This window comes from Achromobacter sp. UBA4530, from assembly GCF_002388205.1.
GTDB classification, from domain to species: domain Bacteria; phylum Pseudomonadota; class Gammaproteobacteria; order Burkholderiales; family Burkholderiaceae_B; genus Achromobacter; species Achromobacter animicus.
In genome coordinates, this window is the sequence record NZ_DGMA01000043.1 from 1 (window position 1) to 114,794 (window position 114,794).

Here is a 114,794-nt window from a genome sequence, read left to right on the forward strand (position 1 = left end):
GGCGCGGGGTGCGGGGCGCGTCGATCAGCACGAGGGAATCTGAAGGGAGCCGAAGGCGGACGAAGATGACGAACGCGAAGTCCGGAGCGAAGGCTCCGGACCGCAATCGTAGCCCCGCGCACCCAGGCCACCGCCGTGCCGGGCGTCTTAAGAACCCGCACCGATCCCACACGGACCGTCTCAAAAACTCGCCCCGCGCCCCACCTGCCTTCTCAAGAACCCGCACCGAAGCCGCACCACACCCGGCCGATACCGACGAAGGGATTTCCCTCACTCCCCCCGCAACTCCCATCCGGTCCCGTAAACTCCGCGCAAAAGCGCAACCAAAAACCCGCGCACCAAGGGGATCCGGGGCAACTCCCCGGCAGATTCAACAAGCACCAGGCCATTCATGTTCGCCGACCTGAAGCACCTCTCGCACCACGCCGCCTGGCGCCGTCAGCTTGAAATGCTGCTGGAATCCGCCGGCGAAGGCATCTACGGCATCGACCTGCGCGGCAGATGCATCTTCATCAACAGCGCCGGCGCCGACATGCTCGGCTACACCCCCGATGAGCTCGTCGGCCGCAACATGCACTACCTCATCCACCACTCCCACGCCGACCGCACCCTCATGCCGGTCCACGACTGCCGCATCTTCAAAGCCTTCCGCGACGGCCGAGGCGAACGCGCCGACGACGAAGTGCTCTGGCGCCGCGATGGCACGTGCTTCGACGCTCAATACGCCTCGTACCCCATCCGCAACGACCACGACGTCGTAGGCGCCGTCGTCACCTTCTCCGACATCACCGCCCGCAAAGGCATCGAACGTGAGCTTCAAAACACCCAGGCCCTGCTAGAACGCCGCGTCGGCGAACGCACCGCTGAACTCAGCGCCGCCCACGAATCCCTGCGCCGCCTGTCTTCCCACCTGAGCACCCTGCGCGAAGAAGAACGCGCCCACATCGCCCGAAACATCCACGACGACCTCGGCGCCTCCTTCACCGCTCTGCAATTGGATCTGAACTGGTTGCGCCGCCAGCTAAGCGCCACCCCCGCCCTGCAGACGCACCTCGACCGCATGCTCGAAGTCACCCAGACCGCCATGGGCGCCACCCGCCGCATCCTCAACGACCTGCGCCCCGTCGTCCTTGACCATCTTGGCCTCTGGGCCGCCCTCGAAGCCCTGCTGCAAGACCTGCAAACCCGCAGCGGCCTCCAATGCCGTTACCTCTGCCCCCCCGACACCGAAAGCCTGCGCCTCGACCGCAACGCTGAAATCGCCATCTACCGCATCGTCCAGGAACTGCTCACCAACGTGCAGCGTCACGCCCGCGCCCGCAGCGTCAGCGTCAGCGCCGCCTGGGGCGCCGACGGCCTTGTCCTCACCGTCGAAGACGACGGCGTCGGCATGCAGTTGCCCGAAGACCGCCACACCTTCGGCATCCTGGGCATGCGGGAGCGCGCCCGCGCCATCGGCGGCGACCTTGCGCTGGACAGTGCCCCCGGCGCCGGCATGCGCGCCCGCCTGCGCCTGAACCCGCTGGCCGCATGAAGGAAACCCTGCCATGCCCCTGAACCTGCTCATCGTCGACGACCACCTCATCATCCGCCGAGGCCTCGCTCGCATTCTTGAAGAAGACCCGCGCGTCGCCCTCGTGCATGAAGCCGCCGACGGCCCCGCCGCTCTGCGCGCCCTGCGCCAGGCGCATTACGACGCCATCGTCCTGGACGTCGCCCTCGGCGAACGCGACGGCCTGGACGTGTTGAAAAGCGTGCGCGCCGACCACCCCGGACTCGGCGTCGTCATGCTGTCCGTCTACCCCGAATCCCAGTTTGCGGTCCGCGCCCTGCGCGCCGGCGCGCACGCCTACCTCAACAAAGGTTGCGAACCCGAAGAACTGCTGGCCGCGCTGACCAACGCCGCCGCCGGCAAGATGTACGTCACGCCCACCGTCGCCGAACTGCTCGCCCACACCGTGCGCCAGGACAGCTCCCGCCCACCGCACGAACTTCTGTCCAACCGCGAATTCCAGGTCCTGCAACTGCTCGTTGCCGGCCGCTCCGTCTCGGCCATCGGTGAACAGCTGGCGCTGTCCGTCAACACCATCTCCACCTACCGCAGCCGCATCTTCGAAAAGCTCAACGTCCGCACGCTGGTGGAACTGGTCTCCTACGCCAACACGCACCAGTTGGGTGCGATCTGAGCGCGCACGCACTACCGCGGCGCATCGCGCGCACCACGTAGTAAGTCCCCTACACGCGTATCGTTGAACCGGCGATACCGGCTGCCGCCACGCAGCCCCATGATGGCTCCATTCCCGATCGAAGGAGCCACCATGTCCCTCTTCAGCAATCCGTTCGACGCCAACAGCCGCCTTGCCTGCGGCTGCGGCCGCCACGCCTCGCAGGCCGAACACGAACGCGCCGCGCAAGCCGGTCTGACTGGCGACACCGCCGCCAGTGCCGTCGAGCAGGCCGTCATGCGCGCCCTGTTCCCCCAGGATGCGCTGCGCCGGCGCTTCCTGCGCGCCGTCGGCAGCGGCACCGCCATGGCAGCCATTGCGTCGATCTTTCCGCTGGCCGCCGCCAAGGAAGCTTTCGCGCAGACCGCCGGCCCGCTGGAGAAGCAGAAACTCAAGGTCGGCTTCATCCCCATCACCTGCGCCACGCCCATCATCATGGCGCACCCCATGGGCTTCTACGGCAAGCAGGGCCTGGACGTCGAAGTCGTCAAGACCGCCGGCTGGGCGCTCATCCGCGACAAAGCCATGTCCGGTGAGTACGACGCCGCGCACATGCTGTCGCCCATGCCGCTTGCCATCTCGATGGGTGTCGGCGCAAGCCGCGCTGTGCCGTGGACCATGCCCGCCGTCGAAAACATCAACGGCCAGGCCATCACGCTGTCCATGAAGCACAAGGACCGGCGCGACCCGAAGGACTGGAAAGGCTTCAAGTTCGCCGTCCCCTTCGACTACTCCATGCACAACTACCTGTTGCGCTACTACCTGGCTGAACACGGCCTGGATCCCGACACCGACGTGCAGATCCGTTCCGTGCCGCCGCCCGAAATGGTGGCCAACCTGCGCGCCGACAACATCGACGGCTTCCTGGCGCCCGATCCCGTCAACCAGCGCGCCGTGTACGACGGCGTCGGTTTCATCCACACCCTGTCCAAGGCCATCTGGGACGGCCACCCTTGCTGCGCGTTCTCCGCCAGCAAGGAGTTCGTCACCACCATGCCCAACACCTATCAGGCCCTGCTGAAAGCCATCATCGAGGCCACCTCCTACGCCCGCAATCCCGCCAACCGCAAGGAAATCGCCACCGCCATCGCCGCCCCCAACTACCTGAACCAGCCCGTCACGGTGGTCGAACAGGTGCTGACCGGCACCTACGCAGACGGCCTGGGCAAGGTGATCACCGATCCCAACCGCATCGACTTCGATCCCATGCCGTGGCAGTCGTTCGCCGTGTGGATCCTGACGCAGATGAAGCGCTGGGGCCAGGTCAAGGGTGACGTCGATTATCAGAAGATCGCCAGCGACGTCTTCCTGGCCACCGATGCCGTGCGCCTGATGCGCGAAGCCGGGCTGACCCCGCCCGCGGAAACCGGCAAGACCTTCAGCGTCATGGGCAAGCCCTTCGATCCCAGCCAGCCCGAGGCCTACCTCGCCAGCTTCAAGATCCGGAGGACCTGATGGGGTCCGTGCAACACTGGCGGGCCACGTTCCTGTCCGTCGCCCTGTTCCTGGCGTTTCTGCTGCTGTGGCACGCCGCCACCCGCCCCGATGCGGGCGAGGCGACGGTGGATCCGGCCTACGCCGCGCTGGTCGGCAATGCCGCGGCCAGCGGGTCCAAGACGCCGTTTCCCGGTCCTGCCGAGGTCGGCGCGCAGTTGTGGCAGCACCTGAAGGATCCCTTCTACGACCGAGGGCCGAACGACAAGGGGATCGGCATCCAGCTGGGTTACTCCGTCGCGCGGGTGCTGACTGGCTTCGGTCTGGCCGCGCTGGTCGCGATCCCACTGGGATTCCTGATCGGCATGTCCCGGACGGTGTACCGTGCGTTCGACCCCTTCATCCAGGTGCTCAAGCCGATCTCGCCGCTGGCGTGGATGCCGCTGGCGCTCTACACGATCAAGGACGCCAACACCTCCGCCGTCTTCGTGATCTTCATCTGCTCGCTATGGCCCATGCTGGTGAACACGGCGTTTGGCGTGGGCGCCGTGCGGCAGGACTGGCTGAACGTGGCGCGCACGCTGGAAGTGTCGCGGCTGCGCACGGCGCTGCAGGTCATCCTGCCCGCCGCCGCGCCCACCATCATGACCGGCATGCGCATCTCGGTCGGCATCGCATGGCTGGTGATCGTCGCTGCTGAAATGCTGATCGGCGGCACGGGCATCGGCTACTTCGTCTGGAACGAGTGGAACAACCTGTCCATCTCCAACATCATTTGCGCGATCTTCTTCATCGGCCTGATCGGCATGCTGCTGGACAACCTGCTGGCGCGCGCCGCCCGGCTGGTGAGCTATCGGGAGTAACGCGCATGAGCCAATCTTTCCTGCAGGTCCAAGGGCTGGGCAAGCGTTACGCCGGACGCGATGGCCGTCCGCAGCCGCCCGTGTTCGAGAACATCGATTTCCAGATCGACAAAGGCCAGTTCGTCTGCGTCATCGGCCACTCCGGCTGCGGCAAGACCACCATCCTGAACGTGCTGGCCGGCATCGACGACAGCAATGAAGGCATCGTCATCATGGACGGCCGCCAGATCGCGGGGCCGTCGCTGGAGCGTGGCGTCGTGTTCCAGGCGCACGCGCTGCTGCCGTGGCTGACGGCGCTGCAGAACGTGGAATTCGGCGTGCGCTCGCGCTGGCCGGCCTACAGCCGCGAACAGGTGCGCGTGCACAGCCAGCGCTACCTGGACATGGTCGGGCTGGGCCACGCGGCCGGCAAGAAGCCCTGCGAACTGTCCGGCGGCATGAAACAGCGCGTCGGCATCGCCCGCGCCTTTGCCATCCAGCCCAAGATGCTGCTGCTGGACGAACCCTTTGGCGCGCTTGACGCGCTGACGCGCGGCGCCATCCAGGATGAGCTGCGCGCAATCGTCCAGGAAACCCGCCAGACCGTCTTCATGATCACGCACGATGTGGACGAAGCCATCCTGCTGTCCGACCGCATCCTGCTCATGAGCGCGGGCCCGTACGCCCGCATCGCCGAATCCGTCACTGTGGACCTGCCGCGCGACCGCACGCGCGCAAGCCTGCATCACGAACCTCGTTATTACGACATCCGCAACCATCTCGTCGACTTCCTGGTCGACAAGGCCATCCACAAGGAGTGAATCACCATGATGTCCCGCGCTGAAGTCACCGAACTCGTCGTCACCCGCAAGCTGGAAAAAAAGCTCTCGTGGGGCGCCATCGCCGAAGCCGTCGGCCAGAGCAAGGAATGGACCACCGCCGCGCTGCTGGGCCAGATGACCATGACCGAGGAGCAGGCGCTGGCCGCTGCCCGCGTGCTGGATTTGCCGGCGGACGCCGTCGTGCAGCTTCAGGTCGTGCCCTACAAGGGCTCGCTGCCGTCCACGGTTCCGACCGATCCGCTGATCTACCGCTTCTATGAACTGATCAACGTCTACGGCACCACCTTCAAGGCGCTCATCAATGAAGAGTTCGGCGACGGCATCATGAGCGCCATCGACTTCAAGATGGACCTGTCGCGCGAGGCCGACCCCAAGGGCGACCGCGTGCAGATCGTGATGAGCGGCAAGTTCCTGCCGTACAAGACGTACTGATGCGGGTAAGGCGGGACGCGTCCCGCCCTTGGCTAGCCTTCGGCGGCCAGCTCTTCCCAGCCCAGTTCACGGGTGCGCTCCAGCGTCACCGTGACCTGGGCCGCCGCTTCGCGCACCGCCTCGATGAGGTCCTTCCCGTTCAGCAGCCGCGACGCGACGCCCGCCATGAACACGTCGCCCGTGCCGTGTACCGACGGCGGAATCGCGATCTCCGGGTGCGTCACCACGGTGGCGTCGTCGCGCGTCACGGCCACCAGTTGCAGCGTGCCGGGCGCGGCGGCCATCGGCGCGGCGCTGGTCGCGACGATCCATTGCGGCCCGCGCGCGATGAGCTCGCGCGCCGCGGCCACGACTTCATCCACCGACGACAGCGGCCGCCCGACCAGCAATTCCAGTTCGAAATGATTGGGCGTCATGCCCTCGGCCAACGGCACCAGCAGATCCCGGTACTGCGCGACCAGCCCTTCGTTCACGTAGAGCCCGTCATTGCGGTCGCCCATCACGGGATCGATGAACACCCGCAGTTCCGGACGCGATGCCCGCACGGCCGACAGCCATTGCGCCAGCAGGTTCGCCTGCCCCGGCTGCCCCAGATATCCGCAGACCACCGCGCGCGCCACCTGGCTTACGCGCCGTTCGTCCAATCCCTGCAGCAAGCCCTCGAACCAGTCCAGCGGCACCGCCCCGCCATGCAGCGTCGGATAGTGCGGCGTGTTGCTCAGGATGACGGTCGGCAGCGCGATCGCGCGCAGTCCCGCCTTGCGGAACACCGGCATCGCGGCATTGTTGCCCACATAGCCATAGACAACTTGGGATTGAATCGAGACGACATCCACCTGCGCGGTGCGGGCGGGCAGCGCTGCGCCTGGGGCGGGGGCAGCGGTAGTTGCGGTCATGAGGATTGCTCCTGGGTATGGGCCGAAGGCTTCAGGCCATCCGAGTAATGAAATAGATCTTCTTGACGAACTGGTCCACTTCCCAGCGGCCCGTATAGCCTTCGGGCATGACGAAGGCCTCGCCCACCGTCAGTTCATGCACCGTGCCGTCCGGGTCCACGAGGCGCGCCGCGCCTTCGACGATGTAGCCAAATTCGATGTAGCCCGTGGTGTTGGACTGGAAGGAGCCAGCCGTGCTTTCCCACACGCCGGCCTCTGCCTTGCCCGCGTTGCCTTCAAAGGCGGTCACGGTGCGAAAGGCCGCATCGCCCGACAGCGGACGGCGCGGCTTGCCGGGCACGGGGTTTTTCATGGGGCCGGCGTCGATGCGGACGAGCCGCGATTGATCGTTTTTCATCGGGGTTCCTGTGTCTTCCAAAAGCAATTCGATACGCCGCTCGCTCAGTGCGCCGCCACCACCAGCACTTCGGCCATGGCGCGGCTGACGGTGCGCATGCGGTGCGGCAATTCGGAGTCGAAATAAACGGAGTCGCCGGTTTCCAGGCGGAACTGGCGTTCGCCCACGTGGACCTCGATGGCGCCCTTGAGCACCAGCAGGAATTCCTCGCCCGGGTGCGGAAAGACCGCGGCGGCGTCCGGAAACTCGCGCGGCGGATGCACCACGAACGGCTCCATCGCCTTGACCTTGCGGCGGCCGGCCAACGACTCGTAATGATATTCGCTGCCCAGCCCGCGCCGCTGCAGGGCCTCGCGGTCAGCCACGCGCACCACGCTTACCACCTCGTCCTGCGCGGCGTCGTCGGCGCCGACCAGTTGCGACACGCCCACGCCATAGGCCTCGGCCAGGCGCAGCACCGTCGAGATGGAGGGCTCGCTCAGGCCCCGCTCCAGCTTGGAGAGATAGCTCTTGGTCAGTCCCGTGCGCTGCGCAAGCTGTTCCAGGGACAAGCTTTGCTGGCGGCGCAAGGTGCGTAGGCGGTGCGGCAGGTCGATCATGGGGCGGAAAGGCGCAAATACAACCGGTAAGAATGCCCGAAACGGGCGCTTCCGTCGAGCGCCCCCGCCCCATGCGCGTCAGCTCAGCACATTGGCGTGCGTCCGCAGCGCCCGGCGCGCGTAGTACGAAAAGCCCACCTGCGACCGCTTCGGCGTCAGGATCCAGTCGTGCGCCTCGTGTCCCAGTTCGGGCGGAATCGGCTGGATCATGCCGGCGGCCATCGCCAGCAACTGCATGCGCGCCGCGCGCTCGAACTGCAGCGCCAGCACGCAGGCCTCTTCCACCGACCCGGCCGCGATCAGCATGCCGTGGTGCGACAACAGGATGGCGCGCTTGTCGCCCAGCGCTTTGGAAATGATCACGCCTTCCTCGTTGCCCACCGGCACGCCGGGCCAGTCCTTCAGAAAGGCCACGTCGCCGTAAAGCGGACAGTTGTCCATGTGCGAGACCTCCAGCGGGACCTCCAGCATCGACAACGACGCCACATGCAGCGGATGCGTGTGGATGATGCAGTTCACGTCGGGACGCGCGCGGTAGATCCAGGAATGGAAGCGGTTCGCCGGATTGGGCATGCCGCCGCCTTCCTGCACCACCAGGTCCTCGTCGACCAGCAGCAGATTGCTTGCCGTGATCTCGTCGAAGCCCAGGCCCAGGCGCTGCGTGAAATATCGGTTGGGTTCGGGCGCGCGCGCGGTGATCTGGCCCGCCAGGCCAGAATCATGCCCGCCGTCGAACAGAATGCGGCAGGTCAACGCCAGCCGCTCGCGCAGCGTCCATTGTGGGGTCTCGAACTGGCGCTGCATCTCAGCCTGCGCACGCGCGATCAGTTCATCCTTTCCCAGGTGCATCGTATCGGCCATCATGTCTCCGTCATGCCGTTTCGATCAACGGCGTAAATCCCGGCAGACTGCGCATGCGCGCCAGCCAGGCAGTGATGTGCGCAAAGCCGGACAGGTCGTAACCGCCCTCGCCCGCCATGCTCGTGTAAGGGTACAGCGCGATATCCGCGATGGTCGGCGCGGTACCCACCAAGTAGTCGCGGCCCGCCAAATGCGCGTCCATCAGCGCGGCGGCCTTCATGCCGGCAGCGCGCCACGCCACCATCGCCGGGTCGTCCGCCTTCGCCGTTTGGCGTAGATGGATCAACAGGCGCGGCTGCGCGAAGGCGTGCATGTGCTGGGTCTGCTCGAAGCTCAGCCAGCTCGACACCTGCGCCTGCGCCAGCCGGTCTTCCGGCAGCCAAGGCGTGCCCATGCCCAGATACCAGAGAATGGCCTGCGATTCCGCCAGCCATTGTCCCTCTGGCGTCAGCAGCGCGGGCACCTGCCGCCATGGGTTGATGCGCGCGAAGGCGTCGGTTTCCAGGTCGCCCTGGACGATGTCGAACGTTTGCCGCTTGACCGGCAGGCCCATCAGCCCGCAGGCCAGCCGGATCTTCCAGGCATTGCCCGATCGCAGCGTATCCGCCAGCTCCAGCGGCTTGCCCGCCAGCGGGTGCGTTACCCGAATATTCATGCGTGGCTCCATTTCATGTGCGCGGTTGCTAATCCATTCTGATGTTGGCGCGCTTCACGATCTCGGCCCACTTGCTCTTTTCGCCGCCGATGAAGCGCTGGTACTCGTCGGGCGTGCCCGTATAAAGCTGCGTACCCTGTGCCGCCAGCTTTTCCTTCAGCTCTGGCGACGCGAGTGTTTTCTGCAACGCCGCGTTCAGTGCGGCCATGACCTCGGGCGGCGTGCCCGCCGGCGCAAAGAACGCGTTCCACGAACTGATTTGCAGGCCCGCATCGCCCGCCTCGGTGCTGGCGGGCACGGCCGGAGCAGACGGCAGCCGCTTGTCGGACGCCACTGCCAACGCGCGCAATTTGCCCGACGCCACATGGGGCATGATGACCGGACTGGCGTCCATCACCACATCCACCTGCTCGCCGATCGCCGCGTTCACCGCCTCGCTGCCGCTCTTGAACGGCACGTGGACGATATCGACGCCAGCCGTCAGCTTCAGCAATTCCAATCCAAGGTGCGGCGAACTGGCGTTTCCTGCCGAACCGAAATTCAGCTTGGCCGGATTGGCCTTGGCGTATTTGACGAACTCAGCAAACGACGCGGCGGGCACGCCCGCCCGCACGGCCAGTAGATACGGCGACCCGGACACCATGCCCACCGGCGAAAACTTGTCCGCGTCGTAGCTGAGCTTGGCGTAGATCAGCGGATTCACGACCTGCGTGCCCACCGTCCCCATGAAGATCGTGTAGCCATCGGCCGGCGCCGCGGCCGCCACCTGCGCCGCGATCACGCCACCCGCGCCGGGCCGGTTCTCGATCACGATCCCCTGCCCCAACACGTCCCCCATTCCCTTGCCCACCTGCCGGGCGACGATATCCGTGATGCCGCCAGCGCCAAACGGCACCACCAGCCGGATCGGCCGGTCAGGAAATGCGGCCTGCGCGCCTCCTGACATACCTGCGGTTATCGCCAGCGCGGCTACCAAGCTCAAGACCTTCATGCCATTCCCCTTGTGTGCGCCGTCGCGGCGCTATGACACAAAGTGTCCTATAGAGCATTGATTTTCCGCAAGAGGAATTTGATTAGGGAAATCCTTGAGCAGCAGGAATAGAGTTCGCCCTTTTTTGTTGAAGTTCGCGTTTCGGCTTTGATGGGCATCACCGGCTATTTCGCGGCCATCTCTCTTATTCTTCGCGGATGGACGGCCTGCAGGCTGAAGAAAGGCGAACTTTGCAATAAACGCGATTGAACTAGCGCGACAATCCAAGCCGGCAGATTTAGGGCATGCCCGTACGGGCATTGGGGAAGAGACACGGGCGTTTCGAGCACTCCTGCTATAGGTTGGGAGCTGTAAAAGAAGAAAGCCGTGCGTTGTATAGACGGCCCGGGGGCCCTGTGGTCAGTGGCCGCTTCCGGCCATAAAGAGACGTTCGTCTATTCTCAAGCTCACACGTGCATTAAGGCCACTCCGTTCAACAAGCAGTCATCCACGGCATGAAAACTGTGATCAAGCCATCGACGTTTGCTGACGTTTTTCCGCCATGCGTATCTGCAATCCCGTATGTCAAGTTCGCGGCTGTCCCCGAAAACCGGCATCCCCCGAAAGAAGTTGCGCGCAATATAGCTTCGCACCGACCTCCCGGCTCCCCTGCCCGTCGTAGTAGTTGCCCAAGTGCTCGTTCTATCCCTGGGTGGTCGTGGCCCCTGTTGGTATCATATGAAGTACTTAGTCCGGCGGTGCTGCCGCTCAAGAAAACGAACTCTAAACAACAATTGAGCCAACATACAACGAACATCCGCGCCTTCGTCGCCGCCGCAGCCTCAAGCGCTGACGACACGCTCAGAGCTTATTGCGGCATGGTCGCAATTGAACTTGTCCTTAAACAGGCAACTGGGCTGCCCGGCCACAACATCCCGCGCGCACTTAACGTCTTCGCGCAGCGCTTCGCTGTAGGCGGTCAACGGGACTGCAAGGTCCGGCTCAATGCGTTCTCAGCGCAGTTGAGTAATGCACTGAAGGCGATCAGCGTGCAAGGCAGGGACGGCGTTGCGCAGTTTGCCCCTGCGGAATCCTATCCCCACATTCGTTATACGCGGCTCGTCTCCGACGGCTGGCCTGCCCCATCGACGACTCATGAGCAGATGAAAACACTCGCCGATCTCGTGTGCAGCACGCGGTCCTACCTTGCAATGAAGTTCCAAAAACCACTCTGATCCAGTCATGACGATATCTGAATTCATTGAGTCCATTGCACAGATCGCCGGCATCAGGGTTGAGGTCGAATACGTGCATCCGACGCTGTATATCCTGTGTGTCGACAGTTCGTTCGAGGGTATGACCAACGATGCCCGGCTCGCCGCGTTTTGTGGGACGGTCAACATCCCAGCGGATGACGTCGAATCGGTTGCCGCTAGTCCAATGATCGAATTGGCACTGCTCACGGAAAGGGAACGTCAGGAGCAGTTCCGCTTTCTGGTTCCGGGCGGAGCCGGAACTAGCTGGCTAAGTGCGTTCGCTCCTGGCAACAGAACGGGCTTGGCATCGTCCGCCGTTCTGGCGGATCAGCAAGATATGGCCACCAAATCTCCCTCCCGCCAACGCCCTGCGAAAGCGGTTCATTTTTACGGATACAAGGGAGGTCAGGGGCGGTCGACGGTGCTGGTAGCGCTGGCCAAGGTGCTGGCCGACGCAGGCTATCGTGTGCTCACTGTGGATGCCGACATTGAAGCCCCCTCGCTTGATGCGATGTTTGGTGTTGGGGCTTCCGACATCGGAGCAACCCTGATGGGCTTGGCGACACCAGGCACTTCGCTGACGCCACTATCGCGCACGTACGTTGGCGCATCGGTCACGGGGTACGTTGACCTTGTGTCCGCGCGGCCCGTTGCAGCTCGCTTCGATATGGACTTCGCTGCTTTTCTGCTGAACACGTCGATGGATGCGTCAGTGTTGGAACTCGCAGTGGCCGCTCTCCGACAACAGGTCGAGGCAGGAGGCGAAAATGGTTCGCCACTCTATGACATCGTGCTTTTTGATCATCGAACCGGGCTTGCCCCCTCCGTTTTGCCCATCATGGAGGCGTGGCCCGGGTCGGCCGTGATTTTTGTCCGTCCAGACGGCATGGCACGGCATATCCTCGATTCACGACTGCTCGATACCTTGTTGGCACATGATCCGGAATCTCCGGGAGCTTTTGTCAGCTTTTCGCTCGATCCCAAGAAGACCGCAAAGGACACCCGTAGCCAGAGCGCACGCTTCATCGAAGGGCTACTTGGCAAGGTCGCAGAGGCGATGCAGACCGGGGATGCGATCGATCCCCAGGATTTGGATCCTTACTGGGTGTTCTGGAGGCACGACCAGAGTTTCGTCGACGGGCAGCAGCCGAATCCGCGTGACATGTCGACCGCCAGCCGAGAAGCCATCGGCCAATTACGCTCCGTGCTTGGCCTGAGCGGTAATCCTGCCGTAGCGATGCCGGTAGGTACCCTGACGAGCAGCGGCTCAACTGATGATGGAAAGTTCATTCTGACGCCGGGATTGGCCAAGTTGTTCAGCTCAGACAGTCCGTATACATATGTTTTTGGCCGAAAGGGGACGGGGAAGACCAGACTGTTGTCCGAGCTCGTTCGGCGCAATCTGGCTGAACCGCTGCTTGTCGCGAACGACTCGCGGGCCGGCGGGTTACCCAGCGCAAACCGCGTTTTCCAGTCCGCACTGGCCGCATGTAACCGAGACTTTGAAAAATTCTGGTGGTTTTTGCTGAGCGTCGCGCTGTCGACGTCGAGCACGAGGGGTGAAGGGATCTTCGAAGCCGCTCTTCAGGAGCAGATCGAACAACTCGCCGTGCATCCCAACAGGGTCGTTCGACTCGACCCGCAGACTTTCGCCAACCGTTCAGAAAAGCGCGTGTTCGTGATCGATGGTGTTGAAACGGCAGTTCCTGCGAGCGACCTCCGATCCTTCGTCGAAGCTCTGTTCCGTTTTCTCGCGGCAGTCCAGTTCGATAGGACTTATTCAAAACTGCTCACGATACGGCTGCTGTTGCGCACCGACCTTGCAACGGGGGCTGCTGAGAACGTCGAACAGCAAATTGAAGGTTCTGCGCTCTATCTTCATTGGAACAAGACCACCATTCTTAACTTCGCTCTCGCGCGGATTGTGAGTCTGCCCTGGTTCCAGCAACACTTCGCCGACGTTTGCAAACGTATAGACGACAAGGCCGATAGCATCTCGCACGGCGCCTTGCCAGACGATGATTCGGAGTCTTTACTGCTGGACATCTTTCCCGCAGGGTTAGAACGCAATCGCCTGAAAACCACGACCTTCTTTGCGTCCTACTTCTCGGACGCGGGCGGAGATGCGGGCACTGACTCGGCGTTTTATCCCCGGTTGTTCGACGGGTTCCTGCGAACACTGGCGGACAATGCAGGTGAAGGGGCCGACCTGGTCGACAATCGGCTCTCCAGCAAAAGTGTCCTGCTCGCCTACGACCAGGCCTCTAAGTCCTTCATCAGTGATGTCAGGACCGAACTGTATTCATTCCTTAACATCGAGTCCAACATCGACGAAAACAGATCAGCTGTAAACCGGTTGATTGCCGCCTTCGACGGGCTTCAGACGCCATTTTCCATCGAGGAAATTATTGAGACGCTTGCAAAGCGGACAAACATTCCGGTGGATGTGGTGCGGCGCTCCCTGACCAGTATGCAGAAGATCGGAATGTTCGAACCTCGAGCGGGGTATCCTGGCGAACTGCGGGCGCGACAGCTTTATAAGGCCGGCCTCGGGATGAAGTATGTGAGAAAGAAGCCTCAGGAATGAGGTGAGATCGGTGATTAGCCCTTCGGCAGCCAAAGCTGCGTCCGCTTTCCCTGGTAATTGCTCAATAGCAAAAGCTGTAGCTGCAAGGGTCCCGAAACAACGTAAAGACGCCGGCCAGAATCGAATTTGAATGTGGGCGATTTAGGACGACCCACAGCGTTTTCGAGGTTCCAAAAGACTGTTAACGCGTGAAGCCGTTATGCCAGTCTTGTGGAACTGAATGGCGGGAATGGGTCGAAATCTGCCAGTCGTCGACGACTGGTCGCGGCCAGAAGCGGTCTGTCGCCGTAGCGGGCTCCAGACTAAGAACGACCATCGCAAGTGCTTCAAGCGACGGCCGTTGTAGGCTGAGTGCGGTGCGGCCGGTCAGCGACATATTCCGCTATCCACCAGCCGCCTCGGTCGATTCGACCGACACAGTGCGACCTCCTGCAGGTCTGCCCCTTCTCGCAAGGCGTTATGGTCGTGTCCTGTGTCCGTACCTACCTTGCGCCAGATTTGATCTGAGGATCCGTAGAGACTGCAGCGCCCCCCAACGATCAATCCTGGCCGCACGAGCTGAACGGCAAGCTGGATGAACTTCTCGAACAAATGTTCAACCTGGATGCACTTTATGGCTAGAAAACCAACTGAGGTATTCGGGTCCGTTATCGCACCGAATGGCCAGGGGGTTTCCCCGCCAGCCGATGATCTGCTTGAGCGTGCGGATCACGCGCTTGGACGGCAACGAGAAGTCAACCTCAATGCCCAGTGCCTCGCGGTTGAAGTCGTCGATCACCTTGAACACGCGGATTTCAGTTCGAGTTCGCGATAGATCCGGTACACGCGCTTATGGTTCCAGCCGAAGCCTCGCACATTGCACAGATACAGGAAGCACAGACCAAAGCCCCAATTGCGGTGGTTGTCAGTTGGGGCCGCTCCTGAGTTGGCCGTAGCTGAGCTGGTCCGCGGCGTAGCAATCGCACGCCACCTGCTCCAGGCCTGGCCTGTTCAGGATCTCGATGTTTCCGCGGCGATACGCGATCAGCTTGCGGTGCTGAAGGGCCGAGGCCGCCACCGTTACGCCGACCCGCCGCACACCCAGCATATAAGCCAGGTATTCATGAGTGAGGTGAAAGCTGCCCGAATGCGCGCGGTCTTGCGTCATCAGCAACCAGCGCGCAAGCCTGCCCTCGATGAAATGAGAATGCATGCAGACCGCGGACTGGGCGAGCTGCTGCAGGATTACCACGGTATAGCGGCCGATCAGGCCGCGCAGCGCTGCACTGGCGTCCAACTCCTGCCGGAACAGATTCGCTTTCATGCGCAAGGCGGACCCGGCGCCCTGCACGACGGCGCGCAACTGCGAGGTATCGGCGCCCAATGAAACGTCGACGCTCCACATTCCTTCATTGCCGACCAGGCCCACCTCCAGGGAAGCACCGTGCTTCTGCGGCAGAATCAGGGAAATATAGCTCCCGCGCGGAAAGTAGACGTCGTTGATGCGGTCGCCGGGCTGAAGCAGGCATTGCCCGAAGTCCAGGTCAACGGACTCGAAGCGATCCAGCAAACGGGGCCGCTCCCGGCTGGGCATCGCGGCGAGCAGGCGGTTGGGAACATCGGCGATCGCGGGGCGCGGCAAGTTCTGCTCCTGGTTCCATCTCAGGCGCGGACCGCGCCGCCAGTTTGACTCAGCAGGCGCTGATACTCCTGCCGCACGACCATATAGCATTCGCAGACACGCGCCTCCAGCGCTGCGCGATCCAACACGGTGATATGGCCGCGGCGATACCGGATCAGACCGGCCTCCTGCAGGTGGCCGGCCGCCTCGGTGACGCCTTCGCGCCGCACACCCAGCATGTTGGCGATCAGTTCCTGCGTCATGGCGAGTTCGTCGGATTGCAGTCGGTCCAGGCTGAGCAGCAGCCAGCGGCAAAGCTGCTGGTCCAGCGAATGATGTCGGTTGCACACCGCTGTCTGGGCCATTTGCGTGAGCAGCGCCTGGGTGTATCGAAGCAGCAGGTGCTGCATGGCCCCACCTCGGTCGAACTCGTCTTTCAGCGCCTGACCCTTCAACTGATAGGCGGACCCCGCGCTTTGGACTATCGCGCGGCTGGGCGTGGTTTCTCCGCCCATGAACAAGGAAATGCCAACGATGCCTTCATTGCCGACCACGGCAATTTCGGTGGAGGCGCCATCTTCCATGACGCACAGCAGCGAGACAATGCAGTCGATCGGGAAGCAGACATGCCGCATTCGGCCGCCCGGTTCGTACAAGGCTTTTCCCAACGGCAGGGAGACGCGTTCCAGAAGCGGAAACAATCGTTCCATCTCCTGCAGGGGCAACGCCGCCAATAGTTGATTCTGGGGGGGATCGCGTGAATCAGGCATGAAGAGTCCCTCCAACAAGCCCAGTTGCAACGGCCCTATCCGGGGCCGCAATCCGAAAATCCTCCGGCACACTTTGCCCACTCGGCAGGGGCAATCGCCACGCGCTATGTGCGGTGGCGAACGGAGTCCTGCCCAGAGTAGCGCACTATTGGTCGCTGGCCCCGCTACGCGGCCCGGCGCGGCCAGGTCAGGAATCCATCCCTGCGCTGACCCTGTCACGCTATGGGAAGCCCAGACTCAAGTCCGTTCGCTGGCGCACATAGCGCCGGCGGCCTTGGCATCCAGGTATTTCTGCACCAACGCGCGCGTGGAGCTGTCCAGCCCCTGTGCGTGGGCCTGCCCGGCCCCAAGCGCTTGCGCGATATGCGCGGCTAGCGTCTTGCCTAGCTCCACGCCCCATTGATCGAAGGAGTCGATGTCCCAGATTACGCCCTGAGTGAACGCGCTGTGCTCATAGAGCGCGACAAGCGCGCCCAATGACCGGGGCGTGAGCTTCGCGGCCAGGAGCGTATTGCTGGGGCGGTTCCCCTGCACCTGCCGGTGCTTCCCTCGAGCCTGCGCGTCGCCAGGGCCGCCCCCCTCGTCCAGAGGGCGTCCGAAGGCCAGGGCCTGGGCCTGGGCGTACATGTTCGCCAGCAGTTCTTCATGGCCGCCCGCCGATGACGGCAGCGGCGAAAGGAATCCGATGAAGTCGCAGGGCACGATCTGGGTGCCCTGATGCAACAACTGATGGAACGAATGCTGGCCATTGGTCCCGCAGGCCCCCCAGTAGACCGGACTGGTTATGCTGCCGACCGGGGCTCCGTCTTGGGTTACGGACTTGCCGTTGCTTTCCATCATCAATTGCTGGACATAGGAAGGGAATCGTCTCAGATCGTGGGCATAAGGCAGAATCGCAACCGATCGCGCCCCGAGAAAGTTGTTGTTCCACACGCCCATCAAACCAAGCAGAACGGGAAGATTCTGTTTCATCGGCGCGGACAGGAAATGGGTGTCCATGTCGTGGAAGCCGGCCAGCATCTCGCGGAAGGCGGCGGGCCCGATGGCGGTCAGCAGCGCCAGGCCCATGGCGGAACACAATGAATAGCGGCCGTTGACCCATTCCCAGACGTCGAATACATGCTCCGGCGCGAAACCGGCCGCGATGGCGGCGTCGCGATTGCCCGTTACCGCCACGAAATGCGCCCGCAGCGCGCCCTCGTCCTGGATGTCTTCCAGGCACCAGGCTCGCGCGGCGGCCGCGTTTCGCAAGGTTTCGGGTGTGTGGAAGGTTTTCGAGCAGACGATGAACAGCGTTTCGCGCGGGTCCAGATCACGTGTTGCCAGAAAGAAGTCGGCGCCGTCCATATTGGACACGAAACGGAACTGCATGTCCCGCCGTCCGTAGTGCTGTAGGGCCGCGCAGGCCATTCCTACACCGATCGCGGAGCCGCCTATGCCCAGGTTCACGATATTCCTGATCTTTTTGCCGGTCCCGCCGAACCAGGTGCCGCTGCGCACCTTGCCGGCGAAATTTTCCATGCGGCGCAATACGCGCTGAACGTCAGGCACCACATCCCTGCCATCCACCCGCACGCTGGCATCGGCCGGCATGCGCAATGCGACGTGCAATGCCGCGCGGCCTTCGCTGGAATTGACCGGATCGCCGTTGAACATGGCGTCTATCTTCGCCGGCAGACGGCTCGTGCAGGCCAGGCGCAACAACAGCTCGAGCGTCCTGCGGGTGATCCGGTTCTTGGAGTAATCCAGGTACCAGCCGGCGGCTTCCTCGCTGAAGCGCTGCCCGCGCTCCGGGTCAAGCTGGAACAGGTCTCGAAGGTGCCGCGGGCGCACTTCGTCCAAGTGCTCGGCCAGCGTCTGCCAAGTGTGGGAGAGCGACACGTCGCTCGGGCCGCCCGTTGCTCGTCTGACCATTGCGCTGTTCCTCCAAGCCGAACGACCGGCCCCACAAGAATGCGGGGCTCGGGTCGCTTATGCCACAGGCTGTGAAGGGAGTCCGTGCGGTAGCGTACAGAGCCTGCGGTCGTGCTTGGTCAATCTATGGCCATGAAACCCATTGATTGGCCCTCGCTCGAAGCCGCGCCCGAGTGGATAGACCTGTTTACCCGAAGCAAGGCCACGCCGAACTCCGCCGAAAGCGAGCCGCCGTTGCGCGCGGAGTTGTTCAGCGCCCTGCAGATGGAGCAGCACGGCCAGGCCTTGGCGGGCGCGCATCTGGTGGGCACATCGCGACCGCCGGACACTTTGCTGCCGCGGTTGACTGAAAACCAGAAGTTGCTGGCCCAGGCCTGCGCGCTGCTGATGGAGTCCATGCGGCAGAACCGCCGGATCACCCCGGCCGACGAATGGCTGCTGGACAATTTCTACCTGATCGAAGAGCAGATCCGGCTGGCCAAGCGGCACTTGCCCAAGGGCTACTTCCGCAGTCTGCCAAAACTGGACGCGGGCCCCTCCAAAGGGCTGCCGCGGGTGTACGACATTGCGTTGGAGATGATTTCCCATAGCGACGCGCGGATCGATGCCACGGGCATCCAGGCGTTCGTGGCCGCCTATCAATCAATTGCGCCGCTGCAACTGGGGGAATTGTGGGCGGTTCCCATCATGATTCGCCTGGCCCTGATCGAGAACCTGCGCCGCGTCGCCATCCGCCTAGCGTACGCGAACATGAACCGCGGGCTGGCGGACACGTGGGCCGACACCATGCGCAAATCTGCCGAGGAGGATCCCACCGGTCTGATACTTGTCATCGCGAACATGGCGCGATCGAATCCCCCCATAGACGGTTCGTTCGTCGCGGAACTGGTCAGACGGCTCCAAGGGCACGGCCCGGCGCTGGCGCTGCCCCTGACGTGGTTCGAACAGCGGCTTGCCCAGTCAAACCTGACCATTGAACAAATGGTCCTCGCCGAGAACCAGCAGCAGGCCGCCGACCAGGTGTCGATCAGCAACAGCATCGGCAGCCTGCGCACTTTGTCGAAGACGAACTGGAACGACTTCGTGGAAGCCGTCAGCATCGTGGACCGGACCCTGAGCCAGGATCCCGCCAACGTCTACCGGAGCATGGACTTTCCCACCCGAGACCACTACCGCCATCGAGTGGAGCGGATGGCGCGCAATTCTGACCATGCCGAAACCGAGATCGCCGCCATGGCGATCGACCTGGCCGCCGCAGCGGCGGCCGACCCGACCCCTGGCGTCGATCCGCGTCGCGGGCACGTGGGCTTCTACCTGATCGACCAGGGCCAGGACGAGCTGGCAAAACAGGCCAAGGTTAGATCCAGCATGGCGGAAAGGCTGGCCCGCATCTCCCCCCGCGCCGCGCTGCGCCTGTATGCGGGCGCCATCATCCTCCTGACGGGCGCGGTCAGCGCGCTGCTGCTGACGATGGCCCATGGGGCGGGAGCTGGCCCCTGGGCCATGGCGTGCTTCGCCTTGCTGTCCGTGCTGGCCGCCAGCCATCTCGCCGTGGCGATCGTCAACTGGTCCTTGACATGGCTGGTGCGCCCCCAGCGCCTGCCGCGCATGGATTACGCCAAGCGAATCCCCGACGATGCCCGCTGCCTGGTCGCCGTCCCCACGATGCTGATCGACCTGGATGACGCGGATACGCTCGCCGAAGCGCTGGAGATCCGCTTCCTGGCGAATCCCGGGGACAACCTGAGCTTCTGCCTGCTGACGGATTTCGCGGATGCCGCGTCGGAGCTTCTGCCGTCGGACGCCCTGCTGCTGGAGCGCGCCAAGGCGCAGGTCCAGGCCCTGAACAAGAAATATCGGACGCTCGGACGCAGCCCGTTCTACCTCTGCCACCGCCCCCGCCGCTGGAACGAACAGGAACGGATCTGGATGGCCTACGAAAGAAAAAGAGGAAAGCTGGCCGATCTGAACGGCCTGCTTCGCGGCCAGGGCGCTGACGCATTTTCCTGCGTGGTGGGCGACTTGGCGGCGCTCGCCGGCACCAGGTACGTCATCACGCTGGACACCGACACCGACTTGCCTCGGGAAACCGCCTGGAAGCTGGTTGGCGCGATGGCCCATCCGCTCAATCAGGCGCAGTTCGACCCAGCGACGCGTCGGGTAACGCGCGGCTACGGCATCCTGCAGCCCCGGGTGACGGTAAGCCTGAACGACCTGTCGGCGTCGCCGTATGCACGCCTCAATGGTGGCGATCCGGGCATCGATCCCTATACCAACACAGTCTCGGACGTTTACCAGGACATCTTCAAAGAGGGGTCCTTCATCGGCAAGGGCATCTACGACGTGGACGCCTTCGATGCGGCATTGAAGGACTGCTTCCCGGACAACCGGATCCTGAGCCACGACCTGCTGGAAGGCTGCTATGCACGCTCGGGCCTGCTAAGCGACGTCCAGCTATTCGAAGGGCAGCCCGCCCGCTACGTCGCGGACGTCAGCCGCCGGCACCGTTGGATACGGGGAGACTGGCAGTTGCTGGGCTGGCTGTTCGGCCGCGCGCCCGCAGCCCCGGGCGCGGAACGCGGACCGCCCCTGCCTGCGCTGGCGCGCGCGAAGATCCTGGACAATCTGCGCCGCAGCTTGGTCCCGGCCAGTCTTGTGCTTTTGCTGGCGCTGGGCTGGATGCTGTTGCCGACCCCGTACCTGTGGACCGTCGCCTGCGTGATTATCCTGTTCCTGCCCGCCCTGTTCGCCTCCGCCTTGAGTGGGGTAAGGAAAGAAGAAGACGTCGAGCTGTCACGGCATCTGGTCGGCTGGTTGGCGCCCACGCTGCAGCAATTCACGCGGGCGGCGTTTTCCTTGACCAGTCTGGCTCACGAAGCCTTGTACAGCCTGGACGCGGTCATCAGGACGCTGTACCGGCTGATTTCGCGCCGGCGGTTGCTGGAATGGAAGGCGTCAAGCATCACCAACCAGGACAGCGGGACGCGTTCCGGTCCGTTCCTGCTTTCCGTCTGGGGCTCGCCCGTGCTCGCCGCCGCCATCGGCGCAGGTGTGATGCTGCTGAACCCATCGGCCTGGGTGGCTTCCTTGCCGGTGCTGGCACTATGGGTGGCGATGCCTGCCATCGCGTGGCGCTTGAGCCGCCCGCCGGTGCTTGCCCGGATCGACTTGTCTCTCGACCAAAACCAGTTCCTGAGAATGCTGGCGCGCAAGACCTGGTCATTCTTCGACGGCCACGGCGGCGCGGAAGACAACTGGCTGATACCCGACAACATCCAGGACCAGCCGTCCCCGGCCATCGCCCACCGCACCTCGCCCACCAACCTGGGGCTGGCGCTGCTGGCCAACCTGGCCGCTTACGACTTCGGTTACCTGCAGGCGGGCCGTCTGCTGGAAAAGACGCAGGCGTCGCTGGGCACCATGGCGACGCTAGAGCGCTATCTGGGCCACTTCTACAACTGGTACGACACTGTCACGCTGAAGCCGCTCGCCCCGCTCTACATTTCGACAGTGGACAGCGGCAACCTTGCCGGCCACCTGCTCACCTTGCGCCCCGGCCTGCTGGAACTGGCGCATGCGTCCATCCTGCATCCCCGAACATTCGAGGGTTGCGCCGACGCATTCGCGGTCTTGCGGGAAGCCGTCCCGACCGACGATTCGCCCGAATTGGAGGCGCTGGCCGACGCACTGGCGTCCGCCACCCTGGCAGGTCCCGCGACATTGGGGCAAGCCAGGCAACATCTCGACCGGCTATGCCAACTGGCCGCCGGCCTGACCGCACGCTACGCGGCGCCGGAATTCGCGCAGGCGCTGTGGCACGGCGAGGCGTTGTTGCGCCAATGCGAGGCCGCGCGCGATGAGCTGGCTCTGCTTGCGCCCTGGCGAGCCTCGCCCGCCGGCGTCGGATGGGGAGACATGCCCGAATTGAACGCCGTGCCGACCTTGCAGCAGGTCGCGGGTCAGGCCACGGGATTGCTGCCCGCCTTGCGCGCGCGGCTGTCGCTGCCGGAGACTTCCTCCGACGAGCGGGCATGGCTGCTGGAGACCGAGCTTTCGGTGGTCGTGGCGAGCGAGCGGGCCCGCGAACGCCTCGCCTTGATTGCCCTGCTGGCCGACACGCTGGCCGAGATGGCGGTGGCCGATTACGGGTTCCTGTACGACAAGGGCAGCCGCCTGCTGGCCATCGGCTACAACCTGACCGAGCGCAGGCGCGACGAGGGCCTGTACGACCTGCTGGCCTCCGAGGCCCGCCTTTGCAGCTTCGTGGCAATCGCGCAAGGCCAGCTCCCGCAGGAAACGTGGTTTGCCCTGGGCAGGCAGCTCAGCAGCGCCGCGGGCGGCACCGTGCTGTTGTCGTGGAGTGGCTCGATGTTCGAATACCTGATGCCGCGGCTCGTCATGCCGTCCTACGCGCATACTCTGCTGGAGCAGACCTGCAAGTCGGCCGTTCGCGCCCAGATCGAGTACGGCGACAAGCTCGGCATTCCCTGGGGCATGTCCGAAAGCGCGTACAACCTGTTCGACATCGGCATGAATTACCAGTATCGGGCGTTCGGCGTGCCGGGCCTCGGTCTGAAGCGGGGGCTTGCGGATGACGTGGTGGTGGCTCCGTACGCATCCATTCTGGCGCTGATGGTGTCACCCGACGAGGCGTGCAGGAACCTGCAGCGCCTGGCCAAGGAGAACCTGCTGGGTCGCTACGGGTTCTACGAGGCCATCGACTACACGCCGCGCCGCCTGCCGCCGGGCAAGACCGGCGCCATCATTTATGCCTACATGGCGCACCACCAGGGAATGGGGTTCCTATCGATCGCAAGCGTGCTGCTGGGACGCACGATGCAGGCGCGCTTTGAAGCCGATCCGTCCTTCCAGGCCACTCTGCTCCTGCTGCAGGAGCGGATCCCTCGCGCGGCGGCGGCCCACACCAAGGCCGTGGAACTATCGGTCATCCGCAGCACCGCGTCGGGACTGCCAGAGGCATCGGTGCGCGTGTTGGATACCGCCGACACCGCCATTCCCGAGGTGCAGCTCCTGTCCAACGGACGCTATCACGTCATGGTCACCAACAGCGGCGCGGGCTCGAGCCGTTGGAGAGACCTGGCCGTGACCCGCTGGCGCGAAGACGGTACCTGCGACAACTGGGGCACGTTCTGCTACCTAAAGGACAAGGACAGCGGCGCCATTTGGTCCACGTCGCACCAGCCTACCCTGACGCGGCCGAACCACTACGAAGTCATCTTCTCCGAGGGACGGGCCGAATTCCGCCGCACCGACCATCAGATCGACACGCATACCGAAATCGTCGTGTCGCCGGAAGACGATATCGAGCTGCGGCGCTGCCACCTGACGAACCGGAGCCGCGAACGGCGGACCATAGAGATCACCTGCTATGCCGAGATCGTCATCGCGCCGCCCATGGCGGACGAACTGCATCCGGCGTTCAGCAATCTCTTTGTGCAGACCGAGATCGTTCCGTCCGAACGCGCCATCCTGTGCTCGCGCCGGGGCCGCAGCCCGGCGGACAATCCGCCGAGAATGTTCCAGCTTCTGGCGATCCATGGCGGCAATCCCGGTACGGCGTCCTATGAAACCGACCGGTCCATCTTCCTGGGCCGAGGCCGCTCGGCGGCTGATCCCCAGGCGCTGGAGGGCGACGCGCCGTTGACGAACAGCCAGGGGTCGGTGCTGGACCCGATCTCCGCGATTCGCTGCGAGATCACCCTGGAGGCGGAGGAATCCGCGGTGATCGATCTGGTGCAGGGCGTGGGCGACAGCCGCAGCGCCTGCATGAACCTGATCAGCAAATACCGGGATCGCCACCTGGCCGACCGGGCCCTGGAACTGGCGTGGACGCACGCGCAGGTACTCGTGCGCCAATTGAACGCCACCGAGGCGGATGCCCAGCTCTATGCGCGGCTTGCCAACGCCATCGTCTACCAGAACCCGGCCATGCGCGCGGAGGCGGCGACGCTGCTGAAGAATCGCCGGGGACAATCGGGTCTGTGGGGATACGCCATCTCGGGCGACCTGCCCATCGTGCTGCTCCGGATCAAGGATCCGGCAAACTTCGAGCTGGTTCGCCAACTGGTCCAGGCGCATGCCTACTGGCGGCAGAAGGGCGTGGCGGTGGATCTGGTGATCTGGAACGAGGACACGGGCAGCTACCGCCAGGCGCTTCAGGACCGCATGATGGGTCTGATCTCCGCGGGCGTGGAGGCGCACATCATCGACCGCCCGGGCGGTATCTTTGTGCGCCCCGGCGACCAGATATCGGAAGAGGACCGCACGCTGCTGCTGGCGGTGTCGCGCATATCGCTCAGCGACGCGCTGGGTACGCTGGCGAACCAGGTGAACCGCCTGGGCCTGCCGGAGATCCGCACTCCGCCCATGGTGATCTCGACGCCGCCCCTGCCGCCTGCCGCGCAAGCGGCCGCCGCGCAGGAGCAGTCCGAGCTACTACATCACAACGGGCTGGGCGGTTTCACGCCCGACGGAGAGGAATACGTGATCACCACAAGCCGGGGCCAGCGCACGCCGGCGCCCTGGGTGAACGTCATTGCCAATGCCGGCTTCGGCACTGTCGTGTCCGAAAGCGGACAGGCCTATAGCTGGAGCGATAACGCCCACGAGTACCGCCTCACTCCCTGGCACAACGACGCGGTTAGCGACGCCTGCGGAGAAGCCTTCTACCTGCGCGACGAGATCAGCGGCCACTGCTGGTCCCCTGCGCCCTATCCGGCGGGCGGCGAGTCCGCCTACGTCACGCGCCACGGCTTTGGCTACACAGTGTTCGAACACTGGGAAGACGGCATCGAATCTGAACTGTGCGTCTATGTCGCCCAGGATGCGCCGGTGAAGTTCTACGCGTTGACGCTGCGCAACCGGTCGGGGCGGCGCCGTCGCCTGTCGGCAACCGGCTACGTGGAATGGGTGCTTGGCGACCTGCGCGCAAAGACCTCCATGCACGTCACGACCGAGATCGATCCCGACACCGGTTCACTGCTGGCACGCAACAGTTTCAATACGGATTTTGCCAGGCACATCGCGTGGTTCGACACCAGCAGCGCGAGCCGGACCATGACCGGCGACCGCAAGGAGTTCATCGGCAGGAACGGCACCCTGCGCCACCCGCAAGCGTTGCGCCGCAGCCGGCTCTCGGGCAGGACGGGCGCGGGACTCGATCCCTGCGCGGCCATCCAAGTCCCCGCCACGCTGGAGGACGGTCAGGACGTGCGAATCCTCTTTCACCTCGGCGCGTCGGCGCAGGGTATCGAACAAGTCAGGCAACTGGTGCGCCAATACAGCGAGCCGGGCGCGGCCGGAAGCGAACTCCAGGCGGTCAGGCGGTATTGGCGGGACACGCTGGGTGTCGTGCGCATCGACACCCCGGACGCGGCCGTGAATACGCTGGCCAATGGCTGGCTGCTCTACCAGACGTTGGCCTGCAGGCTGTGGGCGCGCAGCGGTCACTACCAGTCGGGTGGCGCCTACGGCTTTCGCGACCAACTGCAAGACGTCATGGCGCTGGTGCTCGCCCGCCCTGCCCTGGCACGCGATCACCTGCTGCGCTGCGCGGCCCAGCAGTTCGTGCAGGGGGACGTGCAGCATTGGTGGCATCCGCCCACGAACCGCGGCGTGCGCACGCGCTGCTCGGATGACTACCTGTGGCTGCCGTTTGCCACCTGCCACTATGTGAAGGTGACGGGGGACACAGGCGTGCTGGCTGAAGAAGTGGGCTTCATTGAGGGCCGCCTGCTTAACCCCGGCGAGTCTTCCAACTACGACCACCCCATTGCGTCCAGGGAGTCCGCAAGCCTGTACGCGCACTGCGCCCTTGCCTTGTCGCACGCCTTGAGCGCCGGCGGCGCGCATGGCTTGCCGCTGATCGGCTCCTGCGACTGGAACGACGGCATGGACAAAGTCGGAGAAGCCGGACGCGGCGAAAGCGTCTGGCTCGGCTTCTTCCTTTACGACACGCTGACGCGGTTCGCGCCAGTGGCCCGTGCGCAGGAAGACCTGGCGTTCGCCGCGCACTGCGAATCGGAAGCCGCCCGGCTGCGCTTGTGTCTTGAAGCGTCCGGCTGGGACGGCGGGTGGTACAGGCGGGCCTATTTCGACGACGGCAGCCCCCTGGGGTCCGCCGAGAATCCGGAATGCCAGATCGACGCCATCTCCCAAAGCTGGGCCGTGCTGTCGGACGCCGCCCGGGAGGACCGCGCCCGCCTGGCCATGCAGGCCGTGGACGACCGGCTCATCGACAACGCCCGCGGACTGATACGACTGCTGGATCCGCCTTTTGATTCCTCTGGCCTGAATCCCGGCTACATCCGAGGCTATGTGCCTGGCGTGCGCGAGAACGGCGGCCAGTACACCCACGCCGCCATCTGGACCGCCATGGCATTCTGCGGCCTTGGCGAAGATGCGCGAATCGGTGACCTGCTGACGATGCTAAACCCCATCAGCCATTCCGACTCCCCCGCAAAAGCTGCCGTCTACAAGGTGGAGCCTTATGTCATGGCCGCCGATATCTACACCACGCCCGGGCAGCGAGGCCGTGGCGGCTGGACCTGGTACACCGGCTCATCGGGCCTGATGTACCGCCTGATCCTGGAATCGGTGCTGGGGATGCGCCGGCGCGGCGCATCCATGAGCTTTCACCCCTGCCTGCCCGCAGACTGGAACGCCTTCAAGCTGCACTACCGGCACGGGGCTACGGTGTACTCCGTGACCGCCCTGCGCGGACAGTCCGAGAATGGCGCGGGGTACGTGACGCTTGATGGAGTGCTGCAGAAATCGGGTGAAATCCCCTTGCTGGACGACGGAAGGGATCGCGAGGTCATGATCGTGTTACAGGCGTGATCTCCCCGCCGTTGCACCGTAGAGCGCACCAATAGATACCTATTAGTGTGTTGTGGAAGATGCCACGTGCCTGCCTGGATACCGTGACGCGTTCAAAACGGTTGATGGCTCAATCACTTGGGAATGGCCGCTCTATTCCGGGACATGTCGCGCGCGCAAAACGACAGGCCGCTTAGGGCTCCAATCCCGCCACCGGCAAAGCGAACAGCACGATCCCCGGATTCGCCACGACAAACCCCGTGCCCGCCAGGAAGATCACAGGCGACAGCGCGCGCGCCATGTCCGCGCTACCTTGCGAATCTTGCACCGTAATGCGATACGACTGGTCCAGCGCCGTCTCCGTGGATCCGCCCGCCTGCGCCGCACCCGGCGTCGCCGGCCGGGCAAGATAGCGTTTGCCCTTGAGGTGGTGGGTGTAATAGACCATCCCTTCCTTTGTGGTCTGAAAGTGCATGGCCAGCGCCTGCTCCCGATCACGCGGCGTCGCGTTGTCCTTCAGTTGCAAGCGCACGTAGCCCCACGTGAAGCCGTCGGCCCCGACATAAAAGTTACGCGGAATCCCTGCGGTCAGGCGGGTGCGAAAGTCAGCTTTCATCGCCTGCGCCATCGCGGGCGGCATGTCGAACAGATAGTGATACTGCGGGCCCAGCACCGCAAACGTCTTGCCGTCCGACGACACCATCAAAGTGGAGACGTTTTCGGTGTAGGTCTTGGTCGACGCGCAGCCCGCCATCAGAAGGGCAAGCGCGGAGAGAAGCAGCGTGGTCAGAAAGCGTTGCATGGATCCATTGGTGCGTGTATTACCCGAGCACTACACGAACCAGCGCAACGTGTAGGCGTAGTACCCAACGCGTCAGATTGTAGACGCCAAAATCAAGCTGGTTTGTGCATTGCGCTCACCTGCGCGCTGACAGTCGAACAAGGTAAGAAATGGGACGAATGATTCGATGACTTCCATAGTCTGGCTCCGCTCGCCGGCCGACTGGCGCGGGGCGGTATAAATCCGTCACCGCGTTCATCACGATGTTCAAGAAGGCGCCGGGGAAGTATGCCTATCCCGAGGCAAGAAAAACAGCACCAACAACGAGCATGCTCCGGCGCAAAGGAACGCGATATCGTACCTGCCGCTGATCGCCACCGTCGCCGCGAAAGCAGCCGGCGCCACGATGTTCACCAAACTGACCAATATCGAGGCGCCCGCAGCAGTTTCCGCGATTTGGTGGGCCGGCGAGCGCCGGGCAACCTCCGCAATTTGCACACCGTTCCAACTTGCCGCGGAACAGCCAGCGACAAAGGCTAGAACCATTAGAGACCACAGCGGCCATTGCGCAGTGGTAAATCCCAAGAGAATTGTCGTGCCTGCAGAGAACAGGGCAGCAATCGACAGGCTTCCCGTGGCCGAACCCAAGCGGTCCGAGAGCCAACCCAACGCAATTCTGCCGACGACCCCCCCTACCTGCATCACGGCAAATATCGCACCCGCCAAGCTCAAGGAAAAGCCCAGCCTGTCCACCAGGTAAACCACGGTGAATGCGAACCAGCAGCTTTGGGATACGGCAAACAGGCTGCCCACAATCGACATCTTCAACAAGCCGGGATTGTTTCCTAGCGATGCCAACGGCACGCTGAGCATGCGTAACGAGTGCAGCGTAGGCACGATGGATGTCCGCCGCCTCTTCGCCGAACCTCTCACATCCAAGATCTCGCTCAATCGCCAGGTCAGCGCGGTTGGTACCAATACAATCACCGCACAGACAATGAGGGCCAAACGCCAACCGATAAGGGCGATCACTACGGGAATACACAGCCCCGCGATCATTCCGCCCAGAGGAACACCCGCCTGCTTGACCGAGAACATGAGATTGCGCATCTCCGGCGGCGAGAATCTCTGCAGCACCTCACTGCCCGCCGGGTTCGCAGCCCCGTTGCTCATACCCATGGCAAAGCAGGCCACCAGGGCTACGGCCATGCTCGGGTAATAGAAAAGTCCCATGCTTGCCGTTCCCAAGACCAGCGCAAGCTGCAGACTGCGCGTTCCTCCAATTTGCCTAAGCATGGACGAGCCGACAACGAGAATCATCAGGCCGCCTAAAGCGTTGCTCGCAGTCAGGTAACCGATGGAACTACCGCTCCATCCGAACTCTTCGGACATTGCAGTGGCAACGATCGGGATGAGGCGTGAAAGAAACGCGGAGACAGTCTGTAGCGTAAAAATGGCGACTACAGGCATGACCCATGCGGTGGAAGAGCTCTTCATGGCGGCGGGACCCAAGATGGTGACGAGGGTGATCTCTCGTTAAAGCCAGGCGAAATGATACCTACTGCGCGGCGTCTGATTCGCCGATGGGACCGTCGCCCGTGACTATCTGCATGTTCAGGGCGACCTCAAAGCCCGCCCCCGGCCGAGATGGGCCGGGCCTGGTCGTCGAACTTGGCGCTCGCGGAATCGTTCGCAAACCCAGGTCGAGCCCGGAAGCCCCCCCGAAGCACCAAGATAAGGCTGCGTGCCAGGCTTCGCGATAATTGGCCAGACACGAGAAATCCATCATTGATTTCGTCTTAAATCTGTGTAGCCTTTCGAAGTAGCAACCAAGCCGCACCGCTTTGCCAGATCGCTAGCCAGCGTCTATTGCGTCTTCCGGGATGCTCGCTGATTTGCCCGTCCGCATGTCACTCGTACGTATTTCCTTAAATACCAGAGGGCGAAAATGGTTGAACCCCAAACCCTGGCGGAGCGGAAAACGGTAGGCCGGCAGGCGCGGCGCCGAGCGAAGCGATCTCAACATGCGCAGATCGGCAACACGGCGCGTGATCCCATCGAGCTTCTGAAAGCCAATAGTGCTGGCCGCGTCGAGGCACTGATTCCATTGCGTTATGGGCGCATGGCGGTGTCGCCGTTCACCTTCTTTCGAGGCAGCGCGATCCTCCAGGCCCACGACCTTGCGGGGACCGTCGATTCCGGCATCGTCTTTCCGATCTGCGGTGACGCCCATCTGATGAACTTCGGTGGCTTTGCGACACCGGAACGACAACTTGTCTTCGATCTGAATGACTTCGACGAAGCCGCGACGGGTCCATGGGAGTGGGACGTAAAGCGCCTTGCGGCGAGCTTGGCGATCGCCGGTCAACATGCGGGCGCTAAAAAAGGCACGATCAGCGACTTCATACACACGGCCGTCCTCGAATACGCTGCGCGCATGCGCGAGTACTCCAGCTTCAGCGCCCTCGAAATGTGGCACGAAATCCTTTCGTTCGAACGGTTGCGGGACAGTGCAGCAACGGACGAGGGGCGCAAACTCATCGACAAGGCGATTGCAAAGGCCGGAACCCGTACCCACGACAGCGTATTGAGCAAAATGGCCGTGCAGCGCGACGGCGCCTGGACAATTCAAGATGCCCCGCCCGCCTTGTTCCATCCGGCGGGCCCGGCCTCGTTGCTCGGCCCCGCCAGCAACTGGACCGATACACATGCCTGGCGAGGCAAGCTGGCCAAGGCATTCGAGGCTTATACCGAGACGCTATCTGCCGACCAGCGCACCTTGCTACGGCACTACACGCTGAACGATATCGCCTTCAAGGTCGTCGGTGTAGGCAGCGTGGGAACTTTCTGTCTGGTGATGCTGTTCATCGATGGACATGGGAAACCCTTGTTCCTGCAAGTCAAGGAAGCGCGCAATTCGGTGATCGCCGACTACTACCCCGCGTCAGGGGAGAAGCACCAGGGCGAGCGCGTGGTGGTCGGACAGCGGCTGCTGCAAGGCGCAAGTGATGCCTTTCTTGGCTGGACGTCCGGGCCTGCTGGCCGGAACTTCTATTTCCGGCAGTTGCGTGACATGAAGGTGTCGGCGGAGATCGAGCGTATGAGCAATACCTTGCTCCTGGGCTATTCCCGCTTTTGTGGCTGGGCGATGGCGCGAGCCCACGCCAAAGCCGGCGGGAAGGCCGTTGAGATTTCTGCCTATCTGGGGCGTGGAGAGGGCTTTTCCGACGCGCTGAACAAATACGCATTGGCTTACGCCGATCAGAATGAAGCGGACTATACGGCCTTCATTCGTGCGTGCCGCTCTGGAAAGCTGGAAGCCCGAAGCGACGAAGACATGGCAGCGGATTTCCGCATTTGAAGTCTTCTTTCAGACGCCCTACCCGCAGGCACGCATTTCGCTATCGCTCAGCGTATCGGGAAGTACATACCAGCCAAGGTTCCATTCGCGCCGCAATAAGGCGGACCCGATGCACCCGCGCCGGGCGGCTGCTCCTCGACGACCAGCCCATCACCCTGGCGCTTCAGGTTCAGAACCCAACCCTTGGTGTCGACGCTCTTGACCTGCAGGCGCTCGCCCTTGGCCTTGCCGGAGGCTTCCACGTTGCACGACCAGCTTCCGGTGCGAGGCTGGTCGGCCGAACCTTCATACAGGATGTCGCCGTCGGGCTTCTTCCAGAGCGTGATCTCGCCCGAGATGTTGCGCCATCTGCCGGTAAAGCCCTTGCGTTCGCCCAAGTCCAGCGAGGCGAGGAACGCGTCTCGATGTTTCATGCGGGTCGCGATTTCCTCGACGGGCTTGTTTTTGTCGAACGGCTTCTCGAAGGCGTCGTCGCGCACCTTGGTGAAATCGCGTTGGTCGCGCAACAACGCTTCGGCCGTCGCGGAGTCCAGGGATTTGCGCGCTTCGTTGTAGCGCTTGGCGATGCTTGCATCGAGCGCCGCGAGATGCGGATTGGCGCAGATGGCTTTTTCTGCTCCCGTGCGTGCCTTGGCGCAGTCAAACGAAGGCGAGACCTCCGTCGCCGCCGCGGCGGACAGGGAAAGTGCGCACAGCACAGCGGCGCAGGCGGCGGGGAGTATCGTTTTGGTCAGCATGGTGTCGTGGATGATAGCGAGAATTTGCCCTGCCCGTCATCACTTCCCACAAGCGGAAAGCGCTCATCGAGCCATCCCGTGATACCGCCGCGCATCACCTTCACCGGCCGCCCCAACTGAGCAAGCCGTATTGCGCCCCGTGTCGCGCCATTGCAATGCGGACCCGCGCAGTACGTCACGAAAATCGTGTCCATCGGATAGCTCGCCAACTTCGACTCGACGATTTTTCCATGCGGCAGGTTTACCGCGCCTGGCACATGGCCCTGCGCGAACAGCGTAGGGCTACGCACGTCCAGCAGCACAAAGCCCGGTGTTCCGCCAGCGAACGCGCTGGAGACATCTGAACAATCGGTCTCGAATTGCAGCTCCGCGCGAAAGTGGGCGAGCGCGGATGCGCCGTCTGCGGCGGGGATGGCGGTGACGGGATTGGTGGTCGGCATAAGAGAACCTTGAACAATAGGCCTAAGGAAGAGATTCGCCCGGAAAGATCGATCCAGGAGCCTCATTCTGACGTCGCGCCGCGATTCGGATAAGTGGCGTAAATGCCATTAACCGGTAATATCACGCCATGCACAAACATCTCGTCGTCGCGCTGGCCTATGACCGGCTGTGTACTTTCGAATTCGGCTGCGTGACCGAGCTGTTTGCGCTCGAGCGTCCGGAGCTTGGCGTCGATTGGTATCGCTTTGCAGTCTGCGCAAGCGAGCCCGGCCCGCTGCGTGCGGCAGGGGGCATCACGGTTGCCGCGCCCTACACCCTCAAGCTGCTCGATCAGGCGGACACGATCGTGGTCCCCGGCTGGCGCGATGCGGACGAAATGCCGCCATCGCCGTTGCTGAAGAAGCTCCGCAAGGCGTACGAGCGGGGCGCGAGGCTCTGCTCGATTTGTTCCGGTGTGTTCGTGCTGGCGGCGGCGGGGGTGCTCGACGGGAAAACTGTCACCACCCACTGGCGATACGCCGCAAAGCTGCAGCAACGCTACCCGCAAGTGCGGGTCGAGCCGGATGCGCTGTATGTCGATGAAGGACAGATCATCACGTCGGCAGGCTCGGCAGCCGGTCTGGACATGTTGCTTCACCTCGTGCGACGCGATTACGGCGGAGCCGTGGCAAACCGGGTCGCGCAGCGGCTCGTGGTGGCGCCGCATCGGGAGGGTGGTCAGGCGCAATTCGTGCCGCGCCCCATGCCGCATGACGAAAGCGGGCGCGTGGCCAAGCTGATGGACTGGATGCGCCGACATCCCGCTTTGCCGCACACCTTGCGCTCACTGGCAGAGCACGCCGCCATGAGCCCGCGCACGCTGCAACGGCAGTTTCATGACGCGACGGGCATGGCGCCGTATGAATGGCTTGTCCGGGAGCGGGTGGCGGCCGCCCGGGACATGCTCGAAGCCAAACCGCCCTTGCCGATTGGCCGCATTGCCGAACTAGCCGGGTTCGGCTCGGAAGAGTCCATGCGCAGGCACTTCCGGCGCATCGTACTGACGAGTCCGACCGCTTACCGGGACAAGTTCGGCAACGGCGTGTAGGCGCTTTCGGGAAGACCGCTCAACTCTTGGCAGCCGTCTGCCCTACCAGCGGATCGTATACGGCCTGTCCCCCAGCCCCCACACGCCGTCTTTCCGTTCCAGCATGATGTGCCGGGTTTCCCACTCGTCCGGCTGATCCTTCGAGGGAAAGCCGCTTATCTGAGGATAGAACGCGGGATCCGCCGCCCAATCCGCGGTGGTGCGATCCAGCCGCCATTCGAACTTCACCGCCGACACCGCGTTGGGGTTTTCGTCGAACGGATTCTTGCCCGGCTTGGTGTAGTTAAGAATCCTGCCGACCTGCAGGCCAGGGGCGCAGAACTTCGCGGTGTAGAGCAGTTTGGAACCGAAGAGGGCTTGGCCGTCGGTATAGTACGCGCGGCCCTTTTCGGTCAGCGCCATGTGGCTAGTGGCGTCGTCGGGATCCTCATCCGGTTTTGGAGGTGAACCGTCGCCATCGGCGCTGACGCGCTTGACCGTGATGAGTTCGTGCTTGATCAGCGCTTGCACGATTTTGTCCTGCTCTTGCAGAAAGACCGTGTAGACATCGGTCGGCAAGGGGCGCACACCCACCACGTTGACGCAGGCGCTGCCTGGCGCATTGGTGGGCGTCGCCATGGCGTCGACCAGGATGTTGTGTATCTTGCTTTCGGTCAGGCCTGGGCCCAGCGGCGATTCCTTCCAGGCATAAAACCCCACGGCTGCGACGATCGCCAGACCCAAGGCCCAGACCTTGCGCGGAATTCGGCGGCGTTTTGGCGTGCGCGACTGCTGATTCATTCCCTTCCTTGCGGCTGGTGGTCTCGCGATAGTAACGCGGGACGCAGGGGGCTTGCAGCGCGCCCGGCCGCGTCCCGCGGGTGGACCCATTCCGCCGTCAGGGCTCGTACTTCGAGATCTTCGTGCCCTCGAGCGATACGCCTGCCATCAGGCCTCCGTTGTTCATCACGAAGCCAACAATCGGCTGCTTCGCAGTGTTCGTGTCGATGCGTCCGTTGGCGCCGATATTGACGATCGCCACCGTGGCGTCGGCGCCGACAGTCCAGCCGCTGCTGTTGCGAAACTTGTTCAAGGCGTCATCCGTCATGAACAGCAGGACCATGGCCTTTGATTGCGCGCCCGCCTGAAAGCCGATCGACCCCGACGTGGTGCGGTAGTAGCCTACCGCCGACTGCCCCACGCGCAGCACACCTTTGCCATGCTCGGCGCCGACGATGAAGCTCCCGCTGAGCACATCCGGGAACACCAGCACGCCCCTGGCGCGAGCGACCAGCTCACGGGATGACGGCGCGGCTTCGTAAAGCTTGGATAAGGTCGCGTTGGCCGCGTTGTTCAAAGCAGCCCGCGTATCGGTCTTGGGCGCAGCAGACGGTTTGGACGGCGGAGTCGTGGTACAGCCGCCAAACAGAAAGCCAGCCGCAATGATGGTGAAGAGGGCCATACCGGTCCGGCAGACTGCGGAATTTTTATGAGACATGACGTACTCCTTTTGTGGTGTGTCGCACGGGAAACTGGGTAACGCGAGAAAAAACGCCCTGCGCGTTCATGGCCCGACCTGATAGCCGCGCTGCTGCATGCAAGCGGCATATGCTGACGAAGCGTTCGCACTCTGCTGCGCCTGGTTCGCACGATCCTGACGCCGGTCCTGTCGTTGGCGCGACCCGCCCACCACCATGCCCGCCGCCGCGGCGTCCTTCGCCTGGTTCTGCCGGTACGCCTGCTTGGTGTCGTCATCCATACGGTCATACACCTCTTCGTGCTGGCGCCCACGCGCGCCTGCGACGACAGCGCCCGCCGTGGCGCCGGCTGCTGCGCCACGGGCTCGTCCGCCAGCCGAAGGCGTGTCGGCGGCCGCCGCGCTCGACGTGTTGGCCGACTGCGCCTGGCACGCGGCGACGTCCTGCTGGGTCAATTCGGGAGTCTGGCCTTTGAGCGGCGTAACGGTCTGGGCGGCCGTCGACAGGCAGACGCCTGAGAGCACGACCGCCATGCAAGGGAAAATCGACTTGTTCATGAAATGCTCCCTGATATCAAAGTCCGGGATTCTCGGAGTGCGGCATCCCTCGCCCGAGCAAACTGGCGTGGCGCGCCGATGCCTCCCAGCATTCCGGCCGCGCCACAGAGGTCCGCATTGCTCGGGTCGGCGGCGCTCATTTCCCGATGACGGAGGGTTTGATCAGCTTTATGCCCCGCGACGCGTTGTAGCCGTGGATCTCCTTCACATCGAGCTTGCGCATGAACCCGACGGTGTGGGCATCGATGACCTGTCCCGGCACCATGATGGGAAACCCCGGTGGGTACGGAATGACGAAATTGGCGGACACCAGCGCCGGCCCGGCTTCCAGGCGTTTATCCAGTTCCGCGCTAGCTAACGGGAGATACTCGCAGTCCTCTTCGTTGTAGGCGGCAAAGAATGCCGCGCGGACGTTGCCTTCCGGCGTGATGCTGCCCGGATCGTCGCGATATCCATCGTGGAATTGGCTGAAATTCGGCAGGTCCGGCACATCCTCCATCAGACTCCGGACCCTTTCCGCGAAGGCGGCCCGCCCGGCTTCGCCCGATTCCCTCAACCGCCTTTCGATCTCTTCCGAAATCTCGAGCAGCACCTTGATAAGCGACGCGACGTCACTGCGGGTGTTGTTGATATTGCTCTGCAACAGCACGCTATTGCGCGAGGTCTTGTTGAGCTGGATGTTGTAGCGCGACGCCAGCAGATTCTTGAACGCGGTGCCGTCATACCCTGCCGTGCCGCACACCAGCGTGAGGCGCGTGGGGTCCAGACAGAATTCATCGTCCTTGAGCGCCTTGGCGGCGGTCAGCCAGTTCGTGCCGGGAGCCAAAAAATCAACAAAGCCCGAAGCCCGAAACTCCTCGGGGATCATCTTGTCGGCTCCGAGGACACTGAAGTATTTGGAAATCAGCGGATGTTTGGAAACCTCGCGCCGAATGGCCAAAGCGACCTCAATGGCGCGCATGACGAGTTCGTAGCCTTCCAGCTCCATCTGCCGGCGTGCGACGTCCAGCGACGCAATGATCTGGGCATTGGGCGACGTGGACGCGTGAATGAAAACCGCCTCGCGGAATGCCGACACATGATGTTCGTAGTCTTCGTCGCGCACCGCCACGATCGACCCCTGCCGCAGGCTGGACATGGACTTGTGCACGGAATCCGTCTCGTAGACCCGTATCCGCATGGTCTTCGGGTTCGGCGTCAGCTCCCGGTCCAGCAGGCGCGGATCCTTGGGATCCAGGTCTTCGCCCAGTTCCCGGCACTGGGCCTCCCAGGCTTCCTGCGCCTTGGGATCGTCCCGCCACTCGCGCAAGGCCGCTGCAGCGCCCATGGCGGTGCGCATGCGCAGAAACGGTGACCAGCGCGCAAACCCAAACCACGCTTCATCCCATAGGAAGATCAGGTCCGGCTTGATGGCCAGGCATTCGGCCATGACGCGGCGGGTGTTGTAGATGTGGCCGTCGAAGGTGCAGTTGGTCAGCGTGACCATGGCGGCCTTGTCCAGGCGCCCCGCCGCCTTCAGGTCCAGCAGCGCCTGCTTGACCGTGCGCAGGGGCACGGCCCCGTACATCGAGTACTCCGTCATCGGGAAGGCTTCCACGTACAACGGCTGCGCGCCGGACAGCACCATGCCGTAGTGGTGCGACTTGTGGCAATTGCGGTCCACGATGACGATATCGCCCGGCTTGGTCACCGCCTGGTAGACCATCTTGTTCGACGTCGAGGTGCCGTTCGTGACGAAGAAAACGTGGTCCGCGCCGACTGCACGCGCAAACTTCTCCTGAGCGACCTTGATGTTGCCGGTCGGCTCCAACATGCTGTCCAGGCCGCCGGTCGTGGCGGAGGTTTCCGCCAGGAACAGATTCAAGCCATAGAACTCGCCGAAGTCGCGGATCCAGTTCGACTTGATGATCGACTTGCCGCGTGCGATGGGCAGCGCATGGAAGGTGCTGATCGGCTTGGCGGCGTATTGCTTGAGGTTGTCGAAGTGCGGTGTGGATTGCCGGTCTCGCACCCCTTCAAGAATGTTCAGGTGCACCTCCATGGGTTCCTCGACCTCATAGAACACGCGGCGTATGGCCGACGCGCTGGGGTCTCCGGCAAGCTGCTCCACCTTCCGGTCGGTGAGCAGATAGATGTCCAGCTCGGGCCGTATGTTGGCAATCAGGCGGGCCAGCTTCACGCCGATCTCCCTCGGCGAGTCCACCGTGGTGTCCAGATGCTGGTAGACGGACAGGTAATCGCGCAGCAGCGACGCATCGTGCTTGGACGGAACGGGTATGCCGTCATAGATGACCACCGCCTCGAGCTTGCCGTTGAGAATGGTCGCCAGCAGCGCATCTTCGACGCTGCCCGCCATCACGGGCTCGTAGATCAGGGTATCGTCGTGACGCCGCAGCTCGCGTATTTCTCGACATATGGCGGCGGCGCGCGCGGGCGGCGCGGGGCTGACGAAAAGCGCTTCGAAGTAGGGCCGCCGCGCAAGGCTTCCGGCCATCCCGGGTGGCGTGCGGTCCGGCCCCTCCCCCGCCGACTCCTCGGCCGCCTCCCACTCGCCTTCGTCATAACGGTAGCTACCCGATAGCAATGCGTTGCTCATGCGCAGCACCAGCCGCGCGGCGCCCATCGCGTCGCCATCGTCGATCCGGTCGTCCAGCGTGCGCAGCAACTGCAGGCCGGGATACGCAAAATAACTCTCCATGGGCCGCAGGTCGCGCAAGGCTTCCTGCACGGGGCCGGATCCGCCCGAGCCCTTGCCGCTGCGCACTTCGGCGGCCCAGGTCTGCGCCTTGGCGTTCAAGTCGCGCCACCGGTCCAGTCGCGCGGCAGAGATGGAGAACAAATGGTCGAGTTGATGCCCTTCGTGTGTTTCGGTCGACATGGCAGTCCCCAAATGGTTTGCGCAAGCCCACTGGCCACGCGGGCGGGGCTCGCAATGTCTCTACGAAAGAATCATGATCACCACCATCCCCCATATCGTCAGCAAGGTGTTGCCGACGGCATAGGTCACCGTGTACCCCAGTCCCGGCACCTGGCTCTTGGCCGCTTCGCATACCATGCCGAGCGCAGCGGTGGTGGTGCGGGCGCCCGCGCAGATCCCGAGGATCAGGGCCGGATCAAAGCGGAAGATGAACTTGGCAATGAACATGCCCAGCACCAAGGGGACGGCAGTCGCGAAAATGCCCCACAGGAACAGGCTGATGCCCAGCTTCTGCAAACCGGCGACGAAGCCCGGTCCCGCAGAAATCCCGACCACCGCAATGAATACGTTCAAACCCACGGAGTTCATGAACCACAGCGTAGGTTCCGGTATCCGGCCAAAAGTGGGATGGATGGCGCGGAACCAGCCGAACACGATGCCGGCGATCAACGCGCCACCCGCGGTGGAAAGCGTGAGCGGGATACCGCTGACGTTGATCACGATCGCGCCGACCAGCGCGCCAATGGTGATCGCCAACGACACGAACGCGACGTCCGTCACCGTGGTGGGCCGGTCGACGTAGCCCAGATTCTTGGCCGCGGCATTGATGTCCTGGGTCCGCCCGACCACGGTGATCACGTCGCCGCGGAACAGTTCCGTCTTCGGCAGGATGGGGATCACCGTCTCGGTCGGCCCGCGGCGGATCTTCTTCAGAAACACGCCGCGCGCGCCGGGCCAGTGCGCCAGTTCCTCCAGCCGCTTGCCGTCGACATTCTTGTTCGAGACGTAGATATCGACACCCTCGGTCTTGATGTCGAGCAGTTCAGCGTCTTCGACCTCCCGGCCGCTCGGGCCCAGCCTGGCGATCATCTGGTCGCGCTTGCCGCCTACTGCGACGATATCGCCGGCTTCGATGACGGTCGCGTGGTCCACCTCGATGATCTTGCCGCCCCGCCGTATCCGCTCGACAAAGGCCCGGAAGCCGGCCTGCGTGCCCGCCTCCACTTCTCCCACCGTCTTGCCGATGAAGGGGCTGTTCTCGGCGATGGCGTAGGCGCGGACCTCGAACTCGTACCAGTGGGTAGCATCCGCCGCGCCTTGGCCCGCGCCCAGCTTCTGCTCATAGGCCCTGCATGCCGCCACCAGATCGATGCCAAGCAATTTCGGGCCGATCTGCGCCAGGATGATCGCCGACCCCACGGTGCCGAAGATGTATGTGACCGCGTACGCGATCGGCATGGCGTCCAGCAACGCCTGCGTTTCCTCCGGCGTGCGGCCCAGCCGGTTGATCGCATCGGTCGCCAGGCCCATGGAGGCGGAAATGGTCTGCGAGCCCGCAAACAGCCCGGCCGCGGATCCCAGGTCGTAGCCGGCGAGCATCGCCGCGACGACCGCAGCGCCCAACGACAGCAGCGCCATGATCACCGCGAAGATCGCCTGCGGCAGCCCATCCTTTGCGATACCGCGCACGAACTGCGGGCCCACGCCGTAGCCCACGGCAAACAGGAACATCAGGAAGAAAACCGACTTCACATTGGGGGATATCTTGACGCCGAGAATGCCGATGACGATCGCGACCAGCAAGGTCGAGGTCACCGCACCCAGGCTGAAACCCTTGAAGCTCTTTCCGCCTACCCAGTAACCGATACCGAGCGCGAGAAAGATGGCGATTTCAGGGTAGGCCTTCAACGTAGCAACAAACCAGTCCATGACTTTCTCCTTGCCGATCCAAAGATGGAAAGCGCCGTGTCATGCAGTTCGGGGGTGCTAGCGTGTCCTGGCGGCCCTGCCGACGTCCAGCATCAGCCTGTTGGTGATGCGGCCGGCCAGCTTGAAAAGCTCGTCCTTCAACTCGAACGGGGAAAGCCTGGCTGGATGAGACGTATCGCGGATATTCATTGCGGCCCCCGATGCATAAAACAACGGTCAATGAAAATGCGTCTTGCGCGGCGCCAAAAGCGCGGCAAGTTCCGGAATGCGATTTGTCACTTGGGACTTGTTCTGGCCGGGCGCCAGGCGCATCGCACCATGCTTGATGCGAAATCTACCCGACGCCTGCGACCGTCTCAATCATCCCAAACATGCTGATCCTGCGGATGAATATACTGCTGCGAAATAAAAACAGCATCATCGTTTTTACAGTGACGGAAGACGCCATGGCGGGTCCAGATCAAGTGATTTCATTCCATCCGGACAGCCCAAGCACCAAGCCCATGATCAGCTGAGCAGTCGTCCCCTCTGGCGCTCGTCGCGCGAGGTTAAGTTCATTCGCTCCATGCCGTAGTACCAGAAATAGCTCGAATCGGCGCTACGGCGCACATCGACCAACGGAGGAGTGCGACATGCCAAGGTTTCCCTTGAAGCGTCTTACCAATCAGAGAACCCCGCGCCGCCTGACGGGCTTTGTCGCCGTCCCCCTGTTGAACCTCGCGTCCAGCGCCTATATCGGGCAAACCGCCCTCGCCGGGGACTGCACCGTAAGCCCTACGTCCATTTGCTCCGGCCCGGCTGCCGTTACGGACGTCCCGCAGGCCATCAATGCGGGGGCTTCCATCTCTGTCACCACCCAACCCGGATTCGGCCTGTCCGTATCCGTGGCAGATAACGGAATCGATCTTCAGGGTATAGGCGGGGTGTCGTTCGTCGACGATCATCAGTCGAATATCAGCACGGCAGGCAGTTTCGGCATCTATGGCTTGAACGACATCAGCGGCGACCTCAACATCACCTCCACCGGCGCAGTCACCGCGACGGGCCCGTCGGGCGAAGGAATCCGAGGCGACAGCTATGGTGCAAACATGCTGATCATCGCCAATGACACCCAGGGCGGGGAAAACGGCATCGGCGCCAACGGCTACGGGAGCGGGTCGGTTCGGGTTGTCTCGACGGGGACGGCCACGGGCGTGAGCAAGGCAGGCATCTACGCCAACATGGTCGGCGGCACCGATCTGACGATCGAGGCGAATCACACGCAGGGCCACGAGAATGGCATCGTCGCCATGTCCGGAACCGGCGCGCTGACCGTAACCTCGTCAGGCTCGGCCACCGCGACGAACGGCCATGGCATCGCGCTATACGGGCAAAACGGTGCTATCACGCTCACCGCAAGCGACACCTACGGTGGCAACGGCAACGGCATCTATGTGTCGAACAGCGGTACGGGCGCTGTCCGCGTCACGTCCACTGGCACGGCCACCGGGTCCATCGACGGCATCGGCGTGCAGATCGCAGGCGGCACCGATACGACCGTCACCGCGGCGGACACGGCAGGCCTGAGTGGCGCGGCCATCATCGTCAACAACAACGCCGGCACCGGCGCCGTCCAGGTCAGCTCGACCGGCACGGCGAATGGCGCCAGCGACGGCATTGCCGTCACCAACGCGACCGGCACCAGCACCACGGTCCGCGCTGTAAACAGCAACGGCGCCAGCAACATGGGAATTCTGGTCGACCACAGCGGATCCGGCGCGGTGCAGATCGACTCCACGGGCACGGCGACCGGCGGCTTCAGCGGCATCGCCGCGTTCACCTATTCCGGGGTGGACACGACTATCGACGCCGTGGATACCCACGGTGAATTCGGCATTGCGGTCTCCGGCAACGGAGGCGCAATTTCGGTCAGGTCGACCGGTACCGCCACTGGCACGACGTCGTCGGGGATCTCGGTTGCAAATGCGGGGGCCGGAGACGTTACCGTTACCGGAAGGGTCACGAACGGCGGACTGTATGGCATTTACCTGGTGACGACCGACACGGGCGATGTCAGCATCACAAGCACGGACACCGCGACGGGCGCCGGCATGGATGGCGTGTATGCCGAAACCCGCGGCCTTGGGTCGGCGCTGGACATCACCGTCAATAACGCCCAGGGCGGACGCAGTGGCGTGTATGCGGTGAATGGCGCTGGCGCCTCGCCGACCGCCAATAGCACCAACGTCGTCGTGCTGGGACACGTGGCGGGAGGTTCCGGCGCCGCGATCTCTACAGCCTCGAATGCCGGCGGCACGAGCACCGTCGACGTCAGGCCGGCTGCCCGCGTCGAATCAACCTCCGGCGTTGCCATTTCGAACAATGGCGGGAACAGCCATGTCGTCGTCCGCAACGGCGCCGTCGTCAACGGCGCCATCAACCTCGGCGCGGGCAACGATACGATGGACCTGTACGGCGGGTTCTCCGGCATCACCGCGCTGGACGGCGGCGGTGGCGGCGTTGACACCCTCAACGTGTCCAATGCCGTGAACGCGACGCACGCCGGCAGCGACATCCGCAATTGGAGCGTCTTCAACTTGGCCAGCAGTGGTCTCACCTTGACGGATGCCGGATTGGCGGTGGGCACACCCGCCGACACTACGACCGGTGTGTTCCTGCGTGACGGATCGTCGCTGACGGTTCAGCAGAGCGGTTTCGTCCTGAACGGCAATTTGTCCCTGGCTGCGGGCACGGCCCTGTCCGGACCGGCCATCAGCGGCGGTACGGCGACGATCAACGGCACCGTCACCAACGCGGGAACCATCACGCTGGGCGGGGCCGCGCCAGGCAACGTGCTGACCATCGGCGGCAACTACCTGGGCAGCGCCGGCGTCATCGCCTTGAACACCGTACTGGGCAACGACGCGTCGATCACCGACAAGGTGGTGGTCAACGGCGATACGGCCGGCACCTCGGTGTTGAAGGTAACCAACGCGGGCGGCGCGGGGGCCGCAACCACGGAAGGCATCATGCTGGTGTCGGTAGGCGGCAACTCGAACGGTGCCTTCTCGCTGGCCGGCGATTATCAAGTGAACGGCAAGCCCGCAGTCGTGGCGGGCTCGTACGCCTATCAGCTTTACCAGGGCAACGCATCCGGCACGGAACTGGGCAACTGGTATCTAAGGTCTGAACGGACGGACGACGCACCGTCCGCGCCGGGCGTGAACCCCGCGCCGCAACCGCTGTATCAGGCCGGCGTATCGGCCTACGAGGCCTACCCGCAGGCGTTGCTGGCGTTGAACGGAGTGTCAACGCTGCAGCGCCGTGTCGGAAACCGCTATTGGTCGGGCGCGCGTGGTGGGCAAGCAGCAGGCGGCGATGCCCGCGCGGGTGGCATGCAGGACGCCGGCGCTCACCTCGACGGCACCGGCGCGTGGGCACGTATCGAAGGCGGCAACCGCCGGGTCGAGCCCAGCGCGTCGACCAGCGGCACCGACTTCACGCTGAACTACTCGAAGGTGCAGGCGGGCTCGGACGTTCTGTTGTCCCGCCGCGAGAATGGCGCGCTGGTGGGCGGCGGATACTTCCAATACGTACACGGCAACACGTCGACGCGCTCCGTATATGGCAATGGCGACATCGCCACCGACGGCTACGGCCTGGGCGGCACGTTGACGTGGTACGGCAACGACGGCCTCTACGTGGATGGCTTGGCGCAGGTGATGTGGTTCAACTCGGACCTGAGTTCGCGACTGGCTGGCCGCCGCCTGGTCAAAGGCAACGATGGCGCCGGTTACGCCCTGTCCGTCGAAAGCGGCAAGCGCATCGCGCTGAACGCCGTATGGTCGCTGACGCCGCAGGCGCAGTTGACCTATTCGGGCGTGCACTTTGATCGCTTCGACGATGCGTTCGGCGCGACGGTGCGCTCAAGCCGGGGCGGCAGCCTGCAGAGCCGGCTGGGCGTGACGCTGGACCGTGAGACGCGCGGCGGCAAGGATGGGATGGACCGCGCGCATGTCTATGGTGTCGCCAACCTGTACTACGAGTTTCTGAACGGCAGCCAGGTGGATGTGGGCGGGACGGCATTCAAGTCTCGGCCGGATCGCCTGTGGGGCGGCATCGGCGCCGGCGCATCCCACAACTGGGGCAAGGACAAGTATTCGATCTATGCCGAGGGGTTGCTGAACACCAGCTTGGCGCACTCAGGCGGCAATCGCTCGTTGTCGGGGACCATGGGCTTTCGGATGCGCTGGTGAAGGCGGCGGACGAATGCCCGCTCTACCTCTTGAACATCCCTTGCGCGACCAGATCCGCTTGCCGGCCATTCACGAGCGCAGTCGCTTCCGTGATCCGGTAGTCGGCCTGAAAATCGCAGAATTCCTGGGTCTTCATCGGCAACAAGGTGCTTGAACTGAACGAGTCCCATGCCCGGCCATCCAGCCCTTCGTTCATCGTGTTCATGCCAAACGGACTGAACGCCAGGGTGCGCTGCGTCGTCGCGCCCTGGTCATTCTTCAGTTCGACCGTCACCCGCAGATTGGCGATTTCACTCAGCTTGTCGGTGGTGACGACAAAATGCGGTTCGCAGGCCAAGGCGCCGCCGTTGCCGCCGTGGTACGTCGACTTGTGCTGCAGGCGCAGCGTGGGCGCCGCTTTGCCCGCCTGTTTGCGCTGGTCCAGATCGTTTTTGCATTGGCCCAGGAATTTGGCGTCGTCCTGCGGATCCGGCTGATGGTTGCGCCGCTCCTGGCGGTATTGCAGGGCCTTTTGGCAATCGGTCTTTACCGACTGGCCGTTGTAGTAGATCCAGCTCAGGAATCTTGGTGCACGGGCGGAGCCCTGCTCAATCGCCTCTTCAAACAGGGAACGCGCCCGGGCGTAATCAACTGGAACGATCTCGCCCAGGTAGTAGATTTCGCCCAGATTGACCAACGCATCCCGGTCGCTTTGCGCGGCCGCGCGCTCGAACCATGACACGGCGACGGGCGGATCCTGATCCACGCCCCACTTGCCTTGCAAGTAGGCAAGGCCCAACAGGTTCTGCGATTGCGGCTCGCCGGCTTCTGCCGCGCGTTGCCACCACCTGAAGGCCTCGGCGTCCTTCTTCTCGACGTGCGAGTAGCCAAAGTTGTAGAAGCTGCCAACACGGAACAGCATCTCGGGTTCTTTGTCCCGCTCTGCCCAGACGCGCGCCAACCGCAGGGTGTCCAGTTTGGTGAAGCCAATTCGCGCCATCATCGCGCGGGCATCAGAGGAGGCCGAGCCGACGTGACGTTCAAGGTATTCGATGACCGGCAGCCGCATTTCGACGTCCGTCTCGGCTGCGGCCTTGCCCTCGTAAACGATGTGGCGCTGGCGCTCCAGCTCTTTCATGTCGTCGATGTTGTCGATGTCGTCCTTGGCGATGAGCCCGATGTAGCGCTCAGCGATTCTGGCGTCTTTGTCGACACCGATGCCGTACTCGAAAAAGTAGGCGGCGTTGGCACACCCGTATTGACCGACCTGATGGCACGCCAGCGCGTAGTTGGCGATGGCCAATTTGACGTCGCGGCTGACGCCAACGCCGTGCTCATACATGAAACCCAGCGCCATGAGCGCTTCGGGATCGTTGTCCTTCGCGAGATCCTGAAGCGCCTTCAGCGCCCCGGCGTCTTGCTGGACGGCGCGGTCATAGAGGCGTTCGGCCTGGTGGTCTGGCCCGGCGATGGCCGAAAAGGCGGATCCCACCAGCACCGCGGCGGCGGCGAACTTCAAATACGTGTACATCTACTGCTTCCCTGTGAACAACGGCTGTCGCTGTGGTGCAAACGACCGGGCGATTGTATCTGCGCCATGTGGCATGGCGGTTCCACGCAGATCAAGACGAACGCATTGATCCCGCACACCACCTGACCGCGCGATGCGTTGCGATAGACTCCCGGCTTGTTCGGCATTTGAATCAGCAGGAGTTACACGCAATGAGCAGCCTATTTCCAGGCGATATGTGGGCAGTGGGCGAAGCCCAGATCAACGGCCTGCCGGTCGTCGTTCGCTTTCGCACCGGTCTGCCGTCCGAGTCCGATCGTCAGCTCAACGAAAACCTGATCGTCATCACCTGGGCGTATCAGGGCATCGAGACGGGCATGCCGAACGACGAAGACAAGCAGCGCACCAATGCGTTTGAAGAAGCCATCGAACAGGGCTTCGAGCATTCGGACGCCGGTGTGCAGGTGGCTTGCCTGACGGGCAATCATCAGAAGGAGTGGCGGTACTACACGCCGAATGTCGAAGCGTTCCTGGATGCGTTCAACGCATGCCTTGCGGGGCATCCGGTCTATCCGGTCGAGCTGCGCATGTTCAAGGATCCGGACTGGAATGCCTTGGCGGGATTGCAGCCGAAGGGGTCGGATCAGTTGCATTGAAGGACACCCGGCGGCGGCCTGCCCTGGGTGCAAGCCGCCGTCCCTACATTCCTATCGGCGGGACGCTCCCTAACGGCGGGGACGCTTCAAAACGGAAATCAATAATGAGAAGTGCTTTCGATTGCTTGTTCTCCGCCGGTCGTCGATCAGGCGCCGCGGCACGAACCAAGACGCGATCGCCCTACTCTGCTTGAGCCGCGTCGCTCAGAGATTTCAGCACGGTCCAGCCTGACTCGATGTGCTTGCGCATGGCCAGCATGGCGGCCGAGGCGTCGCCGGAAGCGAAGGCCTGCAGGATTTCCTCGTGTTCACGCACGGCGTCGGCGCCACGACCGGAGGCCGAATTGATCAGGTCGAAGGGATAGCGCGCCCAGAGGATCTGCACGAAGTGCAAGGTCTGTGGCAATTGGGCGATGTCGTAAAGCTGGCGGTGGAAGCGGTAATTGATGCCGCGCGCGGTGGCGCGGTCGCCGCTTGCAAATGACTTGGCGAAGTCGTCGGCCAGGATGCGCAGTTCGGAGATGTCTTCAGTGGTGATGCGTTCGATGGCGGCGCGCACGAGCTGGGATTCGAGCAGCAGACGCAGTTGCAGGATCTCGGCCGACGCCCCGGCGTCGAATGGCACCACGCGCGCGCCACGGTAGGAATCGCCGCTGATGTAGCCCTCGGCCTCGAGCAGCTTCAGCGCCTCGCGCACGGGCGTGATGCTCAGGCGCAATTGCTCGGCGATCTCGGCCTGCTTCAAGCGCGAGCCCCGGGGAAAGACACCCGAGATGATGCGCTCTCGCAGGTAGTCAGCGACTTGTTCCTCTTTTGTTCGGTATTCCATCGATTAAGCCTGAGTGGCCCGGACGAGCCGGATAAACCTGCTTGCAGGCCGCGAAGCCCCTGTGGGCCCGATTCTACCCGTTAAGTCATGGCCGCACCCGCCGCTTCGGCCACGATGCGCCGCGCCTGTTCGACCACCGGTTTGTCGATCATTTTTCCGTCCACGGCCGTGGCGGCCCCGCCGCTGGCGGCGTCGGCAGCCAGCACCCGCGCCGCCCAGTCCCGCTCGGGCCCGGTCGGCAGCCATGCGGCATTGACGTGCGGCACTTGGCGGGGATGTATGCACAGTTTTGCGCCGAAGCCCAGTTGGCGCGTTCGGACCGCGTCTGACCGCATCCGCGCCGGATCGGTGAACTCCACACTGACGCCGTCGATGGGCGGCGGCAGGCCGGCATGGCGGGACGCCAGCACGATCGCGGTGCGCACGGGCGTCATGGCATCACCCTCGTCCGCAATGCCGCTATCCATGGCGAAGTCCACACTGCCAAAAGCAATACGCGCGAGGCCCGGCATTCGCGCCAGTGCGGGCAGATCCATGTGGCCGCTTACCGTTTCCAGCAGCGCGATGATCCGCCGGCCCGGCAGGCCCCTGAGCGCCGCCGCGAGCGTCGCGGCATCCGCCTTGGGCAGCATGACACCGGCGTCGGGCAGCCCGCGTAGCGCGGCCAAGTCGTCTTCGTGCCAAGGCGAGTCGGCGGGATTGATGCGGACCCATGCCTGGCTACCCCGCGCAAGCCAGGCGGCGACCTCGGCGCGAGCCCGGTCCTTGGCGGCCGGCGCCACGGCGTCCTCCAGGTCCAGGATGACTTCATGCGCGCCGCTGGCGACGGCGCGGTCGTAGCGTTCGGGACGGTCGCCCGGCACGAAAAGCAGGCTGCGGACAGGAGGCTTCACGGCTGGCTCACTCGAAGACGACGTCGTTGGAATTGGTGGTCCGGCAAAAGCGTTGCAGGCTCTTGATCGCGTTGTCGTGCTCTTCGGCGGTCAGGCCGCAGCAGCAGTCTTCCAGCACGATCATTTCGTAATCGCGGTCGTGGCCCTCGCGCACGGTGGCCTGCACCACGGCGTTGGTGGAAATGCCCGAGCAATAGATCCGCTTGATGCCGTTCGCGCGCAGGATGGCTTCCAGGCTGGTGCTGTAGAAGGGGCTGACGCGGTGCTTGACGATATCGAAGTCGCCAGGCTGTTGACCCAGGTCGGGGTGCGCCTGGGTGCCCCACTCGCCCAGCTTGAAGATGCCGTTCTTGCGCGCACCGGAAAAGATCGGCGAGTTGGGCGGGCATTCGCGGTAGTCGGGCGAAAAGCCCACCCGTACGAAACCGATGGGCAGGCCGGCCGCACGCGCCTTGTCCACCGCACGCCGCGTGTTTTGCAGGATGCCGCGGCTGCGCACCTGCTCGCCGTAGCCGGCGCGGCCGTTGGGTCCGTCGGCATGGACGAGATCGTTTTCCATGTCCAGCACCAGGTAGATGGCGTCTTTCATCGAGATTTCCTCAAGGTTGTTGTCGGGGGTTGGGGGTGGCGTGGACAGCCGCGCCCTGACGGCGCGTGGCGCGAGGGTGCAGTGGCACGGTCACAGGATTACCTCCCGCGCCTGCAGGTCGGCGCGCTGGGCGGCGTCCAGCCCCAGCAGTTCGCCGAACACGTAATCCTCGTCCTGGCCCAGGGCGGGCGTCAAGCGCCGGATTCCGATCTGGTCGGCCTTGCTGAAGCGGGCCGGCGCACCCACGGCCAGACGGGCCGGGATGCCGGGCGCCTCGACCGGCGAGACGGCGCCGCGCGCCTGCAGATGCGGGTCCGACGCAATGTCCTGCATGGTCCACGACACGTGTGCGCTGATGCCGGCCTGCTGCAAGCGCTCGGCGGTGGCGTCGGCGTCGCACGTCGCGAGCCACTGCGTGACGAGGCGGTCGACGTCCTCGCGATGCCTGATCCGCGAAGGCGCGTCGGGATACAGGTCGGCGTCGCCCTCCCCGCCCAACAGGCGCGCAAGGGTGCGCCACGCTTCGTCCGTCCGCACGGCCAGCGTCAGCCATCGGTCGGGATGCGCGGTGGGATAGACGCCGTGGGGCGACATGGCCAGATCTGCGTTGCCCGGACGTTGCGGCGTGATGCCGAGACTGGCCAGGACCAGCGCATCGCCGATCATGGCCGAGGCGACCTCGCGCGCGGCCAGGTCGACATGCTGCGCCTGTCCGGTTCGACGTCGCTGGTTCAGGGCGGCGATCGTTGCCAGCGCGGCGTGCACGCCCGCCGCGTGGTCCATCACGTGGCGCATCTCCACCGGCGGGCCATCGCTATAGCCGCTCATCCAGCCCAGTCCCCCCCACGCGCCAAATAGCGGCGCATAGCCGGCAAAGTGCGAATCCGGCCCGCTCTGGCCGCAGGAAGACAGGGACAGCAGCACGAGATCGGACTTGACCTCACGCAGTGCGTCAAAGCTCAATCCCAGACGCTTCATGACGCCGGGCCGGAAGCTTTCCGCGGCGACGTCTGACAGCGCAACGATCCGCTTGGCCAGCGCCACGGCTTCGGGCTGCTTCAAGTTCAGACGCACCGACAGCTTGTTGGCCGACACCTGGTCGAACGTGGCGGCGGACATGCGGCCGTAGACAGCGTGCGGTTTGCGAAAGGCGTCCGGACGCGTGAGGCTCTCGATCTTGATGCACTCGGCGCCCAGTTGCGAGAGCAGGTGCGTGCAGAACGGGCCGGCCGCGTGGATCGTGAAGTCGGCGATGCGCACGCCAGCCAGTGGCGCACGGAGCGCGCGGGTGGACGGCGCCCCCGCGTTTTCAGATTGCGTCATGCGGATACCTCCTGCGCCATCTCGTCCAGGACCGGGACGCGCCCCGGTCTGGGCAAGGGCGTGCAACGGAATTGAAAGGGCGCGACCAGAATGCTGGCCGCTTGGCCACTGGCCAGTTCGGCCGGCGCGAACAGGCCGCGCGCAGCCTCCTGTTCACCTTGCACCACCTCGGCCGGCAGGCGGTACTTGGCAGCGGGGACACCCAATTCCTGCGCGCGCCGCACGATGTCGTCGACAGGATGACGCGCCATCCATTCGCGCACATGGGCGTTGATCTCGTCCCCGCGGCGGCTGCGCTCCAGCGGGTCGCGCAGGCCGGGATCAGCCGCCCAGTCCGGGCTGCCCAGCAGTTGCACCAGCGCGGCCCACTGTCTGTCCTCCAATGTCAGCAGTTCGATGTAGCCGTCCTGCGCCTCGAACACGCCACCATAGCGGAAGCGGCGGCTGGTGCGATGTTCCAGCGAGCCGTCGCCCAATCGCTGCAAGGCGAACGCGCCCACGGACAGCACGGCGTCCTGCACCGACACATCCACGTATTGCCCGCCGCTCGCCGGCACCGCCCACCAGGCCGACAGCGCGCAGAAGGCCGCCATCGCCCCGCCCTGGTAGCCGCCGAAATGGCCGTAGATCTTCAAGGGCGGCCGGTCGGGAAACAACTCGTGCGACAGGCCATTGGGAAGCAGAAAGCCTTCGCCGCCCGCGTGCAGCAGATTGACTTCCTCGCCTTCCCATTCGGCCTTCGGGCCCTCCGCCCCGAACGGCAGCACACTGACATGCACGAGGTTCGGCCAGCCGCGGCCTACGTCGCGCGGCGCCAGACCCAACGATTCGCGCTCGCGCAAGGGCGTGTCGTCAATCAGGATGTCCGCCTGCGCCAGTTGCTGCGCGAGCAGCGCCCGTCCTGGCGGCGACGCCAGGTCCGCCGCCAGGCTGCGCTTGCCCACGGCCAGATACGCAAAAAGCGCGCTCTCGCCGTCGCCGGTCATCGGCGGCGCCTGCCGCAACCGCGATCCGCCTGGCGGCTCCAGCATCACGACCTGCGCGCCCAGGGCGGCAAGCATTCGACCGGCGTACGCGGCCGCCACCGTGTTCGAACGCTCCAGGACGCGGCATCCGGTGAGGGGCAGCGAGGCGGTTTGTGGCGTTTCGTTGGACTGCATAGGGCTGTCTCGTCAGGGTTGCGGCCGGGGGGGCCGATCAGCGCGTCACGGGCAGTTCGAGGTCGACGCCCGAGCCGTCCAGGAAGGCCGGCAGCCGGACGTCGCGCGACGGCAAGGCCACCGTCGCGATCCCCGGCGTGGTCAGCTCGCCTCGTTGGTTCTCCGCCGCCAATTCGATGTCGACCAGACCGGTCTTATCCTTGACGTACTTGCGCACCACCTTGCCCTTGCAGAACGTCGTGTCGCCCATGATGTTGAAGCGCCGCATCTCCGTGCGCACACGCTTGATCACGCCGGCGTCGCCCATCCAGTTCGTGACCAGCGAGCACATCCATGACGAGCGCTGAGGACCGTAGTCGTAGGTGCCCGGTACGCCGACCTCCTTCGCCACCGATTCCCGGTGATGGCCGATGCCGGTGTACTCGACGCCGCCACCCGCCTCCGGATTGCGGAAGAAGTGGCCCGGGTGCTTGACCGCGGCCTGGAGCACAACGCCATGTGTGTGACCGCGGCCGCAACCGACCAGGAAACCCATCGTGTCCATCAGCGACAGCGGACCGCGCGCAATCGTCGGCAATTCCTCGCCCTCCTGCACATCCTCCCAATAACGCACATTGGCGCCCCGGATGTTTTTGGGCTCGTCCAGCACCATCATGTCGATGCGATCGCGTTCTTCGTCCGTGTATTCGTGCTGCACGATCTCCTTGTACTTGCCGGTTTCGCGCGCGGCCTTGCGTTCGTGGCGCGTGCACGTGCCCAAGGCGCGGGCGACCAATTCACCGCGCTGGTTGTAGTAGCTGGCCTCCACGTACTGCAGTACCAGGCGGCCGGAAAACTTGCTCTCTTTTTCTTCCACGCCTACCACGCGCTCGATCGCGGTGATGCGGTCGCCGGGGCGTACGTGGCGGAAAAGCTCCCAGTCGTTGCCCGCATAGAAACCGTGCACGCCCGGCAGGCCCCAGCGCGTGCGGCCCAGCCAGCCGAACGCCATGGGAAACATCGGATGCCCGAGCAGCGTGCCGTAGCGCGTGCCCGAGGCGTAGCCGGGATCGCGATACAGCGGATTCAGGTCGCCGATGCCATTGCACCAATTGCGCAGGGTGTCCGCTGTCGCGTCCTGCAGGTAAGGCCCTTCGGGCCGCAGATGCAGGCCGATCATGGCGCGGGCGGCGGTAACTGCCTCGTCCGTGATGCGGCCCTCGGCGGGCGCGTTTCCGACATCGGCTTGGGGAAGACTCATGACGTTGCTCACTTTGATGCTCCTCGACATTGGAATGCAGAATGCATTCTTTAAGAACCGAAAAAAAGGGGCGCACGGGGCGCAGGGGTTGAACTGCTATTCAATGCGGATGCCGGCGGCTCTGATGATGTCGCCCCACTTCTTGCGTTCGTCCTTGACGAAGGCGTCCAGTTGCGCGGGCGGCATTACCAGCGGCTCGACGCCAATGTCGAGCATCTTGCGGCGCATATCCGGCTGTTCCAGAACCTGCCGGATGTGTTCGCCGAGTTCCCGCACGATCGTGGGTGGCGTGCCCCGGGGCGCGAACAAGGCATCCCAGGCGACGACGTCGAAGCCCTGCACGCCCTGCTCCGCGACGGACTGAACGCCGGGCAGCATCTCGCTGCCCTTGAGCGACGTGATGGCCACCGCGCGCAGCTTTCCGCTGGCCAAGTGCGGCCTTGCGGCGGTCACGGTGTCGATGGCCAGCGGGATCTGGCGGCCCATGGTGTCGGTGAGGGACTGGCCCGAGGCCTTGTACTTGACCGCGAACAACGGCGCCTGGGCCGACTTCACGAATTCCGCGAACACCACTTGCGCGGTGGTGCTGGGCAGACCCACGTTCAGCGCGTTGGGCTTGGCGCGAGCGCGTTCGATCAGCGCGGGCACGCTGTTGGCAGTCAGATCGGCGTCCGACGTGCAGATCACCATGGGCAGCAGTCCGATCATGGCCACGCCGGAAAAGTCGGCGGCGGCGTCATAACCCGGATTGGCGTAGAGAAATTCGTTGGCCGCATTGGTGGCGTTGGTGCCGAACAGGAACGTGTAACCGTCGGCAGGCGCGCGTGCCGCGGCGGCAGAGCCGATATTGCCGCCGGCGCCGGCGCGGTTCTCGATCACGACAGGCTGGTTCAGGCGCTTGCCCAGTTCCTGGAACACCAGCCGGGCCAGCACGTCCGCGCCCTGTCCGGCTGCGTACGGGACGATGATGCGGATGGGCTTGTCGGGCCAGGCCTGCGCGGCGCCTGCCTGCGGCAGCGCGCACAGCGCTGCCGCGCCCAGCATCGCCTTCAGGGCCGCACGGCGGCCAGAGTCTGTCACGCGCTTCATCGATGCGTCCTTTCGAAGAAATGTCATGGTGATTCAACCGTTGAGCGCCAGGCCGGCGCGAGGCCAGCGCGCGGCGAACAACTGCCCGCGGCCCGACAACGTGATGTAGGCGCTGCGGCGATCGGGGCCGCCAAAGCAAATGTTGGTGCAGTAGCCCTCCGGGGCCTCGTGAAACTCCAGCAGCTCGCCGCCGGGTGAAAACACACTGATGCCGCCTCGCACCAGCGTCGCCACGCAGATGTTGCCGTTCTCTTCCAGGGCCAGCGAATCGAAGCGCTGATAGCCCGCCAGGCCGTGCACCAGCCTGCCGCCGTTGGGCGACGGCCACGGCGCTGTCCCGAGGACACCGCGCTCGGCCCCGCCATCCAGAATCGGATACGACCACAGCCGGCTAGTCTCGGTTTCCGCCACGTAGAGGACGCTGCCGTCCGGCGACAGGCCCACGCCGTTCGCCGTCAGCACCGGATGCGCGGCGCGGCGGATGTGGGCGCCGTCGGCGCGGGCGTAGTACACCGCGCCGCGCAGAATCCGGTCTTCGAACGTCTTGCCGAAGTCCGTGAACCAGAAGCCGCCATGCGCATCGAAAACGATATCGTTGGGCCCATGCAGCGGCATGCCATCGCAGTGCGTGTAGAGCGTCTGGACCTCGCCAGTCGACAGGTCCACGCGCTGGATGCTGCCGCCGGCATACCCGGCTGCCGGCCCCGTCGGACGCGTAAAGCCGTCATCAGTGCGCCAGCTGAAGCCGCCGTTGTTGCACACATAGACGTGGCCGTCGGGCCCCAGCGCGGCGCCGTTCGGCCCGCCGCCCAGGTCGGCCACTTTGCGCAGCTCGCCATTGGCGAGGACGCGCGTAAGGCGTCCCGCCGCAATTTCAACCACCAGCACGCTGCCATCGGGCATCGCGACGGGACCTTCCGGAAATTCGAGCCCCGTGGCAATGACCTCGCCTTGCAGTTTCAAGTGTTCCATCGTGTTCCCCGGTTATGCGTGAGAGGCCGCAGCCCCGGCCGGCTGCGCCTGCGCGCGAGCACCGAGGTAGGCGTCGATGGCGCGTTGCCGTCCTTCCCGGCTGCGCAGCGCCTGCTCGTCCAGTTCGCCGACGATATGCCCGTGCCGCAACACCCAGGCGCGTTCCGCAAGCTTGGCCGCGACGTGAAAGCTTTGCTCCACCAACAGCGCGGCCAGCTTCTGTTCGCGCTGAATGGCAGCAAGCCGTTCGTACACGCGGGCGACCAGCAGCGGCGCCAGGCCGAGCGACGGCTCATCAAGCAACAACAGTCGCGGCCCGGACATCAGCCCGCGACCGATCGCCAGCATCTGCTGCTCGCCGCCGCTGAGCAGGCCCGCGGGCGCGTTGCGCCGTCCGGCGATCTCGGGGAAGAAGTCCATGATCATCTGTTCGCGCCGGGCACGCGTGCGCGCATCCACGAAGTACGAACCCAGGACCAGGTTCTCGCCGACCGTCAGGTCCGTCACGATCGCACGTCCTTCCGGCACATAGACGATGCCGCGCCGGAAGCGCTGCCCGGCAGACAGGCCGCTGATATCGTCGCCGTCCAGGCGGATCCGCCCCTGCGCGGGCTCCAGTCCGGCGATCGCGCGCAAGGTGCTGGACTTGCCCGCCCCGTTCGCCCCCAGCAGCGCGACGACGGACGCCGCGCCCACCGTCAGCCCGATGCCGTGCACGACCGGACCGGCGCCATAGCGCACGGTCAGCCCTTCCACCGCCAGCAACGTCGTCGCCGCATCACGCATCTTCATCTCCCAGGTAGACCCGCACTACGTCGGGATTGCCACGCACGGCTTCCGGGTTGCCGGACGCCAGCAGCCGCCCGACGTTCAGCACGTGAATCGTGTCGCACACATCCATGATCAGGTCCATGTCGTGTTCGACGACGACCAGCACCAAGCCCGGCGCGCGCAGGCGCTTCAAGGCGCTGGACAGATCGTGCGTCTCGACGGAATTCAGGCCGGCCGCGGGCTCGTCCAGCAGCAACACCCGGGGGTCACCCGCAATGGCGCGGGCGATTTCAGCCAGCCGCAGCACGCCCGGCGGAAGCTGCGCGGGGTATTCCTCGGCCACATGCCGCACGCCCAGTCTTTCCAGCGCGGCCAGCGCGCGGTCGCGGTTCAGGCCGCGCTCGGCCCGGCCGCGCGGCAGCGGCAGGAAGGCGTCCAGCCATCCCGCCGACGACTGGCGGTCCAGGCCGATCATCACGTTCTCGGCCACCGTCAATTCGGGGCACAGCGCCACATGCTGGAAGCTGCGCGAGAACCCCAGTGCGGCACGGCCGGTGGGCGGCACGCCCTCCAGCCGGCGCGCGCCCAGCCGGATGCTCCCCTGCTGCGGGGAATACAGCCCGGTCAGGCAGTTGAAGAAGCTGGTCTTGCCGGCGCCGTTCGGTCCGATCAGTCCCGTGATCTCTCCGGCCTCCAGGCGCAATCCGATGTGCTGCAGGACCTGGATGCCGCCGAATGCCAGCGACAGGTCTTCCACCACCAGCGGGTCGCGATCCAGCGTGGCGTGTGCGCTCATGGGTTGCCTCCGTGCAGCCGGGCGCGCACCGTGGCGGGCAGCGCGTTGACGCCAAGCACCACCGCCAGCAGCGCCGAGCCGTAGAGGATGGGCACCCAGTCGCCCGCGCCGGCGAGCAGCAGCGGCATCAGGGTCAGGAACAGGCCGCCCAGCAGGCTCCCCAGGATCGACATTGAATACAGGCTCACCACCGAGCCGACCAACAGGAAGATCGATGTCCAGAGCGTGAAGCTGTTGGGCGACACGGTGGAGGAACTGAACGACAGCAAGGCGCCGGCGATGGCCGCGATGCCTCCGCTCAATGCCATGCACGACAGCCGCGCCCAACTCCTGCGCACGCCAAAGGACTCGGCCGCGTGGGGCGACGCGCGGATCAGCAGCAGCGCCATGGCCTGCCGAGAGCGGCGGAAGTGGCGCAGCAGCAGCGCCACTGCCACCAGCCCGGCCAGCGGCAGGTAGTAGCGCTGCGCCTCCTTGGCGATGCCGGGCAAGGCATCCAGTTTCACGTACACGCCTTCGTAGCCGCCCGTAACCGACGAGAAGTGCAGCAGTACCTCGGGCAAAGCCAGGGCCAGCGCCATCGTCGCGACGGCCAGGTAGATGCCCGACAGATACCGCGAGGGATAGGCAAAGACAATTCCAAGGAAGGCGCCGGCGACTGCCGCGGCCGGCAGGCTGGCCAGCAGCGACACGCCCATGTATTTCTCCATCAGCGCCACCGTATAGGCGCCCGCCGCGACGAAGACACCGTGACCGATGGACACCTCGCCGCCGTAACGGACCAGAAAGCTCACCGAGATGATGGCAATGGCGTTGGCAAAGCACAGGCCAAGGGTGTAAGTCCAGTACCCGCCCGCCACGAGTGGGAGCAGCGCCAGGCCCAGCACGCCGGTCACGCCCAGGCCGGCCATCAGGCGCCGGGGCGCCGCGGCCGGGGCGGCCGGCTTCGCGTCCGCCGTGAGGCGGTTGGTTGACATGATCACGCTAGACACGGGCACCTCCCCGGATCGCCATCACGCCCTTCGGAAACACGTTGAGCACCAGCAGGATCGTGAGCAGCAGATAGGTGTTGTTGAACTCGGCCGATACGTAGAAGGACAGCAGGTTCATGATGGCGCCGATCAGGATGCCGCCCAGCACCGCCCCCGGCAGGCTGTTGAAGCCGCCCACGACGGCCGCGGCGAACGCTTGCAACATGAACGAGGACACGCTGGTCGACGACAGGAAGGTGGTGGGCACGATCAGCAGCGACGCGATCAGTCCCAGCACGCCTGCGGTCACCCACGAGAACAGATGCACCCGCCGCAGATTCAGCCCGCAGACCCGGCTGGCAAAGGGGTTGGCGGACACAGCGCGAAATGCGATGCCGATGCGGGTGCGCTCGATCAGCAGGTAAAGCAGGCCAATGGCCAGTCCGGTGGCGCCCAGCACGGCCAGGTCATAGGCCGTGACGTGGACCGGCCCGATCTGGCTGCGCCACGCGGGCAGCGGCAGGTCCAGCGACACGACGTTGGAACCGAACAGGAGCTGGGTTGCGCCCTGCGCGACCAGGCCCACGCCCAGTGTCGCGATAGTGCTGGTCAGGTCGGATTTGAAGACGAGCGGCGCGATCAGGAAGTAGCTGACCGCCATGACCGCCACCATGATCACCAGCGTCAACACCACGGCTGCCCCCCACGCCATGTTCGCGAAAATGCCCGCCGTGAACCCGAACACCAGAAACGCAGCCAGGCCCGCCAGATTGCCATGGGCGAAGTTCACGACGTTGGAGCTTTTGTAGATCAGCACAATGCCGATCGCGCCCATGGCGTAGAGGCAGCCGCTGACCACGCCCGCCCAGATCAGGCCAATGAAGTCATCCATGGGCGCGCCCCTGCTGCGCGGATGGGGCCGCGTCCACCGCCGCACCCTGGTCGATGAGTTCGATCACCGACGGAAAATACCTTCCGCTCCATCCGCCGCCAGCGCTCGCCGCGTAATAGCGCTGCGCCAGTTCGGTGACGCGCGCCGCAACGCCTGCCTGCGCGGCCAGTTCCAGCACATAGCTCAGGTCCTTGAGCACGTATTCCGGCGGAAACGCCTTTTCCGGAAACTCGCGAGGCAGCATGGCCTTGCGGCCGTGATTGCGCAGCACGAAGCTGTCGCCCGATCCCTTGGACACCGCATCCAGCAGCACCGCGGGCTGCACCCCCGCGCGCTCGCCCAGCACCATCATCTCGGCAAGCGCCACCGTGTTCTCGAACACCAGCGCATTGTTGATCAGCTTGACTACCTGGCCGCAACCCACTTCGCCGCAGCGGGTCACGTCCGAGCCGATATAGCGCAGCAGCGGCTCGATGCGCGCGTAAAGCGCTTCGTCCGCACCGGCCATGATGCTCAGTTCTCCGCGCTGCGCCGCTTCGCGGGTGCGTGCGACCGGCGCATCGGCAAACGCGATGCCGCGCTCGGCAAGCCGCGCGGCGACGGCGCGGGCGGATGCGACGGTGGTGGTGCTGAGATCGACGATCACGGCAGGGCGACGCACGCCGTCCGCCAGCCCGCCCTCCCCCAGGCACACGGCTTCCACCTGCGGTCCGCCGGGCAAGGACAGGAAGACCACGTCGGCGCGCCCGGCCACCTCGGCGATCGATTCCGCACGGCGCGCGCCGGTCCCTTCCAGCAGGGCGTGGGCCTGCGGGTTCATATCGAAGGCGATGACCTCGCCGGTGTGCTTGACGGCCATGTTGCGGCACATCGGGCCGCCCATCACGCCCAGGCCGATAAAGCCGATCACGGGTACGGAATCTGCAGTCATGCGTGGCTCCTGTCAGCAATGCCGGTTGTCAATCCATCCACATGCCGCCGCTGATATCCAGCGACGTGCCCGTGATCCAGTTCGACGCGGGCGAGCAAAGGAACAGCGCCGCCTGCGCAATGTCGTCGGCGTTGCCGTAGCGGCCGAGCGGAACGGTGCCGTTCGCGGACGGCGCGCCGCCGCTCGTGACGCTGGCCCACATGGCGGTCTCGACCGGTCCCGGTGCCAGCGTGTTGGCGTAGACGCCGTGCGGAGCGCCTGCCTTGGCGATCCAACGCATCATGCCGTGCACGGCGGCCTTGGACGCGACATAGGCGGGGCCGGATGCCACGCCCCCGTTCTTGGCGGCGATCGAGCCGGCGGCCAGGATCTTGCCGAAGCCCTGCTTGCACATCAGCGGGAACAGCTTGCGCGCTGGATTGACCACGCCGCGCACATTGACTGACATCACCGCATCCCATTCGTCGTCGGTGCTTTCCCCCAGCGGCGTGCGGGCGATGATGCCGGCGCACAGCACCAGGATGTCCACCTTGCCGTACTCGGCCAGGACCGCGTCGATGACCTGGTCAGTCTCGGCGCGGGACGTCACGTCGTAACGGCGGTAATCGATGCCGCCCCCAAGCTCCTGCGCGTCAACGCGGTCCGTGGCGATCACGCGCGCCCCCGCCTGCCGGAAGGCCTTGGCGATCGCCTGCCCCATGGCACCCGCGCCGCCCGTGATCAACGCTACCTGGCCCTCGAGATTCGCGGGACCGCTCAAATGCTGTGCCATCTTCTCTTGTCTCCTGTCAGTGTTCATCCGTGGCCGCGCGACCTGTCAGCGCAACGCCGCCGTGGCGGACATCGCCAATTCGCCGTCGGGTCCGCGCGCCCATAGCGCAAGCGTCCCATCTTCCTGCATGAGCCCTTCGATGCGAAAGGCGCGCGATACGAACAGCGGGCTGACACCGCGAAACTCGAAGCGGGACAGTTGCCGTCCTTCCCCTTGGTCCAGCGCAAGCTGCTGCAGTAGCGTCGCCGTCAGGGGGCCATGCACGACCAGATCGGGATAGCCCTCTTCATCGCGGGCGTAGGCCTGGTCGTAATGGATGCGATGGCCGTTAAAGGTCAGTGCGGAATAGCGGAACAGCAGCGTCGTGTCGGGGCGCACCTCACGGCCCCAGCGGCCTTCCGCCTCGTGCCGCACGGGCGCCGCGGCCGACGCGCCCGGCGGCGGCGCTTCGCGGTAGACGATGTCCTGTTCCTCGACAATGCACGTCGTACCCTCGCTTTGCGTTGTGTGTTCCACCGTCACGAACCACAGCGAGCCGCGCTTACCAACCTTGTTTTCGATCTTGGCGATGCGGCTGCGCCGCGTGGCTTCCGATCCGATCGGCAGGTCCGCGGGGTAGGCGATCCGGCTGCCCGCCCACATTCGGCGCGGCAGATCAATGGGCGGTAGAAAGCCGCCGCGCCGCGGATGGCCGTCGGCGCCCAGCCCGCTGCGCCGCGCTGCCGAGTTGAAGAACAGCCATTGCCAACCGGGTGGCAGCGGTTCGCCCGCAGCGGGCGCGCGCGCCAAGTCCAGCGTAGCCGCCATGGCCTGCACTACCGCCGCGTCGATGCGCTGCGTATGCGTCTCTTCGCGGCCAATCCATTCGTCAAATGCGTTGCTCACGCGGGCACTCCTTCAGGGTGTGCCGGCCTAGGCCGGCTTTGCGTCGAAGACGTCGGCCGGATAGGGCTTGAAGTCCCTCACCAGCTTGAAGCTGCCGCCGGAAACGGCCTGGATGATCCCTTCCTGACGCGCGCCGCGGTGGTCGCCCGGCTTGAACGTGACCCGCCGCGCCCCGCCGACGGTCTGGTCCGTCATGGTCTCCATGACGTCCACCAGATTCGCGCGTGTCAAGGGTTTGCCGCTGGCCAGCAGCATCTGGAACCCCTTGGCGAAAAGCGCGGCATTGCTCCAGCCATTCAGGCCGAAGACGCCGATGGGATCGTTCGGGTAAAGCTTCGCGACGGTTTGGCGGTAGGCCTGGATATTGGCGTCGTCCGCATCAACAGGCATCAGCCATGACGAGAAATAGGCGCCGTCCAGCAGCGGTCCGGCCAGCTTGTACGTGGTGGGATCGGCGGTGAAGAACGGCGCCATCCATTTGCCCTGGTAACCCAGGCGATCGGCGGTCTTGAGCGCAGCCGCCAGGTTGGCGTTCGACCCGAACAGGATCACGACGTCCGCCTTGGCGTTGGCGATGCGGCGCACGTGGGGCGTGAAATCGGTGCTACGCACCTCAAAGGGAATCGACTCGGCCGCCTGCTTGTTGTTGGCGGCCATGAGCATGTCGAAGCCGCGTTTGGCAGACCGGCCCAGTTCGTCGTTCTCCCATAGCAACGCGACGCGGCCGGCGTTCAGGCCCGTGAACGCGTATTCCAGATTGGACGCCGCGGACCAGCCGTAATCGGGCAACAACGGAAACACCAACCGTTCGGCAAATAGCGCCGTCGCGCCGCCGATGGGGCCGATCATCGGCAGCCCCACTTCCTTGGCGTAAGGAATCACCGCCACCGATTGGGCGGTGCCCACCGGCGCAGCCAGGGCGAAGATTTTGTTCTCTTCCACCAGCCGCCGCGTGACGGCCACGCTGCGTGCAGGTTCGTAGCCGTCGTCATAGGTGACGAATTTGATCTTCCAGCCGTTCAGCGCGTCGGTGTCATTGACCCATTTGAAGCAGGCGTCCGCGGCGCGGGAAAGAATCGCATAGAACGGGACGGGACCGGTAATGGGGGTGAAGGCGCCGACGGTGACCGTCTTGCTGGCCGCGTCGATGCCGGGCGATGCCGACTGCGCGCGCGCCCACCCCGGAAGCGAAATCGACGCTGCCGCGGCGCAGCCCGAAAGGAATGTCCTTCTGTGCACGGTTGTCTCCTGGTGGATCTTTAGGTGCCGCCGTCTGCTGCGCGACTAAGAATGCATTCTATATATTTGCGTGGCCTGAAAAATACGGGCTTTCCCTAGCAAAAAGGTTTCGACTGCGCAAACTTTCAACATATAGAATGCATTCTTTCAAGACCCACGCCAGGAGGCACCATGCACACTCCCCCCCTCGCGGGCCGCCGCGTCATTGAATTGGGCACCATGCTGGCCGCCCCATTTGCGTCGCACATCCTTGCCCAACTGGGCGCTGAAGTGATCAAGGTCGAGCCGGCGCGCGGCGATCCCACGCGCAGCCTGGTTCGGGGCGGGCCCAGCGGTACGTTCATCGCCTACAGCCACGGCAAGAAAAGCGTGTGCCTGGACCTGGCGCATCCCGATGGCCACGCCGCCTTTCTCAGGATGCTGAAAACCGCCGACGCGTTCGTCCACAACCTGGCGCCCAAGGCAGCTCGCAAGTTGAGACTCACCAAGGCCGAATGTCAGGCCATCAATCCCCGTCTGATCTATTGCCACATCCGCGGCTACGCCGAGGGCCCGCAGGCCGACGACCTGGCCTCCAACCCGGTCGCCGAAGCGTCGACGGGCGTCATGGAAGCCAACCGCATCAATGGCCGTCCCAGCCGGCTGGGGCCTTCCTACCACGACCAGTTCGCGGGCGCCTACGCCGTCATCGGCATCCTGGCGCGCATGCTGCAACCGGAAGCCGCGCAGGAAGGCGGCCACGTGGAGGTCGGCCTGTACGAGACCGGCCTGCACGTCGCTTCGAGAGACCTGGTGGGCGTGCAGCTCAAGACCCAGTTGCTGGGCCGGCCGGAGCGCGAACCGCACGGCGAATTCAGCATGCCGGGTTATGGCGCCTACCTGACCTCCGACGAACGCTGGATGTACCTGCTGATGCTCACCGACGCACACTGGCTCAAGTTCTGTCAGGCCATGGCACTGCCGGAGGCAGCGGACGCCTCACTTGCTGCGCTGAAGGATCGCAAGAAGGCGCGCGAGCGCGTCGAGGACGTCGTACGAACCGCCATCGGCGCGCATACGTTCGACGACGCCACCGCGCGGCTTCGGATGGCTGGGGTGGGCAGCACGGAAGTCCTGCCGCTGGAGCGCGTGCTGGACGCGGACCAGGCGCGTCAGCCGGGCAAGCTGCGCAACGTCCGATACCGCGACCTGGCTTTCGACGTGCCGGAATTTCCGCGTCTGCACGCTGCCGACGACGGCGTGGCGACCCTGCCGCCGCCGGATCTGGGCGAACACACGCGGGCCGTGCTGATGGCGGCGGGCCTTACCCCTGAAGAATGCGGCGCGCTGATCGACAGCGGCGCCGCTTGCGCCGGCCAGCCGGGCGATTTTGCCTGGGCGCCGGTACGCAAGCAGGCGTGAGGCGCGTATAAAGCGCGTTGCACGCCGCACTGAACAGGGCGCGACAGACCGCCCGACCAGAATCGAGGAGACTGCAAATGCTGAAGCTCAAGATTGTGCCGGGCCTGTTAAAGGCCGCCATCGCCGGCATGCTGTGCGCCGCCGCCCCCGCCATTGCCGCGGACTATCCCGACCGTCCCATACGGCTGATCGTAGGCTTTCCGCCTGGCGGGGGCGCCGACTTCGTGGCCCGCCAGGTCGCGCAGCGCCTGGGCGATGCGCTCAAGACCAGCGTGGTCGTCGACAACAAGGCCGGCGCCAACGGCACCATCGCGGCGGCCGAAGTCGCGCGGGCGGCGCCGGACGGCTACACGCTGCTGCTGGGCGTCACGGCGTCGCAGTCCATCAGTCCCGCGCTCTCGCCCAAGCTGCCCTATGATCCGCTGCGCGATTTCACGCCAATCACGCAGGTGGGCTATACGCCCCTAGTGCTGGTCGTGAACCCGAAGCTTCCTGCCAGGAACCTGGACGAATTCCTGCAGTACGCGAAGAGCCGCCGTACGCCGGTGCCCTACGGCTCTGCCGGCATCGGCAACATCACGCACATGGCGGCCGAACTCTTCGTGCAATCGTCGGGCGTGGCGAATTTCCAGCACGTTCCCTACAAAGGCAGCAGCCAGGTCATCACCGACCTCATCGGCGGCCGCGTCGAGGCGTACTTCGACACCCTGCCTTCTTCGCTGCCGCTGATCCAGAGCGGCCAGTTGCACGCCCTTGCCGTCACGAGCCCCGCGCGGTCGGACACCGCCCGCGACATCCCCACCGTGCAGGAAGCCGGTGTGCCGGGATTCCAGACCACCACCTGGTTTGGCGTGCTGGCCCCGCCGAAGCTGGACCCGGCGCTGGCCGATCGGCTGTATGAAGCCCTTAAACGCGGCATGCAGGCGCCTGACGCACGCCAGGCACTCGTCGCGCGTGGCGTGGAACCGGTATTGGACTCACCGGCTCAGTTCAGCGCCGAACTGCAGGAAGACCTGCAGCGCTGGCGCGAAGTTGCGCGCAAGGCGGATATCAAGCTGGAGTGAGGCTCAGGCGCGCAGGCGTCCTGATCTGGCGGCGCAAGCAGCGGGGCCGGTCCCATTCTGCATCCCGCCGGCCCGGCTGACACGTCGCTCCACGACATCAAGCCGCGGCCGGTTTGATGTTCTGGTTATGCCGGAAGAGATTGTGCGGATCGTAGCGGGTCTTCACCTGCACCAGCCGGTCGAAGTTCTCGCCATAGGCCGCTCCCACCCGTGCGGTTTCGTCCTGCGTCAGGAAGTTCACATACACGCCGCCTTGCGACCAGGGCTCTGTCGCCTTGAAGATATCGCGCGCCCAGGCGATGCAACGCGCATCGTCCTGTGGATCGTCCCAACGTCCGTGCACGTTCATGGCGAATTGCGCTGCCCGGTGCGGATACGCGGTGGCTGACACCGGCACCTGCATCGCCACGCCGGCAATGTGGCCAAAGAAGATCTCGCATTGCGGCGACGGCACGTTCTGAACCGCCGACACGACGGCGTCGATCAGGCCGTCTTCCAGCTCCCCGATGTTGTGAGACTTCCAGTAGTTGCGCGCGCCGGGCGTCAGCAATGGATCGAACGCCTTCTGCCAGGCCGCGTACGGCATCGGCCCAAGGTGTTCGCCGTAGGGTTCGCCCAGACCACGCACCACTTGCAGGACATCCGGCCCCTTGTCCACGCCGCCCGTGTAGCACGACGCAAAGGCGATGATGGGCTTGCCGTGCACGGATGCCGGCAGGAAAGGCAGCGGCGGCGCCTGGCGCAGCACCGCCCAAACGGTCAGCTCCTGAGGCATGGACGGCAATGCATCGCGGTATCGCGCCAGCGCGTCGCGCGCCTGTTCGAGCGGGATCACCACCAGTCCGCCGTAGACCTCAGGCCCCACCGGATGAAGCTGAAACTCGAACATCGTGACCACGCCAAAATTACCGCCGCCGCCGCGAAGTGCCCAGAACAGGTCCGGGTTTTCCGAGTCGCTGGCGTGCAGCAACTGGCCGTCGGCTGTGACGACGTCGGCAGACACCAGATTGTCGACGGTCATGCCGAACCGGCGCGTCAGCCACCCGAAACCGCCTCCCAACGTCAAGCCGGCTACGCCGGTCGTGGAGTTGATGCCCAGGGGAACGGCGAGGCCGAATGCCTGCGCTTCGTGATCGAGGTCGGACAAGGTGGCGCCGGGCTCCACGAAGGCTCGAGCACGCACGGGGTCGATGCGTACCGATTTCATGGGTGACAGATCGATCATCATGCCGTCATCGCAGACGGCGGTGCCCGCGATGTTGTGGCCGCCGCCGCGCACGGAAACCACCAACTGATTCTCTCGCGCGTAATCCACGGCGCGGCGCACGTCGGCGGGGCCCGCGCATCGCGCAATGACGGCGGGCCGCCGGTCTACCGTGGCGTTCCAGATCTTGCGAGCGTCGTCGTAGCCGGCATCGCCGGCGGACAGGATCTGGCCCCGGACCGCGGCGCGCAGATCTTCCAAGGTGCTGCTGGACAGTTTGTTCATCACACATCTCCTCGAAGGCGATGCATTTACAAACAGCGTCTAAAGCAAGCCGTCTATCTGCTGGGGCGCGACATGGGAGTTGCCTCCTTGAAAAAGGGGCCATGACCCTGTGCACATGAATGCCCGGCGAACGCCGCGCGGGGGGAAGGCGGCAGACGCCCTGTGCCGTGCGCCGGAGCGTGCGTGATGGGGAAAAGTATAGGCCTTTGCCCGCGCGGACAGGAGTCCTACGAATCGTTTTTCAGAACCCCGCGCACGTTCATGACGGCCAATCCCAGTTGCAGTGCAATAAGCGCCCACGCGTCATCGTGCAGGCCCCACGCCACCCACAGCACGTTGCTGGCGAGAAAGACCCAGAAGCCCGCGTGGCGGCGCCCGGCGCTACGCGACGCGACCAGCCAGGCGGCGGCAAGCGACGCCGCCATGGCTGGCCACTGCAGAAAGTCCCACAACGCGTCAAGCGTCATCGGCTACGGTCCCTGCACAATCTGTGCACCGGGATCACGGCTTGGACCGGGCGCCCTGACCGCGGTTGCGCTGGCTCTGCTGGTCCTGGCCAGTGCCGATCTGCGTGGTATGGCCCTCCTTCTTCGTGCGGTTCTGCGTGTCGCCGTGACTCGCCTGCGACTCGCGGGGCGTGTCGTCCTGGCTGCGGTCGGGCGCGTCCGTTTCGTGCGTGCTGTCCTTGTGTTTGGTCATCATGTGCTCCTTTCATCAGGGTCAACGTGGTACGTACTGGGGGACCAGTCATTCCTTCGCGGTGCCGACGTCATCGACACTGCCGGTGCTACCGGCGCCCGAGCTGCTCGCGCCTGGATTCAAGCCTCCCGCGGCTCCAACGCGGATCCGGTTCTCGACATCGTTCACGCCCGCGCACTCGACCGTGCAATCCTCGACGCGGTGTTTGGTGCGCCGATCGGGAACGGTGCCCTCCAGCACGACATGACCGTCCAGGACCGCGACCGAAACGTCGCTCACGTCCAGGCCGCTATGGGCCAGCGCTTCGCATACGTTCTCGCGGATGCGATCGTCCGAACGGATGTAGCCCTTGGGATCGGTCCGGCGCGATGCGCGATCCCGCCAGGCCGTCGGGCCACGGTTATAGCCGCCCCGTTCGGCGGTTTCGAACGACATGGATTCCTCGCGCCACGCGGGGCGGTCGCCGTAGTAGCCGCCTTCGTCATCGCCGAACGACGTGGGACCGTCGTAGGCCTGTTCCCGGCCGCCATAGGCACGGTCGCGGCCGCTCTGGAAGCGTCCCTGGCCGCCGGCCCCGCGGCCTTGATCGCCATATCTATTTCCTTGCGGGTCGTATCCGCGATCATCACCGCCACGGCCGCGGCTCTGACCCTCATAGACCTGTTGGCGCTGGAACGAGGGATCTTCATTCGAAAATCCGCCATAGCTGCTTTGGCCGGGATCGGCACTGCGGCTGCGCACCGGTTCCCGGGTCTCGCGCGTGCCGCCTTGTCGCGTGCCTTCGCCCTGGTAACCGTATGACGGCGCGGGGTCCTGCCACGGTTCCCGGTCGCCGCGATAGTTCGACGTGTTCCTCGGGTCTCTACTCATATCGTCTCTCCCGTTGCAAGTTGCGAAACAAGCAGGCCGGACTCGCGTTCAAACGTTGAAACGCGCGCCCTCGCCCGCCCGCTTGGTGTAGGCAGCAAGTGCTGTGCCGGGTGCCGATTGCGCAGGCGGGGGCAGGGTCCACGCTTTATGGCCGATAGGCCAAAGGCGGCCGCGATGCTAAGAAAGGGTCATGCGGTCAGAACGCCGTGGCAAGGCCAAACAACCGCATCCGGCAACACGACACTCGACATTCAGGAGATGAATATGGCTTCAGGATCCAGGCTGTCCGACGTAATCGTAAAACTCCCCGATCGCTCCACATGCCGCGTAGAACGGCGTTTGATCGCAAAGAGAACCCAGGAGGCCTCCAGCGTTCCCATCTATGTCTGCACCTTGCCTTCTGGCGAACCCGTAACGTGGTTGGGAGGCGGTAAATATCGCTTACCGTGCGGGTCGGTAGGCGTGGCCGTTGCGCACAAACCGCCAGAAAGATGACGGGAGGGCGGACGGCACGGAGCTTGCTGGGCCCGGGCATTCACGCAGGAGGATCGTAATGAATGCCATCGAACGGGTCGCCGCTTACATGCACGAGCATTCGCTGAAACTGGTGACGGCCGAGTCCTGCACGGCGGGGCTGATTGCGGCCACGCTTGCGGACATACCGGGCGCGGGCGCGCTGCTGGATTGCGCGTTCGTCGCCTACTCGCCACAGGCCAAGCAGAAATGCCTGGGCGTGGCCGCGCGCACACTGCAACGCCACAACCTCACGAGCGAATCCGTGGCGCGGGAAATGGCGCTGGGCGCGGCGCGAAACAGCCCGGCAAATGTAGCGATCTCAAACACGGGCGTCACCGACGATACCGACCCGGAGATTCCCGCCGGCACGCAGTGCTACGCGTGGGTGTTCAAGTCGGGTCCGGCCGACGCCTCGCCCGCGATCTATACCGAGACGGCGCGCTTCGAGGGCGATCGCAACGCCATCCGCCGCGCCAGCGCCGAACACGCCCTGGCGCAGCTGATCGCCTATCACAAGCAGTGGCTGGACGGCGCCCGCCCCTCCTCGTCCCGATCAGCCTGAGCACCGGCGCCGTCCGGCTCGGCGTCCCACCCCATCCGCAGTGCGGTGGCGAATCCGCCTTCGACGCGCGAGTACGGCCGAGCGCTTGTGCTGACGCGCGGCAAGCACGACCATGCGATGTGCGCCCCGCCGGCTTCCAGCTTGTCGACCAGGGCCTGGTCCTCGCTACACGTCAGCGCCGCAAAGCCGCCGATGCGCCGGTACGTGTGCGCCGCGATGCCCAGGTTCGCACCATGCACATGCCGGTGACCGTCGCGATCGTGGTAGTGCGTGGCGAACGCCCGGCGTGCGCGCTGCGCGAACTCGCCATGCGCATCCCATCCGGTGACCGATACGGTGCCGCAAACCACCTCCGCATTCAGGGAAAGCTGGTCGGCCAGCCACCCGGGCGACACACAGGTGTCGGCGTCGGTGAAGGCAAGCCAGCGCGCGCCGGCATTGAGCAGATGTTGAGCGCCCGCCGCGCGCGCCATGCCGACGTTGCGCGCCTGGACCATCAGAAGCTCCACCGGCCAGCCTGCCGCCCGGCGCGCGGTCTCATCCTCGCAGTGATCCAGCACCACGACGATACGCACGGGTTCCCGGCCAAGACGCGGATGGCGGGATGCGCGCATGACGGCTCGCAGGCAGTCTTCGATGTGGCGCTCTTCGTTGTGCGCCGGAATGCATACGCCGATCATGAATGGCTTCCTGATTGGGGGTGTCTGCGCCAGGCATCCAGGCGGAACTCGTCTTCCACGTGATGCACGCTGCGCGACAGGCCGGGCAACGCGCCGATCGCCGCGTGCAGCGCGTCCGTGTTCTGAAGACGGTCATCGAAATCCGGCCGCCAATGGCAGGCAACGATCTCGCCGTCCGGCGCAAGGGATGCATCGACGGCGCTCAGAAACCTGCACAGCGCGGCGCCGTCCAGGTAGTACGCGACTTCCGACAGCACGATGAGGTCAAAGCCAGCGGCGGGCGTCTCGGGCCACTGCCGCGGCAGGTCCAGCGTCAAGACCTGGACATGGTCCATGCCTTCGCCGGCCACGCGGGCGCTGCAACGCGCCGTTGCGGCCGGCGCGGCGTCCACCGCACAGACGCGCGCGCAGCGCAGCGCAAGGCTCCGCGTCAGCTCGCCCGTGCCGCAACCCGGCTCGAGGGCATGGCGATAACACTCGCGCCCCAGCACCGCCAGCAACAGGCCGCGTTTGCGGCGTTCGTACCACGCGCTGGCCACGCGCCACGGATCGGGATCCGCCTGGTAGAGACGTTCAAAATGGTCCACGGCTACAGAGCCCATGGCGTGCCTCCGTCGTTGAGCACCGCCTGCCCATGCGCGGCCTGATCACGCTCCGCATGGCTCTGCCGGATAAACACGGGCAGATCGGCCATTACCTGCGCAAAGTGCGCGTCGCGGCACAAGGGGCCCGCGCCCAGCGCCCGCGCGGCCCGTTCCACCACCACCGACGCAGCCGCTTCCACGGCCAGCCGCGCGCGGGCGCAGGCCAACGCGCACGCCTGCCGCGGATGCGCGTCGATCTCGGCGGCGGTTTCGCGCAACACCGCCCGGGCCTGCGCCAGGGCCACGTCGATGGCGCCCAGATGCGCCAGCCGATGCGGGTCGGCGGAATGCCTGGGCAAGGCCCGGTGCAAAGTCTGTGCGATATGCAGCAATCCGCCGTACCAGCACGCTGCAATACCGGCGCCGCCGTGAAGAAAGCCAGGCCGATGCACGTACGCGCCAGGATCATCCACCAGCGCGCAGCGCGCGTCCCGAAAGACCACGTCCACGCTTGCCGACGCGCGCATGCCCACGGCATGCCAGCCGGCATCGGTCACCTGCACGCCGTCCTGATCCATTGCCACCGCGGCCAGACACGCCTCGCCCGCGGGATTCCAGCCGCTGACGAGCGCGTGCGTGACGGCAGCCGCGCCGGAGCACCACGCCTTGACGCCTTGCAGCACTGCCGTGCCGTCGGGCTGCGGGGTGATTTGCACGCGATGATCCGGGGGCTCCGCGCACCACACCGCCCAGCGGCTATTCGCCGGCGGGACAGGCGCCTGGAGTTCCGCCAGGATGGCGAGCGCATCGGTGTGCCCTTCGTAGAGTTTGACCAGGCTCAGGTCCGCCTCGGCCACGCGGGCCAGTGCGCGCCACCGATCCAGCGTTTGGCCCGACCCCGGCAAGGGCAGTTGATCGCATCCCTGTTCCACCAGGACGCGCAGCCAACGGCCGGGATCCAACGGCGCATGGGCGTCGGATAGGACCTCATTCAATCGTTGGTGCGCGGACTGCCGGGGAGGTGACGGGTCGGGACGTTCGGTCATGGCGATGCGTAGGTGCGGCGTTGGGGTTATGTCCCCGGACAGCAAGCGCCGTGCCCATCACCGCGCGCGCGGCGTCCAACCCATGGGCAACGCGTCGCCTTCCACGCAAGCGACCAACGAAGCCCCCTGCCCGCCCTGCACCGCATGGCCGCCGGTGAAATCGGAAAATGCCGGCAGCACGGTGATGCCTTCACGCAGCCAGAACGCGGGCCAGCTGCGCGGGACGCCCGGCACACGCGTTTTGGGGTGGACGTGGCCGGCGATCACGTGCCGGCCCAGCGCGTCCGGTGTCGGCAGGTGGCGGAACAGGAACGGGCCGTCGGCCCACGCCTCGCCGAGCTGGCGCATGCCCAGCGCCGGGGCGTCCAGCGCGCGGTCATGGTTGCCGGCCAGCACCGCCACGTCCACGTCCGGATTCGCCTCGCGCCACGCAATCCACGCATCGCGCCACGCGGCCTGCGCGGCGGGCCCGTGCAGGACGTCGCCGACAATCAAAAGCTCCGTGGCGCCCGTCGCGGCGATCAGGTCCGACAGGCGCCGCAGGTCGTCCATCGTCGCCCCGCGCGGCACGGCGATGCCCGCTTGCCGAAAGACGTGGCTCTTGCCCAGATGCAGGTCCGCGATCACCAGACGGGACCGCGCAGGCCAGTGCAACGCGCGCGCCCCCAGCAGGACGACAGGCTCGCCTGCCAGCGCCATCGCAAGTCCGGCCTCAGGCGATTCGCGCATACCGCTTCTCCAGTTGCTCGGCGGCGCGCTTGACTCGTGCCTGCCAGGTTTCGGTGCTGAGCTGCCCGCGCAGGCTTTCCGTCCACAGCGGAAACGACAGCGGCGTGAGCGCGCGCGGCTCGCACAAGGCCAGCTCGCGCCGCTGGCAGTCCTGCAGCGCCGCCAGGAGCCGCGGCGCCTCCAGTTGCAGTTCAAAGACTTCGCGCTCGGCCTGCGCGAGCAGCAGGTGATCGGGATCGTAGCGGCGCAGCACGTCGTAGAGCAGCCCGCTGGAGGCCTGCACCTGCCGCAGCGAACGCGCCGCCTGCCCCGGCAGCGATGGCGTCAACAACCCCGCGACACGCGCGATCTCTCGAAACTGCCGGCGCGCCATTTCGCCCAGATTGACGCCTTCGCGCAGGTCATCGGCCATGTTGTCCGGGCTGAGCAGTGCGCGCAGCAGCGTGTCGTCCAGGGCCGCGGGTTCGGCCAGCGTCAGCATCAGGCCGTAATCGTTGACGGTGTAGGAGATGGTGTTGGCCTGCCGCCGGCCCCAGCGCAGGGCGACCATCGCAGCGATGCCTTCATGCACGGCGCGGCCTGCGAACGGAAACAGGAACAGATGCGAGCCGCGCCGCGTCTTGATCAGTTCGGCCACCAGACGGCCGTGGTCGGGCAGTGCGCTGGCCTGTTCCTGGATGCGAAGCAGCGGGGCAACGGCGCGCATTTCCGGGTGCTCGCCGGGATGGGAGTACAGGCTCTCGACCTCGCTCGCCAATTGCGTGGACAAGGGCATGCGCCCGCCCTGCCAGGTCGCGACGGGTCCGTCTCCGCCCTTTGCCCGCCGTACGTAAGCCACCATGCCCTCCAGCCGCACCAGTTCCAGCGTGCGCCCGGCAAATTGAAACCGGTCGCCGCGCCGCAAGCGCGCCAGAAAGCCCTCCTCGACCGATCCCAGGCCGCCGCCTCGCAGATACTTCACCGCCACCGCGCCGTCGGACGTGATGGTGCCGATGGACAGCCGATGCCGGAACGCGATGCGCCGGTCATGCACGCGGTAGCAGCCGTCTTCATCGCGCACGACGCGGTGGTAGTCCGGATACTTCGCGAGCGCGCGTCCGCCCTGCACGATGAAATCCAGCACGGCCTGCCAGGTCGCGGCATCGAGCGTGGCGTAGGCATGCGTGCCGCGCACCTCCTCAAACAGATCGCCAGCTTCGAAGCCGCCACCCAGCGCCAGCGTCACCGCGTGCTGCGCCAGCACATCCAGGCTGCCGATGGGCGGCACGCGGGACTCGATCTCGCCGCGCGCGATCGCCTGCCGGGCCGCGGCATACTCGATCAGTTCCAGCGCTTGCGCGGGCACGCAGACCACGTTGCCGGACTCGCCGGGCCGGTGCTTGGCGCGGCCGGCGCGTTGCAACAGCCGCGCGACGCCCTTGGGGCTGCCGATCTGCAGCACCTGATCCACCGCCGGAAAGTCCACGCCCAGATCCAGGCTGGACGTGGCCACCACGCAGCGCACCGTGCCGTCGCGCAGCCCTTGTTCGACTGTGGCGCGCAGTTTGGGGTCCAGCGAGCCGTGATGCAGCGCCAGCGTGCGCGGATCCTCCGGCCAGATCGACTCCAGCGCGCGGTGCCACAGCTCGGCCTGCGCCCGCGTGTTGGTAAAGAGCAGCGTCGCGCGCACATCGAACAGGCGCTTGAAGACGCGTTCCAGTTGCGACAACCCCAGGTGGCCCGCCCACGGCAGCGCGCGGCTGCGTTCCGGCAGCAAGGTGGAGATCTGGATCTTGCGCGGCCTGGCGCCGGCCACCAGCGCGCTGTCGGGCGCCTGCGGCAGCAGCACGGCGCGGGCCTCATCCAGGTTGCCCAGCGTGGCGGACAACCCCCACGTTCGAGCCGCTGGCGACAGCTTGCGGACCCGCGCCAGGCACAGCTGCAGCAGCACGCCGCGTTTGTTGCCCAGCAGTTCATGCCATTCGTCGACCACGATGCAGCGCAAGGCGCGAAAGCGCATCGAGGCATCGGCGTAGGACAGCAGCAGCGCCAGCGATTCCGGTGTGATCACCAGCACGTGCGCCTTGCCCTGCCGCGCCAGCCGCTTGTCGCGCGCGCTGGCATCGCCCGTGCGCAACGCGACGGTCCAGTCGATGCCCAGTTCGGCCGCCGTCTGGGTCAATGCCCGCGTCGTGTCCGCAGCCAATGCGCGCAGCGGCGTCACCCACAAGACGCGCGGACCTTCGCCGGTGGCCGCCTTTGCAGGCATGTCTTCCGAAAGCGCTTCAAGCAGCGGGCCGCCAAATGCCGCCAGCGTCTTGCCGCTACCGGTGGGCGTGTGCAACAGGCCCGACTCGCCGTCCAGATAGCGGCGCCACGTCTCGCGTTGAAAAGGCGCGGCTTTCCAGCCGCGCGCCGCAAACCACGCGACCAGCGGCGCACCCCTGCCCCGGGCCGTGCCGCTCATCGCGCCAGCGCCTTCAGCGTGTCCAGCTGATCGGCCTGATCCGCCGGCTTGTCGTGCCGCCAGCGCAGGATGCGCGGAAAGCGCACGGCGATTCCGGACTTGTGACGCTTGGAGATGTTCACGCCTTCGAAGCCCAGTTCAAACACCTGCACGGGTTCGACCGAGCGCACCGGACCGAAGCGCTCGCGCGTGTGCGCCCGCAGCCAGCGGTCCAGTTCCAGGATCTCTTTATCGTCCAGGCCCGAGTAGGCCTTGGCAATGGGCACCAGCGCGTCGCCTTCCCACAGCCCGAAGGTGTAGTCGGTGTAGAGCGTGCTGCGGCGACCGTGGCCGGACTGCGCGTACAGCAGCACGGCGTCGATGGTGAGCGGGTCGATCTTCCACTTCCACCAGTCGCCGCGCCGCCGCCCGCTTTGGTACGGCGCGCTGCGCCGCTTGAGCATGAAGCCTTCGACGCCACGCTCGCGCGATTCGCCGCGCAGCGCGTGGGCCTCGTCCCAGCTTGCCGGCACGACGGCCGGTGACATCCGCAGCCGTGGGTCGGGATGGCGGCGCAGCAGCGCTTCCAGGCGCTCGCGGCGCTCGGCCTGCGGCAATTCGCGCAGGTCCTCGCCTTCAAGTTCGAGCAGGTCATACGCCAGCAACTGCACCGGCGCCTCGGCCAGCCACTTGGGACCGGGCTTCAGGCGCTGGATGCGGGTCTGCAGGGCCGAGAACGGCATGGGGTCCGTGTTGCCGTCCTGCCAGGCGAGCAGTTCCCCGTCGATGACGCAGTCCACGTCCAGCGCGGCGGCCGCCGCTTCAACTTCCGGAAAGCGGCCGTCAAGGCGCTCTTCGCCGCGCGACCAGATGGACACCTCGCCACGCCGCCGGATGAGCTGCGCGCGGATGCCGTCCCACTTCCATTCCAGCAGCCATTCGTCGATGGGTCCAAGCACGGCGGGATCGCCTTCGAGCGGCGACGCCAGGAAAAAGGGATACGGTTGCTGGCGGTCGCCTGGCAGTTCCTCGGCGCTGAGCAGATCGCGCAGGAACGCCGGACTGGGCGACCACGCGCCCAGCATGCGCTGCGCAATGCGGGCGATGGGCACGCCCGACATTTCGGCCAGCGCCTGCTGCACCATGCGCTGAGACACGCCGACGCGCAGCGCGCCGGTCAGCAGCTTGTTGAAGACCAGGCGTTCTGCATAGGGCAAGCCCAGCCAGGCCGAGACGACCACCTCGCGCCGCTCGATCTCATCGCGGTTCGCGACGGGCAAGAGAATCTCTTCGATCCAGTCAGCCAGGCCGCGATCCGGCGCGGCCGCTTCCGGATCCGGGACGAGCAGCGCCAGGGTTTCGGCCAGGTCGCCGACCTGGTCATAGCAGGCGTCCAGCAGCCAGGGCGCAGTGCTGGAAGCGTCGGCCGCCCAGGCCCGCAACTCGCCAACCCCCGCGATCTTCTTACGTGTGCTGGTGATCTTGCCGCCGGCCAGCAGATACAACGCCCAGACCGCGTCGCGCGGCGGGGCATCGCGGAAGTACGCCACCAGCGCCGCGCGCTTATCCAAGGTGGCGGTACTGCGGTCAAGCTCCTGATACAACGCCGCGAATCGCTTCATGCCTGCGTCCGTTCCCCTGTCGATCTTCGTTCATTGGCCGCCCTAATCGTCTTCGCCATACTGCGTCACCAGCGTCTCGGCGGCGATGCCGGATTCATTCAACGTACGCACCAGCGCCTCGGTGTCGCCGTGCGTGGCGATGACCCGCTTGGCGCCGGTGTCGTGGATGGTGCGCAGCAGGTCGGGCCAATCAGCATGATCCGACACGACAAAGCCGCGGTCCATGTTGCGGCGCCGGCGGTTGCCGCGCAGCCGCATCCAGCCCGACGCAAAGCCATGCTGCGCCTTGCGGAAGCGCCGCAGCCACGCGCTGCCCGCCGCCGACGGCGGCGCCAGGATCAGCTCTCCAGCAAATCCCGTTCCCGAGGCCGCGGAAGGGCCGTCCGCGTCGATGACCAAACGCGTGTCGGCCAGCGGAACACCGGCCTTACGATAGACGTCCACCCCCGCGGCGATCGCGCCGTGCAGGTAGACGGGCCGGTCCGCAAAGGGGATCAATTCAGCCAGCACGCGCTGCGCTTTGCCCAGGGCGTAGCAATAGAGGATGGCGGCCTCGCCGCGCGCGGCGCAGTGGTCGCGCCATTGCACGATGTCGCGCGCCACGTCCGAGGCGCTGGGCCAACGGTAAATAGGCAGGCCAAAGGTGGCCTCGGTGATGAAGGTGTCGCAAGGCACGACTTCAAACAGGCTGCACGTCGGATCGGGCTGGCGCTTGTAGTCGCCGGACACGACCCAGACTTCGCCATCGACTTCGATGCGCACCTGCGCCGATCCCAACACGTGGCCCGCCGGATGCAACGACACGCGCGCGTTACCCAACGTGAAGACTTCGCCGTAGGCATGGACCCGGTAGTCCTGGTCGCCCAGCCGCCATTGCAGGATAGGCAAGCCTTCGGCGCTGGTGTGGTAGCGCCCCATGCCGGAACGTGCATGATCGCCATGACCATGCGTCAGCACGGCGACCTCGACGGGCCGCCACGGATCGATATGAAAGCCGCCGGCTGGGCAATACAGGCCTTCCGGACGCAATTGCACGATGTCGCGCATGGGACCTCCCGATCGGCGCGGCGCGACGGTTTCGCGGCCGCATGTCTTTGGTTATACCCCGCGAGGACGCAGAAAAAGTGCGCTGAAAACGCACCGCTAACATCCGATGAGAAATTAAAAGTTCAGTTGCAGACGGGGGGCATCGTAAGCCGGTAGTGTGGAGCGGTGGCTTAAAGGAGAGAATATGCGTACCAATCACATCCTCACGATTATTGTTGTGGTCGTCGTCGCTTCGATCGCCCTGTCGGTCGTTCCCTGGTAATTCCTTGGCAGCGAGGCCGGACATGACACGGAACCTTCATGCCCTCTGCTTTGCCGCATTCCCTGCTGGACCTGACGCTGCGCGCCATCCCGCGTCGCTATCGCGTGGGCCCGCTGCCCGCGGCCCGCAGCGGGCTTGAAGTTTCCGACCCGGCGACGGCGCTTGCCATCGCCATCGAACAGGCCCGCGTTGCGCTCAGTGCAGACGCAGCGCCGTCATCCGCCTGTGAACGCCTGTTCGTAGACGCGCTCTCGCAACTGATTCGGGATGCACTGCGCGAAAGCGGCGGAGATTCCGCGTTTCGGGCCATGGTGCTGCGGCATCAATCCCCTCTGGTGCGCGAATACGCTTCGTTGTCGGCGCACGCCCAGGCGGACCGGCGCGCGGTACGTACTGCGGTCGATGCGTTTGCGCATCCCGGCAAGCGCCGCGGCATGCCGGCCGGGCCGCTGGGGGACGCGCTGACGTCGTTGCATGCGGCGGCGGCGGCCGAGGACTGGGCGGTTTTGACGCAAGGCGCCGAGCGCCTGCTTGCGGCGCAGCCCTCGGATGCCGCGACAAGCCCGGCGATTTCCGCGCCACTGGAACGGTTGCTGAAGGATCCCGCCTTGGCGCGTCTGCGGCGCATGGAGACGTTGTCCACGGATCCGCTGGTGCAACGCTATCAACACTTTTGGCAACGGCAAGGCCCCCGCCCCGGCACGCCGCAGGCCGCCGCGCAGGGGCTGGACGCTCGCCGCCGCGGCGTCGCCGTTGAAGCGTTGGCCGAAGGCGCCATTGCCGCAATGGCCACGCAGCTTGCGCAAAGGACGGGCGAAAGTTATCGGGTGGTCACGTCAATGCACGTCCCGGCGTCTATCCCGGGCAACGCAGACCGCGCCAAGACCGAATGGGACGTGGCCCTGCTGCGCCAGTCGGCCGGCGACGCTGCGGCGCCGGTCTGGGATGTGTGCCTGCTGGTCGAGGCCAAGGCATCAACGGACGCGGCGACGACGGATCTGCCCCGCTTGCTGCGCGGTCTGCGCTTGCTTGCGCACGCAGACGCACAGACCATTTATGTGTTCGATAGCCATCAGGGGCCGGTGCGGCTGCGCGGTGCGGCGTTGGCGGCGCTGTCGGCGGACGACGCGGATCTTGCCCGGACGATTCTCTACTTCTCCGACGCGCCGGCGGATACCGCGCCGCGGCTGCTGAATGCCGCTGGCCGGATGCAGCTGTTGTCGGCGCAGGAAAGCCTGGACTTCGCCAGCGCGTTGGCCTCAGGCGAAGCGCCGGATGCGTCGGCGCTTTCGCCGGTGTGGCAACAGTTGCTGGTTGCGCCTCGCTGGAGCGCCGTGCTGAACCAGTTCGCGCTGTTGCGGCAGGTGCGTGAGCTGATGGTGCATGTGGATGACGTGCACGCTGCCATCACGCGCTTGGGTCAGGATCGCGCCGGCGCATAAGCGCATTCGCCCACGGCCGCTCCGCTCCAATCCGGCGCGTGCCGCTCGATGTGCGCGCGGATGAAATCCGCCAGCACGCGCGTAGCCATGGACGGGAACCGGTTGGGCGCGGTCAGCAGGTAGATGGCGTCGCCCACCCCCTCGGGCTCGTACGCGGGCAGCACCTGCACCAGCGTCTCGTCACGCAGCAATTCCCACACGGCATAGCGGGGCAGCAGCGCCACACCCAAGCCCGCCAGCACCGCATCGCGCAGAAACGGATAGTCGCCCGACTGCAGCCGCGGCGCGACGCGCAGGATCAGCGGGTCGCCATGCGCCTGCTTGAGCCGCAGGTCGAAGCGCCGGCCCAGCGATTGCGGCGCGATCAGGTCGCAGCGGCCCAACTGCTCCATGCGTTGCACCGGCCCGTTGCGCGCCAGGAAATCCGGCGACGCGCAGAGGCACCACTGAATGTCGCACAGCCGCCGCGCCACGTGATCTTCGGGCGGAGACGAGGTGATCTTGAGGGCGATGTCGACTTCAGCGGAGATCAGGTCGCCGATCCCGTCGTTGATGTGCACGCGCAGCGCGATGTCGGGATGCGCGCGCGCGAAATCCAACAGCACTGGCGCAAGATAAAGGTGGCCCAGGCCAGTGGGCAGTCGGATCCGCACATCGCCGCGCACGGTCCCATCTAGACTGTCAATGGCCGCCTGCACCGCGCGCATCTCGTCCAGCAGCCGGATGCCGTGCTGGTACAGCAACTGGCCGGCCTGCGTCAGCTCGACATGCCGGGTGGTGCGCCGGAACAGCTGCGCGCCCAGATCGAGTTCCAGCCGCTTCAGGCGGTGCGACATGTTCGACCGCGTCATGCCGCAACGCTGCGCGGCCGCGCTCAGGTTGCGCGACTCGACCATCGCGACAAACAGTCTGACGAGGTTCAGGTCCGGCTTATTGTCAATCATGGTTCACCATTCCCGGCACAAACCGGTGGATTGTCCAATGCGTCGGCCGAGTCTAGCATCGTCTTCATCGCCTTCGAACCCTTGCTCCGGACCGACATCCACCCATGCCCACCCCGTTGACCGACGCTTCCAGCGGGCCCTATTCCGGACTGCGTGTGCTGGACCTCAGCCAGGGCATCGCGGGCCCGTACTGCGCGCAGATGCTGTGGCAGCAAGGCGCCGACGTCGTAAAGGTGGAACCGCCAGACGGCGACTGGGGCCGGCACGTCGGTGTGCTCCGCGACGACCAGAGCGCGCTATCCATCGCCTACAACGCCGGCAAACGCGGTGTGTGCGTGGACGCGCGCCAGACGCAAGGCAAAGTGCTGCTGGCAGACATGGCGCGGCGCGCGGACCTCGTGATCCAGAATTTCCGCCCCGGCGTCGCCGAACGCATGGGGGTGGGCTACGACAGCCTGGCCGCACGTTGCCCGGGGTTGATCTACGTGTCCATCAGCGGCTACGGACCGGACGGTCCCTACGCCAATGCGCCCGCCTCCGACTCCGTGATGCAGGCGGATAGCGGCCTGATGTTCGCCAACCAGACACCCGCCGGCGAGCCGCGCCGCATCGGCCTTCTGATGGCGGACATCGCCACCGCGCTGTACGCCGTGCAGGCGGCCAGCGCCGCGCTCTACCAATTGGCGCGCACCGGCCGCGGCCAGCATGTGCAGTTGAATCTGCTGCAGGCCTGCGCGGCCTTGCAGGTGAACGACATCCTTGCGTACGGCATTGCGGGACAGCGGGAGGCCGTGGCGGTCAGCGCCCCCAACGGCGTCTTCGACACCGCGGATGCGCGCCTGTCCGTGCTGGCGTTGAACAACGACCAGTTCGCGCGCTTGTGCCGCGCGCTCGAACGAACCGACTGGCTGGCGGACCCCGCCTTATCCACCAACGCAGGCCGCATGGCGCAGCGCGACCGACTGCATCGGGAAATGGCGGAACAGTTGGCACGGCGCCCTGCCGAGCACTGGGTGCAACGCCTGGCGCGCGAGGACGTGCTGCACGCGTACGTGCGGGACTACGACGGCCTGGCGGCGCATCCGCAGGCGGCGCATCTGGGGCTGCTGGAACCGCTGGCGCAGCCCGGCGGCCAGCCCCTGCCCTATGCGCGCGCGGCCGGGGCCTTGTCACGCCGGCCGCTCACCGCGGCGCCGGCGGTTGGCGAGCACACCGTGGATGTGTTGACCGAGTGGGGCGTCGCGCCCGCCGACATCCAGGCCATGCTGCATGCCGGCGTGCTGCGCCAGGCAAAATGCGGCAAGGAAGGCCGCTGATGCGCGCCCTGGTCTGCCATCGCCATGGTCCGGTTGAAGACGTGTTGCCCGGCGAGCTTCCCGAGGCGCCGGCGCCCGCGCCCGACGAAGTCACCATCGCCGTCGAGCATGCCAGCGTCAGCCACGCAACCAAGCTGCTCATCGAGGGACGCTATCAAAGCCGTCCGCCGCTGCCGTTTGCGCCCGGCACGGAGGCCGCGGGCCGCGTCATCGCGTGCGGCGCCAAGGTCACGCGGTTCAAGCCCGGCGACAAGGTAGTGGCGCTGGCGCGCTGGGGCTGCTATGCCGAACGACTGACCTTGCCGGAATACACCGTCTATCCCGTGCCCGAGGATCTGCCGCTTCTGACCGCGCTGCCCATTCCCATCTCGTACGGCACGGCATGGGGCGCGTTGTTGTGGCGCGCCGCGATGCAGCCCGGCGACACGGTGCTGGTGCTGGGTGCGGGCTCGGGCGTGGGACTGGCGGCCGTGGAGATTGCGTCGGCGCTGGGCGCGACGGTGCTGGCCTGCGCCAGCACACCGGCCAAGCGCCAGGCCGCGCTGGACGCGGGCGCGGCGCAGGCGTTCGCCGCTGACGAGTCGATGCCGCAGGCCGTCAAGGCGGCCAGCGACGGGCGCGGCGCGGATGTGGTGCTGGACGCGGTGGGCGGCGACGCCTTCGAACGCAGCGTGCGCGCCGCGGCGGCCAATGCCCGCATGGTGTCGGTGGGTTTCGCCAGCGGCCGCGTCCCCGACGTGCCGCTGAACCTGCTGCTTGTAAAGAACATTGCCCTGCATGGGTTTTTCTTTGGCCGCTACATCGGCTGGACGCCCGCGGACGAACGCATCGTCCACGCGCCTGCCATGCAGCGGACCATGTCCACCCTGTTCGACTGGGCCCGCCGCCAGCGGATCCGGCCGGCTGTAACGGCGATCTATCCGATCACCGGTCTTGCCGCAGCACTCGCCGCCCTGGAAAGCCGACAAGTCGTCGGCAAGGTGGCGATCACGATAACGACGGAGACAACCCCATGCGTACCAACGACTTCCGGCGCGCCGCCCGGCCACGCCATCTTGCCGCCGCGGCGCTAGCCGCCTGCTGCGTCAGCCTGCCCGTCGCCGCGGTGGCGGCCGACGCCTATCCCAGCAAACCCATCACGATGGTCGTGCCCTACCCGCCCGGCGGGCCGACCGACATCGTGGCGCGGCTGGTGGCCGCCGAGATGTCCAAGACCATCGGCCAGAACATCGTCGTCGACAACAAGCCCGGCGCCAGCGGCATGATCGGCGCGGACCTCGTGGCACGCGCCGCGCCCGACGGCTACACGTTCCTGGCCAACGCGTCGCTGCACGTCATCAACCCGTACATCTACGCGTCGATGCGTTACGACACCTTCAAGGACTTCGCGCCCATCACGCAGCTTGCGGACGTGCCGCTTGTGCTGGTCGTGCCTGAAACGTCGAAGGTGCGCACCGTGCAGGACCTTGTGGCGCAGGGCAAGGCCCAGCCGTTGAACTTCGGATCGGCGGGCTCGGCCTCCGCGCAACAGCTTGCGGGCGAATCGTTCAAGGTGCGTTCCGGCCTGCCGATGCAGCACGTGCCTTACAAGGGCAGCGCGCCCGCGCTGACGGATCTGGTGGGCGGACAGATTCAGCTGATGTTCGATTCGATGCCGTCGGCGATGCCGTTCATCAAGTCGGGCAAGCTGCGGGCGGTGGCGGTGACAACCAGTCGCCGCGTCGATGAACTGCCCGACGTGCCCACCATGGCCGAATCCGGATTCCCGGGCTTTGACATCAGCACGTGGTACGGCCTGTGGGCGCCCAAGGGCACGCCGCCGGCCATTGTGGCCAAGCTGTCCGAGCACGCGGCGCGGGCGCTCAAGCAGCCCAATGTCGTGACGCAGTACGCCGACCTGGGCGCCAAGCCGGTGGGATCTGATCCCGCCACGTTTGCCCGTTTCAATGTGTCCGAGGGCGAAAAGTGGCGCGACATCGTCAAGGCGGCGCAGATCACGCCGCAATAGTGGAAAAGGCGGCTCAGACTGACCTCGACCCGGGCGGCGCGGGTAATCCCCCATAAGCAGCGCCACGCCGCTGGATAAGAATTCATGGTTTCCTATCCGCGGCCGCCGCGCGCATCGCGCGCCAACCAACCCCGAGGTCCCAGGCATGAAGGCGTTTTTCCACGACGATCAAAAGCTTCACCATCCGCAGACCTACTTTTCGCGCGGGAAGATGCGCACGCCGCAGGAGGTGCCGTCGCGGCTGGACGGCCTGGTGCAGGCGGCGCGCAAGCTGGGATTCGACGTCCAGGCGCCCGCCGATGACGGAGCAGGTGCGATCGCGGCGGTGCACAGCCTGGATTACCTGCGCTTCCTGCAGGACGCGCATGAGGACTGGATGAAGCTGCCCGGCGATTGGGGCGGCGAGGTCGTGTCGAACGTCTTCGTGCGCGAACGCAATGCGCTGCGCGGCGTGCTGGCCAAGGCCGGGCGTTACCTGGCGGACGGCAGTTGTCCGGTCGGCCCCAAAACCTGGCAGTCGGCGTATTGGTCGGCGCAATGCGCCATCGCGGGCGCCGACGCCCTGCTGGCCGGAGACCGCAGCGCCTACGCGATCTGCCGCCCTCCCGGTCACCACGCGCGGCGCGATGCCGCGGGCGGCTTCTGCTACCTGAACAACGCCGCCATCGCGGCCCAGCGGCTGACGTCCAAATTTCCGCGCGTGGCCATCCTGGACACCGACATGCATCACGGCCAGGGCATCCAGGAGATCTTCTACGAGCGCAGCGACGTCCTGTACGTGTCCATCCACGGCGATCCCGAGAATTTCTATCCGGTGGTGGCAGGCTTTGAAGACGAGCGCGGAGCTGGCGAAGGATACGGCTACAACATCAACCTGCCCATGCCGCACGGCTCGCCCGAATCCGTGTTCTTCGACCGGCTGGCGCAGGCGCGCCGCGCGATCACGTTGTTCCAGCCCGATGCGCTGGTGCTGTCGCTGGGCTTCGACATCTTCGAAAAGGATCCGCAGGCCATGGTCAGCGTGTCCGAAGACGGCTTCGAGCGCTTGGGCCGCGACGTAGGCGGACTGAACCTGCCCACGCTGATCGTGCAGGAGGGCGGGTATTACATCGAAGGTCTGGAGTCGAACGCGAAGCGGTTTTTCGCGGGCCTGGCGGGCGCCTGATCCACCGGTGGGCACACTGGCCGTCAGAAGCTGACCGCCACCCCTGCGCCGCCGCGGTCAGACGGTTCAAGCCGAACCACCCGAAATCGCTGGTGGCCGCCGGGCGGGTTCAAGCCTCGGCCGACGCTTCCCACATCGTCACTCTGTCCCGGCCCGTCTGCTTTGATCGGTACAGCGCCTGATCGGCGCATTTGATGACGGCCTGCGGCGATGCGCCGTCCCGCGGCCACAGCGCCACGCCTACGGACACGGTCACCGGACGCACGCCGTCGGGCATCGGGCGCGCCGCCACGGCCGCCCGGATGCGCTCGGCCGCCTGGGCTGCTATCTGTGCCGCGGGCCGCGTGGCGCCCTGCGTCGTTTCGTGCGCCGTGTCCTGCATGTCGTCCTGCGCTTCGTCCTGCGCGCCTCGCTGCGGCAAGATCATCACGAATTCCTCGCCGCCGATGCGAAAGGCCTGATCGCCGGCGCGCACGTTCTCCTGCAGGGTCCGCGCCAGCGCCACCAGGACCTTATCGCCCGTCGGATGGCCATACACATCATTGATCTGCTTGAAGTGGTCGAGATCGAGCGCGATGACCGCGAACGGCGACGCGGCGGCGACCAGCTCGTCGATCCGCGCGCGCAGGGCGCGGCGATTCATCAGCCCGGTCATGGGATCGGTCAGCGATTCCGTGTTCAAGCGGCCGACTTCGTCCCGATGGCGCGCTTGCGCGGCGGCCAAGGCCTGCCGCAGCTTTTCGGCCTCGAAATACCAGGTCTTCAGCGTGGTGGCGCGCAAGGCCGTCGGACCCACCGGCTCGTCGCTGGCGAAGGCCTCAGCCAGGCGTGCGAGCGGCCGCGCGATCGCGTAGGCGCATGCGCTGACGAGCAACAAGGTCAGCACCACAGCCGGCACGGCGAACTGCAGCGACGCGCCCAACAGGTCCTTGAGGGGCGACAGCGCGCTGTCGAGCGGACGCTGCACCACGACCGCCCAGTTGCCCTTGACCAGCGGCGCGTATCCCGCGATCACCGCCGAGCCGGAAGCGTCCATGACTTGCTCGACGCCCGGCCCCGTGGCGGGCGACAAGCGCGTCTGGACCGCGCTCGCAATGTCCGCGTCCGCGCCATGCCGGTACAGCATCTGACCCTCGCCGTTGACCAGATACACGGAGGTGCCGTCCGCATACGCATGCTGGCCGACGAGCCGGTCCAGGCCGCCGCCATGCTCCAGCACAACGATGGCGGCGAGATAACCCGACACCGCGTTCTGCGGGCCTGGCACAGGTTCCACCAGTGTCAGCGTCGCAAAACGCGCGCCGCGCAGGCAGCATGGCCGCGCCCATTGCCCCTCGCGCAGCTCCCGCACGCCCAGTTCGTCCAGTTGCTTGATGGCGGCCAGCGGCGACGGACTGTCCTTGGACCGGCTGGTGATCCGGCCACCGGGATCTGCCAGCAGTACCGCCGTCACGCCTTCGATCGTGCCGGCCAGATCCGACAGTTCAGCCTGCAGCGCGCCGGGCGCATCCGCCAGCCGCGGGATGCGGTTTGCCCCGGCGGTAAGCTGCCGGTCGCCCGTCTGGATATACAGGTTGATGATGTCCGCCAGCTTCTGCGCGTAGGCCAGATTGGCGTCGAGCGTGTTCTTGACGACCTGCGTCTTCTGCGCCTGGTAGCCCGCGTACATGGCATTGAAAAAGCCGACCGCCACGCTGAGCACCGCCAGCGAAATAAGCACGGTCAACAAGCGCACCCTGCGTTCTCTTGCCATGTCGTTCCTGAGGGGAGAGCACCGCGAATCGCCCGGATCGGCGTAGCTGCCGGATGCGCACGCCACGGAGGACGACAGCGCAGTCACCGGCGCGGGCTGGCGCACCGGGATAACTCAGAATACCGAACTATTTTTGGGTAATCCAGCGGTCGCCAACCGCAACTCGGCAGGCCCAACGCGGCGCTTGGGCTATGCGTCCGGTGCCCGCTGCAGGCGCATCGCCACGCGCCGCGCAACCGGCAGCCCGTGGCTGGCCTCGGCCGCCAGCACCGCATGCAGCCGTGAGCCGGGAGTTACCTGCACTTCGCGGAATCCGAGCCGCGCATACCAGGGCGCATTCCATGCCAGGTCGCGAAAGGTCGTCAGGGTGACAACAGCCAGGCCCGCTGCCCAGGCATGGCCGCATGCGGCCTGCACCAGGGAGCGGCCAATTCCCATGCGCTGATGACCGGCATCGACCGCCAGCTCCCGCAGGTGCAACGCGTCTTCGAAGCGCTCGGCGCAAAGGAATCCGCACAGTTGGTCCGACGCTTGCGCCACCCATGACGTGCCCTGCGCGATCAGGCGCAGATGGTCGGCCTCAGACATCACCGCGTCGTCCGCGATCCATTCCAGGCCGGGCGCGGCGCGAAACAGCGCGCCCGCAGATCGTTCGATCGCGGGCAGCAGCGCAGCATCCTCGGGACGGGCGGGGCGGATAAGCGTGGACAAGGCAACTCCAGATTGCGGCAGGCGCATGCGATTCTACGACCCGCCATCAACGCGCGCCATGTTTCAGCCGCCGCGCAGAATCCAGTGTTTTAATCGGCGCTCCCTCGCGGGAAATTTCGTCCGGGCGGCAGCGAGACGCCGGGCCGGGCGATTCCAACAACAAGATTCAGGATTTCGCACGTGTTTCATGTCATCACAGGGCTTATCGCGCTCTACGTCATCTGGCGCTTCGTCTGGCAATTGAAGTGGCCCGCCCCCGGCCGAGTACTGCTGTCGGTATTGGTCGTGCTGGCCGCCGAGCACCATCTCATCACCCGCAACTTCTTCGGCACCATGGCGTCGCCCGAGGTGCCCGCTGCGGTGCTGATGACGCTGGGCTGGGCGTTTGGCGCGCTCATTCTGCTGGCCGCCTTCCTGTTCGTCACGGATGTGGCGGGGCTCGTCATATCGCTGTTCTCGCGGGGACGCGGACGCGCGCTGCTGGGCTGCACGCGTCTGCGCGCCGGGTCCGCCGTGGCCGCGCTTGCGCTGTCCGCCGTTGGCGTCTGGCAGGCCGTGCGCGTGCCGGAGGTCAAGACGATCGAGGTCGCCTTGCCCAACCTGCCGCAAGCGTATGACGGCTTTCGCATCGTGCACCTGACCGACCTGCACGCCAGCCGCCTGCTGCAGGGCGACTGGATGCAGGCCGTCGTGGCGCGCACCAATGCGCTCAAGCCGGACCTGACGCTCATCACCGGCGATCTGGTCGACGGCACGCCTGCGGCGCGCGCCGCCGACGTGCAACCGCTGGCCGATCTGCGCGCGCAATATGGCGTGGTGGCGATTCCGGGCAACCACGAGTATTACGCCGAGTACCTGGGCTGGATCGAGGCCTTCAGGAAACTCGGCCTGCGCATGCTGCTCAATGAACACATGACAATTGAACGCGACGGCCAGCCGCTGGTCCTGGCGGGCATCACCGACAGCGTGGCGGCGCGCGTGAACCAGCCCCTGCCTGACATCGACGCGGCCATGAAGGGCGTGCCGCCGTCGTCGGCGGTGATCCTCTTGAGCCATCGGCCCGTGGGCGCCAAGCGCCACGCGCAAGCCGGCGCCGGCCTGCAACTGTCGGGCCATACGCATGGCGGCCAGATTCTGGGTCCGCATTTCATCACCCAGCTGGCCAACGAAGGCTATGTGTCGGGCATGTACCAGGTCGGCAACATGCAGCTCTACGTGAGCAACGGCGCGGGCCTGTGGCCGGGCTTTCCGATCCGGCTTGGCCGGCCGTCGGAGATCACGCAGATCGTGCTGCGCGCCGCGCCGCCCGCCTGACGCGGTCCTGCCACACACGCGGCGGCGCATTGACAAGCGCCGCCGCGCTGACTTAGCATTCGGCCCTGCTTTTTCAACGCCTTTCGCTTCTTGGGTGCAACCGTGTCTGCCATTCGTCAATTCGCCTGAACGCCGACGAGTACCGTCCTGGTACCGCGGTCAGCCTGCCCGCATTCGCTGCTCGACGCCATGTAATGAGCACACCCCCGCCCGGCAGGCGCGGATCCAGGAAGCGCAACACCTCCCATCCTCGCTTCCCCTCCCGTAAAGACTGTGTCGTCGGCTTTTCCCATTTGCTGGAGAAGACCCATGACGCTGGATTTCTGCGCCTACGCGCAATCGCTAGACCTGTTCCGATATCCCCGAACGCCCCACCTTGAAGGCTCGCGCCTGCAGGACGGGGACGAAGGCCATGACCACGTGCCCTATCGCACGCTGGCCGGCCAGACGCTCGTCGTCGAAGAAAAGCTGGATGGCGCCAACACGGGCATCAGCTTCAGCCCGTCGGGCGAACTGCTGCTGCAATCCCGCGGCCACTACCTGGTGGGCGGCGGCCGCGAGCGGCAGTTCAGCTTCGTCAAGGCCTGGGCCGCCGCGCACGCGGACTGGCTGCTGGAGCGGCTGGAAGATCGCTATGTGATGTACGGCGAAACGCTGTCGAAGAAGCACTCCGTGTTCTACGACGCCCTGCCGCATCACTTCTTTGAATTCGACGTGCTGGACCGCCGCACCGGCGAGTTCCTGTCGACCGGCGCGCGCCGCGCGTTGCTGGCCGATGGTCCGGTGCTGTCGGTGCCCGTGCTTTACGAAGGCCCCGCGCCCGCGCGGCTGGCCGAACTGAAGGCCATGCTCAAGCCGTCGCTTGCCAAGACGGCTGGCTGGCGCGATGCCTTCGAGGCCACCGTGCTGCGCGAAGGCCTGGACCTGGCTCGCGCGTGGAAGCAGTGCGACAAGTCGGATCTGTCGGAAGGCCTGTATATCAAGGCCGAAGCGGACGGCAAGACCATCGCCCGCTACAAGTGGGTGCGCCGCGACTTCGTACAGGCCATTCTGGATTCGGACATGCACCATTCGGAGCAGCCGTTCATCCCCAACCAGCTCGCCGACGGCGTCGACCTGTACGCGCCGCGCCTTGCAGTCGGCTGGGACACGTTGCGCGACGACCGCACGGGAGAGACATCATGAATCACGAACAGATCCGGGCCCTCGTGCCCCAGCCGGGGCGCGGCGCGGACTATGCGGCTTGCCTGGCCGCCTTCCCCGCGCTGGAGCTGGCCAAGACCACGCCGCAGGACCCCCGCTATCACGGCGAGGGCGATGTATGGACGCATACGCAGATGGTGGTGGACGCGCTGCTCGCGCTGCCGCAGTACCAGGCCGCGCCCCGCGCGGAGCAGGAGATCGTGTTCCTGGCCGCGCTGCTGCACGACGTGGCCAAGCACAGCACCACGGTGATCGACCCGGTAACCGGCGCCATCGGCCAGCCTGGCCATTCGCGCAAGGGCGCCATCGACGCGCGCATCGCATTGTGGGACGCGGGCGTGCCGTTCGCGGTGCGCGAAGCGATATGCCGGCTGATCGCCACGCATCAGGTGCCGTTCTTCGCGCTGGAAGGCTCGCGCCGCGGCCGCTCGCCGGAGTTCATCGTGCGCGAGTTGTCCTGGCACGTGTCGCTTCCATTGCTCGCCATGCTGGCCGAAGCCGACATGCGCGGCCGGATATGCGCTGACTCTGCCCGCGTGCTGGACAACATCGCCCTCTTCTGCGAGCTGGCGCGCGACGAGCAGTGCTTCGGCCAGCCCCGTGCCTTTGCCGACGCGCACACCGCCGTCAGCTATTTCCGCGGCGCCGACGTGCATCCCGACTATGCGTTGTTCCAGGAGCCGGGCTCGCGGGTCATCGTCATGTCGGGGTTGCCGGCGTCCGGCAAGAACACGTGGGTGGCGGCGCATCATCGGGACCTGCCGGTGGTGTCGTTCGACGACGCGCGCGAGGAACTGGGCCTGCGCCATGGCAAGAACGAGGGCATGGTCACGCACCTGGCCATTGACCGTGCAAAGGCACTGCTGCGCGCCCGCGCGCCGTTTGTGTGGAACGCCACCAACCTCAGCGAGCTGATGCGCAAGAAGACGCTGGACCTGCTGTATGCGTATCACGCGGACGTGGAGCTGGTGTATCTGGAAAAGCCGCGTGTCGAGCTGCTACGCCGCAATGCGCGGCGCGATACGTCGCTGTCCAACAAGACGCTGACCGGCATGCTGCACCGCTGGGACCTGCCGCTGCCCACGGAGGCACACCGGGTGGTTTATGCGGTGTAGCGCGGTGTAGCGCGGGTCAGGCAGGCACAAGCGCCGGCGTCAGCATGCTGTCGCGTAGGCGCAGCACTGATGCGCATGAGGTGTCGCGATGCGTCACCAGCGACAGCGACAGCGCGCCCTGCGCATCCGGGTCGGTCAGCGGCACAAATGCCACGTGCGGCGTCGAATACGCGCGGGTCACGCCGGGCACCAGCGCCACGCCCAGGCCGCTGGCGACCAGGCTGACCAGCGTCTGCACCTGAATGGCTTCCTGGCTGATGCGAGGCGAAAACCCCGCCTTGTGACACAGCGCCAGCGTCACGCCGTTCAACCCCGGCACCTTGGCTGGCGAATACAGCACGAAGTTTTCGGACCGCATGCGCTCGAGCGCAATCGGGCCAACGTCGGCCAGAGGATGGCGGGCCGGCACGGCCAGCATCAGGTCGTCGCGCTCGACCACCCAAGAATCCAGTTCGCTGTCTTCGGCCAACGGACCGCGCACCAAACCTGCGTCGATCTCGTTGGCGCGCAGCATCGCCACCAATCCGACCGTGCTGTCTTCGCGCAGGTCCAGATGCACATCCGGGTACTGCGCGCGGAAGGCCGGCAGGCAGCGCGGCAGCAGCATGTACGTGGCCGAGCCCACAAAGCCCAGGCGCAGCGTCCCCCATTCCCCCAACGCCACCCGGCGTGCCGCCTGGCGCGCCTGATCGGTATGGAACAGCGCGCGGCGCGCATCGGCCATCAGGGCGTCGCCCGCGGGTGTCGTGGTGACGCCCTTGGCGCCCCGCACCAGCAGCGGCACGCCCACCGCATGCTCCAGCTTCTGGATCGACACCGACAGCGCGGGTTGGGCGATGTGCAGCGCATCGGCGGCGCGGCGGTAACTCCCCAGCTCGGCGATCGTGACGAACTGCCGAAGCTGGCGCAAATCTATAGCCATAACAGATTCCGTATCAAGCAATACCGAAGCCATATTAGACGCGTATGTGCGGCGCCGATAGGATTTCCGCCATGACGACATCTCCCCTCTCAAACGGCCCGGCGCTGGACGGCATCCGCGTCCTGGACCTGACTTCCGTCGTATTTGGCCCCTATGCCTCGCAGATCCTGGCCGACTACGGTGCGGACGTCATCAAGGTCGAAGCGCCCGGCGGCGACTCCACCCGGCAAACCGGCCCCGCGCAGGAACCCGGCCTGTCCGCGATCTTCCTGGGTCTGAACCGCAACAAGCGCAGCATCGTGCTGGACCTGAAGCAGCCCGCCGCGCGCGAGGCGCTGCTGACGCTGGTGGATCAGGCCGACGTGCTGATGCACAGCATGCGGCCGGCCAAGATGGCGGCGCTGGGGCTGGACCCGGCCACGCTGTGCGCGCGCAACCCGCGGCTGGTCTATGCCGGCCTGTATGGCTTCGGTGAAGGCGGCGCGTACGACGGCCGCCCAGCCTACGACGACATCATCCAGGGCCTGTCGGGGTTCGCGGATCTTGTCGGCCGCCAGACCGGCGCGCCGCGCTACCTGCCCACCGTCGCCGCCGACAAGACGTGCGGTCTGGTCGCCGCGCACGCCATTCTTGCGGCGCTGTTCCAGCGCGCGCGTACCGGCCAGGGACAGCAGCTGGAAGTGCCCATGTTCGAAAGCATGGCGTCCTTTGCGCTGGTCGAGCACTACTACGGCCGGCATCTGGCGGATGAGCCGGGCGACGCCGGTTATCCGCGCGTGCTCACGCCCTGGCGCCGGCCCTGCCAGACCGCCGACGGACACGTCTGCCTGATGCCCTACACCGACGCGCATTGGCGCGACTTCTTCAACGCGGCCGGCCGCCCCGATCTGGCGCAGGATCCGCGCTTTGCCGACATCTCGGCGCGCACGCGGCACATCGAGACCCTGTACGAATTGCAGGCCGGCCTCGTCGCGGCCCATGACACGGCGTACTGGCTGGCGTTGTGTGAGCGGCTGCAGATCCCGGCCGCACCCGTGAACCGGCTGGAAGATCTGGAGACCGATCCGCATCTGGCCAGCGTGGACTTCTTCGTGCCGCTGGAAAGCGCGTCCGGCAGTCGCTACCGCTTTCCGCGTAACCCCGTGCGTTTGCAGCATTCCCACGTGCCGCCCGCCATGCCGCCGCGCCTGGGCGAGCACACGCGTAACGTGCTGGCCGAAGCGGGCCTCTCGCCGGCAGCCGTCGACGCGCTGCTGGACACCGGAGCCGCCCGGCAAGCCATCGCCCCCCTTTCTGAAAACGCCAAGGACCCCGCATGACCCAAGACCGCGACACCTCGCCCGCCATCCAACTCGGCCAAGGCTTTTACTGGCAGGACCTGACAGTCGGCCAGCGCTTCCAGACATTTCGCCGCACGGTGACCGAGACCGACATCGTCAACTTCATCAGCGTCACCGGCATGCTGGAGACCATATTCATCGACGCCACCTACACCCACGGCGCCATCCAGGGCCGCCCCGCGCCGGGCGCGCTGACCTATGGCCTGATCGAAGGCCTGATCATGCAGGGCATGGTGCAGGGAACGGGTCTGGCGCTGCTGGAGGTCCACAAGAAGATGATTGCGCCGGTGGTGGCCGGCGACACCATCTGGGCCGAGATCGAAGTCACCGGCGTGCGCCCGACCTCGCAGCACAACCGCGCGGTCGTCACGTCCGCCATCGACGTGCGCAACCAGCACGGCAAGCCGGTGATGGCCTACACGGCCGTGCGCATGCTGGCCGGCAGGCCGCGCTGACCAGGCTGACCGCTATCAGCGGCAGGCATCCCGCAGAGGCGCCGCCGCCCATCCGCAGTACCCATAACAGCCCAAGGAGACAACCCATGAAAAAAGCACTGCTGGCGACCACGCTGGCCATTCTGGCGCTAGGAGGCGCCGCCAGCGCCCAGGCCGCGTGGCCCGACCGCCCGATCACGATGGTGGTGCCCTTCCCGCCCGGCGGTCCGACTGATCTGGTGGCGCGCGTGCTGGCCAAGCAGTTGACGGACCAGTTGGGCCAGACCGTCGTCGTCGAAAACAAGGGCGGCGCCAACGGCAACATCGGCATGCAGTACGCGGCCGCGGCCAAGCCCGACGGCTACACGGTGCTGTACAACACCTCGTCCATCGCGCTCAGCCCCAACCTGTATCGCTCGCTGGCCTTCGACCCGGTCAAGGACTTTGCGCCGGTGTCCACCACGGCCGTCATTCCGCTCGTCCTGCTTGTGCATCCGTCGGTGCCCGCCGACACGGCGCCGGCCTTCGTGGACTATGCCCGCAAGCATCCCGGCAAGCTGTCGTACGGCTCTGCCGGCGCCGGCAACGTCACGCATCTGGGCGCGCTCCTGCTTTTGCGGTCACTGGATATCGATGCGGTCCACGTGCCCTATCGCGGCAGCGCCCCGGCCATGACGGATCTGGTCGGCGGACAGGTCCAGGTGATGACCAACACGCTGAACGATTCGCTGGGCTTCATCCGCGAAGGCAAGCTGCGTGCGCTGGCGGTGACCAGCGAGACGCGCAGCGACCAGTTGCCCAACGTGCCGACGGTGGCGGAAACCGTGGCGCCGGGTTTTGGGATGGGGGCTTGGCAGGGCGTGGTGGTGCCGGCCGGCACGCCCGCGCCTGTGATCGACAAGCTCAATGCCGAGATCCTGCGCGCCCTGAAATCTCCGGAGATGCAGAAGCAGCTCAAGGTGCAAGGCGCGCAGGCGCTGGGGTCGACGCCGCAAGAATATGCCGCCTACATCAAGAGCGAGATCGCGCGATGGGGCGAGGTGGTGAAGGCGGCGAACGTGAAGCTGGATTGAACGCAATTGCGCCTACGCGTCACTCGCCAAGACAAACGCCCGCGTGAAGCGGGCGTTTTCAATACTGCTTTGGTAAGCCGGGCGACTTAACGTCCCGCGGCCTTGGCGCTCAGGCCATTTGCCACGCCCATGTCGGTCTTGGGCACGTCGCGCAGGATCACGCGGACGTCTTCGCCAGAGATGTCGAGACTGGCGCACACGGCCTGGTTCAGCGCCGCGATCAGCGCCGCCTTCTTGGCTTCGTCGCGGCCTTCGATCAGATCCACGTCCACGCGCGCCATGCGCTTGCCGATTTCGCCCGCGACGATCACGTGTTCGGCCGGGACTTCGTGCAGCACGGCGCGCACGCTGGACAGCGGCGCCGCGATGCTTTCGACCACCGCGTTGGACGCGGCGTTGAGCAGGTCGGCTTTCTGGGCGGCCGTGTGGCCTTGCATGATCTGGACGTTCAAGAGGGGCATGACGATTCCGATGTTCCGATAAAAGGAAAACCGGCCAAGCCGACCGGCAAGCCATCATATCGTGACTGCGCCCGCGTGCAAGCAACTGCACGCGGGCGCGAGGGGTCATGCGGAGAACGCCGGAATCAGGCGGCGGCCTTGCCTTCGCGTTCCAGTTCCGGTTGGACGTTCGACGCGTCTGCATCCGCCGTAGCCGGGGTTTCCGTCAAGGTTTCAGCCGACACCGGCGTCTCGGTCAGGGCCGGCGTCACCAGCTCCACGACCTTCTTGCGGGACAGCATGCCCAGGAACTCGTCGTCCTCGCCCGTCACGGCGACCGGCTGATCGCTGTGAACCAGTTGCGCGAGCACTTCGCCCAGGCCCGCGGTGGCAGGCACCGACGCCAGGTCCTCGACAAAGCGGGACACATCGCGGGCGCCTTCCTGCATCGCCTTCGCGGCTGCCTCGGCGGTCAGCACGCCGGCGAGGCGCTTGCCGTCCAGCACCGGCGCGTACTCGTAGTTCAGCGCGCTCATGCGGTCCACGGCATGCGCGGGGCGCGAGCGCATGGTCAGCGTCAGGCGCGCCGGATTCACGGCGTGCGTGGCGTTGAGCACCTTGGTGCGGTTCACGTCCTGCAGGAACGACTGCACGTAATCGTTGGCCGGGTTCAGCAAAATGTCCTCCGGCGTGCCTTCCTGCACCAGCTCGCCGTCCTTCAGGATGGCAATGCGGTTGCCCAGGCGCAGCGCTTCGTCCAGATCGTGCGTGATGAAGACGATGGTCTTGTTGAGCTTGGCCTGCAGTTGCAGCAGCTGATCCTGCATTTCGCGGCGGATCAGCGGGTCCAGCGCGGAGAACGCTTCGTCCATCAGCAGGATTTCGGCGTCGGTCGCCAGCGCGCGCGCCAGGCCGACACGCTGCTGCATGCCGCCGGAAAGCTGATGCGGGTACTGGTTCTCGAAGCCCGACAGGCCCACCTGTTCCAGCCATTCGCGGGCGCGCTGCTCACGCTCGGCCTTGCCCACGCCTTGGACGGTCAGTCCGTACGCGGCGTTATCCAGCACCGTGCGATGCGGAAACAGGCCAAAGCGCTGGAACACCATGCTCATCTTCTTTTGACGGAAGACTTCCAGGTCGCGCTTGTTCAGGCTGACCACGTCCACGCCATCGACCAGGATGTGGCCCGCGCTGGGCTCGATCAGGCGGTTGAAGTGGCGGATCAGGGTCGACTTGCCCGATCCGGACAAGCCCATGATGACGTAGATGCTGCCTTCTTCGATGGACAGGCTGATGTCGCGCAGACCCAGCGTGTGGCCGCTTTTGGCCAGCAGCTCTTCCTTGCTCATGCCGCCCTGCGCGGCTTCCAGCCACTTCTTCGGATGCGCTCCGAAGATCTTGTAGATGTTCTTGACTTCGATCTTGCTCATCGCTGGCCTCCCATGCGCATGCGCTGTCCATACGATTGCGTGATCCGGTCGAACAGCACGGCCAGCACCACGATACCCAGGCCTGCCAACAGGCCCCGGCCCACTTCCAGGCGGTTGATGCCCAGCAGCACTTCATAACCCAGGCCGCGCGCGCCGATCATCGACGCGATCACGACCATCGACAGCGCCATCATCGTGGTCTGGTTGATGCCGGCCATGATGTTGGGCAGCGCCAGGGGCAATTGCACGCCGAAGAGCTGCTGGCGGGGATTGGCGCCAAAGGCGCGCGACGCTTCCAGCACTTCGCGGTCGACCAGGCGGATGCCCAGGTCGGTCAGGCGGATAAGCGGAGGCACGGCGTAGATGACGGTTGCGATGATGGCGGGGATCTTACCCAGGCCGAACAGCATGACGACGGGAATCAGGTACACGAAGCTGGGCATCGTCTGCATCACGTCCAGCACGGGCAGCATGCCCGAACGCAGCCAATTCACCCGCGCCATCAGCACGCCCAGCGGGATGCCGATCAGCACCGACAGGCCGGCGGCCATGATCATCAGCGCCAGCGTCTGCATGCCGGCGTCCCACAGGCCCAGCACGCCGATCACGCACAGCAGCGCGCCCATCGCCAGGCTCAGCCCGACGCGGCGGCTCACGCCATAGGCGATCGCGATGGTGACGGCGACAACCGCCCACCAGGGCGAGTTGCGCAAAAGTTGCTCCAACCACACCAACGCATGCAGCACGGGCTGGGACAACGTCTCCAGCGTGTCGGCATAGTTGGTGACCAGATGATCGACAAAGCCGTCGATCGCCCCCCGTACCTGACGGGCGGGAATAATTTCAGGAAACATCGTTTTGACTCCATTCTGGCGCGCTCGCCGCCCGTGTCGCCACCGGGCGCGCCGGCGCAGCGGAAAACAACGAGACTGAGACGGGTGCCTGGCACCTGGACGGATGATGGATCGCGCAGATCACATCCGCATCGGTGCCCTGCACCGGTATCACTGCCACCGCGGGTGGCGGCACAAGCACGCTTGCCGGGCCGGACGCATGCGCCCGGCCGGCGGCCATCCCGGCAAAGAGGTCCGGTCCCTCAAAGGGCCGGTACGCGCCACCGCGGCGCGCAGCCAGGATCACAGTGCTTTACAGCGCGCTTTGGACGCGCCCGGCGACGTCGGCGGGGACCCACTTGGTCCAGACGTCGGGTTTGTTCTTCAGGAACCACTTGGCCACGGCGGTGGATTCATCGCCGGACTCTTCCATGTGGGCCAGGGTTTCGTTGATGACCGGCAGCGGCACCGAAACCTTGGACAGGAATTCGGTCAGCTTGGGCGCATCTTCGGAGAACTTGGTGTTCACCGCCGTGAAGACGGGATTGTCGGGATAGGCGCTGGGCTCAGGCTTGGCGCACTTGGGCGACGTCAGGCACTTGTGCTTTTCGGCGTCGTAGGGCGGCAGGTCCAGCTTGACCAGATCCATGGCGCCGACCAGCGGCGTGGGGGACCAGTAGTAGAAGACAACGTTCTGCTTGCGCTTGTAGGCCGACATCAGGGCCGCCTTCTGCGCCGCGCCCGTGCCGGGCGAATACAGCGTGTAGGAGTCGTCAAGCTTCAGGGCATGGAACAGGTTGTTGCTGGTGACTTCGCAACCCCAGCCTGCCGGGCAGCCGTAGAAACGGCCCTTGCCGGGCTCTTCCGGATCCTTGAACTGGTCCTTGAACTTGGGCAGGTCGGCGGCGGACTTCAGTTCCGGCAGGCGCTCAGCCGTGTACTTGGGGATGTACCAGCCTTCGGCGCCCATGTACAGGTCACCGATGCGCTTGACCTTGCCGGTCTTCTCGGCGCGGGCCCAGGGGTCGGCCACGCTGTTCAGCCAGATTTCGGTATTGATGTCCAGATCGCCGCGCTCGAGGGCAGCCAGGGCGGGCAGCGTTTCGGTCGGCAGGGTTTCGGTCTTGCAACCGTAGCCCTTTTCCATGATGAAACGTTCGACGTCAACCAGGACCAGATTGGATTCCCAGTTCATGGCGCCGAAGGTGACCGGCCGCTTGATTTCGCATTGCGGCGCGTCGGCGGCTTGGGCCGAACCGGCAAACGCAAACAGAACGGCCGCGGCGGCCAGGGTCTTGACAGGGGTAAAACGCATTGGCTTTTGCCTCCATAGGTTCAGGCACGCACGCCGGGAACAAGCCCGGGAGGCACCGTGGAGCTAAGGGGGTTGTGCGGAAGACGGGCAGAACCGCCAATACAAACCGACACTAGCAACAAGACGGCCCGCGAGGGACGCGGCGTCTTGCAAGACAGGGAGCTTCAAAAACGGGTTTTTGAGAACTCAGAGAAAGAGAACAAACTGAACGAAGAAGGCGGCATCTTAAACGAAATTGAGATGCCGACCAACCCCGAGGGTGAATGAAACAGATACATTCGCCACGAAAAACATCAGGGAAAACCCGGTATGCACTTGGGTAGATGGCCGTTTTCCCCAGGGGAAATTCGTCCGGGGAGGTCCGATACATTTAGTTAACAATATGTTCGGATAAACACATACAGGGCGTTCCAAAACGGGGCTTGGGAAGCCCGAAATGGCCGGTTTGCGCGGCCAGTTCGGCACCCTTACTTACGAGCCAGCGACTGCTGGTACGGCCCGGCGTCCAACGCCCCCGCCGGCAAATCCCCCTTCAGCGTCCCGTTGTCCTTGAAGATCTGGAACTCGCGGCCGAGCGTATCCAGATCCGCCGCGTTCAGCGACACCCGGTAATTTTCATCCCACAGGTCCGCGAACACCTGCGCATCCGCCTGCGGCAGATTGCCCGCTTTCTGCACCGCGCTCACCACCTGCGCGGGATTGGCCTGGCCGTATTCCAGCGCCTTGCGCAGTGCCACGATCGCCCGCACAACGGCGTCCGGATTCTTCTGCTGGTACTCCGCGCGGACCAGGCCCACGGCGTTGTAGGGCACGCTGTCGCTTTTGGTCAGCGTCTTCCACTGATCGCCAAACGTGGACAACGTGCGCACCTTCAGATCCTTCAACTGCGCGGTCGTGACATTGCGCAGCGCGGCGGCGTCCACTTCCTTTTGCGCCAGGAACTGCACCAGGCGCGGCTCATTGCCCGGCACCAGCGTGAAATCCTTCTCCTTGATCCCGTGGTTGCCGGCCAGCACGGCGCTGGCGATGGTCGCGGTGGAACTGCCCGCGGGCGACATGCCGATTTTCTTGCCCTTCAGGTCGGCCAGCGTCTTGATCGGCGAATCTTCCAGCACCACGAAGGAAACGTTCGACGGCTGCGTCGCCAGCACGATCTTCACCGGGACGCCATCGGTCGCCAGCGCAAACGCGCCCGCGGCCGGGGATCCGAAGGCCAGGTCGATGGCGTTTGCGGCGATGGCGCGGGTCGGGCCATTGACGTCCGAGAAGTGCACGTACTCCACCTCCAGGCCTTGGTCCTTGAAGAAGGTGCCCGCCTCCAGCACCGCGCCGTAACCCAGCGTCAGCCCGCTGGGCCAGTAGCCGACGCGGATCTTTTCGGCATGCGCGGGCGCCGCGGCCAGGCCGCCGGCCATTACCGCCAAGAGCGCGGCGCGTTTGATCAATTGCAAGGGTTTCATAAGTGCTCCAGGTGTGAGTCCTGCCCGGTCAACGCGCCGGCGGCAGGTGTCGGTAAGTGGAATCGGTGCGGTCCAGCCCACGCAGCAGCGCGTGCCACAGTCGCGGGCTGCTGCGGCCGGCGGCGCGGTCGAAGGTTTCTGCCGCACGCTGGATGGCGTCGCGGTCGGGCACCGCGACGGACTGGCCGCTCGCCTGGATCTGCAACTGCGCACGGCAGGCAAATTCCAGGAAATACATCAGTTCGAACGTCTCGCCGACGGTCGCCCCGCACGTCAGCAGGCCGTGGTTGCGCAGCATCAGCGCCTTGTGCGGCCCCAGGTCGCGCACCAGCCGCGCGCGTTCGTCCAGGTCGACCGCCACGCCTTCGTAGGCGTGATAGCCCATGCGCCCATGAAAGCGCGCCGCGTGCTGGGTATAAGGCAGCAGCCCGCCGCGCAGGGCGGACACCGCCACACCGGCCAGCGTGTGGGTGTGCATGACGCACACCGCGTCCGGCCGGGCCTGATGCACCGCCGAATGGATGACAAAGCCCGCCCGGTTGATGCCAAGCCCGGTCGGGTCATCCAGGATTTCGCCGTCCGCGCCCACCGTCACCAGGTTGTCGGCGCGAATCTCGTCGAACAGCAGGCCGAACGGATTGATCAGGAACTGGTCTTCCGCGCCAGGCACACGCGCAGAGATATGCGTGTAGATGAGATCGGTCATGCCGAACTGCGCCGCCAGCCGATGGCAGGCGGCAAGGTCGATGCGCGTCTGCGCGCGCGCGGCGTCCAACACGTCAGGATCGGGCTTGGGTGTCTGCGCCACCGGCGGCCTCCCAGAAGACGATCTTGCGATGCAGCCAGCGCACCGTCTGCGCGCCGGCTACGCCGAATGCGGCCAGCAGGATCACGCCGGCGAACATCGTGCTGACGTTCAGATTGACCGCGGCCGATCCGATCAGGTAACCCAGCCCGGCCTCCGACGACACCAGCTCGCCCACCACGGTGCCGATCAGCGCGAGCGACACGCCGATCTGCAAGCCGGCAAAAATGTCGCCGGACGCCGCCGGCAGCTTCACGTGCCGGAAGATGTACCAGCGCGACGCCGAGAACGCGCGGCACGCGTCGATCAGGTCCGGGTCCACACGCCGGATGCCGACGATGGTGTTGATGAACAGCGGGAAAAAGCAGATCAGCACCACCAGCACCACCTTGGACGCCAGCCCGAAGCCGAACCACACCAGGATCAGCGGCGCCAATGCCACCTTGGGCGTGGCCTGGATGGCGACCAGCAGCGGATACACAAATTTCTCGAACGTGCGCGATTCCGCCAGCAGCGCGCCCAGCAGCAGCGCCAGCGCGCTGCCGATGGCGTAGCCGATGAGCGTCGCGGCCACGGTATAGCCGATGTGGCGCCAGATCGTGCCGTCCTGGAATACCGACACCAGTGTGCGGAAGACGGCGCCGGGCGTGGTCAGGATGTAGTCGGGCACCTTGAAGTACGTCACGGAAAAATGCCAGGCCAGCAGCACCACGGCCAGCGTGGCCAGCGGGTACAGGACAGCGGTCAGTCGTTGCATGGATTCATCCGATGAAGTGGCGCCGAAGATGATCGGCAGCGGCGGTGAACGCGGGCTCGGCCAGCGTCGCCATCGTTCGCGGGCGCGGGATATCGACCTTGAAGTCCTCGACCACCCTGCCCGGGCGGGCCGACATGACCAGCACGCGGTCCGACAGCATCACGGCTTCGGGAATGCTGTGCGTGATGAACAGCACGGATTTGCGGTCGCGCATCCAGATCCGCTGCAGCTCCAGCGTCAGCGCCTCGCGCGTCATCGCGTCCAGCGCGGCGAATGGTTCGTCCATCAGCAGCAGCCGCGGGTCGCGCTGCAGCATCCGCGCCAGCCCGACCCGCTGCTGCATGCCGCCGGACAGTTCGTTGGGATAGTTGCCGGCAAAGTCGCGCAGCCCCACGAGGTCCAGCAGTTCCCGCGCGCGGCGCTCGGCATCGGCGCCGCGCTCGCCGGCGGTTTCGCTCGGCAGCAAGACGTTGTCCAGCACCGTGCGCCACGGCAGCAGCGTTGGCTTCTGGAAGGCAACGCCGATGTCGCGGCTGGGCCCCTCAACCGGCACGCCGCCGACTTCGACCTGGCCGAGCGTAGGGGTGAGCAGCCCCGCGGCAAGCTTGAGCAGCGTGGACTTGCCGCAGCCCGACGGCCCGAGAATCGTGACGAACTCGCCCTCGCCCACCGCCAGATCCACCTCGCGCAGCGCATCGATGCTGCCGCGCCGCGTCTGGTAGGACACCGACACCGCGCGCGCCTGCAGCAAGGGCGCTGCCGTCATTGGACCGCCTTCGCCTGCGCGCGCACGGCGGCGGCATCGAACGCCGAGAACTTCGGCACGAGCTGGTTGCTGAAGATCTTGTCGACGGGAATGTCGGCGGTGTTGAACTCGCCGGCCTCGTGCATCGCGCCCACGAACGACCGGATCACCCCCAGATCGAATTCGCCCGCCACGCGTTCAGTGCCATCGGGACGGCGCAACGTGCTGTCCATGCGCTTCTTGACCAGCACGATGGCTTCGTCCAGGTTCTTCTGATAGTCGCCATCCTTGGGCTTGGCCTCGGGCTGGTACTTCCAGAACGTCTCGGCGCACAGACGCGGATTGGCGTCGCACGCCAGCACCGCCTTGGTGTAGGCGCGCCCGAAGCGGGCCAGCAGCTCGGGCTGGTCGCGCAGCGTGTCTTCATGCGCGATGAAGCCGTTGCTGTTGATCTTCTGGAAAATCGGCGGATACGGCAGGCGGCGGACCTTGGTGCCGGTCAGCTCAAGCATCGCGGTCCACGAGCTGTTGTAGTTCAGGGCGTCCACCCGGCCCTCCTTCAGCGCCAGAAAGCCGGACCCCAGCACGCCCACCGCCACGATGTCGACATCCTTGCCGGGCACCAGCGATTCCTGCCGCAGCAGCGCACGCGTCGACGGAATGGTGCCCCAGGTCAGCGCGCCGACCCCGATCTTCTTGCCCTTCAGGTCCTTGATCGTCTTGATCGGACCATCGGCCAGCACCGCCAGCTCCAGCTCGTTCGACGGGATGGTGTTGTAGAAGTAGCGCACCGGCAGCGGCGTCTTGCCGGTCTCGTAGCTGGCCAGAACGGGCTCGGGCAGCGGCAGCCCGATGGTGACCTTCTTGGACGCCACCTGGGGCAGCAAGGCGCCTGCGCCCTGGAACACGATCGTCTTGACCTCGATGTTCTCCTGGTCGAAGTAGCCCAGGTCCTTGCCCAGCCCGTATACGCCGCCGCTGGCGACGGTGAGCGGAATGCCCAGGGCCACGGTGACGGTGTCGGCGGCCTGCGCGGCCGGAAAGGCGGCCAGCGCGATGGCGGCCGCGGCTACGCGCGCCAGGGTGTGTGCGGGTTTGGTCATTGCAGTGTTCCGTTGGTGTGTGTTCGTATTCAGGTCGTGCTGGTGCGTGTTCATGCAGATCGGTACGGTGCGCGCCAAGGCGCACCACTGCGCATCAGGCCGCCGAGGCCTCGGGTTCGGTCGACGCCTCACGCGCCCGCTGCTTGAGCAGGTTGCGGTCGACCTTGTTGGTGGAAGCCAGCGGCAAGGCGTCCAGAAACCAGACGCGGCGCGGATGCTGGTAGGCCGGCGCGTGCGTCAGCACGTGCTGCTTGACGGCGTCTTCGGTCAGCACGCCGGGCGCGGCGGGCACAACGAACGCCACCGGCTTGTGGCCCTTGATGTCGTCCGGCACCGGCACGACGCAGGCCTGCTGCACGCCGGGCAGCGTCTCCAGCACTTTCTCGACCTCGCCGGGAAAGATGTTTTCGCCGCCGGACACGAACATGTCGTCGTCGCGGCCCACGAAGTAATAGAAGCCCTGCGCGTCGCGGCGCAGCACGTCGCCCGTGACGTAATAGCCGTCGGCGGTGATGGCCGCGCGGATGTCGGGGCGGTTGTGATAGCCCAGCATGATGCCGGGGCTCTTGACGTGCAGCACGCCCTGGTCGCTCTCGTGGCCCGCGGCGTCCACCAGCCTAACCTGCACCTGCGGATGCGCATGGCCGATCGACATGTCAGGCTGCGGCAGCCCTGCCGGATGGGGGCCGAACGTGACGGGGCCGGCCTCGGTGGTGCCGTACGAATTGATCACGCGAGCCTGGGGCAGCGCACGGCGGATGGCGGCCTGCAAGGCTTCGCTGACGGGCGCCGAGCCCATGCGCACGACCTCCACGCTGCTCAGGTCGGCGCGGGCAAGCAGATCCTCTTCGCGCAGCACCATCGCCATCATCGGCGGCACGGACGTGAGCCAGGTGGGGCGATAACGCGCGATGGCCTCGATGTAGGGCCGCGGCTTGAACTGCGGCAGCAGCACGATGGTCGCCTGCCCGGCCAGCGCAAGCTGGCACAGCGCCAGCGCGTTCATGTGATACATCGGCGCGGCGATCAGATAGCGCTGCCCGGCCAGGCTTTGGCCGGCGAGCCGCGTGCGCACCACCCACAGATGGCTGCGGTGCGACAGCACCACACCCTTGGGCTTGCCGGTGGATCCGGACGTGTACAGGAAGAACGCGGCTTCGTGCGGCGCCGGCGTCACGGCCTCGAACGGACCCGGGTCGAGCAAGGCGTCCAGCCCGGCCTCGCCCGGCGCGCCGAACTCCACGACGGGCAGATCCGACGGTGTCTGCGCGCGCCGCGCGGCATCGCAGAAGACCAGCCGCGCGCCGCTGTCCTGGATGACGAAGTCCGACAAGGCGCGCGGAAACTTGTAGTTCACCGGCACGACAACCAGGCCCGCCCGCTGCGCGCCCAGCAGCACGGCCAGGAACTGCGCGCTGTTGGCGGCCAGCACCGCGACGCGATCGCCGCGTTGCAGCCCGCGGCGCAGCAGCCCGCGCGCGACGGCATTGCACAGACCATCAAGCTCCCCGACCGTCAGGCGCGTCTCGTTCTGCGCATCGTCCAGCGCGATCACCGCCACATCGTCGGGCTTGGCGCCCGGCGGCGTGAGCCCGCCCAGGTTGTAGGCATGAAAGCCGGGATCAGTGCTCATAGACGAAGTCCAGTAAGGTGTTCAAGCCCGGCAAAGCCACGGCCAGGCCGCTCAATCCATCGCGTTGCCAGGGCCGCGCGCGCAGGTCGTCGCCCAGCGCGGCGACGTGCCGTTCCAGCGCATCGGGATTGCCAGCGCGCAAGGCGATGGCGCCGAAGAAGCTGTCGCGGCCCAGCGCATCGCACGCAAGATCGCCGTAGCGCTGGGCATAGGCGTCGGCATCCAGCAGATCGACCGAAAAGCCGGGGCTGGGGATCGAAAAGCCGCGCCCGTCCAGATGGACCTGGCCGAACGCCGCCTGCGCGTACGCCTGCGCATCGGCCTGCGGGTGTGCGGACACCAGCGTCAGGCCCGCGAGGCCACGCACGCCATTGGCGTGCGACTGCCATTCAGGACGCCACACCAGTTCCGGCGTCAGGTGCTGGCAGTAATAGACGCGGCCGGCCTCGAAGGCGCCGGGCTGGTAGCGCACGGTGCGGAAGCTGGCTTCGTGCTGCACGCCGTCCAGTTCAAGCGGACGGGTGAAGGCATGCAGCGGCGCCACCGCCGCGCCGGCGCGCGTCAGCGCGGCATGCACGGCGTCGGCCGAGGCCGGCTTGTAGACCAGCCCGTCGATGCCCGCGGGGTTGTCCAGGATCTCCTGGCGCAAGGTGCCACCGTCGGTCGGCAGGCCGATCAGCTCCAGGTAATCGTCCTGGAACACCATCAGATGATTCACCGACCCGAACGCGTGGCGGCCTTGCGGCGTCAGCGTGAACCCCAGCGCCGCGAACAGGCGCGCGGCCGCATCGGTGCCAAAGCGCGTATTGATCACCAGGTGATCGAGCGGCAGAGCGCTGTTCATGCCCCTCTCCCCTCAGCCCTTGGGCGGCGCGGTCAGATACACGCCGCGCCCGCTGGCCAGCAGCGCGCCTTGGGCGTCCTCGATGCGCGCTTCAGCCACCGACAACTGCTTGCCGGCCTTGACGACCTTGCCACGGATGGTGAGGTCGCCCTGGATCGCCGGCCGGTGATAGTCGACCCGCAGGTCCACCGTCGGCACGCCACGGCCCGTGTGGGAGACGAGCGCCCAGTCCGCGGTCAGGTCGATCAGCGCGGCCAGAATGCCGCCGTGCGTGTAGGGGTTGTCGGGGTTGACCGACCATTCCTCGCGCCACGTGGCCTGCAGCACAATCTCGCCGTCGCCGACCGACAGCACTTTCAGGCCAAGCCATTGGTGATAGGGACTGCGCAGGAGACGCGCCTGGATATCGGCCGCGGCGGGCAGGTTCTGTTCAGACATGTTCAAAGGTTCCGATTGGGATTCAGGGAGCGACGATGATCTTGCCGATGACCTTGCGGTCGCGGATGGCGGCCAGGCCTTCGGCCGCTTCTTCAAGCGGCACCACGCGGTCGATCAGCGGCGCGATCTCGCCGCGGTCGACCTGGTCCAGCAGCGCAAGCAGGTTCTCGTCGTAGAAGCTGTTGGAACCCTTGACGGTCAGTTCAAAGCTCCAGATGTAGCGCAGGTCTTCCTTGGGGTCGTAGCCCGCGGTGGCCCCGCACGTCAGCAGGATCCCGCCTCGACGGATGCAACGCAGCGACGGCACCCAGGTGTCGCCGCCCGTGAAGTTCACCACCACGTCCACCCCGCCTTCCGTGCCGCGGCGCTGCGGCTTGCCATACTGCTGGATCGCCCATTTGGAGAAGTCAGTCTCGCGGTAGTCGACAACGTGGTCCGCGCCGATCTCTCGCAAACGCGCCAGCTTGTCCGCGCCGCTGGCGCATGCAATCACCTCGGCGCCCAGGCGCTTGGCCAGGATGACGCTGGCCGTGCCGACGCCGCCGCTGGCGCCCAGGATCAACACCTTGTCGCCGGCCTGCACGGTGCGGTGCGTGACGAGCATCCGGTGGGCGGTGCCATAGGCCACCGGCAAGGCGGCCGCCTGTTCATACGTGACGTTGGCCGGCAACGGCAGAAGCTGCGCCGCCGACACCAGGCAGTACTGCGCCATGCCGCCGTCCAGCATTTCGCCCATCAGGCCCTTCTCGCGATTCAGCGGATTGACCAGCACGCGGTCGCCCGCCTTCCAGCCTTCGACGTCCGCGCCGACCTCGGCGATGTCGCCGGCCAGATCCAGGCCGATGATCACCGGCAGCGGCACCTTGATGCCGGGCATGCCCTGCACCGTGAAGACATCGTGGTAGTTGAAGGACGAGGCGCGCACGCGCACCACGACGTGGCCGGGAGTCGCCTGGGGCACAGGCTTGTCATGGACGACCGACAGTTGGTCCAGGCCGCCGTGCGCGTTGAGCACGAGCGCCTTCATGGTTTGGGACATGTGATTGGATCCGTGAGGGGAAAAAAAGCGGGAAGAAGATCAGTCCGCCGCGGCGCGGCGCCAGCGGAACAGGTGCGTCTCAAGCGGCTTGAGCACGCAGAACTCGATCAGCACCATCAGGCCGACCAGCGTGATCGTCCATGCAAACACCTGATCGGTCTGCACGAGGTCGGCCGCCTGCCGCAGCCTGTAGCCCACGCCGTTGGACGCGCCGATGGTTTCGGCCACCAGCGACACCCGCCAGCCGAAGCCGAACGCCAGGCGCGCGCCTGAAAAGAAGTCGGGCAGGATGGAGGGCAGATAGATCGTGCGCAGGATGCGCAGCGGCGGCATGCGGAAGCTGCGCGCCAGCTCGACCAGGTCGGCGCGCACCGAGCGGGCGCCCTGCCAGACGTTGGTCAGGATCAGCGGCAGCGCGGTCATGAACACCACGAAGATGGTCGTGGCGTTGGAGATGCCGAACCAGATGATGGCGAAGATGGCCCAGATGGCCGAGGAAATTGTGTTGGTGACGGCCAGCACGGGTTCAAAGAACTCGCCCAGCTTGCGGCGGCTGCCGAACAGCAGCCCCAGCGCCGTGCCCGCCACGGCGGCCAACGAGAAGCCCGCGATGACCCGCCAGAAAGTCACGCCCAGGTCGCGCCAGAACGTATCGCTGGAAACCAACCGTCCCAGCGCGTCGGCCACGCGTGCCGGACCCGGCAGGATGTACGCGGGCACGCCGCGCGCGGCGAACGCCCATGCGGCCAGCAGCAGCGCCACCAGCAAGAGGCGCCGGCCCGCATTGCCGCCCAGGACACGCCATGCCGACACGCGGACGGCCGAAATCGAAGTCTGGTTCATGACGCTACACCCGCACGCGCAACTGACGGATCAGCTCGGCGACCTCGGGTTGAGACGGCGCGCGCGGCCTGGTCAGCGTCACGGGCGCGATCTCGCGGATGCGACCGGGCCGCGGCCGCAGAATTACCACCTGATCGGCCAGCACCACCGCTTCCTCGACGTCATGCGTCACAAACACCACGGTCATGCCGCGGCTTGCCTGGATGTCCAGCAGCTCGGCGTGCATCTGCGCGCGGGTGCCGGGGTCCAGCTTGGAGAACGGTTCATCCAGCAGCAGAATGCGCGGCTCGTTCACCAGACTGCGCGCCAGGGCCACGCGGCTGCGCATGCCGCCGGACAACTCATGCGGGTAGGCCGACGCAAAACCGGCAAGCCCCACTGATTCCAGCGCGGCCAGCGCCCGCGCCTGGCGTTCGGCGCGTGGCAAGCGCGTGGCCTCCAGGCCGAAGCAGACGTTGTCCCGCGCGGTGCGCCACGGCAGCAGCCGGTCGTCCTGGAACAGATAGCCCACCGCGCGCCAGTCGGTGTACGCCGCCGTGCTGGCGCCTTCCACCAGGATGTTGCCCTCGTCAGGATGCGCGAGACCCGCAATCAGATTGAGCAGCGTGCTCTTGCCGCAGCCTGACGCACCTAGTATGGCGACCACCTGGCCATGCGGTATGTCCAGGTCGATGCCCTCGAGCACCTGCAGCGGCGAGTCGTTGCGGCGCGCAAAGCGCTTGGACACCTTACGCAGCGAGATGGCGGCGGACGCGGGCTGGCGGTCGGGAGATATGCGATGGACGTGATGGATGGCGGACAGATCGGTCATGAAAGGCACGGTTGATGACGATGCCTTGCACGCCGGGCTTGGGGCGAAACGACATCATGCTTCGCAGCTTATGCGTCATGCACATGCATGGGAACGAACGATTTCCCATCTGCAAATGGCGTGCAGTCCTTAGGTGAAAACCGGCTATCGGCATGCGGAAATCTTCGTAGCCAGCGGAATGTTGCGCACCTATGTTCAGGGGCTTTCACGCCCCAATTGGATACTCGAAGCATGCCAGCCCGTCTTGCCGTCACCCCCGCCGCCGCGTTGATCGACGTACCCCGCGTCTTCTCGCTGGAAGGCTTTCATCCGCATTCCGCCGTGACCCTGACGCTGACTTCGCGACAGCCTGATGGCGAGGTCTGGCGCAGCCGCAACACCTACCTCGCCGATGCGAAGGGGACGGTCGACGTGTCCGGGCAGGCGCCCGTATCCGGCGGCTACCGCATCGCCGACGGCCAGGGTCCGATCTGGTCGCAGTCCCCGGCGCATGCCGGCGATGCTGGCGACACCGAGGACCTGCCCGCTCCCGAGGGCGCGGACGGCGTCATCCATGTACGCGCCTCGGCCAGCGACACGCACGGCAATCACGCGTCCGCCCGTTTCGAACAGCGCCACGTCGACAGCGGCGTCACGCGGCAGCCCTTGAACGAGGACGGACTGGTGGGCGTGCTGTATACCCCCGCCGGTCCCGGCCGCATCCGGCCATCGTGGTGTTGAACGGATCGGGCGGCGGCATCAACGAAGCACGGGCCGCGCTCTTTGCGTCGCGCGGTTATGCCGCGCTGGCGCTGGGCTACTTCGGCGCGCCCGGCTTGCCTGACTACCTTTCCGAAATTCCGCTGGAATACTTCGAGCGCGCGCTGCAATGGCTGCGCGCGACGGTCAGGCCTGTTGAAAACTTCATCGCCGTCAGTGGCCATTCGCGCGGCGGCGAACTGGCGCTGCTGCTGGGCAGCCTGTATCCGCAGGCCGTATCGGCGGTGATCGCCTACGTACCCAGCTCGGTCGTACATGGCGTGTTGAACGCGGGCAAGCCGGGCACGGGCCGCTTCGGTCCCGCCTGGACGCAGGCGGGCCAACCGCTGGCGCACGTCTGGGAGAACAACGCCGCGCAGGATTGGGGCCTCGTCGACAGCCTGCCCGAGCCCCGCCGCCAGGCGCAGGCGTTCGTGAACGCCCAGCAGGATGCGGCCGCCGTCGCGCGCGCCCGCATTCCGGTGGAACGGATAGCGGGTCCGGTCCTGGTGCTGTCCGCGGGCGACGACGGCTATTGGCCATCGACCCGGTACGCCGCCGACGTGGCACAAACCCTGCAAGCGGCCGGCCATCCGCACGCCGTGGCGCACCTGGACTATCCAGACGCCGGGCACGCCCTGCAGGCGCCCGGTGTGCCCACCACCGAGATTTCGCGCGCGCATGCGGTGTCCGGCATCGTGTTGACCGGCGGCGGCGACGCGGCCGCCAACGCGCGCGCCAACGCGGACTCGTGGGCGGCGGTGCAGCGCTTTCTGGCGGCCGCGGTCGCTGAACGCACCGCAGCCACCGCATGAGCGCGCAGCAGTCGCCCGGCGCGGGCGCACTGGCGGGCGTGACCGTCATTGAATTGGAAGGCATCGGTCCGGCGCCGATGGCGGCGATGCTGCTGGCCGACATGGGCGCGACGGTCCTGCGCATCCAGCGTCGGGATCCCGTCGAGCAAGGCATCCAGCGCGAACCGCGCTTCAACCTGCTGCTGCGAAACCGCACGTCGATTGAACTGGACCTCAAGCGGCCGGAATCCGCGGCGCTGGTCCTGGACCTCGTGGAAAGCGCCGACGCCCTCATCGAAGGCTTCCGTCCCGGCGTGATGGAACGGCTGGGCTTGGGGCCGGACGCGTGCCTCGCGCGCAATCCACGCCTGGTCTATGGCCGGGTCACGGGCTGGGGACAGTCCGGGCCGCTCGCCCAGTCGGCGGGACACGACATCAACTACCTGGGTATCACCGGCGCCCTTGACGCGATCGGCCGGCAGGGCCAGCCGCCCACGCCGCCGCTGGCGCTCCTTGGCGACTTCGCGGGCGGCGGGTTGTATCTGGCGCTGGGCATCCTGGCCGCGCTGATCGAACGCGCGCGCAGCGGTCTGGGACAAGTCGTGGACGCGGCCATGGTCGACGGCGTGGCGTCCCTGTCCACCGCTTTTCACGGGCTGGCTGCGGCGGGCATGTGGCGGGCCGAACGCGGCACCAACCTGATCGACTCGGGCGCGCCCTTCTACGACGTGTACGCCTGCCGTGATGGCCGCTATGTTTCCATTGGCCCGTTGGAGGCCAAGTTCTTCAAGCAACTACTGACGCTGTTGGAACTGCCGCCGGAGCTGGCCGGTTGGCAATCCGACCGCGCCCGCTGGCCGGCGCTGCGCGAGCAGCTGGCGCAAGCCTTTGCCGCCCGCTCGCGCGACGAATGGACCGCGCGGCTGGAAGGAACCGATGCGTGCTTTGCGCCGGTGCTGAATTTTGACGAAGCCCCGAATCACCCGCACTTGCGCGCGCGCGGCACGTTTATCGAGGTTGACGGCATTGCCCAACCTGCGCCCGCGCCGCGCTTGAGCCGCAGCAAGGCGCCGCCGATCGCGCCGGTCGCGGCGCCATTGCGCAGCACGTCGGCGCTGGCTGCGCTGGGCCGCTGGCTGCCGCCCGCCGCGCTTGAGCGCGCGCAGGCGCACGGCTTGCTCGACTAGACCCTCAGCTACCCGCGGTGGCGTGGGCCGGCGCGAAGAAGTAATCCTTCCAGCTGTCGGCCTGCCCTTGCAGCACGCCGATCTCGCGCAGCTTGTCGGCATACACCTTGGTCTGCTGCGGCGTGATCGTGAACTGGTTTTCGGGATCGTCCAGGATCTTCTTCACAAAATCGACCGGGAGCTTGGAATTCTGCTGGCGGATGAAGATCGAGGCGGCCTCGTCCTTATGGCCGGGAATCCACGCCGCAGCCTCCGCCAGCGCAGCGTAGAACGCCTGATAGGTCTTGGGATTGGCGTCGTGGAATTTCTGGGTGGTGTACAGCACGTTGAACGTCGCGGGTCCGCCCAGGATGTCGTACGAACTGATCACCTTGTGCACCGCCGGATTGCGCTCCAGCGCCTGGTAGTAGAACGGCGCGCTGGAAAAATGCGCGTTCACTTCCAGGCCGCCGGAGATCAGTGCGGTGGTCGCATCCGGATGCGGCAGGCTGATGGAAATATCGTCGAAGCGCTTGAAGTTGTCCTTGCCATAACGCTTGGCGGCTTCGATCTGCAGGGTGCGCGACTGGAATCCGACGCCAGCGGCCGGCACCGCGATGCGATCCTTGGCGCCAAAGTCATCCAGCGTCTTCACTGCCGGATTGTTGCTCAGCAGATAGTTGGGCAACGACCCCAGCGCCGCCACCAGCTTCACGTTCTGCTTGCCGCGCGTGCGATCCCACAGCACCAGCGCAGGCGGCACGCCGGCCGACACCATGTCCAGCGCGCCGGCCAGCAGCGCCTCGTTCATGGCCGACGCACCGGAAATCTGCGCCCATTCCACCTTGATATCCACGCCGGCCTGCTTGCCGTGCTTCTCGATCAGCTTCTGGTCTTTGACCACATCAAGGATCAGATACGCGATACCGAACTGCTGCGCCACGCGCAATGTGCCTTCGGCATGCGCCGGTGCAGCTGCCGCGACTAGCGTTGCGAAGGCCAGCGCCGAGGTCGCTGCAAAGCGCCGCAGGGGAAAGGGATTGATGGACATGAGGTCGCGGGCTCCTTGGGCCGGTGGGTTCGCCACGCCGCGTCATTCGCGATGTAGGGTGGCGACGCAGGGTTGCAACGTAGGTTGACCGGCGATCCTAGCAACGCGCGCGCGGCGGAGAAACGAACTATTTCTGCTATCCAAATAGCGTCGATGGCAGGCCGCTCAGCGCAGCCGCAATGCCCACGCCGAACGCGCCAGCGCAGCCGAAGGAAACAAGCATATGTCCAGATATTCTTTGTCGGCGCAGCCTTCGCTCCGTAGCATGACCCCAAGCTATTTCACATGCATATCGGGGTTTGGAATCATGAGTTCGTACAAGAAGCTGCCTTCCATCGACGCCGCGCGCCGGCGTTTGCTGTTCCATATCGGCTCGGTGGCGGCCGCTGGCGCGCTGCCCTGCGTGACATTCGCCCAATCCCGCGAGCAGGCCACGCTGGCCTCCGGCAGCGCGGGCTACACGTGGGCCTTGCCGTTCGTCGCCGAAAGCGCGGGCTACTGGAAGGCGCGCAACGTGGATCTGAAGGTGCTGGATTTTCCGACCGGACGGGACTCGATGCAGGCCCTGCTGGCCGGCTCGGCCAACTTCTCCACCACCACGGATACGCCGCTGGTCTTTGCCGTGTTGCAGGGCCTGAAGCCCGGCATCCTGGCCAATTTCAGCCGCTACTCGTACGACATGAAGATCGTTGCGCGCGAAGGCAGCGGCATCGCCGCCGACAAGCCCGCCAGCCTGAAGGGCAAGAAGATCGGCACGCCCGCCGGCACGTCGGGCCAGTATGCACTGGCCAAATATCTGGAATTCGCAAAGCTGTCCGCCAGCGACATCACGCAGGTGAACCTGGCGCCCACCGATCTCATCGGCGCGCTGGTGCGCGGCGACATCGACGCGTTTTCCTGGACCGCGCAGGCGGGCAACGCCGCGCTGCGCCAAAGCGGCGGCAAGGCGTTCTTCCTGACGCAGGACGGCTACGAGAAATTCTTCCGCAGCCACCAGTTGCTGCTGGTCAACCAGAACACGCTGGATACGCGCCAGGCGCTGATCAAGGACGCCATCGGCGCGCTGCTCGATGCCGAAAAGCGCATTGCGCAGGATCCGGCGTGGCCAGATCTGATCGCCACGCGCATCCGCAGCACGCCCGCGGAGGTCAAGCAGGCCACCTCGGTGTTCGAGTTCAAGGTGGGATTCGACGACAGCTTCGTGGACGATCTGGTGAGCCAGGCCAAGTGGGCCATCGACGCCAAGCTGGCGCCCGCACCCGCCGGCGACCTGCGCGCGCTGTTCCGCGCCGCGATCAAGGACGCGCCGCTGTCGGCCGCCGCGCCCGACCGCGTCAAACTGGCCTGACGGCATGGGCGCCCTGATCGAATTCCAGCGCGTGTCGCAGTTCTTTGCCACGCGCGGCAACGCGCCCGCGCAGGCGCTGCACGAGGTGTCGCTGGACCTGGCTGCCGGCGAATTCACGTGTCTGATCGGCCCGTCGGGTTGCGGCAAGACGACATTGCTGCACCTGCTGGCAGGCTTTCTGCAGCCTACCGACGGCGCGGTCCGATTTCATGGCAATCAGGTGGAGCGCCCCGGTCCCGAACGCGGCGTGGTGTTCCAGGAATATGCGCTCTTCCCGTGGATGACGGCCAGGCAGAACGTGGAATTCGGCCTGCGCGCGCAATCGGTCGCCGCACCGCAACGCCGTCATCGCGCGCTGGCGGCGCTGGAGCGCGTGGGTTTGGCTGCGTCCGCAGACCGCTATCCGCACGAGTTGTCCGGCGGCATGCGCCAGCGCATCGCCGTGGCGCGGTCCCTGGTCGTCGAACCGAAGGTTCTGCTGATGGACGAGCCGTTTGCGGCCGTGGATGCCATGACCCGCGCCGCGCTGCAAAAGGACCTGCTGCGGCTGTGGCAGGAGACCGGCGTATCGGTCGTGTTCGTCACCCACAACATCGACGAGGCGATCTTCCTGGCGCAGCGCGTCGTCGTGATGGCCCCGCACCCCGGGACCATCAGCGACGACATCCGCATTGGCCTGGACTACCCGCGGCAGCGCGGATCCCTTGAATTCGCCCAACACTACAACCGGATCGAGGCCGCGCTGGCGGCCGGCGCCCAAAGGCAGGCGGCATGAACTCATTGACCCTGCGCCGCGAGTCCGTGGCCGAAACGCCCCCCGATATTCCCGTCCGAGCCGATCACGCGGCCAGCGGCGATGCGCCGCCCGCGCGTGCGGGACTGGCCGACCGCTTCCAACTGGCGCACGCACATGCGGAACGCGTCCGGCGCCGCCGGCGGCTGCTGCTCAACCTGGCCGGCATCGCGCTGTTCCTGCTGGGATGGGAAGCCATTCCTCACGTGTTCTCGTGGATGAACCCGGCGCTCTTTCCGCCGCCGTCACGCGTGTTGCAGGCCGCGCTGCCGCTGATCGAATCGGGCGAACTGGCGGGCCACATCACAGCCAGCCTCACGCGGGCCGCGGCAGGATTCAGCATCGCGCTGATCCTCGGCATCACCGCCGGCATCCTGACGGCGCGGATCGCGTTTCTACACCATCTGAGCGAACCCGTGCTGCATGGCTTTCGCTCAGTGCCGTCGCTGGCGGTCGTTCCGCTGGCGGTGCTGTGGTTCGGCATCGGCGAGCTGCCGAAGATCGCGCTGATCGCCTGGGGTGCGTTCTTTCCCATCTGGATCACCACCTTCATCGGCGTGCGCGACACCAACATCGTCTACCTGCGGTCCGCGGCGGCGTTGGGCGCGGGCAGGCTGCGTACGCTCTTTCTCGTCATCCTGCCCGCCGCCCTGCCCTTCATCCTGGCTGGCGTGCGGCAGGCCATTGCCGTGTCGCTGATCGTGCTGGTAGCGGCCGAGCTATCGGGTTCGACCCGTGGCATCGCCTACATGATGTCGCTGGGCCATCAGCTCT

Annotated in this window: 102 protein-coding genes and 1 pseudogene (1 of these 103 running past the window's edge); 35 read left to right on the top strand and 68 right to left on the bottom strand. The window is 65.7% G+C overall.

Annotated elements, in window-relative coordinates; translation table 11 throughout:
* Positions 1-391: 391 nt before the first annotated feature.
* The 6 genes from B2W22_RS24740 (at position 392) to cynS (ending at position 5,775) form a co-directional block, all read left to right on the top strand.
* Positions 392-1,534: a sensor histidine kinase gene (locus tag B2W22_RS24740; protein WP_175124389.1), complete on the top strand. Its 1,143-nt coding sequence runs from the start codon at positions 392-394 to the stop codon at positions 1,532-1,534.
* Between the two features lie 13 nt (positions 1,535-1,547).
* A complete protein-coding gene (locus tag B2W22_RS24745) occupies positions 1,548-2,186 on the top strand; it encodes a response regulator (protein ID WP_056563872.1) in 639 nt (212 codons plus the stop codon).
* A 132-nt stretch (positions 2,187-2,318) separates the two neighbouring features.
* A complete protein-coding gene (locus B2W22_RS24750) occupies positions 2,319-3,680 on the top strand; it encodes a CmpA/NrtA family ABC transporter substrate-binding protein (protein ID WP_286939935.1) in 1,362 nt (453 codons plus the stop codon).
* The gene (gene ntrB / locus B2W22_RS24755; RefSeq protein ID WP_175124391.1) at positions 3,680-4,522 is read left to right on the top strand and encodes a nitrate ABC transporter permease; all 843 of its coding nucleotides are present in this window, start codon (positions 3,680-3,682) and stop codon (positions 4,520-4,522) included. Before B2W22_RS24750 ends, ntrB begins: the two co-directional genes overlap by 1 nt.
* A 5-nt stretch (positions 4,523-4,527) precedes the next feature.
* Positions 4,528-5,322: an ABC transporter ATP-binding protein gene (locus B2W22_RS24760; RefSeq protein ID WP_175124392.1), complete on the top strand. Its 795-nt coding sequence runs from the start codon at positions 4,528-4,530 to the stop codon at positions 5,320-5,322.
* A gap of 9 nt (positions 5,323-5,331) precedes the next feature.
* Complete coding sequence (gene cynS / locus B2W22_RS24765; RefSeq protein ID WP_056566815.1) at positions 5,332-5,775, top strand: cyanase; 444 nt, start codon at positions 5,332-5,334, stop codon at positions 5,773-5,775.
* A 32-nt stretch (positions 5,776-5,807) separates the two neighbouring features.
* On the opposite strand, the gene pdxK is transcribed toward cynS, so the two are convergent.
* The 6 genes from pdxK to B2W22_RS24795 form a co-directional block, all read right to left on the bottom strand.
* Positions 5,808-6,671: a pyridoxine/pyridoxal/pyridoxamine kinase gene (pdxK, locus tag B2W22_RS24770; RefSeq protein WP_056563884.1), complete on the bottom strand. Its 864-nt coding sequence runs from the start codon at positions 6,669-6,671 to the stop codon at positions 5,808-5,810.
* A gap of 31 nt (positions 6,672-6,702) precedes the next feature.
* A complete protein-coding gene (locus tag B2W22_RS24775) occupies positions 6,703-7,068 on the bottom strand; it encodes a cupin domain-containing protein (RefSeq protein ID WP_056563887.1) in 366 nt (121 codons plus the stop codon).
* Between the two features lie 44 nt (positions 7,069-7,112).
* Positions 7,113-7,667: a helix-turn-helix domain-containing protein gene (locus tag B2W22_RS24780; protein WP_056563890.1), complete on the bottom strand. Its 555-nt coding sequence runs from the start codon at positions 7,665-7,667 to the stop codon at positions 7,113-7,115.
* 78 nt (positions 7,668-7,745) lie between these two features.
* Complete coding sequence (locus B2W22_RS24785; protein WP_286939940.1) at positions 7,746-8,528, bottom strand: aldolase; 783 nt, start codon at positions 8,526-8,528, stop codon at positions 7,746-7,748.
* Between the two features lie 10 nt (positions 8,529-8,538).
* Positions 8,539-9,183, bottom strand: a complete 645-nt coding sequence (locus B2W22_RS24790) for a glutathione S-transferase family protein (RefSeq protein ID WP_056563896.1) — start codon at positions 9,181-9,183, stop codon at positions 8,539-8,541.
* A 28-nt stretch (positions 9,184-9,211) separates the two neighbouring features.
* Positions 9,212-10,174 carry a Bug family tripartite tricarboxylate transporter substrate binding protein gene (locus tag B2W22_RS24795; RefSeq protein ID WP_175124394.1) on the bottom strand — a complete coding sequence of 321 codons (963 nt, stop codon included), beginning with the start codon at positions 10,172-10,174 and terminating at the stop codon, positions 9,212-9,214.
* Between the two features lie 737 nt (positions 10,175-10,911).
* On the opposite strand from B2W22_RS24795, the gene B2W22_RS24800 reads away from it, so the two are divergent.
* Together B2W22_RS24800 and B2W22_RS24805 are read left to right on the top strand one after the other, a co-directional pair.
* The gene (locus B2W22_RS24800; RefSeq protein WP_286939943.1) at positions 10,912-11,388 is read left to right on the top strand and encodes a hypothetical protein; all 477 of its coding nucleotides are present in this window, start codon (positions 10,912-10,914) and stop codon (positions 11,386-11,388) included.
* A gap of 7 nt (positions 11,389-11,395) precedes the next feature.
* On the top strand, positions 11,396-13,996 hold the full coding sequence (locus B2W22_RS24805) for a P-loop NTPase (protein ID WP_286939944.1): 2,601 nt from the start codon (positions 11,396-11,398) through the stop codon (positions 13,994-13,996).
* Positions 13,997-14,624: 628 nt separating this feature from the next.
* Here B2W22_RS24805 and B2W22_RS24810 read toward each other — a convergent pair.
* The 4 genes and pseudogenes from B2W22_RS24810 to pgi all read right to left on the bottom strand — a co-directional run.
* Positions 14,625-14,905: pseudogene (locus tag B2W22_RS24810) on the bottom strand (DDE-type integrase/transposase/recombinase); the annotation flags it as partial.
* Positions 14,901-15,617, bottom strand: a complete 717-nt coding sequence (locus B2W22_RS24815) for a Crp/Fnr family transcriptional regulator (protein ID WP_286939945.1) — start codon at positions 15,615-15,617, stop codon at positions 14,901-14,903. The pseudogene B2W22_RS24810 and the gene B2W22_RS24815, both read right to left, overlap by 5 nt.
* A 20-nt stretch (positions 15,618-15,637) precedes the next feature.
* Complete coding sequence (locus B2W22_RS24820) at positions 15,638-16,366, bottom strand: Crp/Fnr family transcriptional regulator (RefSeq protein WP_175125302.1); 729 nt, start codon at positions 16,364-16,366, stop codon at positions 15,638-15,640.
* A 237-nt stretch (positions 16,367-16,603) separates the two neighbouring features.
* Positions 16,604-18,280 carry a glucose-6-phosphate isomerase gene (gene pgi, locus B2W22_RS24825; RefSeq protein ID WP_286939947.1) on the bottom strand — a complete coding sequence of 559 codons (1,677 nt, stop codon included), beginning with the start codon at positions 18,278-18,280 and terminating at the stop codon, positions 16,604-16,606.
* Between the two features lie 132 nt (positions 18,281-18,412).
* Here pgi and B2W22_RS24830 point away from each other — a divergent pair, with 132 nt between their 5' ends.
* Positions 18,413-27,139, top strand: coding sequence for a GH36-type glycosyl hydrolase domain-containing protein (locus B2W22_RS24830; RefSeq protein ID WP_286939948.1), 8,727 nt, complete (start codon positions 18,413-18,415; stop codon positions 27,137-27,139).
* Positions 27,140-27,311: 172 nt separating this feature from the next.
* Here the strand turns inward: B2W22_RS24830 and B2W22_RS24835 are convergent, their stop codons facing one another.
* Both B2W22_RS24835 and B2W22_RS24840 read right to left on the bottom strand, forming a co-directional pair.
* Complete coding sequence (locus tag B2W22_RS24835; RefSeq protein ID WP_286939949.1) at positions 27,312-27,920, bottom strand: hypothetical protein; 609 nt, start codon at positions 27,918-27,920, stop codon at positions 27,312-27,314.
* 246 nt (positions 27,921-28,166) lie between these two features.
* Positions 28,167-29,396 carry an MFS transporter gene (locus B2W22_RS24840; protein ID WP_056563913.1) on the bottom strand — a complete coding sequence of 410 codons (1,230 nt, stop codon included), beginning with the start codon at positions 29,394-29,396 and terminating at the stop codon, positions 28,167-28,169.
* A gap of 451 nt (positions 29,397-29,847) precedes the next feature.
* Here B2W22_RS24840 and B2W22_RS24845 point away from each other — a divergent pair, with 451 nt between their 5' ends.
* A complete protein-coding gene (locus B2W22_RS24845) occupies positions 29,848-31,260 on the top strand; it encodes a DUF2252 domain-containing protein (protein WP_286939950.1) in 1,413 nt (470 codons plus the stop codon).
* Positions 31,261-31,307: 47 nt separating this feature from the next.
* Here B2W22_RS24845 and B2W22_RS24850 read toward each other — a convergent pair whose 3' ends face one another.
* Complete coding sequence (locus B2W22_RS24850; RefSeq protein WP_286939951.1) at positions 31,308-31,997, bottom strand: lysozyme inhibitor LprI family protein; 690 nt, start codon at positions 31,995-31,997, stop codon at positions 31,308-31,310.
* On the bottom strand, positions 31,991-32,437 hold the full coding sequence (locus tag B2W22_RS24855) for a rhodanese-like domain-containing protein (RefSeq protein ID WP_175125292.1): 447 nt from the start codon (positions 32,435-32,437) through the stop codon (positions 31,991-31,993). Before B2W22_RS24855 ends, B2W22_RS24850 begins: the two co-directional genes overlap by 7 nt.
* Before the next feature lie 128 nt (positions 32,438-32,565).
* Here B2W22_RS24855 and ftrA point away from each other — a divergent pair, with 128 nt between their 5' ends.
* Positions 32,566-33,525 carry a transcriptional regulator FtrA gene (gene ftrA, locus B2W22_RS24860; RefSeq protein WP_175125290.1) on the top strand — a complete coding sequence of 320 codons (960 nt, stop codon included), beginning with the start codon at positions 32,566-32,568 and terminating at the stop codon, positions 33,523-33,525.
* Positions 33,526-33,567: 42 nt separating this feature from the next.
* On the opposite strand, the gene B2W22_RS24865 is transcribed toward ftrA, so the two are convergent.
* From B2W22_RS24865 to B2W22_RS24890, 6 genes are all read right to left on the bottom strand, one after another.
* Positions 33,568-34,305 carry a hypothetical protein gene (locus B2W22_RS24865; protein WP_175125288.1) on the bottom strand — a complete coding sequence of 246 codons (738 nt, stop codon included), beginning with the start codon at positions 34,303-34,305 and terminating at the stop codon, positions 33,568-33,570.
* Between the two features lie 97 nt (positions 34,306-34,402).
* The gene (locus B2W22_RS24870) at positions 34,403-35,002 is read right to left on the bottom strand and encodes a BPSL1445 family SYLF domain-containing lipoprotein (RefSeq protein ID WP_286939952.1); all 600 of its coding nucleotides are present in this window, start codon (positions 35,000-35,002) and stop codon (positions 34,403-34,405) included.
* A gap of 66 nt (positions 35,003-35,068) precedes the next feature.
* Positions 35,069-35,539, bottom strand: a complete 471-nt coding sequence (locus B2W22_RS24875) for a YMGG-like glycine zipper-containing protein (protein ID WP_175125285.1) — start codon at positions 35,537-35,539, stop codon at positions 35,069-35,071.
* 136 nt (positions 35,540-35,675) lie between these two features.
* Positions 35,676-38,417: a decarboxylase gene (locus B2W22_RS24880; protein ID WP_286939953.1), complete on the bottom strand. Its 2,742-nt coding sequence runs from the start codon at positions 38,415-38,417 to the stop codon at positions 35,676-35,678.
* A gap of 60 nt (positions 38,418-38,477) precedes the next feature.
* Positions 38,478-40,166, bottom strand: a complete 1,689-nt coding sequence (gene aspT, locus B2W22_RS24885) for an aspartate-alanine antiporter (RefSeq protein ID WP_286939954.1) — start codon at positions 40,164-40,166, stop codon at positions 38,478-38,480.
* A 57-nt stretch (positions 40,167-40,223) separates the two neighbouring features.
* A complete protein-coding gene (locus B2W22_RS24890; RefSeq protein ID WP_286940046.1) occupies positions 40,224-40,355 on the bottom strand; it encodes a hypothetical protein in 132 nt (43 codons plus the stop codon).
* Between the two features lie 182 nt (positions 40,356-40,537).
* On the opposite strand from B2W22_RS24890, the gene B2W22_RS24895 reads away from it, so the two are divergent.
* Positions 40,538-40,681, top strand: a complete 144-nt coding sequence (locus tag B2W22_RS24895; protein WP_175125279.1) for a hypothetical protein — start codon at positions 40,538-40,540, stop codon at positions 40,679-40,681.
* A 132-nt stretch (positions 40,682-40,813) separates the two neighbouring features.
* Positions 40,814-44,401 (top strand): autotransporter outer membrane beta-barrel domain-containing protein, encoded by a 3,588-nt coding sequence (locus B2W22_RS24900; protein ID WP_286939955.1) that lies wholly within the window; start codon positions 40,814-40,816, stop codon positions 44,399-44,401.
* A gap of 22 nt (positions 44,402-44,423) precedes the next feature.
* Here B2W22_RS24900 and B2W22_RS24905 read toward each other — a convergent pair whose 3' ends face one another.
* Complete coding sequence (locus tag B2W22_RS24905) at positions 44,424-45,737, bottom strand: tetratricopeptide repeat protein (RefSeq protein ID WP_414632026.1); 1,314 nt, start codon at positions 45,735-45,737, stop codon at positions 44,424-44,426.
* Between B2W22_RS24905 and B2W22_RS24910 the strand changes: the two genes are divergently transcribed.
* Entirely contained in the window at positions 45,639-46,037 is a 399-nt protein-coding gene (locus B2W22_RS24910) for a hypothetical protein (protein ID WP_254595054.1), read from the top strand. The genes B2W22_RS24905 and B2W22_RS24910 overlap by 99 nt on opposite strands.
* Positions 46,038-46,102: 65 nt before the next feature.
* Positions 46,103-46,546 (top strand): DUF695 domain-containing protein, encoded by a 444-nt coding sequence (locus B2W22_RS24915; protein ID WP_286939958.1) that lies wholly within the window; start codon positions 46,103-46,105, stop codon positions 46,544-46,546.
* 181 nt (positions 46,547-46,727) lie between these two features.
* Here B2W22_RS24915 and B2W22_RS24920 read toward each other — a convergent pair whose 3' ends face one another.
* The 16 genes from B2W22_RS24920 to B2W22_RS24995 all read right to left on the bottom strand — a co-directional run bounded on the left by B2W22_RS24920 (position 46,728) and on the right by B2W22_RS24995 (position 61,898).
* Entirely contained in the window at positions 46,728-47,375 is a 648-nt protein-coding gene (locus B2W22_RS24920) for a GntR family transcriptional regulator (protein ID WP_286939960.1), read from the bottom strand.
* A gap of 80 nt (positions 47,376-47,455) precedes the next feature.
* Entirely contained in the window at positions 47,456-48,268 is an 813-nt protein-coding gene (locus B2W22_RS24925; protein WP_286939962.1) for an HpcH/HpaI aldolase/citrate lyase family protein, read from the bottom strand.
* A gap of 7 nt (positions 48,269-48,275) precedes the next feature.
* Positions 48,276-48,857 carry a cysteine hydrolase gene (locus tag B2W22_RS24930; protein ID WP_286939964.1) on the bottom strand — a complete coding sequence of 194 codons (582 nt, stop codon included), beginning with the start codon at positions 48,855-48,857 and terminating at the stop codon, positions 48,276-48,278.
* A 90-nt stretch (positions 48,858-48,947) separates the two neighbouring features.
* A complete protein-coding gene (locus B2W22_RS24935) occupies positions 48,948-50,180 on the bottom strand; it encodes a CaiB/BaiF CoA transferase family protein (RefSeq protein WP_286939966.1) in 1,233 nt (410 codons plus the stop codon).
* A complete protein-coding gene (locus B2W22_RS24940; RefSeq protein ID WP_286939968.1) occupies positions 50,177-51,340 on the bottom strand; it encodes a CoA transferase in 1,164 nt (387 codons plus the stop codon). The genes B2W22_RS24935 and B2W22_RS24940 overlap by 4 nt, the downstream gene beginning before the upstream one ends.
* Positions 51,341-51,377: 37 nt before the next feature.
* Positions 51,378-52,580 carry an FAS1-like dehydratase domain-containing protein gene (locus B2W22_RS24945; protein ID WP_105241631.1) on the bottom strand — a complete coding sequence of 401 codons (1,203 nt, stop codon included), beginning with the start codon at positions 52,578-52,580 and terminating at the stop codon, positions 51,378-51,380.
* Between the two features lie 96 nt (positions 52,581-52,676).
* Complete coding sequence (locus B2W22_RS24950) at positions 52,677-53,696, bottom strand: Bug family tripartite tricarboxylate transporter substrate binding protein (protein ID WP_286939971.1); 1,020 nt, start codon at positions 53,694-53,696, stop codon at positions 52,677-52,679.
* Between the two features lie 6 nt (positions 53,697-53,702).
* Complete coding sequence (locus B2W22_RS24955) at positions 53,703-54,641, bottom strand: SMP-30/gluconolactonase/LRE family protein (RefSeq protein ID WP_286939973.1); 939 nt, start codon at positions 54,639-54,641, stop codon at positions 53,703-53,705.
* Between the two features lie 12 nt (positions 54,642-54,653).
* Positions 54,654-55,427 (bottom strand): ABC transporter ATP-binding protein, encoded by a 774-nt coding sequence (locus B2W22_RS24960; protein WP_286939975.1) that lies wholly within the window; start codon positions 55,425-55,427, stop codon positions 54,654-54,656.
* Positions 55,420-56,208, bottom strand: coding sequence for an ABC transporter ATP-binding protein (locus tag B2W22_RS24965; protein WP_286939976.1), 789 nt, complete (start codon positions 56,206-56,208; stop codon positions 55,420-55,422). The genes B2W22_RS24960 and B2W22_RS24965 overlap by 8 nt, the downstream gene beginning before the upstream one ends.
* Complete coding sequence (locus B2W22_RS24970) at positions 56,205-57,185, bottom strand: branched-chain amino acid ABC transporter permease (protein WP_286939978.1); 981 nt, start codon at positions 57,183-57,185, stop codon at positions 56,205-56,207. Before B2W22_RS24970 ends, B2W22_RS24965 begins: the two co-directional genes overlap by 4 nt.
* Positions 57,186-57,192: 7 nt before the next feature.
* On the bottom strand, positions 57,193-58,071 hold the full coding sequence (locus tag B2W22_RS24975) for a branched-chain amino acid ABC transporter permease (protein ID WP_105239998.1): 879 nt from the start codon (positions 58,069-58,071) through the stop codon (positions 57,193-57,195).
* On the bottom strand, positions 58,064-59,002 hold the full coding sequence (locus B2W22_RS24980) for an NAD(P)-dependent oxidoreductase (RefSeq protein ID WP_286939979.1): 939 nt from the start codon (positions 59,000-59,002) through the stop codon (positions 58,064-58,066). The genes B2W22_RS24975 and B2W22_RS24980 overlap by 8 nt, the downstream gene beginning before the upstream one ends.
* A gap of 28 nt (positions 59,003-59,030) precedes the next feature.
* On the bottom strand, positions 59,031-59,774 hold the full coding sequence (locus B2W22_RS24985; RefSeq protein ID WP_286939980.1) for an SDR family NAD(P)-dependent oxidoreductase: 744 nt from the start codon (positions 59,772-59,774) through the stop codon (positions 59,031-59,033).
* A gap of 45 nt (positions 59,775-59,819) precedes the next feature.
* Entirely contained in the window at positions 59,820-60,659 is an 840-nt protein-coding gene (locus B2W22_RS24990; protein WP_286939981.1) for an FAS1-like dehydratase domain-containing protein, read from the bottom strand.
* Between the two features lie 27 nt (positions 60,660-60,686).
* On the bottom strand, positions 60,687-61,898 hold the full coding sequence (locus B2W22_RS24995; protein ID WP_286939982.1) for an ABC transporter substrate-binding protein: 1,212 nt from the start codon (positions 61,896-61,898) through the stop codon (positions 60,687-60,689).
* A 171-nt stretch (positions 61,899-62,069) separates the two neighbouring features.
* Here B2W22_RS24995 and B2W22_RS25000 point away from each other — a divergent pair, with 171 nt between their 5' ends.
* Positions 62,070-63,299 (top strand): CaiB/BaiF CoA transferase family protein, encoded by a 1,230-nt coding sequence (locus B2W22_RS25000; protein WP_286939983.1) that lies wholly within the window; start codon positions 62,070-62,072, stop codon positions 63,297-63,299.
* 77 nt (positions 63,300-63,376) lie between these two features.
* Positions 63,377-64,363, top strand: a complete 987-nt coding sequence (locus B2W22_RS25005; protein ID WP_286939985.1) for a Bug family tripartite tricarboxylate transporter substrate binding protein — start codon at positions 63,377-63,379, stop codon at positions 64,361-64,363.
* Between the two features lie 97 nt (positions 64,364-64,460).
* Here B2W22_RS25005 and B2W22_RS25010 read toward each other — a convergent pair whose 3' ends face one another.
* The 4 genes from B2W22_RS25010 to B2W22_RS25025 all read right to left on the bottom strand — a co-directional run bounded on the left by B2W22_RS25010 (position 64,461) and on the right by B2W22_RS25025 (position 67,421).
* Entirely contained in the window at positions 64,461-65,852 is a 1,392-nt protein-coding gene (locus tag B2W22_RS25010; RefSeq protein ID WP_286939986.1) for an FAD-binding oxidoreductase, read from the bottom strand.
* A 227-nt stretch (positions 65,853-66,079) separates the two neighbouring features.
* The gene (locus B2W22_RS25015; protein ID WP_175125271.1) at positions 66,080-66,319 is read right to left on the bottom strand and encodes a hypothetical protein; all 240 of its coding nucleotides are present in this window, start codon (positions 66,317-66,319) and stop codon (positions 66,080-66,082) included.
* 34 nt (positions 66,320-66,353) lie between these two features.
* Positions 66,354-66,554, bottom strand: coding sequence for a hypothetical protein (locus B2W22_RS25020; protein ID WP_246282998.1), 201 nt, complete (start codon positions 66,552-66,554; stop codon positions 66,354-66,356).
* A gap of 45 nt (positions 66,555-66,599) precedes the next feature.
* Positions 66,600-67,421 (bottom strand): BON domain-containing protein, encoded by an 822-nt coding sequence (locus B2W22_RS25025; protein WP_175125269.1) that lies wholly within the window; start codon positions 67,419-67,421, stop codon positions 66,600-66,602.
* Between the two features lie 553 nt (positions 67,422-67,974).
* On the opposite strand from B2W22_RS25025, the gene B2W22_RS25030 reads away from it, so the two are divergent.
* Complete coding sequence (locus B2W22_RS25030; RefSeq protein WP_286939988.1) at positions 67,975-68,499, top strand: CinA family protein; 525 nt, start codon at positions 67,975-67,977, stop codon at positions 68,497-68,499.
* Here B2W22_RS25030 and B2W22_RS25035 read toward each other — a convergent pair.
* The 7 genes from B2W22_RS25035 to B2W22_RS25065 are packed head-to-tail and all read right to left on the bottom strand — an operon-like array spanning position 68,448 to position 76,632.
* Complete coding sequence (locus B2W22_RS25035; protein ID WP_175185776.1) at positions 68,448-69,179, bottom strand: glycosyltransferase; 732 nt, start codon at positions 69,177-69,179, stop codon at positions 68,448-68,450. The genes B2W22_RS25030 and B2W22_RS25035 overlap by 52 nt on opposite strands.
* On the bottom strand, positions 69,176-69,781 hold the full coding sequence (locus B2W22_RS25040) for an SAM-dependent methyltransferase (protein ID WP_286939989.1): 606 nt from the start codon (positions 69,779-69,781) through the stop codon (positions 69,176-69,178). Before B2W22_RS25040 ends, B2W22_RS25035 begins: the two co-directional genes overlap by 4 nt.
* A complete protein-coding gene (locus B2W22_RS25045) occupies positions 69,769-70,809 on the bottom strand; it encodes an acyl-CoA dehydrogenase (protein WP_239214184.1) in 1,041 nt (346 codons plus the stop codon). The genes B2W22_RS25040 and B2W22_RS25045 overlap by 13 nt, the downstream gene beginning before the upstream one ends.
* A gap of 57 nt (positions 70,810-70,866) precedes the next feature.
* Entirely contained in the window at positions 70,867-71,538 is a 672-nt protein-coding gene (gene pdeM, locus B2W22_RS25050) for a ligase-associated DNA damage response endonuclease PdeM (protein ID WP_286939990.1), read from the bottom strand.
* The gene (locus B2W22_RS25055) at positions 71,522-73,984 is read right to left on the bottom strand and encodes a ligase-associated DNA damage response DEXH box helicase (protein ID WP_286939991.1); all 2,463 of its coding nucleotides are present in this window, start codon (positions 73,982-73,984) and stop codon (positions 71,522-71,524) included. The genes pdeM and B2W22_RS25055 overlap by 17 nt, the downstream gene beginning before the upstream one ends.
* Positions 73,981-75,585 carry an ATP-dependent DNA ligase gene (locus tag B2W22_RS25060; protein ID WP_175185780.1) on the bottom strand — a complete coding sequence of 535 codons (1,605 nt, stop codon included), beginning with the start codon at positions 75,583-75,585 and terminating at the stop codon, positions 73,981-73,983. Before B2W22_RS25060 ends, B2W22_RS25055 begins: the two co-directional genes overlap by 4 nt.
* A 42-nt stretch (positions 75,586-75,627) precedes the next feature.
* Positions 75,628-76,632 (bottom strand): ligase-associated DNA damage response exonuclease, encoded by a 1,005-nt coding sequence (locus B2W22_RS25065; RefSeq protein ID WP_175125251.1) that lies wholly within the window; start codon positions 76,630-76,632, stop codon positions 75,628-75,630.
* A gap of 300 nt (positions 76,633-76,932) precedes the next feature.
* On the opposite strand from B2W22_RS25065, the gene B2W22_RS25070 reads away from it, so the two are divergent.
* A complete protein-coding gene (locus B2W22_RS25070; protein WP_286939992.1) occupies positions 76,933-78,336 on the top strand; it encodes a 3-deoxy-D-arabino-heptulosonate 7-phosphate synthase in 1,404 nt (467 codons plus the stop codon).
* On the opposite strand, the gene B2W22_RS25075 is transcribed toward B2W22_RS25070, so the two are convergent.
* Positions 78,315-79,280 carry a LysR family transcriptional regulator gene (locus B2W22_RS25075; RefSeq protein ID WP_286939993.1) on the bottom strand — a complete coding sequence of 322 codons (966 nt, stop codon included), beginning with the start codon at positions 79,278-79,280 and terminating at the stop codon, positions 78,315-78,317. The two genes, B2W22_RS25070 and B2W22_RS25075, sit on opposite strands and share 22 nt — an antisense overlap.
* A 104-nt stretch (positions 79,281-79,384) precedes the next feature.
* Between B2W22_RS25075 and B2W22_RS25080 the strand changes: the two genes are divergently transcribed.
* The 4 genes from B2W22_RS25080 to B2W22_RS25095 all read left to right on the top strand — a co-directional run bounded on the left by B2W22_RS25080 (position 79,385) and on the right by B2W22_RS25095 (position 83,769).
* Positions 79,385-80,596: a CaiB/BaiF CoA transferase family protein gene (locus B2W22_RS25080; RefSeq protein ID WP_286939994.1), complete on the top strand. Its 1,212-nt coding sequence runs from the start codon at positions 79,385-79,387 to the stop codon at positions 80,594-80,596.
* On the top strand, positions 80,596-81,669 hold the full coding sequence (locus B2W22_RS25085) for an NADPH:quinone oxidoreductase family protein (protein ID WP_175125244.1): 1,074 nt from the start codon (positions 80,596-80,598) through the stop codon (positions 81,667-81,669). Before B2W22_RS25080 ends, B2W22_RS25085 begins: the two co-directional genes overlap by 1 nt.
* Positions 81,609-82,604, top strand: coding sequence for a Bug family tripartite tricarboxylate transporter substrate binding protein (locus tag B2W22_RS25090; protein ID WP_286939995.1), 996 nt, complete (start codon positions 81,609-81,611; stop codon positions 82,602-82,604). Before B2W22_RS25085 ends, B2W22_RS25090 begins: the two co-directional genes overlap by 61 nt.
* A 145-nt stretch (positions 82,605-82,749) precedes the next feature.
* Positions 82,750-83,769 carry a histone deacetylase family protein gene (locus B2W22_RS25095; protein WP_175185787.1) on the top strand — a complete coding sequence of 340 codons (1,020 nt, stop codon included), beginning with the start codon at positions 82,750-82,752 and terminating at the stop codon, positions 83,767-83,769.
* A gap of 109 nt (positions 83,770-83,878) precedes the next feature.
* On the opposite strand, the gene B2W22_RS25100 is transcribed toward B2W22_RS25095, so the two are convergent.
* The gene (locus B2W22_RS25100; RefSeq protein ID WP_286940044.1) at positions 83,879-85,504 is read right to left on the bottom strand and encodes a GGDEF domain-containing protein; all 1,626 of its coding nucleotides are present in this window, start codon (positions 85,502-85,504) and stop codon (positions 83,879-83,881) included.
* A gap of 207 nt (positions 85,505-85,711) precedes the next feature.
* The gene (locus tag B2W22_RS25105; protein ID WP_254595053.1) at positions 85,712-86,233 is read right to left on the bottom strand and encodes a GNAT family N-acetyltransferase; all 522 of its coding nucleotides are present in this window, start codon (positions 86,231-86,233) and stop codon (positions 85,712-85,714) included.
* Positions 86,234-86,413: 180 nt separating this feature from the next.
* On the opposite strand from B2W22_RS25105, the gene B2W22_RS25110 reads away from it, so the two are divergent.
* The 3 genes from B2W22_RS25110 (at position 86,414) to B2W22_RS25120 (ending at position 89,865) form a co-directional block, all read left to right on the top strand.
* Positions 86,414-87,547 carry a metallophosphoesterase gene (locus B2W22_RS25110; RefSeq protein ID WP_286939997.1) on the top strand — a complete coding sequence of 378 codons (1,134 nt, stop codon included), beginning with the start codon at positions 86,414-86,416 and terminating at the stop codon, positions 87,545-87,547.
* Between the two features lie 309 nt (positions 87,548-87,856).
* Positions 87,857-88,732: an RNA ligase family protein gene (locus B2W22_RS25115; protein WP_286939998.1), complete on the top strand. Its 876-nt coding sequence runs from the start codon at positions 87,857-87,859 to the stop codon at positions 88,730-88,732.
* Positions 88,729-89,865 carry an AAA family ATPase gene (locus B2W22_RS25120; protein WP_286939999.1) on the top strand — a complete coding sequence of 379 codons (1,137 nt, stop codon included), beginning with the start codon at positions 88,729-88,731 and terminating at the stop codon, positions 89,863-89,865. The genes B2W22_RS25115 and B2W22_RS25120 overlap by 4 nt, the downstream gene beginning before the upstream one ends.
* A gap of 16 nt (positions 89,866-89,881) precedes the next feature.
* Here the strand turns inward: B2W22_RS25120 and B2W22_RS25125 are convergent, their stop codons facing one another.
* Entirely contained in the window at positions 89,882-90,787 is a 906-nt protein-coding gene (locus tag B2W22_RS25125; RefSeq protein ID WP_286940001.1) for a LysR family transcriptional regulator, read from the bottom strand.
* Positions 90,788-90,858: 71 nt separating this feature from the next.
* Between B2W22_RS25125 and B2W22_RS25130 the strand changes: the two genes are divergently transcribed.
* The 3 genes from B2W22_RS25130 to B2W22_RS25140 all read left to right on the top strand — a co-directional run bounded on the left by B2W22_RS25130 (position 90,859) and on the right by B2W22_RS25140 (position 93,634).
* A complete protein-coding gene (locus B2W22_RS25130; RefSeq protein WP_286940004.1) occupies positions 90,859-92,106 on the top strand; it encodes a CaiB/BaiF CoA transferase family protein in 1,248 nt (415 codons plus the stop codon).
* The gene (locus B2W22_RS25135; protein WP_175125232.1) at positions 92,103-92,582 is read left to right on the top strand and encodes a MaoC family dehydratase; all 480 of its coding nucleotides are present in this window, start codon (positions 92,103-92,105) and stop codon (positions 92,580-92,582) included. The genes B2W22_RS25130 and B2W22_RS25135 overlap by 4 nt, the downstream gene beginning before the upstream one ends.
* An 86-nt stretch (positions 92,583-92,668) precedes the next feature.
* Complete coding sequence (locus tag B2W22_RS25140) at positions 92,669-93,634, top strand: Bug family tripartite tricarboxylate transporter substrate binding protein (protein WP_105240027.1); 966 nt, start codon at positions 92,669-92,671, stop codon at positions 93,632-93,634.
* Between the two features lie 86 nt (positions 93,635-93,720).
* On the opposite strand, the gene B2W22_RS25145 is transcribed toward B2W22_RS25140, so the two are convergent.
* The 15 genes from B2W22_RS25145 to B2W22_RS25215 all read right to left on the bottom strand — a co-directional run bounded on the left by B2W22_RS25145 (position 93,721) and on the right by B2W22_RS25215 (position 108,130).
* Positions 93,721-94,095, bottom strand: a complete 375-nt coding sequence (locus tag B2W22_RS25145; protein ID WP_175125231.1) for a tautomerase family protein — start codon at positions 94,093-94,095, stop codon at positions 93,721-93,723.
* 125 nt (positions 94,096-94,220) lie between these two features.
* Positions 94,221-95,504 carry a quaternary amine ABC transporter ATP-binding protein gene (locus B2W22_RS25150; RefSeq protein ID WP_254595051.1) on the bottom strand — a complete coding sequence of 428 codons (1,284 nt, stop codon included), beginning with the start codon at positions 95,502-95,504 and terminating at the stop codon, positions 94,221-94,223.
* Positions 95,501-96,358: an ABC transporter permease gene (locus B2W22_RS25155; protein WP_175125230.1), complete on the bottom strand. Its 858-nt coding sequence runs from the start codon at positions 96,356-96,358 to the stop codon at positions 95,501-95,503. Before B2W22_RS25155 ends, B2W22_RS25150 begins: the two co-directional genes overlap by 4 nt.
* Positions 96,359-96,650: 292 nt before the next feature.
* Positions 96,651-97,652, bottom strand: coding sequence for an ABC transporter substrate-binding protein (locus B2W22_RS25160; protein ID WP_175125229.1), 1,002 nt, complete (start codon positions 97,650-97,652; stop codon positions 96,651-96,653).
* Positions 97,653-98,119: 467 nt separating this feature from the next.
* Complete coding sequence (locus tag B2W22_RS25165; RefSeq protein ID WP_286940007.1) at positions 98,120-99,112, bottom strand: ABC transporter substrate-binding protein; 993 nt, start codon at positions 99,110-99,112, stop codon at positions 98,120-98,122.
* 28 nt (positions 99,113-99,140) lie between these two features.
* Complete coding sequence (locus B2W22_RS25170; protein ID WP_254595050.1) at positions 99,141-99,920, bottom strand: class II aldolase/adducin family protein; 780 nt, start codon at positions 99,918-99,920, stop codon at positions 99,141-99,143.
* A complete protein-coding gene (locus B2W22_RS25175) occupies positions 99,892-100,674 on the bottom strand; it encodes an ABC transporter permease (RefSeq protein WP_175125227.1) in 783 nt (260 codons plus the stop codon). Before B2W22_RS25175 ends, B2W22_RS25170 begins: the two co-directional genes overlap by 29 nt.
* 4 nt (positions 100,675-100,678) lie before the next feature.
* Positions 100,679-101,440: an ABC transporter ATP-binding protein gene (locus B2W22_RS25180; RefSeq protein WP_286940008.1), complete on the bottom strand. Its 762-nt coding sequence runs from the start codon at positions 101,438-101,440 to the stop codon at positions 100,679-100,681.
* The gene (locus B2W22_RS25185) at positions 101,437-102,522 is read right to left on the bottom strand and encodes an ABC transporter substrate-binding protein (protein ID WP_286940010.1); all 1,086 of its coding nucleotides are present in this window, start codon (positions 102,520-102,522) and stop codon (positions 101,437-101,439) included. Before B2W22_RS25185 ends, B2W22_RS25180 begins: the two co-directional genes overlap by 4 nt.
* Before the next feature lie 94 nt (positions 102,523-102,616).
* Positions 102,617-104,155, bottom strand: a complete 1,539-nt coding sequence (locus tag B2W22_RS25190) for a class I adenylate-forming enzyme family protein (protein WP_286940012.1) — start codon at positions 104,153-104,155, stop codon at positions 102,617-102,619.
* Positions 104,145-104,999, bottom strand: a complete 855-nt coding sequence (locus tag B2W22_RS25195; RefSeq protein WP_175125223.1) for a VOC family protein — start codon at positions 104,997-104,999, stop codon at positions 104,145-104,147. The genes B2W22_RS25190 and B2W22_RS25195 overlap by 11 nt, the downstream gene beginning before the upstream one ends.
* A 12-nt stretch (positions 105,000-105,011) precedes the next feature.
* Positions 105,012-105,437: a PaaI family thioesterase gene (locus B2W22_RS25200; RefSeq protein WP_175125222.1), complete on the bottom strand. Its 426-nt coding sequence runs from the start codon at positions 105,435-105,437 to the stop codon at positions 105,012-105,014.
* A 22-nt stretch (positions 105,438-105,459) separates the two neighbouring features.
* Positions 105,460-106,464, bottom strand: a complete 1,005-nt coding sequence (locus B2W22_RS25205) for a zinc-binding dehydrogenase (protein ID WP_217467867.1) — start codon at positions 106,462-106,464, stop codon at positions 105,460-105,462.
* 51 nt (positions 106,465-106,515) lie between these two features.
* Entirely contained in the window at positions 106,516-107,319 is an 804-nt protein-coding gene (locus B2W22_RS25210; protein WP_175125220.1) for an ABC transporter permease, read from the bottom strand.
* 4 nt (positions 107,320-107,323) lie between these two features.
* Complete coding sequence (locus B2W22_RS25215) at positions 107,324-108,130, bottom strand: ABC transporter ATP-binding protein (protein ID WP_175125219.1); 807 nt, start codon at positions 108,128-108,130, stop codon at positions 107,324-107,326.
* Between the two features lie 231 nt (positions 108,131-108,361).
* Here B2W22_RS25215 and B2W22_RS28480 point away from each other — a divergent pair, with 231 nt between their 5' ends.
* Genes B2W22_RS28480 through B2W22_RS25225 form a run of 3 tightly spaced genes read left to right on the top strand, consistent with a single transcriptional unit; the run spans position 108,362 to position 110,849 of the window.
* Positions 108,362-108,850, top strand: a complete 489-nt coding sequence (locus B2W22_RS28480) for an acyl-CoA thioesterase/BAAT N-terminal domain-containing protein (protein WP_349679473.1) — start codon at positions 108,362-108,364, stop codon at positions 108,848-108,850.
* Positions 108,841-109,683 (top strand): acyl-CoA thioester hydrolase/BAAT C-terminal domain-containing protein, encoded by an 843-nt coding sequence (locus B2W22_RS28485; RefSeq protein ID WP_349679474.1) that lies wholly within the window; start codon positions 108,841-108,843, stop codon positions 109,681-109,683. The genes B2W22_RS28480 and B2W22_RS28485 overlap by 10 nt, the downstream gene beginning before the upstream one ends.
* Positions 109,680-110,849 carry a CaiB/BaiF CoA transferase family protein gene (locus B2W22_RS25225; protein ID WP_286940013.1) on the top strand — a complete coding sequence of 390 codons (1,170 nt, stop codon included), beginning with the start codon at positions 109,680-109,682 and terminating at the stop codon, positions 110,847-110,849. The genes B2W22_RS28485 and B2W22_RS25225 overlap by 4 nt, the downstream gene beginning before the upstream one ends.
* 4 nt (positions 110,850-110,853) lie before the next feature.
* Here the strand turns inward: B2W22_RS25225 and B2W22_RS25230 are convergent, their stop codons facing one another.
* Positions 110,854-111,879, bottom strand: coding sequence for an ABC transporter substrate-binding protein (locus tag B2W22_RS25230; protein WP_286940015.1), 1,026 nt, complete (start codon positions 111,877-111,879; stop codon positions 110,854-110,856).
* 307 nt (positions 111,880-112,186) lie between these two features.
* Between B2W22_RS25230 and B2W22_RS25235 the strand changes: the two genes are divergently transcribed.
* The 3 genes in view from B2W22_RS25235 to B2W22_RS25245 are tightly spaced (at most 4 nt apart) and all read left to right on the top strand, a layout consistent with a single transcriptional unit that may run on beyond the window.
* Positions 112,187-113,227, top strand: a complete 1,041-nt coding sequence (locus tag B2W22_RS25235) for an ABC transporter substrate-binding protein (protein ID WP_286940016.1) — start codon at positions 112,187-112,189, stop codon at positions 113,225-113,227.
* Between the two features lie 4 nt (positions 113,228-113,231).
* Entirely contained in the window at positions 113,232-114,002 is a 771-nt protein-coding gene (locus B2W22_RS25240) for an ABC transporter ATP-binding protein (RefSeq protein WP_175125216.1), read from the top strand.
* Positions 113,999-114,794, top strand: partial view of an ABC transporter permease gene (locus B2W22_RS25245; RefSeq protein WP_286940018.1) — the 5' portion only. The gene runs 119 nt beyond the window's last position; the window shows 796 of its 915 coding nt (coding positions 1-796); the start codon lies at positions 113,999-114,001; the stop codon falls past the right edge of the window. Before B2W22_RS25240 ends, B2W22_RS25245 begins: the two co-directional genes overlap by 4 nt.

Coding starts and splice junctions, on each gene's coding strand:
- B2W22_RS24960 (WP_286939975.1), bottom strand. CDS start 55,427: ATGCGTGATGCGGCGACGACGTTGCTGGCGGTGGAAGGGCTGACCGTG.
- B2W22_RS24820 (WP_175125302.1), bottom strand. CDS start 16,366: ATGCCTGATTCACGCGATCCCCCCCAGAATCAACTATTGGCGGCGTTG.
- B2W22_RS24985 (WP_286939980.1), bottom strand. CDS start 59,774: ATGGCACAGCATTTGAGCGGTCCCGCGAATCTCGAGGGCCAGGTAGCG.
- B2W22_RS25230 (WP_286940015.1), bottom strand. CDS start 111,879: ATGTCCATCAATCCCTTTCCCCTGCGGCGCTTTGCAGCGACCTCGGCG.
- B2W22_RS25125 (WP_286940001.1), bottom strand. CDS start 90,787: ATGGCTATAGATTTGCGCCAGCTTCGGCAGTTCGTCACGATCGCCGAG.
- B2W22_RS25120 (WP_286939999.1), top strand. CDS start 88,729: ATGAATCACGAACAGATCCGGGCCCTCGTGCCCCAGCCGGGGCGCGGC.
- B2W22_RS25025 (WP_175125269.1), bottom strand. CDS start 67,421: ATGAGTAGAGACCCGAGGAACACGTCGAACTATCGCGGCGACCGGGAA.
- B2W22_RS25175 (WP_175125227.1), bottom strand. CDS start 100,674: ATGCAACGACTGACCGCTGTCCTGTACCCGCTGGCCACGCTGGCCGTG.
- ntrB (WP_175124391.1), top strand. CDS start 3,680: ATGGGGTCCGTGCAACACTGGCGGGCCACGTTCCTGTCCGTCGCCCTG.
- B2W22_RS25070 (WP_286939992.1), top strand. CDS start 76,933: ATGCCCTCTGCTTTGCCGCATTCCCTGCTGGACCTGACGCTGCGCGCC.
- B2W22_RS24895 (WP_175125279.1), top strand. CDS start 40,538: ATGCTGATCCTGCGGATGAATATACTGCTGCGAAATAAAAACAGCATC.
- B2W22_RS25135 (WP_175125232.1), top strand. CDS start 92,103: ATGACCCAAGACCGCGACACCTCGCCCGCCATCCAACTCGGCCAAGGC.
- B2W22_RS28480 (WP_349679473.1), top strand. CDS start 108,362: ATGCCAGCCCGTCTTGCCGTCACCCCCGCCGCCGCGTTGATCGACGTA.
- B2W22_RS24750 (WP_286939935.1), top strand. CDS start 2,319: ATGTCCCTCTTCAGCAATCCGTTCGACGCCAACAGCCGCCTTGCCTGC.
- B2W22_RS24950 (WP_286939971.1), bottom strand. CDS start 53,696: ATGACATTTCTTCGAAAGGACGCATCGATGAAGCGCGTGACAGACTCT.
- B2W22_RS24745 (WP_056563872.1), top strand. CDS start 1,548: ATGCCCCTGAACCTGCTCATCGTCGACGACCACCTCATCATCCGCCGA.
- B2W22_RS25080 (WP_286939994.1), top strand. CDS start 79,385: ATGCCCACCCCGTTGACCGACGCTTCCAGCGGGCCCTATTCCGGACTG.
- B2W22_RS25075 (WP_286939993.1), bottom strand. CDS start 79,280: ATGATTGACAATAAGCCGGACCTGAACCTCGTCAGACTGTTTGTCGCG.
- B2W22_RS24875 (WP_175125285.1), bottom strand. CDS start 35,539: ATGAACAAGTCGATTTTCCCTTGCATGGCGGTCGTGCTCTCAGGCGTC.
- B2W22_RS24890 (WP_286940046.1), bottom strand. CDS start 40,355: ATGAATATCCGCGATACGTCTCATCCAGCCAGGCTTTCCCCGTTCGAG.
- B2W22_RS24830 (WP_286939948.1), top strand. CDS start 18,413: ATGAAACCCATTGATTGGCCCTCGCTCGAAGCCGCGCCCGAGTGGATA.
- B2W22_RS24845 (WP_286939950.1), top strand. CDS start 29,848: ATGGTTGAACCCCAAACCCTGGCGGAGCGGAAAACGGTAGGCCGGCAG.
- B2W22_RS24740 (WP_175124389.1), top strand. CDS start 392: ATGTTCGCCGACCTGAAGCACCTCTCGCACCACGCCGCCTGGCGCCGT.
- aspT (WP_286939954.1), bottom strand. CDS start 40,166: ATGGACTGGTTTGTTGCTACGTTGAAGGCCTACCCTGAAATCGCCATC.
- B2W22_RS25205 (WP_217467867.1), bottom strand. CDS start 106,464: ATGAAGGCGCTCGTGCTCAACGCGCACGGCGGCCTGGACCAACTGTCG.
- B2W22_RS25185 (WP_286940010.1), bottom strand. CDS start 102,522: ATGACCAAACCCGCACACACCCTGGCGCGCGTAGCCGCGGCCGCCATC.
- B2W22_RS24915 (WP_286939958.1), top strand. CDS start 46,103: ATGAGCAGCCTATTTCCAGGCGATATGTGGGCAGTGGGCGAAGCCCAG.
- B2W22_RS24840 (WP_056563913.1), bottom strand. CDS start 29,396: ATGAAGAGCTCTTCCACCGCATGGGTCATGCCTGTAGTCGCCATTTTT.
- B2W22_RS25115 (WP_286939998.1), top strand. CDS start 87,857: ATGACGCTGGATTTCTGCGCCTACGCGCAATCGCTAGACCTGTTCCGA.
- B2W22_RS25015 (WP_175125271.1), bottom strand. CDS start 66,319: ATGACGCTTGACGCGTTGTGGGACTTTCTGCAGTGGCCAGCCATGGCG.
- B2W22_RS24940 (WP_286939968.1), bottom strand. CDS start 51,340: ATGCAGTCCAACGAAACGCCACAAACCGCCTCGCTGCCCCTCACCGGA.
- B2W22_RS25005 (WP_286939985.1), top strand. CDS start 63,377: ATGCTGAAGCTCAAGATTGTGCCGGGCCTGTTAAAGGCCGCCATCGCC.
- pdxK (WP_056563884.1), bottom strand. CDS start 6,671: ATGACCGCAACTACCGCTGCCCCCGCCCCAGGCGCAGCGCTGCCCGCC.
- B2W22_RS24795 (WP_175124394.1), bottom strand. CDS start 10,174: ATGAAGGTCTTGAGCTTGGTAGCCGCGCTGGCGATAACCGCAGGTATG.
- B2W22_RS24965 (WP_286939976.1), bottom strand. CDS start 56,208: ATGAGCGCACACGCCACGCTGGATCGCGACCCGCTGGTGGTGGAAGAC.
- B2W22_RS25045 (WP_239214184.1), bottom strand. CDS start 70,809: ATGACCGAACGTCCCGACCCGTCACCTCCCCGGCAGTCCGCGCACCAA.
- B2W22_RS24835 (WP_286939949.1), bottom strand. CDS start 27,920: ATGCAACGCTTTCTGACCACGCTGCTTCTCTCCGCGCTTGCCCTTCTG.
- B2W22_RS24855 (WP_175125292.1), bottom strand. CDS start 32,437: ATGCCGACCACCAATCCCGTCACCGCCATCCCCGCCGCAGACGGCGCA.
- B2W22_RS25060 (WP_175185780.1), bottom strand. CDS start 75,585: ATGAAGCGATTCGCGGCGTTGTATCAGGAGCTTGACCGCAGTACCGCC.
- B2W22_RS24790 (WP_056563896.1), bottom strand. CDS start 9,183: ATGAATATTCGGGTAACGCACCCGCTGGCGGGCAAGCCGCTGGAGCTG.
- B2W22_RS24930 (WP_286939964.1), bottom strand. CDS start 48,857: ATGAAAGACGCCATCTACCTGGTGCTGGACATGGAAAACGATCTCGTC.
- B2W22_RS25040 (WP_286939989.1), bottom strand. CDS start 69,781: ATGGGCTCTGTAGCCGTGGACCATTTTGAACGTCTCTACCAGGCGGAT.
- B2W22_RS25195 (WP_175125223.1), bottom strand. CDS start 104,999: ATGAACAGCGCTCTGCCGCTCGATCACCTGGTGATCAATACGCGCTTT.
- B2W22_RS25010 (WP_286939986.1), bottom strand. CDS start 65,852: ATGAACAAACTGTCCAGCAGCACCTTGGAAGATCTGCGCGCCGCGGTC.
- B2W22_RS25085 (WP_175125244.1), top strand. CDS start 80,596: ATGCGCGCCCTGGTCTGCCATCGCCATGGTCCGGTTGAAGACGTGTTG.
- B2W22_RS25000 (WP_286939983.1), top strand. CDS start 62,070: ATGCACACTCCCCCCCTCGCGGGCCGCCGCGTCATTGAATTGGGCACC.
- B2W22_RS25055 (WP_286939991.1), bottom strand. CDS start 73,984: ATGAGCGGCACGGCCCGGGGCAGGGGTGCGCCGCTGGTCGCGTGGTTT.
- pgi (WP_286939947.1), bottom strand. CDS start 18,280: ATGGTCAGACGAGCAACGGGCGGCCCGAGCGACGTGTCGCTCTCCCAC.
- B2W22_RS24955 (WP_286939973.1), bottom strand. CDS start 54,641: ATGGAACACTTGAAACTGCAAGGCGAGGTCATTGCCACGGGGCTCGAA.
- B2W22_RS25215 (WP_175125219.1), bottom strand. CDS start 108,130: ATGACCGATCTGTCCGCCATCCATCACGTCCATCGCATATCTCCCGAC.
- B2W22_RS24775 (WP_056563887.1), bottom strand. CDS start 7,068: ATGAAAAACGATCAATCGCGGCTCGTCCGCATCGACGCCGGCCCCATG.
- B2W22_RS25020 (WP_246282998.1), bottom strand. CDS start 66,554: ATGATGACCAAACACAAGGACAGCACGCACGAAACGGACGCGCCCGAC.
- B2W22_RS25240 (WP_175125216.1), top strand. CDS start 113,232: ATGGGCGCCCTGATCGAATTCCAGCGCGTGTCGCAGTTCTTTGCCACG.
- B2W22_RS24920 (WP_286939960.1), bottom strand. CDS start 47,375: ATGGAATACCGAACAAAAGAGGAACAAGTCGCTGACTACCTGCGAGAG.
- B2W22_RS24945 (WP_105241631.1), bottom strand. CDS start 52,580: ATGAGTCTTCCCCAAGCCGATGTCGGAAACGCGCCCGCCGAGGGCCGC.
- B2W22_RS24865 (WP_175125288.1), bottom strand. CDS start 34,305: ATGAATCAGCAGTCGCGCACGCCAAAACGCCGCCGAATTCCGCGCAAG.
- B2W22_RS24850 (WP_286939951.1), bottom strand. CDS start 31,997: ATGCTGACCAAAACGATACTCCCCGCCGCCTGCGCCGCTGTGCTGTGC.
- B2W22_RS24975 (WP_105239998.1), bottom strand. CDS start 58,071: ATGGATGACTTCATTGGCCTGATCTGGGCGGGCGTGGTCAGCGGCTGC.
- B2W22_RS25160 (WP_175125229.1), bottom strand. CDS start 97,652: ATGCGTTTTACCCCTGTCAAGACCCTGGCCGCCGCGGCCGTTCTGTTT.
- B2W22_RS24870 (WP_286939952.1), bottom strand. CDS start 35,002: ATGTCTCATAAAAATTCCGCAGTCTGCCGGACCGGTATGGCCCTCTTC.
- B2W22_RS25235 (WP_286940016.1), top strand. CDS start 112,187: ATGAGTTCGTACAAGAAGCTGCCTTCCATCGACGCCGCGCGCCGGCGT.
- B2W22_RS25165 (WP_286940007.1), bottom strand. CDS start 99,112: ATGAAACCCTTGCAATTGATCAAACGCGCCGCGCTCTTGGCGGTAATG.
- B2W22_RS25225 (WP_286940013.1), top strand. CDS start 109,680: ATGAGCGCGCAGCAGTCGCCCGGCGCGGGCGCACTGGCGGGCGTGACC.
- pdeM (WP_286939990.1), bottom strand. CDS start 71,538: ATGCGCGAATCGCCTGAGGCCGGACTTGCGATGGCGCTGGCAGGCGAG.
- B2W22_RS25180 (WP_286940008.1), bottom strand. CDS start 101,440: ATGACGGCAGCGCCCTTGCTGCAGGCGCGCGCGGTGTCGGTGTCCTAC.
- B2W22_RS25190 (WP_286940012.1), bottom strand. CDS start 104,155: ATGAGCACTGATCCCGGCTTTCATGCCTACAACCTGGGCGGGCTCACG.
- B2W22_RS25155 (WP_175125230.1), bottom strand. CDS start 96,358: ATGTTTCCTGAAATTATTCCCGCCCGTCAGGTACGGGGGGCGATCGAC.
- B2W22_RS25030 (WP_286939988.1), top strand. CDS start 67,975: ATGAATGCCATCGAACGGGTCGCCGCTTACATGCACGAGCATTCGCTG.
- B2W22_RS24880 (WP_286939953.1), bottom strand. CDS start 38,417: ATGTCGACCGAAACACACGAAGGGCATCAACTCGACCATTTGTTCTCC.
- B2W22_RS25210 (WP_175125220.1), bottom strand. CDS start 107,319: ATGAACCAGACTTCGATTTCGGCCGTCCGCGTGTCGGCATGGCGTGTC.
- cynS (WP_056566815.1), top strand. CDS start 5,332: ATGTCCCGCGCTGAAGTCACCGAACTCGTCGTCACCCGCAAGCTGGAA.
- B2W22_RS24760 (WP_175124392.1), top strand. CDS start 4,528: ATGAGCCAATCTTTCCTGCAGGTCCAAGGGCTGGGCAAGCGTTACGCC.
- B2W22_RS25095 (WP_175185787.1), top strand. CDS start 82,750: ATGAAGGCGTTTTTCCACGACGATCAAAAGCTTCACCATCCGCAGACC.
- B2W22_RS25035 (WP_175185776.1), bottom strand. CDS start 69,179: ATGATCGGCGTATGCATTCCGGCGCACAACGAAGAGCGCCACATCGAA.
- B2W22_RS24970 (WP_286939978.1), bottom strand. CDS start 57,185: ATGTCAACCAACCGCCTCACGGCGGACGCGAAGCCGGCCGCCCCGGCC.
- B2W22_RS24935 (WP_286939966.1), bottom strand. CDS start 50,180: ATGACGCAATCTGAAAACGCGGGGGCGCCGTCCACCCGCGCGCTCCGT.
- B2W22_RS24805 (WP_286939944.1), top strand. CDS start 11,396: ATGACGATATCTGAATTCATTGAGTCCATTGCACAGATCGCCGGCATC.
- B2W22_RS25140 (WP_105240027.1), top strand. CDS start 92,669: ATGAAAAAAGCACTGCTGGCGACCACGCTGGCCATTCTGGCGCTAGGA.
- B2W22_RS25090 (WP_286939995.1), top strand. CDS start 81,609: ATGCGTACCAACGACTTCCGGCGCGCCGCCCGGCCACGCCATCTTGCC.
- B2W22_RS24780 (WP_056563890.1), bottom strand. CDS start 7,667: ATGATCGACCTGCCGCACCGCCTACGCACCTTGCGCCGCCAGCAAAGC.
- B2W22_RS24980 (WP_286939979.1), bottom strand. CDS start 59,002: ATGACTGCAGATTCCGTACCCGTGATCGGCTTTATCGGCCTGGGCGTG.
- B2W22_RS24905 (WP_414632026.1), bottom strand. CDS start 45,737: ATGGCGCTGGGTTTCATGTATGAGCACGGCGTTGGCGTCAGCCGCGAC.
- B2W22_RS25150 (WP_254595051.1), bottom strand. CDS start 95,504: ATGAGCAAGATCGAAGTCAAGAACATCTACAAGATCTTCGGAGCGCAT.
- B2W22_RS25130 (WP_286940004.1), top strand. CDS start 90,859: ATGACGACATCTCCCCTCTCAAACGGCCCGGCGCTGGACGGCATCCGC.
- B2W22_RS25145 (WP_175125231.1), bottom strand. CDS start 94,095: ATGCCCCTCTTGAACGTCCAGATCATGCAAGGCCACACGGCCGCCCAG.
- ftrA (WP_175125290.1), top strand. CDS start 32,566: ATGCACAAACATCTCGTCGTCGCGCTGGCCTATGACCGGCTGTGTACT.
- B2W22_RS25065 (WP_175125251.1), bottom strand. CDS start 76,632: ATGCGCGACATCGTGCAATTGCGTCCGGAAGGCCTGTATTGCCCAGCC.
- B2W22_RS24785 (WP_286939940.1), bottom strand. CDS start 8,528: ATGGCCGATACGATGCACCTGGGAAAGGATGAACTGATCGCGCGTGCG.
- B2W22_RS25200 (WP_175125222.1), bottom strand. CDS start 105,437: ATGTCTGAACAGAACCTGCCCGCCGCGGCCGATATCCAGGCGCGTCTC.